The sequence below is a fragment of the Pseudoalteromonas sp. NFXS53 genome (genome assembly GCF_056629255.1).
This window is the reverse complement of record NZ_JBWVBR010000003.1, coordinates 230,685-346,027: the sequence shown is the minus strand read 5'-3', so window position 1 is coordinate 346,027 and position 115,343 is coordinate 230,685. Positions and strand designations below refer to the sequence as shown.

Annotated in this window: 106 protein-coding genes and 4 tRNA genes (2 of these 110 cut by a window edge); 65 read left to right on the top strand and 45 right to left on the bottom strand. The window is 40.3% G+C overall.

Annotation, left to right across the window (positions count from 1 at the left end; translation table 11 throughout):
• The 5 genes from AC1HJP_RS06250 to AC1HJP_RS06230 form a co-directional block, all read left to right on the top strand.
• Positions 1-103 carry the final stretch of a M14 family metallopeptidase gene (locus AC1HJP_RS06250; protein ID WP_480361073.1) on the top strand. It extends 1,025 nt beyond the left edge of the window, so 103 of the gene's 1,128 nt are visible here — the last part of the coding sequence; its start codon lies beyond the left edge, outside the window; the stop codon is at positions 101-103.
• Positions 104-174: 71 nt separating this feature from the next.
• Positions 175-1,851 (top strand): alanine/glycine:cation symporter family protein, encoded by a 1,677-nt coding sequence (locus AC1HJP_RS06245; RefSeq protein WP_480361072.1) that lies wholly within the window; start codon positions 175-177, stop codon positions 1,849-1,851.
• 98 nt (positions 1,852-1,949) lie between these two features.
• Positions 1,950-2,276, top strand: a complete 327-nt coding sequence (locus AC1HJP_RS06240; RefSeq protein WP_421962796.1) for a hypothetical protein — start codon at positions 1,950-1,952, stop codon at positions 2,274-2,276.
• Position 2,277: 1 nt separating this feature from the next.
• A complete protein-coding gene (locus tag AC1HJP_RS06235; protein WP_058030038.1) occupies positions 2,278-2,559 on the top strand; it encodes a YeaC family protein in 282 nt (93 codons plus the stop codon).
• Positions 2,549-5,218, top strand: coding sequence for a DUF349 domain-containing protein (locus tag AC1HJP_RS06230; RefSeq protein WP_480361069.1), 2,670 nt, complete (start codon positions 2,549-2,551; stop codon positions 5,216-5,218). Before AC1HJP_RS06235 ends, AC1HJP_RS06230 begins: the two co-directional genes overlap by 11 nt.
• Positions 5,219-5,319: 101 nt before the next feature.
• On the opposite strand, the gene AC1HJP_RS06225 is transcribed toward AC1HJP_RS06230, so the two are convergent.
• Positions 5,320-6,216, bottom strand: a complete 897-nt coding sequence (locus tag AC1HJP_RS06225) for a TIGR01777 family oxidoreductase (protein ID WP_480361068.1) — start codon at positions 6,214-6,216, stop codon at positions 5,320-5,322.
• A gap of 110 nt (positions 6,217-6,326) precedes the next feature.
• Between AC1HJP_RS06225 and AC1HJP_RS06220 the strand changes: the two genes are divergently transcribed.
• On the top strand, positions 6,327-7,367 hold the full coding sequence (locus AC1HJP_RS06220) for an AI-2E family transporter (protein WP_480361067.1): 1,041 nt from the start codon (positions 6,327-6,329) through the stop codon (positions 7,365-7,367).
• A 42-nt stretch (positions 7,368-7,409) separates the two neighbouring features.
• On the opposite strand, the gene AC1HJP_RS06215 is transcribed toward AC1HJP_RS06220, so the two are convergent.
• From AC1HJP_RS06215 to AC1HJP_RS06195, 5 genes are all read right to left on the bottom strand, one after another.
• Entirely contained in the window at positions 7,410-7,820 is a 411-nt protein-coding gene (locus AC1HJP_RS06215; RefSeq protein ID WP_480361066.1) for a hypothetical protein, read from the bottom strand.
• Positions 7,813-9,144 carry an ATP-binding protein gene (locus tag AC1HJP_RS06210; protein ID WP_480361065.1) on the bottom strand — a complete coding sequence of 444 codons (1,332 nt, stop codon included), beginning with the start codon at positions 9,142-9,144 and terminating at the stop codon, positions 7,813-7,815. Before AC1HJP_RS06210 ends, AC1HJP_RS06215 begins: the two co-directional genes overlap by 8 nt.
• Complete coding sequence (locus tag AC1HJP_RS06205) at positions 9,138-9,812, bottom strand: response regulator transcription factor (protein ID WP_480361064.1); 675 nt, start codon at positions 9,810-9,812, stop codon at positions 9,138-9,140. The genes AC1HJP_RS06210 and AC1HJP_RS06205 overlap by 7 nt, the downstream gene beginning before the upstream one ends.
• Position 9,813: 1 nt before the next feature.
• Positions 9,814-10,062 carry a PepSY domain-containing protein gene (locus tag AC1HJP_RS06200; RefSeq protein WP_480361063.1) on the bottom strand — a complete coding sequence of 83 codons (249 nt, stop codon included), beginning with the start codon at positions 10,060-10,062 and terminating at the stop codon, positions 9,814-9,816.
• Positions 10,063-10,141: 79 nt separating this feature from the next.
• On the bottom strand, positions 10,142-10,441 hold the full coding sequence (locus AC1HJP_RS06195) for a YciI family protein (protein ID WP_480361062.1): 300 nt from the start codon (positions 10,439-10,441) through the stop codon (positions 10,142-10,144).
• 179 nt (positions 10,442-10,620) lie between these two features.
• Between AC1HJP_RS06195 and AC1HJP_RS06190 the strand changes: the two genes are divergently transcribed.
• Positions 10,621-12,045: a sodium-dependent transporter gene (locus AC1HJP_RS06190; RefSeq protein ID WP_480361061.1), complete on the top strand. Its 1,425-nt coding sequence runs from the start codon at positions 10,621-10,623 to the stop codon at positions 12,043-12,045.
• A 52-nt stretch (positions 12,046-12,097) separates the two neighbouring features.
• Here the strand turns inward: AC1HJP_RS06190 and AC1HJP_RS06185 are convergent, their stop codons facing one another.
• On the bottom strand, positions 12,098-12,748 hold the full coding sequence (locus tag AC1HJP_RS06185) for a CPBP family intramembrane glutamic endopeptidase (protein WP_480361060.1): 651 nt from the start codon (positions 12,746-12,748) through the stop codon (positions 12,098-12,100).
• A gap of 85 nt (positions 12,749-12,833) precedes the next feature.
• Positions 12,834-13,430 carry an inner membrane-spanning protein YciB gene (locus tag AC1HJP_RS06180; RefSeq protein WP_480361058.1) on the bottom strand — a complete coding sequence of 199 codons (597 nt, stop codon included), beginning with the start codon at positions 13,428-13,430 and terminating at the stop codon, positions 12,834-12,836.
• Positions 13,431-13,557: 127 nt separating this feature from the next.
• Between AC1HJP_RS06180 and AC1HJP_RS06175 the strand changes: the two genes are divergently transcribed.
• On the top strand, positions 13,558-13,833 hold the full coding sequence (locus AC1HJP_RS06175) for an HU family DNA-binding protein (protein ID WP_058030026.1): 276 nt from the start codon (positions 13,558-13,560) through the stop codon (positions 13,831-13,833).
• A gap of 21 nt (positions 13,834-13,854) precedes the next feature.
• Here AC1HJP_RS06175 and trpA read toward each other — a convergent pair whose 3' ends face one another.
• The 6 genes from trpA to AC1HJP_RS06145 are packed head-to-tail and all read right to left on the bottom strand — an operon-like array spanning position 13,855 to position 20,387.
• The gene (gene trpA / locus AC1HJP_RS06170) at positions 13,855-14,661 is read right to left on the bottom strand and encodes a tryptophan synthase subunit alpha (RefSeq protein WP_480361057.1); all 807 of its coding nucleotides are present in this window, start codon (positions 14,659-14,661) and stop codon (positions 13,855-13,857) included.
• The gene (gene trpB / locus AC1HJP_RS06165; RefSeq protein WP_480361056.1) at positions 14,661-15,845 is read right to left on the bottom strand and encodes a tryptophan synthase subunit beta; all 1,185 of its coding nucleotides are present in this window, start codon (positions 15,843-15,845) and stop codon (positions 14,661-14,663) included. Before trpB ends, trpA begins: the two co-directional genes overlap by 1 nt.
• A gap of 7 nt (positions 15,846-15,852) precedes the next feature.
• Positions 15,853-17,220 carry a bifunctional indole-3-glycerol-phosphate synthase TrpC/phosphoribosylanthranilate isomerase TrpF gene (gene trpCF, locus AC1HJP_RS06160; protein ID WP_480361055.1) on the bottom strand — a complete coding sequence of 456 codons (1,368 nt, stop codon included), beginning with the start codon at positions 17,218-17,220 and terminating at the stop codon, positions 15,853-15,855.
• A complete protein-coding gene (gene trpD / locus AC1HJP_RS06155; RefSeq protein ID WP_480361053.1) occupies positions 17,213-18,217 on the bottom strand; it encodes an anthranilate phosphoribosyltransferase in 1,005 nt (334 codons plus the stop codon). Before trpD ends, trpCF begins: the two co-directional genes overlap by 8 nt.
• An 8-nt stretch (positions 18,218-18,225) precedes the next feature.
• On the bottom strand, positions 18,226-18,816 hold the full coding sequence (locus AC1HJP_RS06150; protein ID WP_480361052.1) for an aminodeoxychorismate/anthranilate synthase component II: 591 nt from the start codon (positions 18,814-18,816) through the stop codon (positions 18,226-18,228).
• Entirely contained in the window at positions 18,816-20,387 is a 1,572-nt protein-coding gene (locus AC1HJP_RS06145; protein ID WP_480361088.1) for an anthranilate synthase component 1, read from the bottom strand. The genes AC1HJP_RS06150 and AC1HJP_RS06145 overlap by 1 nt, the downstream gene beginning before the upstream one ends.
• Before the next feature lie 442 nt (positions 20,388-20,829).
• On the opposite strand from AC1HJP_RS06145, the gene rnm reads away from it, so the two are divergent.
• From rnm to rluB, 5 genes are read left to right on the top strand one after another with little or no spacing between them, the layout of a single operon-like run.
• Positions 20,830-21,681 (top strand): RNase RNM, encoded by an 852-nt coding sequence (rnm, locus tag AC1HJP_RS06140; RefSeq protein WP_480361051.1) that lies wholly within the window; start codon positions 20,830-20,832, stop codon positions 21,679-21,681.
• Positions 21,681-22,301 carry an L-threonylcarbamoyladenylate synthase gene (locus AC1HJP_RS06135; RefSeq protein WP_058030020.1) on the top strand — a complete coding sequence of 207 codons (621 nt, stop codon included), beginning with the start codon at positions 21,681-21,683 and terminating at the stop codon, positions 22,299-22,301. The genes rnm and AC1HJP_RS06135 overlap by 1 nt, the downstream gene beginning before the upstream one ends.
• 19 nt (positions 22,302-22,320) lie before the next feature.
• Positions 22,321-23,109, top strand: a complete 789-nt coding sequence (locus AC1HJP_RS06130) for a segregation and condensation protein A (RefSeq protein WP_480361050.1) — start codon at positions 22,321-22,323, stop codon at positions 23,107-23,109.
• Between the two features lie 48 nt (positions 23,110-23,157).
• Complete coding sequence (gene scpB, locus AC1HJP_RS06125; protein ID WP_058030018.1) at positions 23,158-23,745, top strand: SMC-Scp complex subunit ScpB; 588 nt, start codon at positions 23,158-23,160, stop codon at positions 23,743-23,745.
• Positions 23,745-24,611 carry a 23S rRNA pseudouridine(2605) synthase RluB gene (rluB, locus tag AC1HJP_RS06120; protein ID WP_058030017.1) on the top strand — a complete coding sequence of 289 codons (867 nt, stop codon included), beginning with the start codon at positions 23,745-23,747 and terminating at the stop codon, positions 24,609-24,611. The genes scpB and rluB overlap by 1 nt, the downstream gene beginning before the upstream one ends.
• Before the next feature lie 86 nt (positions 24,612-24,697).
• Here rluB and AC1HJP_RS06115 read toward each other — a convergent pair whose 3' ends face one another.
• Positions 24,698-25,435 (bottom strand): YciK family oxidoreductase, encoded by a 738-nt coding sequence (locus tag AC1HJP_RS06115; protein ID WP_058030016.1) that lies wholly within the window; start codon positions 25,433-25,435, stop codon positions 24,698-24,700.
• A gap of 196 nt (positions 25,436-25,631) precedes the next feature.
• Between AC1HJP_RS06115 and AC1HJP_RS06110 the strand changes: the two genes are divergently transcribed.
• Together AC1HJP_RS06110 and sohB are read left to right on the top strand one after the other, a co-directional pair.
• Positions 25,632-28,022: a VolA/Pla-1 family phospholipase gene (locus AC1HJP_RS06110; RefSeq protein ID WP_480361049.1), complete on the top strand. Its 2,391-nt coding sequence runs from the start codon at positions 25,632-25,634 to the stop codon at positions 28,020-28,022.
• Positions 28,023-28,164: 142 nt separating this feature from the next.
• Positions 28,165-29,169: a protease SohB gene (sohB, locus tag AC1HJP_RS06105; RefSeq protein ID WP_480361048.1), complete on the top strand. Its 1,005-nt coding sequence runs from the start codon at positions 28,165-28,167 to the stop codon at positions 29,167-29,169.
• Positions 29,170-29,203: 34 nt separating this feature from the next.
• On the opposite strand, the gene AC1HJP_RS06100 is transcribed toward sohB, so the two are convergent.
• Positions 29,204-30,091: an AraC family transcriptional regulator gene (locus AC1HJP_RS06100; RefSeq protein ID WP_480361047.1), complete on the bottom strand. Its 888-nt coding sequence runs from the start codon at positions 30,089-30,091 to the stop codon at positions 29,204-29,206.
• A 156-nt stretch (positions 30,092-30,247) separates the two neighbouring features.
• On the opposite strand from AC1HJP_RS06100, the gene exaC reads away from it, so the two are divergent.
• Complete coding sequence (gene exaC / locus AC1HJP_RS06095; RefSeq protein WP_480361046.1) at positions 30,248-31,768, top strand: acetaldehyde dehydrogenase ExaC; 1,521 nt, start codon at positions 30,248-30,250, stop codon at positions 31,766-31,768.
• 93 nt (positions 31,769-31,861) lie between these two features.
• Here the strand turns inward: exaC and AC1HJP_RS06090 are convergent, their stop codons facing one another.
• From AC1HJP_RS06090 to AC1HJP_RS06080, 3 genes are all read right to left on the bottom strand, one after another.
• On the bottom strand, positions 31,862-32,776 hold the full coding sequence (locus tag AC1HJP_RS06090; protein WP_480361045.1) for a M14 family metallopeptidase: 915 nt from the start codon (positions 32,774-32,776) through the stop codon (positions 31,862-31,864).
• A gap of 101 nt (positions 32,777-32,877) precedes the next feature.
• Positions 32,878-33,273: a hypothetical protein gene (locus tag AC1HJP_RS06085; protein WP_480361044.1), complete on the bottom strand. Its 396-nt coding sequence runs from the start codon at positions 33,271-33,273 to the stop codon at positions 32,878-32,880.
• 87 nt (positions 33,274-33,360) lie between these two features.
• The gene (locus AC1HJP_RS06080; RefSeq protein ID WP_480361043.1) at positions 33,361-34,215 is read right to left on the bottom strand and encodes a hypothetical protein; all 855 of its coding nucleotides are present in this window, start codon (positions 34,213-34,215) and stop codon (positions 33,361-33,363) included.
• Positions 34,216-34,367: 152 nt separating this feature from the next.
• Here AC1HJP_RS06080 and AC1HJP_RS06075 point away from each other — a divergent pair, with 152 nt between their 5' ends.
• Complete coding sequence (locus AC1HJP_RS06075) at positions 34,368-34,760, top strand: tellurite resistance TerB family protein (RefSeq protein WP_480361041.1); 393 nt, start codon at positions 34,368-34,370, stop codon at positions 34,758-34,760.
• 4 nt (positions 34,761-34,764) lie between these two features.
• Here the strand turns inward: AC1HJP_RS06075 and AC1HJP_RS06070 are convergent, their stop codons facing one another.
• Entirely contained in the window at positions 34,765-35,775 is a 1,011-nt protein-coding gene (locus AC1HJP_RS06070) for a GlxA family transcriptional regulator (RefSeq protein WP_404389989.1), read from the bottom strand.
• A 113-nt stretch (positions 35,776-35,888) separates the two neighbouring features.
• Here AC1HJP_RS06070 and AC1HJP_RS06065 point away from each other — a divergent pair, with 113 nt between their 5' ends.
• On the top strand, positions 35,889-37,790 hold the full coding sequence (locus AC1HJP_RS06065; RefSeq protein ID WP_480361040.1) for a beta-ketoacyl synthase: 1,902 nt from the start codon (positions 35,889-35,891) through the stop codon (positions 37,788-37,790).
• 56 nt (positions 37,791-37,846) lie between these two features.
• On the opposite strand, the gene AC1HJP_RS06060 is transcribed toward AC1HJP_RS06065, so the two are convergent.
• Both AC1HJP_RS06060 and AC1HJP_RS06055 read right to left on the bottom strand, forming a co-directional pair.
• A complete protein-coding gene (locus AC1HJP_RS06060) occupies positions 37,847-39,469 on the bottom strand; it encodes a methyl-accepting chemotaxis protein (RefSeq protein ID WP_480361039.1) in 1,623 nt (540 codons plus the stop codon).
• A gap of 124 nt (positions 39,470-39,593) precedes the next feature.
• Positions 39,594-40,784 carry a class I SAM-dependent methyltransferase gene (locus tag AC1HJP_RS06055; RefSeq protein WP_480361038.1) on the bottom strand — a complete coding sequence of 397 codons (1,191 nt, stop codon included), beginning with the start codon at positions 40,782-40,784 and terminating at the stop codon, positions 39,594-39,596.
• Positions 40,785-40,877: 93 nt separating this feature from the next.
• Here AC1HJP_RS06055 and AC1HJP_RS06050 point away from each other — a divergent pair, with 93 nt between their 5' ends.
• From AC1HJP_RS06050 to AC1HJP_RS06010, 9 genes are all read left to right on the top strand, one after another.
• Positions 40,878-41,522, top strand: a complete 645-nt coding sequence (locus AC1HJP_RS06050) for an HD domain-containing protein (protein ID WP_480361037.1) — start codon at positions 40,878-40,880, stop codon at positions 41,520-41,522.
• Positions 41,523-41,755: 233 nt separating this feature from the next.
• The gene (locus tag AC1HJP_RS06045) at positions 41,756-42,766 is read left to right on the top strand and encodes a LacI family DNA-binding transcriptional regulator (RefSeq protein WP_475160890.1); all 1,011 of its coding nucleotides are present in this window, start codon (positions 41,756-41,758) and stop codon (positions 42,764-42,766) included.
• 246 nt (positions 42,767-43,012) lie between these two features.
• Positions 43,013-43,255, top strand: a complete 243-nt coding sequence (locus AC1HJP_RS06040) for an HP1242/YdcH family protein (RefSeq protein WP_480361036.1) — start codon at positions 43,013-43,015, stop codon at positions 43,253-43,255.
• Between the two features lie 323 nt (positions 43,256-43,578).
• A complete protein-coding gene (gene nagK, locus AC1HJP_RS06035; protein WP_480361035.1) occupies positions 43,579-44,490 on the top strand; it encodes an N-acetylglucosamine kinase in 912 nt (303 codons plus the stop codon).
• The gene (gene nagA / locus AC1HJP_RS06030; RefSeq protein ID WP_480361034.1) at positions 44,490-45,614 is read left to right on the top strand and encodes an N-acetylglucosamine-6-phosphate deacetylase; all 1,125 of its coding nucleotides are present in this window, start codon (positions 44,490-44,492) and stop codon (positions 45,612-45,614) included. Before nagK ends, nagA begins: the two co-directional genes overlap by 1 nt.
• 65 nt (positions 45,615-45,679) lie before the next feature.
• On the top strand, positions 45,680-46,807 hold the full coding sequence (nagX, locus tag AC1HJP_RS06025) for a transmembrane glucosamine N-acetyltransferase NagX (protein ID WP_480361033.1): 1,128 nt from the start codon (positions 45,680-45,682) through the stop codon (positions 46,805-46,807).
• 248 nt (positions 46,808-47,055) lie between these two features.
• Positions 47,056-47,850 (top strand): glucosamine-6-phosphate deaminase, encoded by a 795-nt coding sequence (gene nagB / locus AC1HJP_RS06020; RefSeq protein ID WP_480361032.1) that lies wholly within the window; start codon positions 47,056-47,058, stop codon positions 47,848-47,850.
• 121 nt (positions 47,851-47,971) lie between these two features.
• Positions 47,972-48,892, top strand: a complete 921-nt coding sequence (gene nudC, locus AC1HJP_RS06015; RefSeq protein WP_480361031.1) for an NAD(+) diphosphatase — start codon at positions 47,972-47,974, stop codon at positions 48,890-48,892.
• A gap of 28 nt (positions 48,893-48,920) precedes the next feature.
• Positions 48,921-50,090 (top strand): cystathionine beta-lyase, encoded by a 1,170-nt coding sequence (locus AC1HJP_RS06010; protein WP_480361030.1) that lies wholly within the window; start codon positions 48,921-48,923, stop codon positions 50,088-50,090.
• A 99-nt stretch (positions 50,091-50,189) separates the two neighbouring features.
• Here AC1HJP_RS06010 and AC1HJP_RS06005 read toward each other — a convergent pair whose 3' ends face one another.
• Both AC1HJP_RS06005 and AC1HJP_RS06000 read right to left on the bottom strand, forming a co-directional pair.
• A complete protein-coding gene (locus AC1HJP_RS06005) occupies positions 50,190-51,338 on the bottom strand; it encodes an RNA polymerase sigma factor (RefSeq protein WP_480361029.1) in 1,149 nt (382 codons plus the stop codon).
• Positions 51,335-52,285: an alpha/beta fold hydrolase gene (locus AC1HJP_RS06000; RefSeq protein WP_480361028.1), complete on the bottom strand. Its 951-nt coding sequence runs from the start codon at positions 52,283-52,285 to the stop codon at positions 51,335-51,337. The genes AC1HJP_RS06005 and AC1HJP_RS06000 overlap by 4 nt, the downstream gene beginning before the upstream one ends.
• 127 nt (positions 52,286-52,412) lie before the next feature.
• On the opposite strand from AC1HJP_RS06000, the gene ybaK reads away from it, so the two are divergent.
• Positions 52,413-52,880: a Cys-tRNA(Pro) deacylase gene (gene ybaK, locus AC1HJP_RS05995; RefSeq protein WP_480361027.1), complete on the top strand. Its 468-nt coding sequence runs from the start codon at positions 52,413-52,415 to the stop codon at positions 52,878-52,880.
• 142 nt (positions 52,881-53,022) lie between these two features.
• Here ybaK and AC1HJP_RS05990 read toward each other — a convergent pair whose 3' ends face one another.
• On the bottom strand, positions 53,023-54,261 hold the full coding sequence (locus tag AC1HJP_RS05990) for an NADH:flavin oxidoreductase/NADH oxidase family protein (RefSeq protein WP_480361026.1): 1,239 nt from the start codon (positions 54,259-54,261) through the stop codon (positions 53,023-53,025).
• Positions 54,262-54,350: 89 nt separating this feature from the next.
• Between AC1HJP_RS05990 and AC1HJP_RS05985 the strand changes: the two genes are divergently transcribed.
• The 3 genes from AC1HJP_RS05985 (at position 54,351) to AC1HJP_RS05975 (ending at position 55,829) form a co-directional block, all read left to right on the top strand.
• Entirely contained in the window at positions 54,351-54,758 is a 408-nt protein-coding gene (locus AC1HJP_RS05985) for a MerR family transcriptional regulator (RefSeq protein WP_480361025.1), read from the top strand.
• A gap of 175 nt (positions 54,759-54,933) precedes the next feature.
• A tRNA-Pro gene (locus AC1HJP_RS05980) sits at positions 54,934-55,010 on the top strand.
• A gap of 318 nt (positions 55,011-55,328) precedes the next feature.
• The gene (locus tag AC1HJP_RS05975) at positions 55,329-55,829 is read left to right on the top strand and encodes a hypothetical protein (protein ID WP_480361023.1); all 501 of its coding nucleotides are present in this window, start codon (positions 55,329-55,331) and stop codon (positions 55,827-55,829) included.
• Positions 55,830-56,110: 281 nt separating this feature from the next.
• On the opposite strand, the gene AC1HJP_RS05970 is transcribed toward AC1HJP_RS05975, so the two are convergent.
• Entirely contained in the window at positions 56,111-57,403 is a 1,293-nt protein-coding gene (locus AC1HJP_RS05970) for an anti-phage deoxyguanosine triphosphatase (RefSeq protein ID WP_480361021.1), read from the bottom strand.
• Positions 57,404-57,635: 232 nt separating this feature from the next.
• Here AC1HJP_RS05970 and AC1HJP_RS05965 point away from each other — a divergent pair, with 232 nt between their 5' ends.
• The 5 genes from AC1HJP_RS05965 to AC1HJP_RS05945 all read left to right on the top strand — a co-directional run bounded on the left by AC1HJP_RS05965 (position 57,636) and on the right by AC1HJP_RS05945 (position 61,715).
• The gene (locus AC1HJP_RS05965; RefSeq protein ID WP_480361019.1) at positions 57,636-58,460 is read left to right on the top strand and encodes a glucosaminidase domain-containing protein; all 825 of its coding nucleotides are present in this window, start codon (positions 57,636-57,638) and stop codon (positions 58,458-58,460) included.
• Entirely contained in the window at positions 58,450-59,112 is a 663-nt protein-coding gene (locus tag AC1HJP_RS05960) for a DUF2987 domain-containing protein (RefSeq protein ID WP_480361017.1), read from the top strand. Before AC1HJP_RS05965 ends, AC1HJP_RS05960 begins: the two co-directional genes overlap by 11 nt.
• A 525-nt stretch (positions 59,113-59,637) precedes the next feature.
• Positions 59,638-60,465 carry an AraC family transcriptional regulator gene (locus AC1HJP_RS05955; RefSeq protein ID WP_480361015.1) on the top strand — a complete coding sequence of 276 codons (828 nt, stop codon included), beginning with the start codon at positions 59,638-59,640 and terminating at the stop codon, positions 60,463-60,465.
• 139 nt (positions 60,466-60,604) lie between these two features.
• Positions 60,605-61,405 (top strand): AzlC family ABC transporter permease, encoded by an 801-nt coding sequence (locus AC1HJP_RS05950; protein WP_480361013.1) that lies wholly within the window; start codon positions 60,605-60,607, stop codon positions 61,403-61,405.
• Complete coding sequence (locus AC1HJP_RS05945) at positions 61,398-61,715, top strand: AzlD domain-containing protein (protein ID WP_480361012.1); 318 nt, start codon at positions 61,398-61,400, stop codon at positions 61,713-61,715. Before AC1HJP_RS05950 ends, AC1HJP_RS05945 begins: the two co-directional genes overlap by 8 nt.
• A gap of 141 nt (positions 61,716-61,856) precedes the next feature.
• Here the strand turns inward: AC1HJP_RS05945 and asnB are convergent, their stop codons facing one another.
• From asnB to AC1HJP_RS05910, 7 genes are all read right to left on the bottom strand, one after another.
• A complete protein-coding gene (gene asnB, locus AC1HJP_RS05940; protein ID WP_480361010.1) occupies positions 61,857-63,518 on the bottom strand; it encodes an asparagine synthase B in 1,662 nt (553 codons plus the stop codon).
• Between the two features lie 218 nt (positions 63,519-63,736).
• A complete protein-coding gene (pcp, locus tag AC1HJP_RS05935) occupies positions 63,737-64,420 on the bottom strand; it encodes a pyroglutamyl-peptidase I (RefSeq protein ID WP_480361008.1) in 684 nt (227 codons plus the stop codon).
• Positions 64,413-65,435: a DUF979 domain-containing protein gene (locus AC1HJP_RS05930; protein WP_480361006.1), complete on the bottom strand. Its 1,023-nt coding sequence runs from the start codon at positions 65,433-65,435 to the stop codon at positions 64,413-64,415. Before AC1HJP_RS05930 ends, pcp begins: the two co-directional genes overlap by 8 nt.
• On the bottom strand, positions 65,432-66,160 hold the full coding sequence (locus AC1HJP_RS05925) for a DUF969 domain-containing protein (protein WP_480361004.1): 729 nt from the start codon (positions 66,158-66,160) through the stop codon (positions 65,432-65,434). The genes AC1HJP_RS05930 and AC1HJP_RS05925 overlap by 4 nt, the downstream gene beginning before the upstream one ends.
• 4 nt (positions 66,161-66,164) lie before the next feature.
• Complete coding sequence (locus AC1HJP_RS05920; protein WP_480361001.1) at positions 66,165-67,100, bottom strand: 5-oxoprolinase subunit C family protein; 936 nt, start codon at positions 67,098-67,100, stop codon at positions 66,165-66,167.
• Positions 67,100-67,747 carry a 5-oxoprolinase subunit PxpB gene (gene pxpB / locus AC1HJP_RS05915; protein WP_480360999.1) on the bottom strand — a complete coding sequence of 216 codons (648 nt, stop codon included), beginning with the start codon at positions 67,745-67,747 and terminating at the stop codon, positions 67,100-67,102. Before pxpB ends, AC1HJP_RS05920 begins: the two co-directional genes overlap by 1 nt.
• A 144-nt stretch (positions 67,748-67,891) precedes the next feature.
• Entirely contained in the window at positions 67,892-69,406 is a 1,515-nt protein-coding gene (locus tag AC1HJP_RS05910; protein WP_480360997.1) for a leucyl aminopeptidase, read from the bottom strand.
• Between the two features lie 220 nt (positions 69,407-69,626).
• Here AC1HJP_RS05910 and msrA point away from each other — a divergent pair, with 220 nt between their 5' ends.
• Together msrA and AC1HJP_RS05900 are read left to right on the top strand one after the other, a co-directional pair.
• Positions 69,627-70,823, top strand: a complete 1,197-nt coding sequence (gene msrA, locus AC1HJP_RS05905) for a peptide-methionine (S)-S-oxide reductase MsrA (protein ID WP_480361087.1) — start codon at positions 69,627-69,629, stop codon at positions 70,821-70,823.
• 172 nt (positions 70,824-70,995) lie between these two features.
• On the top strand, positions 70,996-72,027 hold the full coding sequence (locus AC1HJP_RS05900) for a sensor domain-containing diguanylate cyclase (protein ID WP_480360996.1): 1,032 nt from the start codon (positions 70,996-70,998) through the stop codon (positions 72,025-72,027).
• 32 nt (positions 72,028-72,059) lie between these two features.
• Here the strand turns inward: AC1HJP_RS05900 and AC1HJP_RS05895 are convergent.
• The 3 genes from AC1HJP_RS05895 to AC1HJP_RS05885 form a co-directional block, all read right to left on the bottom strand.
• A tRNA-Val gene (locus AC1HJP_RS05895) sits at positions 72,060-72,136 on the bottom strand.
• A gap of 102 nt (positions 72,137-72,238) precedes the next feature.
• On the bottom strand, positions 72,239-73,240 hold the full coding sequence (locus AC1HJP_RS05890) for a DUF3080 family protein (RefSeq protein ID WP_480360995.1): 1,002 nt from the start codon (positions 73,238-73,240) through the stop codon (positions 72,239-72,241).
• Positions 73,218-74,567 (bottom strand): MATE family efflux transporter, encoded by a 1,350-nt coding sequence (locus AC1HJP_RS05885; RefSeq protein WP_480360992.1) that lies wholly within the window; start codon positions 74,565-74,567, stop codon positions 73,218-73,220. Before AC1HJP_RS05885 ends, AC1HJP_RS05890 begins: the two co-directional genes overlap by 23 nt.
• A gap of 137 nt (positions 74,568-74,704) precedes the next feature.
• On the opposite strand from AC1HJP_RS05885, the gene AC1HJP_RS05880 reads away from it, so the two are divergent.
• Positions 74,705-75,334: a riboflavin synthase subunit alpha gene (locus AC1HJP_RS05880; RefSeq protein ID WP_475160815.1), complete on the top strand. Its 630-nt coding sequence runs from the start codon at positions 74,705-74,707 to the stop codon at positions 75,332-75,334.
• An 18-nt stretch (positions 75,335-75,352) separates the two neighbouring features.
• On the opposite strand, the gene AC1HJP_RS05875 is transcribed toward AC1HJP_RS05880, so the two are convergent.
• Together AC1HJP_RS05875 and AC1HJP_RS05870 are read right to left on the bottom strand one after the other, a co-directional pair.
• Entirely contained in the window at positions 75,353-75,556 is a 204-nt protein-coding gene (locus AC1HJP_RS05875; RefSeq protein WP_138478534.1) for a CPXCG motif-containing cysteine-rich protein, read from the bottom strand.
• A gap of 81 nt (positions 75,557-75,637) precedes the next feature.
• A complete protein-coding gene (locus tag AC1HJP_RS05870; protein ID WP_480360989.1) occupies positions 75,638-76,495 on the bottom strand; it encodes a fructosamine kinase family protein in 858 nt (285 codons plus the stop codon).
• 157 nt (positions 76,496-76,652) lie between these two features.
• Here AC1HJP_RS05870 and AC1HJP_RS05865 point away from each other — a divergent pair, with 157 nt between their 5' ends.
• On the top strand, positions 76,653-77,345 hold the full coding sequence (locus tag AC1HJP_RS05865) for a DUF445 domain-containing protein (RefSeq protein ID WP_480360988.1): 693 nt from the start codon (positions 76,653-76,655) through the stop codon (positions 77,343-77,345).
• A gap of 69 nt (positions 77,346-77,414) precedes the next feature.
• On the opposite strand, the gene AC1HJP_RS05860 is transcribed toward AC1HJP_RS05865, so the two are convergent.
• On the bottom strand, positions 77,415-77,780 hold the full coding sequence (locus AC1HJP_RS05860; RefSeq protein WP_421962718.1) for a DUF3718 domain-containing protein: 366 nt from the start codon (positions 77,778-77,780) through the stop codon (positions 77,415-77,417).
• Positions 77,781-78,219: 439 nt separating this feature from the next.
• Here AC1HJP_RS05860 and AC1HJP_RS05855 point away from each other — a divergent pair, with 439 nt between their 5' ends.
• Together AC1HJP_RS05855 and AC1HJP_RS05850 are read left to right on the top strand one after the other, a co-directional pair.
• On the top strand, positions 78,220-79,602 hold the full coding sequence (locus AC1HJP_RS05855) for an amidohydrolase (RefSeq protein WP_480360985.1): 1,383 nt from the start codon (positions 78,220-78,222) through the stop codon (positions 79,600-79,602).
• Positions 79,603-79,611: 9 nt separating this feature from the next.
• On the top strand, positions 79,612-80,850 hold the full coding sequence (locus tag AC1HJP_RS05850; RefSeq protein WP_480360983.1) for an amidohydrolase family protein: 1,239 nt from the start codon (positions 79,612-79,614) through the stop codon (positions 80,848-80,850).
• A 65-nt stretch (positions 80,851-80,915) separates the two neighbouring features.
• Here the strand turns inward: AC1HJP_RS05850 and AC1HJP_RS05845 are convergent, their stop codons facing one another.
• From AC1HJP_RS05845 to AC1HJP_RS05825, 5 genes are read right to left on the bottom strand one after another with little or no spacing between them, the layout of a single operon-like run.
• On the bottom strand, positions 80,916-81,245 hold the full coding sequence (locus AC1HJP_RS05845; RefSeq protein ID WP_349286500.1) for a TusE/DsrC/DsvC family sulfur relay protein: 330 nt from the start codon (positions 81,243-81,245) through the stop codon (positions 80,916-80,918).
• 1 nt (position 81,246) lies between these two features.
• A complete protein-coding gene (locus AC1HJP_RS05840; RefSeq protein ID WP_480360980.1) occupies positions 81,247-81,513 on the bottom strand; it encodes a hypothetical protein in 267 nt (88 codons plus the stop codon).
• Positions 81,510-81,869 carry a DsrE family protein gene (locus AC1HJP_RS05835; RefSeq protein ID WP_480361086.1) on the bottom strand — a complete coding sequence of 120 codons (360 nt, stop codon included), beginning with the start codon at positions 81,867-81,869 and terminating at the stop codon, positions 81,510-81,512. Before AC1HJP_RS05835 ends, AC1HJP_RS05840 begins: the two co-directional genes overlap by 4 nt.
• On the bottom strand, positions 81,866-82,219 hold the full coding sequence (tusD, locus tag AC1HJP_RS05830; protein WP_480360978.1) for a sulfurtransferase complex subunit TusD: 354 nt from the start codon (positions 82,217-82,219) through the stop codon (positions 81,866-81,868). The genes AC1HJP_RS05835 and tusD overlap by 4 nt, the downstream gene beginning before the upstream one ends.
• A gap of 54 nt (positions 82,220-82,273) precedes the next feature.
• Complete coding sequence (locus AC1HJP_RS05825) at positions 82,274-82,942, bottom strand: Bax inhibitor-1/YccA family protein (protein ID WP_058029962.1); 669 nt, start codon at positions 82,940-82,942, stop codon at positions 82,274-82,276.
• A gap of 264 nt (positions 82,943-83,206) precedes the next feature.
• On the opposite strand from AC1HJP_RS05825, the gene AC1HJP_RS05820 reads away from it, so the two are divergent.
• The 21 genes from AC1HJP_RS05820 (at position 83,207) to AC1HJP_RS05720 (ending at position 112,267) form a co-directional block, all read left to right on the top strand.
• Positions 83,207-83,297, top strand: a tRNA-Ser gene (locus AC1HJP_RS05820).
• 40 nt (positions 83,298-83,337) lie between these two features.
• Positions 83,338-83,428 (top strand) — tRNA-Ser (locus tag AC1HJP_RS05815).
• A 155-nt stretch (positions 83,429-83,583) separates the two neighbouring features.
• Positions 83,584-83,958: a hypothetical protein gene (locus tag AC1HJP_RS05810; RefSeq protein ID WP_480360976.1), complete on the top strand. Its 375-nt coding sequence runs from the start codon at positions 83,584-83,586 to the stop codon at positions 83,956-83,958.
• Positions 83,959-84,089: 131 nt separating this feature from the next.
• The gene (locus AC1HJP_RS05805) at positions 84,090-84,548 is read left to right on the top strand and encodes a GAF domain-containing protein (protein WP_480360975.1); all 459 of its coding nucleotides are present in this window, start codon (positions 84,090-84,092) and stop codon (positions 84,546-84,548) included.
• Positions 84,548-84,826 carry a hypothetical protein gene (locus AC1HJP_RS05800; protein ID WP_130253618.1) on the top strand — a complete coding sequence of 93 codons (279 nt, stop codon included), beginning with the start codon at positions 84,548-84,550 and terminating at the stop codon, positions 84,824-84,826. Before AC1HJP_RS05805 ends, AC1HJP_RS05800 begins: the two co-directional genes overlap by 1 nt.
• Before the next feature lie 14 nt (positions 84,827-84,840).
• On the top strand, positions 84,841-85,494 hold the full coding sequence (proQ, locus tag AC1HJP_RS05795; protein WP_138478556.1) for an RNA chaperone ProQ: 654 nt from the start codon (positions 84,841-84,843) through the stop codon (positions 85,492-85,494).
• Between the two features lie 10 nt (positions 85,495-85,504).
• Positions 85,505-87,541, top strand: coding sequence for a carboxy terminal-processing peptidase (gene prc, locus AC1HJP_RS05790; protein WP_480360972.1), 2,037 nt, complete (start codon positions 85,505-85,507; stop codon positions 87,539-87,541).
• A gap of 314 nt (positions 87,542-87,855) precedes the next feature.
• The gene (gene nhaC, locus AC1HJP_RS05785; protein WP_480360970.1) at positions 87,856-89,316 is read left to right on the top strand and encodes a Na+/H+ antiporter NhaC; all 1,461 of its coding nucleotides are present in this window, start codon (positions 87,856-87,858) and stop codon (positions 89,314-89,316) included.
• Positions 89,317-89,370: 54 nt separating this feature from the next.
• Entirely contained in the window at positions 89,371-91,968 is a 2,598-nt protein-coding gene (gene pepN / locus AC1HJP_RS05780; RefSeq protein ID WP_480360968.1) for an aminopeptidase N, read from the top strand.
• Positions 91,969-92,190 (top strand): DUF2835 domain-containing protein, encoded by a 222-nt coding sequence (locus tag AC1HJP_RS05775; RefSeq protein ID WP_480360966.1) that lies wholly within the window; start codon positions 91,969-91,971, stop codon positions 92,188-92,190. It abuts the gene before it with no gap.
• A gap of 315 nt (positions 92,191-92,505) precedes the next feature.
• Entirely contained in the window at positions 92,506-94,617 is a 2,112-nt protein-coding gene (locus AC1HJP_RS05770) for a DUF1302 domain-containing protein (protein ID WP_480360964.1), read from the top strand.
• 11 nt (positions 94,618-94,628) lie between these two features.
• Positions 94,629-95,996, top strand: a complete 1,368-nt coding sequence (locus AC1HJP_RS05765; RefSeq protein WP_480360962.1) for a DUF1329 domain-containing protein — start codon at positions 94,629-94,631, stop codon at positions 95,994-95,996.
• On the top strand, positions 95,926-97,095 hold the full coding sequence (locus AC1HJP_RS05760; RefSeq protein WP_480360960.1) for a YCF48-related protein: 1,170 nt from the start codon (positions 95,926-95,928) through the stop codon (positions 97,093-97,095). The genes AC1HJP_RS05765 and AC1HJP_RS05760 overlap by 71 nt, the downstream gene beginning before the upstream one ends.
• On the top strand, positions 97,095-99,425 hold the full coding sequence (locus AC1HJP_RS05755; protein WP_480360959.1) for an efflux RND transporter permease subunit: 2,331 nt from the start codon (positions 97,095-97,097) through the stop codon (positions 99,423-99,425). Before AC1HJP_RS05760 ends, AC1HJP_RS05755 begins: the two co-directional genes overlap by 1 nt.
• A 200-nt stretch (positions 99,426-99,625) precedes the next feature.
• The gene (locus AC1HJP_RS05750) at positions 99,626-104,464 is read left to right on the top strand and encodes an NAD-glutamate dehydrogenase (protein ID WP_480360957.1); all 4,839 of its coding nucleotides are present in this window, start codon (positions 99,626-99,628) and stop codon (positions 104,462-104,464) included.
• Between the two features lie 79 nt (positions 104,465-104,543).
• Positions 104,544-105,554 (top strand): quinone-dependent dihydroorotate dehydrogenase, encoded by a 1,011-nt coding sequence (gene pyrD / locus AC1HJP_RS05745; protein WP_480360955.1) that lies wholly within the window; start codon positions 104,544-104,546, stop codon positions 105,552-105,554.
• Positions 105,555-105,676: 122 nt separating this feature from the next.
• Complete coding sequence (locus AC1HJP_RS05740) at positions 105,677-106,204, top strand: cell division protein ZapC domain-containing protein (RefSeq protein WP_480360953.1); 528 nt, start codon at positions 105,677-105,679, stop codon at positions 106,202-106,204.
• Between the two features lie 68 nt (positions 106,205-106,272).
• Positions 106,273-108,384 carry a bifunctional 23S rRNA (guanine(2069)-N(7))-methyltransferase RlmK/23S rRNA (guanine(2445)-N(2))-methyltransferase RlmL gene (gene rlmKL / locus AC1HJP_RS05735; protein WP_480360951.1) on the top strand — a complete coding sequence of 704 codons (2,112 nt, stop codon included), beginning with the start codon at positions 106,273-106,275 and terminating at the stop codon, positions 108,382-108,384.
• A complete protein-coding gene (locus tag AC1HJP_RS05730) occupies positions 108,377-108,604 on the top strand; it encodes a glutaredoxin family protein (RefSeq protein ID WP_480360949.1) in 228 nt (75 codons plus the stop codon). The genes rlmKL and AC1HJP_RS05730 overlap by 8 nt, the downstream gene beginning before the upstream one ends.
• 1 nt (position 108,605) lies before the next feature.
• Entirely contained in the window at positions 108,606-110,516 is a 1,911-nt protein-coding gene (gene uup, locus AC1HJP_RS05725; protein ID WP_480360946.1) for an ATP-binding cassette ATPase Uup, read from the top strand.
• A gap of 11 nt (positions 110,517-110,527) precedes the next feature.
• A complete protein-coding gene (locus AC1HJP_RS05720) occupies positions 110,528-112,267 on the top strand; it encodes a DUF3466 family protein (protein WP_480360944.1) in 1,740 nt (579 codons plus the stop codon).
• A gap of 62 nt (positions 112,268-112,329) precedes the next feature.
• Here the strand turns inward: AC1HJP_RS05720 and AC1HJP_RS05715 are convergent, their stop codons facing one another.
• Positions 112,330-112,836, bottom strand: a complete 507-nt coding sequence (locus tag AC1HJP_RS05715) for a DUF2062 domain-containing protein (protein ID WP_480360942.1) — start codon at positions 112,834-112,836, stop codon at positions 112,330-112,332.
• 21 nt (positions 112,837-112,857) lie between these two features.
• Between AC1HJP_RS05715 and AC1HJP_RS05710 the strand changes: the two genes are divergently transcribed.
• Positions 112,858-115,095: a DNA internalization-related competence protein ComEC/Rec2 gene (locus tag AC1HJP_RS05710; RefSeq protein ID WP_480361085.1), complete on the top strand. Its 2,238-nt coding sequence runs from the start codon at positions 112,858-112,860 to the stop codon at positions 115,093-115,095.
• 214 nt (positions 115,096-115,309) lie between these two features.
• On the top strand, positions 115,310-115,343 hold the 5' end (the start) of the coding sequence (msbA, locus tag AC1HJP_RS05705) for a lipid A export permease/ATP-binding protein MsbA (RefSeq protein ID WP_480360941.1). 1,715 nt of this gene lie beyond the right edge of the window; the window shows 34 of its 1,749 coding nt (coding positions 1-34); it begins with the start codon at positions 115,310-115,312; its stop codon lies beyond the right edge, outside the window.

The window sequence follows — 115,343 nt, the reverse complement described above, 5'->3', positions numbered from 1 at the left end:
GAATCTACCGGACCCATATTACGGTTGGTCTGATAGACGCTCATATCAATTCGGTCAAGATACGCTTGCTGCAATTGTTTCGGTTGTAGACAAACTAAGATAATAATCAACAGTAAAATCAAAAGGTAGCACCACGGTGCTACCTTTTATGTATAACAATAATGAGGATGTTCCATGGATGCATTTGGGCAGTTTCTAGATTCTCTAGATGGCATGTTGGGGGGAGCAGCTTGGTTCCCGTACGTATTACTCGGTGTCGGTTTATTCTTCACCATTTATCTTAAATTCCCACAGATCAGATATTTCAAACATGCTTGTAAGGTGGTAACCGGCAAGTTTGATAAAAAAAGTCATGAAGGTGATACCACGCACTTCCAAGCACTTGCTACTGCACTTTCTGGCACAGTAGGTACTGGTAATATAGGTGGTGTGGCACTGGCAATTTCAATTGGTGGTCCAGCGGCATTATTTTGGATGTGGATGACCGCATTCTTCGGTATGACGACTAAATTTGTAGAGGTGACCCTATCTCATAAGTATCGTGTTAAAACCGATGATGGCACGATGGCCGGTGGTCCAATGTATTATATGGATCGTCGTCTAAACATGAAATGGCTAGCAGTATTATTTGCTGTCGCCACTGTAATTAGTTCTTTTGGTACAGGTAGCCTGCCGCAAATCAATAATATCGCTCAGGGTATGGAATCCACTTTTGGTTTTGAGCCTTGGCATACAGGTGGTGTGCTATCTATCTTACTTGCACTTGTTATTTTAGGTGGTATTAAGCGTATTGCCGCAATCACTTCTCGTGTTGTACCATTAATGGCAGCGGTTTATATCATTGGTGCATTGGCGGTAATCTTCTACAACATTGAAAATATTGCACCTTCATTTGCGGCTGTGTTCACAGACGCATTCTCAGGTTCTGCTGCTGCGGGTGGTTTCTTAGGGGCATCATTTGCTTATGCCTTCAACCGTGGTGTAAACCGTGGTTTATTCTCTAACGAAGCAGGTCAAGGTTCTGCACCGATTGCACACGCATCTGCGAAAGCAGATGAACCAGTATCTGAGGGTATGGTGTCAATTCTTGAACCTTTCATCGATACCATCATTATCTGTACTTTAACCGGTTTAGTTATCCTTTCTTCTGGTGTATGGACTGAAAAGTTCGAAACCCAGTTTGAGCGTTCATCCATGGTTATTTTACAAGGTCAGTATTCTGAAGATAACGAAGAAAATCGCCAATCACTTTATAAGTATTTAAATGGTCATAAAGACCATGGCGTTGAGCTTTTCAATGGTGAGTTACACTCTATTCAAGGTAAAGCGGTAGAGAAAGATTTTACTATTATTCACTCTCGTTCAATTGCTGAAAATGTGCGCTTTGGTTTAACTGAAAAACATGTTTATACCGGCACTATAGAAATTAAAGATGGTATGCCTGTAGACAAAGACATTATGGTCACAGGTAAATCTTTAGTACATTCTGCTGAGCTGACAACTAAAGCATTTAGCCGAGGTTTCTTTGGTGAAAATGGTAAATATATCGTATCAATTGGCTTGTTATTATTTGCTTTCTCGACAGCAATCGCTTGGTCTTATTATGGCGACCGTGCAATGATTTATCTACTTGGTAGCAAATCAGTGATGCCTTACCGAGTATTTTATGTTGCAGGCTTCTTCTGGGCATCATTTGCAGACACGACTTTAGTTTGGAAACTAGCAGCAGTTGCAATTGTTGTGATGACCTTACCTAACTTATTCGGTATTTTCTTACTTCGTAAAGAAATGAAAGAGTCAGTCACTGAATACTGGGATAAGTTCAATAAAGAGCATCCCAACGAAAAATAAATCGTTTTTGAACGTACCTTAGTAAAAGACTTTTGGTACAAAAACGAGTAAAATGGCGTCCTCGAGACGCCTTTTTTGTATCAGCAGGAGTCATAAATATGGCAATAGTTTCTTGTCCAAGTTGTAACGAGTCTATTTCAAGTAAAAACAAGGTTTGTCCACACTGTGACCTTCAGCTCGGAGAAGTCAGTGAAGAGCAATTAGCTCGAATTGCTGCACGTAAAAGAGTTAAAAAGCAACAGATGTTTATGAATCACTCTTTCCTTGCATTGATCCTTTTCCTCGGTGGTTTCTTATATCTTTATTCACGCCAACCAGTACCTGATTCAATTGAGATGTGGTTAACCAGAGGCGCCATCGCAATTGGTTGTTTTTGGTATTTAGTAAACAGAATTATTTTAGTGTATTTAAAAAAGAAAAAGTGACATGAACATAGACAGCTTAGTAAATAATTTAACACCCGAATTATTTGAGCGTTTGCAGTATGGGGCCTCAACAGGTAAGTGGCCTGATGGCACTCCACTGACAGAAGCTCAAAAAGAGCAAACAGTACAACTTGTTATGCTTTATCAGGCGAAAGTAGCCAAGACCAATGAGCAATTCACCATCAACGCAGAAGGTGAAATGGTTCAGAAGTCCAAAAGAGAACTACAACAAGAATTTAAAAAAGAAAATGAGATAGCTAGGTTCAGTGAAAATGATCTTTAAACACCTATTTACACCAAAATGGAAACACCCAAAAACTGAAGTAAGACTTCAGGCGCTTAATAAGTTAGAGCAAGACAAGGATGCCGATGTTTTAAAGACGATGGCATTAGAAGATAATTCGACTGAAATCAGACAAAAAGCCTTAAATAAATTAAATAGCTTGAGCCTTTGGTGGCAAGCGTATAAACAAGACCAAGCCCTTAAAGACCTGGCAGAACAACATATTAGCAGTGCAGTATTAAACGGTAAAAGTGAACTTGACGGTACTATACGCCAAGAATATGTAGATAGATACGCATCGAAACGAGTGCTAGAAAAGCTAGTTTTCTCTGAATCAAGCCTAGAAGTACGCGTAAAGTTATTAAAACGTCTTGCTCAGCCTAAACTGATTGAGCAAAGCTTTAAGCAAGACGATGAACAACTACAGTTGTTGCTTTTACCTTTGGTTGAGCAATACGGCTTACAAAAGCAGTTATTAAAATCAGCAAAAGGCCAAGCAAAATCGGCCCTTGAGCAAGTTCTTGAGCAGCAAAAACTGGCAAAAGAAAAACCAGCTGAAGTACTTGCTCAAGTCAAAATGATTTTAGCTAAGCTAAATGCACTTAGAGACAAGCATGATTTTAATGAAGTAAACAACCAATTCGGAATTTTAACTGAGCAGTGGCAAGGCCTAGAGCTGTCTTGGTTAGATGAGGAAGCTGTTAAAGAAAATCAACAAAAATACAATGCAATAGAAGCGCGTATTTCTTCACATTTGACTACTTTAAAAACTGAGTTTGAAGCAGCCGAAAAAGCTGAGCAGGCGAAGCGAGAAAAAGAGGCGTTTCTGACAGAAGTTGAGTCACAATTGGATCTAGCTGAGCAAGCTTTAGTTAATGCACTAGAGCAACTAGACGTGTCAAAACAGACGGAGTTAGAGAGTCTGCTCGGTCAAGTACGTAATAAAATAACATCCAGTGCATACAGTACTGAGCTCGTTAAGCATTTAGACACACTTGCAGACTTTGAAAGTCAATTAAAGCAATTACCTGAACTGGTTGTTGCAAACCAAGCCGCCCAAACTGCACTTGAAGCACTTGCGAAAGTCGCGCCATCAACTGAGTTAAGTGAGCTTGATGACACTTTAAATTCGCAAAAATCGGCTTACAACAATGCGAAAAGCATTATTGAACAATTACCTAACACACTAAAAAGACCAGCTAAAGCAAAGCTTAGTGCATTAAGCAAGCAGTTTAAAGCTGCCATGGCTGAGCAACTTGATGCGCAGCAGAATGAGCTTAAACAAGCTAGACGTAAAGGCAAAGATGTTCAACGATTGATTGAGCAAGGCCGAAGTAAAGTGGCATTTGGTGTGTTCAAAGGTTTCAACGAGCACTTCGAGCGTTTAACTGCAGCAAACCAAGCACAGCTTGAACCGCTTCGAGAGCAAATTGCTGCGCAGTTAGATGATATTCGTGATTGGCAAAAGTATGCGTCAGCACCAAAACGTGTAGAGCTTTTAGCTGCGTTAGATGAGCATATTGAAAGCTGTGATCTAGCGCCTAAGCAACGTGCTGAGTTAGTTAAGAAGTTGCGTGCACAATGGCATGAATTAGGCCGAGTTGATACTGACGAAGAGAAGTTGCAAGCTAAGCAGTTTGATGAAAAGCTTGAGTTGCTATTTGCACCTTGTCGTGCTTTCTTTGCTGAGCAAGAGCAGCAACGTGAAAAAGCAAAACAAGCACGTGAAACTCTGATTAACCAAATGTCAGAACTTGCCACAACAGACACATCACTTGAAGGATTTAACTGGCGTGAATATGAAAGCCAGTTTAATAAGCTAAATAAACAGTGGCGTGCAGCAGGCAGCGTAGACAGTGACGCATACAAATCACTGAATAATGCATTTAAAGCGAAAGCCAAACTCATTGGTGATGCGATTCGTTCGCAACATGAACACAATGCTCAATTAAAGCAAGGCCTAGTTGATACAGCGGCTGAGCAAATTGTTGCTGAGGATTTAGCCCAAGCGTGCGACGTATTGAAATCGTTACAAAAGCAGTGGCAAACCATCGGTTTTGCAGGTAACAAGAAAGAAAACCAGCTATGGCAAGCTTTCAGAGAGCATAACGATGCCGTGTTTGCGAAACGCAGTGCGGAATTTGAATCTCAAAAAGCAGAGAAAGATGCACTGAACTCAGAGCAGCAGCAACAATTCGATGAAATTAAAGTTCAGTTGCCTAAAAACGCTAGCGAAGCAGAAATCAAAAAGTTGATTTCTCAATTATCCGAAATTGACTTTCTGCCAGCAGTCAAAAAGCAAGCTCAAAAGTTCATTTCTGAATTACAGCAGAAGCTAGTTGAGCTTGAGCAGCTTGCTAATACCGCTCGATTTGATGCATTAAAGATGGCGCTTGAAAATGGTGGTTCGATCCCAGCTGAGTTTATTAGCAAAATCGATGTGAATTTGTCTAGTGAGCAGTTGATTTTACGCCTTGAAATCTTGTCTGATAAAATGAATGATGAGAGCTCAAGCCCTGAGCGCATGTCAGAACAAGTAGCTATGTTAGATGATAAATTACAAGGTCAAAACGTAGATTTTGACCATTATTTATCTGCATACCTATCTAATACGCCTACTGCTGAATTACAGTCAGAAAGATTGCTTAAACTTATTTAGGACCAAGTAATTCTTATAATAAAAAACCACGCAATTGCGTGGTTTTTTTGTTTTTATATATTTCAAAATCATGTCCAAAAAAACTAGGTCACAGATTGAGGTCAATTCAAAACTTCATTCAGAGCAGTATCAAGTGTTTTAAACTTGAATTTAAAACCTTGCTGTTCGAGCTTTTCAGGGATTACATTTTGGCCATATATTAATAAGTCCGACATTTCACCAAAGAGCAGTTTCAAAACAAATTCAGGCATAGGAAACAAAGCTGGGCGTTTTAAGGTTTTTGCGAGTATTTGAGTAAAATTAGTATTACTAACAGGCTCAGGGGCTGTCAGGTTAAACGCACCATGGGCATTCGGCTCATCAAGTAAGAATACGATGGCGTTGATCATGTCATCGATATGGATCCATGACATCATTTGTTTGCCTGATGCCATTTTGCCACCCAATCCTAACTTAAAAGGTGGGAGCATTTTGTCCAAGGCACCACCTTGTTTACTCAGCACAATACCTGTTCGTAGCAGGCAAACTCTCACATCAGGTGATTGTGCCTGTAGTGCGAGTTCTTCCCATTGTTTACAGAGTTGATGGCTAAATTCAGGGTAGATTGACGAGTATGACTCAGTGATGACATTCTCTGCGGGTTGACGACCATAGAACCCAATAGCACTTCCCGAAATAAACACTTTAGGCGGAGTGTCACTGGCATTTATTTTAGTGACGATCTGCTCGGTAATACCTAAACGGCTTTGAAAAATTCTTTGCTTTTGTTGAGCGCTCCATCGTTTGTCTGCGATGGGCTCTCCAGCAAGATTAATCACCGCATCCAAATCATCAAAATTTAAATCTTCAAGATTATCTAGAACGTCGATTGAATTTGGTAATGTGTTTTTAGCTTTGTTTATGTTTCTCGTTAAAGCTATCAGTTCGTGCTTGTCAGCGAGCATTTTACAAAGTGCGGAGCCAATTAATCCCGTTGCACCTGTTATCAGTATTTTCATCCTACAACCTTAGCGCTTATATTTAGTTTTGATACGTTAAAAATCATTTATGGATCAATTAAGTATTGTTGAAGTAGAATAAATGTAAACTTGTTTTCGAAGGAATTTATGTGTCGTCTCTTCAAGGTTTAAGTAAAAGCTTGGTGATTATCGCATCACTGTTTATTGTGCTGGCAGGCCTTAAACTGGCCACGGATATCATTGTACCATTTATATTGGCTGCATTTATTGCCATCATCTGTAATCCATTACTAAGATTTTTTGCCCGCTATAAAGTACCTAAAGGCATTGCTATCTTACTTATCATGTTAATGATAGTGGCTGTTGGCTCTAGTCTAGCTGGCTTAGTTGGCCAATCTCTGAATGATTTCTCGCAGCAATTGCCACAATACAGAGAGGATTTACAGACCCGTTTTGTCTGGTTGGTAGATACAGCTGCACAATACAATATTTTAATTGATAAACAACAACTCATTGCTTTGTTCGATCCGGGTAAAATGATTGATATGGCAACCAATATGCTGACTGGGTTTGGCGCGGCCATGGCCAACATTTTCTTAATCATCTTAACTGTGGTGTTTATGTTATTCGAAGCACCGATGATCAATAAAAAAGTACATTTGGCGCTAGATGACCCTGAAATGCGACAAAAACAAATCGATAAATTTCTAGAATCTATTAACTCTTATTTAGCCATTAAAACTTTGGTGTCTTTAGCAACGGGTTTTTGTGCGGCGCTATTACTTTGGATATTAGATGTTGACTACTTTGTTTTATGGGGTGTTGTCGCGTTCTTATTAAATTATATTCCTAATATCGGATCTATTATTGCCGCCGTGCCTGCGGTTTTAATTGCACTTATTACCCAAGGACCTCTCGTAAGTGGCTTTGTTGCACTTGGTTACGTGGCGATAAACACGGTTATGGGGAACGTTATAGAGCCTAGATATATGGGTAAAGGACTTGGCTTATCTACTTTAGTCGTGTTCCTGTCTTTAATCTTCTGGGGCTGGCTGTTTGGCACTGTGGGGATGTTGTTATCGGTACCTCTAACTATGGTGGTGAAAATAGCGTTAGAAAATAGTGAAGAAGGGCAGTGGTTAGCGACTATGCTCGGTAGTGGTGAAGAAACAGAATCAAAGCTAGGTTAATTATTTAAAACGGCGCTTAAAGAGCGCCGTTTTTATTGCTAATTAATAACTTAGTTTCAAGTCTTCAATATAGCGTGTATATAAACGTATCTTGCATTCTTTATAAGCAATAGCTGCTTTGGTTGAGTTAGGCATTTTATGAAGGTAGCGCCATCTACAGCTGTCTTCAATGTAATTGTCTTGATGTTTTAAACTTCGTCTTATAATCGGTAACAGCTGAGTATTTCCGGTGTCTTGCTCAAGCTCTTCCATATCCATCACCAGCTTTTTAATCCAGATGGTTCTTTCTCTGTCTAACGTCTCAATATTGCTATCAAGACACTTTATAAACTGTCTAGCCTCAGCAGGAGAGTTACTTTGTATTGGCTTACACTCTCTGAGCTCATAGGCGTGTGTTGAAAGTGGTATTAGTGGTAATCCAGCACAGAAAAGTAATCTAAAAAATTTAGTCATATTTAAACTCAACAATAAACAACGCACCGCCTAATGAAGCAGAGCCTATCTCAATGTTTCCTTGATAATCATTCACCAAATCGGCCACAATTGCGAGCCCTACGCCGTGACCCGATTCATAAGTATCTAGACGAGTACCGCGTTGCAATAGCTTTTTACGTGCGCTGACATCAATACCTGGGCCATCATCGCAAATTTCAATTATTAGGGTCTTTTCATTACTTGTGACATTAACATGGACAGTGCTTACACAGGCTTTACAAGCATTGTCGATTAGGTTGCCCAGTATTTCCATTAAATCTGTTTTATCGCCTAAAAACTTAGTTTTATCAGCACAATTCGATTGAAAATCAATTGCTTTCTCATGATATACTTTTTTCATCGCATTTAAAATCGATTCAAGCACAGGCGCAACAGAGGTGGTTTTCTTCCAAGTATCGGTACCACCGGTCGCAGCACGCTTTAACTGATGCTCGATCATGCTGTTGATCCTATCGAGTTGCTCTTGCGCATCATTATCATCGGCCATAGGGCTAGATTTTAATATAGCTAAAGGTGTTTTCAGCGCATGAGCTAAGTCGCTTAATGATGCTCTATATCGTTCTTTTTGCCTGCGTTGAGATTCAAGAAGTAAATTTAGATCTTCTGTAATAGCTTGAAGCTCAATAGGGTAAGTATGTGACAAACGTTCTTTTTTACCTGACTCAATCGCTTTAATCTCTTTGTCTAAACGCTGTAGAGGACGCATATTCCAGATGAAACCTAAACTCATTAAAAGAGTCATGATGGCACCAAGAATTAACATCCAAGTCATTAATGTGTCTGTAAACTCGGATAATATATCTTCTAAAGCATTATCATCTCGCAGCAGGATAAACACAGCCTGTTGAGATTGTTCGGCATTACCCAAGATAACAGTGAGACTGAGTTGCCAGTATGCATTGCCTTGATAATGAACTTGTTTGAATTCTGATGCACCAGTCTCAGAGTCAATTGAATCAGGGTTAAATTCGAGTGAGACAGCAGACTCCGAGTACCAAACTAAATCATTGTTTTGGTAAATAAGAGCAAAAGTATCGGAGTCAATGCGATTTAATTCGGGTGCCAATATGGTATTGGGCATTTTCACTGATTCATCAATAAACTCGACTTCTGAAATGAGTGAATATAAGTGCGCTTCTAAGTTTTTTTCGGTGGCATCGACAAGGGACGCATAATAGGCGCTACTTACAGAGTAAAACAACACGGGAAGGGCGATTATAAGCACAAAGACAAGGACGAAGCCTTGTCTTATTTTTAATGGAACTTGAGTAGAATTTACCACTGACTCTTAAACCTGTAACCTCTGCCTCTTAGAGTCTCGACTGGGTTAAGTATGCCTTCAGGGTCGAGTTTTTTTCGTAGCCTTAGTACAAATACTTCAATTACATTTGAGTCTAAGTCGAAATCTTGATCATATATATGTTCAGTTAACTCCGATTTAGAAATGACCTTTTGCGGGTTTACCATCAAGTATTCAAGTACTTTATATTCGTAGGCGGTGAGGGTTAATTCTTTTTCATTGACCCACACTTGTTGTGAACGGGTGTGAATTTTAACAGGTCCAATATTAATTTCTGGATTTGCTTGCCCTGCACTACGACGAATGAGCGCGTTACAGCGAGCAACTAGCTCTTCAACATGGAATGGCTTGGTTAAGTAGTCGTCAGCACCAGCATCTAGGCCTTCTACTTTATCTTGCCAACGTTCACGGGCAGTTAGAATTAAAATAGGGATCGTCACCCCTGCTTTTCTGGCACGCTTAATCAGTTCGATACCGTCTAGTTTTGGTAGACCAAGATCTACTACTGCTAAATCGAGCGGATATTCTTGTAAGTGGAACAGACCAGACTCACCATCATGGCATAAATCAATACTGTATTTTTCTTTTTCTAGTGCTGAGCGTAAATTCTCAGCCAGTTGAATATCATCTTCAATCACTAAAATTCGCATACTAATCCTTCTTCACTTTGCCTGTTTTTTTATCTACTTTGAGGTCAACAATGCGTCCATCCTTTTGCAAGATCCTCACGACAAAATAGGTGTTTTCTTCTGATACTTTTAACGTTTTTCCTGCATATTCTGCTAGGGCCAGCGTAATAGCTTGTTTTTTGTCGATATTGGCTTTGTTATTGGCAATGGCTGTCGCTGACATCAGTGACAAGCTTAAACCAACAACAAAACCAACTAATGTTAGACGCATTTTGAGCTCCAGTTACAGGGCTGCTTAACAATTGAGTTCAGAATATAAGTTAACGAATTAACCAAAGCTGAACTTGTTGTTAAGGCAAAACCTTTTTATACGGTTTAACAACACTCTGAGCATATACGCCAGCAGCAATATATGGATCTGCATCAGCCCACTTCTGAGCAGCTTCAAGAGAATCAAACTCAGCGATGACAAGAGAGCCGGTAAAGCCAGCTGAACCTGGATCTTCACTATCTATGGCAGGAAGAGGGCCTGCTGCGAATAAACGGCTTTCGTCTTTTAAAGCGGTCAGTCTTTCTAGGTGTGCAGGGCGAGTTGCTAAACGTTTTTCTAAAGAGTTCTCCACATCAGTAGAGTAGATCATATACAACATAAAATTCACTTTTATCAGGTCTGTATGACATTGTATGCAATGGTAAGCTTTCTATACGCCCTTTGTAAATGGCAATACTATGAGACGCAGTGTTTCACGTTAAAAACTTGATAACAGTATCCTATGACGGTAGAGTCGGGCGGAAGTTAAAAAAACAATAACAACAGGATGACGTTTTAATGAGTGCGAACAGAGAGCATTTTAGTTCAAAACTAGGTTTTATTTTAGCCGCTGCGGGCTCAGCAGTTGGCATAGGAAACTTAGTTGGTTTTCCCGTCTCTGCAACAAAAAATGGTGGTGGAGCCTTTCTTTTAGTTTATGCATTATTTGTGGCTTTTATCTGCTTGCCTGTGATGATGGCTGAAATGGCTATGGGTCGTAAAGCTCAGAAAGACCCATACGGTGCATACAAGTCTTTATCTGGTAATGACAAAAAGTGGTCTTTTGCGGGTGGTCTTGCAGTACTAACCCCTTTCATGATTGCCGTTTTTTATATGGTGATTACAGTTTGGATATTTGGTTATCTTGCGCAAACTGCATTAGGTAACTTGGATATGCTGGCTAACCCAGACCATTTTGGTCAGTTTATTAATCAAAATACGGTTTTTGCTTACATGGTTGTAGTTGCAATCATTGTAAACTTAATTTTGGTTGGTGGTGTAAAGGAGGGTATTGAAAAAGCCGCTAAGTTTCTAATGCCCGCACTGTTTGTTCTTCTCATTGGTCTAGTGGCGTATGTACTTACGCTAGATAACGCCATGGCTGGTGTTGAGTATTACATTGTCCCAGACTTTTCTAAGATGGATGCCAGTGTTCTAAATGGCGCCTTGTCTCAAGCCTTTTTCTCATTATCTTTAGGTATGGGTATCTTAATGACCTACGCATCGTATATCTCTAAGAAAGATGACATCGTAGGCGGTGCAAAAATGGTTGCCATTACAGACTCATTAGTGGCATTCATTGCAGGTCTTATGGTTCTTCCTGCTATCTTCAGTTTTAATCCAGCGACGAATCCTGAAGAATTATCAGATTCATCTGTTTCAATGATTTTCGTGTATCTGCCTAAAATTCTTTTAGCACTGCAAGCTGACATCGGTTATACCGGTGCGTCAATTGTGGCGTTTGTCTTCTTCTTACTGGTTTTCTTTGCCGCAATCACCTCATTAGTTTCTATTGTTGAAGTGCCAACAGCAGCATTAATGGAAGAAAAATGCATTAGTCGCAAATCTGCATTATTAATTTTAGCGGGTGCCACAGGCTTACTGACAGTGCTGTGTACTATGTCATTTGGTATGGTTGATTGGTTAACTCAGTTTGTTAGTTATGGCGGTGCTGATAAAAGTATGTTTGATATCGTTTACGATGTCTTTTACGACACAATTTTACCGTTGAATGGTTTAATGGTGTGTTTGTTTGTCACTTATCGCTGGAAGAAAGCCAAACTTTCTGAAGAACTGTCCCAAGGTTGTGACAGTTATTCAGGTAGTTTTATGGAAAAATATGTGAATTTCTCACTGTCGACTTTCATACCTGTGATCTTGCTACTTATCTTTGTGAATACCGTAGCGACTAAGTTTTTTGCAGTAAGCCTGTTTGGTGTCTAAATCACATCAAAAATTGATAACTTAAAGGCCGATTATTCGGCCTTTTTTGTCTTTATCCCGTGGTTATTCGCATCCCAGAATCTAAATAGTTGCCAACCCCTATGGTAAACATCCATAACCCCCACAAGCTATGCTCTAGCACACACACCATCAAAGAGCGACTGTGTGCATAGGTGTAAGAAAATAACAACCCGCCTGCGAATGAAAGCGCAATTGCAACCCAATTGTCGTAGACGCAATGGGCTAGGGCAAAGCTGAGTGCACTTAGAAAGATACGTACGTTTTTACTTGGCAGAATATGTTTATAACGATGGAAGAAATAGCTTCTAAAAATGAGCTCCTGAGGCAAAACAGAAAGCAGTGGATATGCAATTAATAAGATTAGCCATTGGGTGGTTTCATTCTTTGGCATAGCAAACCAAAGCGTTTGATTGGCCAAGCCGAATAACATGGCACTGAACAATGCGCCAATGAAGAAGCCAGTAAAAAGCCGATGTTTGACTTGTGAAAATTGGCCCAAAGAAGTTAAACGAAAGCGCTTAAAATGTGGGTCAGTAAGTAACAGAAAGGTGCATACAATCATTAAAATCAGTAAAGCAGGAAATAACCAACTGGACAGGTAATCTTTAAATAAATAAGTAAACAGCGGTAAGCAGAAAAATACGCCACAGAGCTCAAACCATCGATATTGCGAAGCAGTCAAAGGCAACTCCATACTTAAAGAGAACTAAAAAAAGTATAGGTTGCCCCTAGACTAGAAAAGCGACATTTTTATTAAATTTGTTGGATTATTTTTTGTTTTCTTGTTCTTGAAACCCGTCGGGTAAGTATTCAAAAATTCGAAAAACAGTGAGCAATACAGCAATAAATGTGGCGATTGCGAGACCGAAGACTTTGAAATTAACCCAAAAGTCGAGTGAGAAGTTATAGGCGACATAAAGGTTTAAGATTGCAATGCTGATTAAAAAAACAAACCAAACTGTATTGAGCTTTTCATACACAGATTTTGGCACATCAATCTTAAACTCTTTTTCACCTCGTTTCTCAGCTGCGGTCTTTAACATACTGAGAAGTGCCGATTTTACGAGATTCTTATTAAATATAAATCGAGAAATGACCAAGGCAGCCGCAAGCAAGCCGTAAATAGCCGTGGTCTTCCACATAATGTACTGCTCATCTTGGAATATGATTGTCATACCGCCTAGGAATAAAGCTATCACACAGAAGACCCAAGTTTTGGTAGAGATTTTTCCCTTAGTGAAATATTGATAGGCAATTTGCAGTAATGATATACCGACTAATACTGCAGTCGCCCAGAATATATCGACCATTTTGTAAACTAAGAAAAATAGGATAAGGGGTAAGTATTCAAATAATGCCGTCATAGATACCTCTCTTAAATTGCGTCCTACAACAAAGTATTAACAATATTCTAGAAAGACTGCAAGTTGACATTCACAAAAAATATTTTTAGGCTCTGCCACCCTCTACCAGTAATAAACCAGTAAATATATGAATAAGTCAGAATTAGTATCGGCCATGGCGGCACACAGTGAGTTAACGAAGAAGGATTCTCAGGCAGCTTTGAATAGTATTTTGGCGATCATAAAGAAACGCTTATCAGAGGGCGATCAAGTGCCTATCTCTGGTTTTGGTACGTTTGCACTGAGCTATCATCCGGCGAAGATGGGAAGAAACCCGCAAACGGGTGAAGAGATCATGATTGAAGGGGCAAACAAGGTACAATTTAAAGTTGCTAAGGCGCTGAAAGACGCCTTAGCAAACTAAGCTTCAAGTAGGACGGAGAAGCTATTTTTGGGTTGCAGCTTTCATCGTCGCAACAAAGCTCTGTAACGAGTCTAGCATTGCGCTTGGCTCGTTCAGGTTTTGCTCGATAATTTTAACTACCGCAGAGCCTGAGATAGCACCTGCAGCACCAGAGTTCAGTGCCGCTTTTACATCTTCAGGCGTTGAAATACCAAAACCTAGCAGAGCCGGCGCTGCATGATATTCTTTTAATTTAGAAATCATAGAGTCAGCTGGCATTTGCGCCTTTGTTTCTGTGCCAGTTACCCCAGCGCGTGAAAGCAGGTAGGTGTAACCGCGGCCGTAGCTTGCACAAGTACGAACAGTATCATCATTTGCGTTTGGTGTTGCAATGAAGATAGGTTCAATGTCTGCAGCTTTCGCAGCGTTTCTAAACATTTTAGATTCATGAAGCGGCACATCAGCAACTAAAATTGAATCGACGCCCACTTCTTTTGCTTCAAGATAAAAATTATCAATACCACGAGCAAATACGAGGTTTGAATACAGTAATAGACCAATCGGAATATCTTGATTGTACTCACGAACTTGCTTAATGATATCAAAGCAATCTTGGGTATTAATATTTTGTTCTAGGGCGCGAATATTCGCAGCTTGAATCACTGGGCCGTCTGCAATTGGATCTGAAAATGGAATACCTAGCTCTAACGCATCCGCACCACCGTCGATCAAGCTTTTAATGATCTCGAAACTCAGTTCTTTGTTTGGATCGCCAATTGTCACGAACGGGACAAACGCACCCTGATTTTTCTCTGCAAGGGCAGCAAAAGATTGTGCATAACGGATCATTATAGCGCTCCTTGTTCTGCTAGTACTTGGTGAACGTGTGCTAAGTCTTTATCACCGCGACCACTTAAGTTCACCACTAAAATTGTCTCTTCAGTTTGTTCTTCGGCATATTTTAATGCGTATGCAAGAGCGTGACTTGATTCAAGCGCAGGAATAATACCTTCATGCTTAGCAAGGGCTTGGAAAGCATCAAGTGCTTCGTTATCAGAAATACCCACATACTGAGCGCGGCCTGTTTCATGCAAAAATGCATGCTGAGGGCCAACAGCAGGGTAATCAAGGCCCGCAGATACAGAGTAAGACTCTTCAATTTGACCATCATTGTTTTGCATAATATACGTATACGCACCGTGTAAAATACCCTTAGTACCTTTACACAAAGCAGCGCCGTGCTCTTCAGTATCAAGCCCTTTACCCGCAGGCTCAACGCCAATGAGTTTCACACTTTCATCACCGATAAAGTCACTGAACATACCAATGGCGTTTGAACCACCACCAACACAGGCAATTACAGCATCAGGTAAACGACCTTCAGTGTCTAACACTTGCTGTTTTGCCTCTTCACCGATCATTTTTTGGAATTCACGTACGATGGTCGGGAATGGGTGAGGGCCAGCAGCCGTACCTAAAAGGTAATGGGCTGTTTTATAGTTTGCAGACCAGTCACGCATGGCTTCGTTTACAGCATCTTTTAACGTGCCAGAGCCCGCAGTTACAGGGATCACTTCGGCACCCATTAAACGCATTCTGAAAACATTTGGCTGTTGACGTTCAACGTCTTTTGCACCCATATAAACACGACATTTCAAACCAAGTAGGGCACAGGCAAGTGCTGTTGCCACACCATGTTGACCTGCACCTGTTTCTGCGATTACTTCTTTTTTACCCATGCGCTTAGTAAGCAATGCTTGGCCAAGTACTTGGTTGGTTTTATGTGCACCACCATGGAGTAAATCTTCACGCTTTAAATACAGTTTTACTTTTGGGTTTGTAACTAAATTACGTGTAAGCGTTAGCGGCGTTGGACGGCCCGCATACTCGTTTAATAGTTTTGTAAACTCAGCCTGAAATTCAGGATCTTTTTGGGATTTATTAAATTCACCTTCAAGCTGCTTTAGTGCAGGGACGAGTAGTTCGGGTACAAACATACCACCGAAATCGCCAAAATATGCTGCGTTATTCATTTCCACCTCAATAACCTCTTATGTTTTTAAAAGCATCTGCAATTTTTTGCGAACACTTTTTACCGGGGCTAAGTTCAACCCCTGAATTCAAATCTAGTCCTTGTGCGCCAGTGTAAGCGGCATCAAGTACATTTTCTGCGTTTAAACCGCCAGCTAACATAAAGCTGTTTGCGCTCTTTTCAGCAAGTAATGACCAATCAAATACTTCACCTGTACCACCAAATCCTGCAGAGGTTTTAGTATCGTACAAATGTTTATCTACACCTGTGATTGGTTCAGGTAGCACATCAGTCACACCTTGTGCTTTCCATATTTGGCAAGTTACAGGTAACTTTGCACGCAGCGCTTCAATATAAGCTTTATCTTCATTGCCGTGTAACTGCACGGCTGCAAGTTTTAATGTTTGCGCAATTTCACTGACTTGTTCTAGGTCTTCGTTTACGAATACACCAACATACTTTAAGGGTGCACTATCAATGACGGCTTTAGCACAATCAATGTCAACGTAGCGGGGCGATTTAGGGGCGAAGATCAAACCACCGTAAATAGCCCCTGCGTTAAAAGCCGCTTGGGCGTCCTGAGAACGCGTTAAACCACAGACTTTGTTTTCACCCAAAATAAGGCGACGACACGCAACTTCTAAGTCTTGTTCAGCCATAATAGAGCTGCCCACTAAGAAACCATTGCAAAGAGGTGCTAGACGCTTTACATCTTGATGGGTGTAAATACCTGATTCAGAAATCACAACTTTGCCATCAGGAATTAGCTCTCTGAGCTTCTCGGTTGTCGCTAAATCCGTGCTCAAGTCACGTAAGTTGCGGTTATTAATACCGATAATTTCAGCATTCAGATCAAGTGCGCGGTGTACTTCTTCTTCATTACTGACTTCGGTTAAGATTGACATATTCAGTGACTTTGCCACATTAGCAAGGTGTATATATTGCGCATTATCAAGTACTGACAGCATAAGTAAAATGGCGTTACCACCATGTAAGCGTGCTAGATAAACCTGATACTCGTCGATGAAGAAATCTTTACATATAAGCGGTTGGTCAACTTTTTTGCTGACATACGTCAGGTAATCAAAACTACCCTGAAAATATTTTTCATCGGTTAACACACTGATGCATGTGGCATATTTGCCATATACACCAGTGATTTCATCAAGATTAAAGTTATCTCTAATCAGGCCCTTTGATGGTGATGCCTTCTTACACTCTAAAATAAACTGTGTGCCTGATGCTGCCAGTGCCGCTTGAAAATCTCTGTCACTTGGCACAAGGTCGTTAATAAAAGAGTCTAGTGGCTCTTGTTGCTTTCTTAGAGCGACTTCTTGTTGCTTATCTGCAACGATTTTTTCTAATACGTTAGCCATTGCTTACCTCAACGATCTCTTTTAGTTTGTCTGCGGCTTGTCCAGACTTTAAAACTGTTAATACTTGCTGTGTGGCGGCTTTAAAATCAGCAGCCAAATTATGCATCACCAACAATGCAGCGACGTTTACTGCAATGGCGGCATTGTGTGCATCAGGTGCTGTGCCATTTAAAATCTCAATACTGGCTTTGGCATTGTATTCTGGCGTATCCCCAGCGATTTGGTCTAATGAATAATGTTCAACGCCAAAATCGGCTAAGGTTAAAGTGTATTCTTTAATGTCACCATCAACCAGTTCAGCCACATGGGTTGTGCCATGTAGGGCAATTTCATCTGTGCCTTCACCGTGTACTATCATTGCTCGCTCAGTTCCGAGTGTCTTTAACGTCTCGGCCATCGGACGGCATAAACTTTTATCATACACACCCAGTAATTGCACTTGTGGGGCAGCTGGGTTAGTCAGTGGCCCTAAAATATTAAAAATCGTACGAGTTTTTAAAGTTGTACGTACTGGCATGGCGTGTTTCACACCTAAATGATAAAGCGGTGCGAATAAGAAGGTGAAGCCGGTTTCTTTTAAACATACACTGGCTTGCTCAGGCGTCATTTCAATATTAATGCCCAGAGTTCTGAGTAAATCCGCAGAGCCTGATTTACTCGATACACTGCGATTGCCGTGTTTCACCAAATTGATACCACATGCCGCAGCCACAATTGCCGCTGTGGTGCTGACATTGATGGTATTTGAACCATCGCCACCTGTGCCACAGCTATCAGCACAAACAAGATTATGTGCGTTAAAAGCAGTAGCATGATCGCGCATGGCTTTTGCTGCGCCAGCAATCTCTTGTGCCGTTTCTTTTTTAATTTTTAATGCTATCAGTGCGGCGGTGAGTTCAATTTCAGACACTTCACCCTGCATAACTAAATCGAAGAAGCTATTTGCTTGCTCAAATGTTAAGTCTTGTTGTTCAAGTAATAGATTTAAACTGTCCATGTTGGCTCCTATTGTGTTAAGTAGTCGATACTTTGTTTTAATAACTGAGCACCGTCTGGGGTAAGAATAGACTCAGGGTGAAATTGATAGCCGATCACCTTATCTTCAGGATGATAAATAGCCATCGGAATAGTGTCGTATTTGGCAATCACTTTTAAGCTTTCAGGAACATGAGTCGCCATTAGAGAGTGGTAACGCGCAACTGGGAAGCGTTTGCCAATACCTGCAAATACAGGGTGGTCGTCAGCTTCAATAATTGATGACTTACCATGAACTGTTTCTCCTGCGTGACCGACAGTACCACCATAGCTCTGTGTTAAAGCTTGTTGGCCTAAGCAAATTCCCAGCATAGGGAATTTCCCCTTTGTGAGATCAATTAGCTCTAATAAGCAGCCTGCTTGAGCTGGGTTACCAGGTCCTGGTGATAACACTAAGATGACTGGTGAAGTTTCTTGCTGCATCTTGGCGAAGATCTTTTCAGCAGAAATATTGTTACGGTAAACCACTAAATCTAAGCCTAGTAGTGTTAGTTCATCAACAAGGTTGTAGCTGAATGAATCAAAGTTATCTAAAAAATATACTTTTGTGTTATTAGACATTAGCAGGCTCCTTGATACGTTGATTGCACGGCTTTTATGACGGCTTGTGCTTTAGCACGTGTTTCATCTGCTTCTGATTGTGGATCTGAGTCGTAAACCACGCCTGCACCTGCTTGAACGTATGCAGTACCATTTTTTACAAATGCAGAGCGGATAACGATACAAGAGTCCATCGCGCCATCACCCGTTAAATAACCAACAGCACCACCATAGCTGCCACGACGCTGCTTTTCAGTGTGACGAACTAGCTCCGCCGCTTTTACTTTAGGCGCACCCACTAATGTGCCCATGTTCATACAGGCTTGATAGGCATGCAGTGCGTCTAGATCTGGTTTTAGTTGACCTACAACGCGTGATACTAAGTGCATGACCTGTGAATAGCGGTCTACTTTTAAAAGCTCTTTTGCGTGGCGTGTGCCTGCAACACTAATTCGCGCTACGTCATTACGTGCTAAATCAACCAACATTAGGTGCTCTGCACGCTCTTTTTGATCGTTGCGAAGCTCAAGTTCAATGCGGCTATCTAGATCTGGATTAATACTGCCATCTGCAAACTTACCGCGAGGGCGTGTGCCTGCAATAGGGTAAACTTCAACTTGATTGCTGTTGACGCAATATTTCAATGCCGATTCAGGTGAGGCACCAAACAATACAAAAGACTCATCTCGCATATAAAACATATACGGACTTGGATTCTGTTTTTTAAGTTGCTGATAAGCTGCTAATGGTTGAGCGCAAGGTAAAGAGAATGTACGAGAAGGCACAACTTGGAAAATATCACCATCGATGATGTTTTGCTTTAATGTACCGACCTGCTGACAGTAAGTTTCATCGTCAATGTTTACTGTCCCTTCAGACTGACCTTCATTTGGCGCTGCTAAATACGGTGTTAAGTTATCACAACGCGTATTAAGCTCTTCTAGCTGTTTACCTACTTCAAAACAGTTGGCATGAACTTCTGGGCCGTTAAAAACATTACCAATTAACTCAGTGGTTTGTGCTTGATGATCGATTAATACTAGGGTTTCAGCCAAGTAAAACACATAGTCGGGGCAGTCATTATCACCGTCTGGGACCTCAGGCAGTGTTTCAAAATTTGCTACCATGTCGTAAGCAAATACACCACCTAAGAATAATGCAAAAGGAGTATCTGAGTTACGTTTTATTTTGTTTATGCAAGTACGTAGGGCACTGAATGCATTATCTGCTTTAAGTTTACTATATTCATCCAGTTCAGCTTCGAACGGTGCATATTCAAGTGTTAATACATCGCCTTCAACAACCGCTGTACAGTTTTCAACTTGTTCAGCCAAGAAACTTAACACTTGCTGACCGTTGTTAGATAGTGCTTTGGCAATCACGGTTTTGCCTCTGCACTCAATGCGAAGTGCTGCATCGACTAAAATGATGCTTTTAACATTATCTTTAGAGTCAATTTCTGCAGACTCCAGTAATAATGAATTTGTTTTATCAAGTGCCGCATATAAAGACAGTGGGCTGCTGATGTAATCGCGCCGTTGTCTTATACTCGTCACTTCCCCTGGTGTTGTCGTAATATGACTAAAAATCAAAACCTCATTCCCCATAATAAAAAAACCCCCGCCAGTGTTAACTTGCGGGGGTTGTGTAACAGATACAACAATGCCGTCCCGCTAGTTCAGGCGCCACCACCAAGAATGTGTGTTGATATTGTTGTTAATCATGTTTGTATTCCAAAAAATTTAGATATAAAAAAACCCGCATTTGTGTGCGGGTTTTGAAATCGTATAGATACGACAAAGCGCCCGCAATGTTACGAGTGCCACCACCAGATTTTGTTTTTAGTTAATGTTTTCATATCAGGTATATGTCGAATCAATTTATGCACACAGTAAACCTTATCGGAACGAGCGAGTCAAGCTAAAAAGTTGCAAAAACATTAAAAATATAAAGTATACAAAATTTAATGGGGCGTATTAGTGATATAATCCGACCCGTTGACACGAACACGAATAATAATGAAGAGAAATAAACTTGATAAAATATGATTTACACAGTCATAGCACCTTTTCTGATGGTCGTTTAAGCGTAGGCGCATTACTTGAGCGAGCAACAGAAAAGGGCGTTGATGTTTTAGCCCTCACCGATCACGATACTGTTGCGGGTATCGAACCTGCTAGGCAAGCTATTGCTGATCTAGATTTAAATCTAGAGTTAGTGGCTGGGGTTGAGATTTCGACAAAGTGGGAGAGCTTTGAAATCCATATTGTCGGCCTATCTATAGATACTGAAAATACACATCTACTTAATTTATTGACTGAGCAGCAAAACAAACGTGAAGCTCGTGCTCAAGAGATTGGTCGACGCTTAGCTAAAAAAGGCTATGAAGATATATATGAGCAGGCCAAAGCACTGGCTAAAGATGCTGAAATCACCCGAGCACACTTTGCACAAGCGTTAGTCGAACGCGGTGTAGCTAAGAACATTCAAGGTGTGTTTAAAAAGTTCTTAGCCAGAGGTAAAACGGGCTATGTACCAAGTAACTGGTGTGATATGGCAACCGCCATTGCAGCAATTAAGGCTGCTGGTGGTGTTTCTGTGCTTGCTCATCCTGGTCGATATCAAATGTCTAATAAGTGGCTACGTAAATTACTGAGCGAATTTAAACTTGCAGGTGGACAGGCAATGGAGGTCGCTTTACCGCAGCAAGCACCGAGCGAAAGACAGTTTTTAGGGCAATTAAGCCAAGAGTTTGATCTACTCGCGAGCCAAGGTTCAGATTTTCATTATCCTATGCCTTGGTCAGATCTCGGAAAAAACCTATACTTACCAAAAGATTGCCAAGCTGTTTGGCAGTTTTGGCAAGACGCACAGGAGTGTAACTAATGAGCCAATTTTTTCATATTCACCCAGAAAACCCGCAGGCACGCTTAATTAAACAAGCGGTCGAAATTATTCACAAGGGTGGGGTGATAGTCTACCCAACCGACTCAGGCTATGCACTTGGCTGCAGTATTGGTAACAAACAAGCGAAAGAGCGAATTGAGCGTATTCGTGGCATTGAAAAACACCATAATTTTACACTTGTCTGCCGTGACCTATCAGAACTGGCAACCTATGCCCGTGTCGATAATCAAATTTTTCGTTTAATAAAAAACAATACGCCAGGGCCTTACACCTTTATTTTTAAAGGTACAAAAGAAGTACCTAAGCGTTTATTAAACGAAAAGAAAAAAACCATTGGTATGCGTGTAACGGATAACCCAATTGCCGCAGCTTTACTTGAAGAGCTCAATGAACCACTGATGTCATGCTCTTTGATTCTACCTGGTGAGCAATTTACCGAGTCAGATCCCGATGACATTCGCATGAGCCTAGAAAAACAGGTCGATCTTATTATTCATGGTGGTTATCTAATCGAACAAGCCACTACCGTGATTGACTTTTCTGATGATGATATTGTGATCCTCCGCGAAGGGTGTGGTGACGTTACGCCGTTTCAATAGCCATCAAAGTAGTTATTAAATGAGTAACTCTGCGCCACTGGCCTTTCTTCATGGTGAAGCCGTTTTAGAAAAGCCAGAAGACTTATACATACCGCCCGATGCCCTTAAAGTAATATTAGAAAGCTTTGAGGGCCCGCTCGATCTGCTTTTATATCTGATTAAGCGCCATAAGCTAGATATTCTGCAACTGCCAATCCATAGCATTACTAAACAATATGTGAGCTATGTTGAGCTGATGAAAGATTTACAGCTTGAATTGGCAGGGGAATACTTAGTGATGGCAGCTTTATTGGCGCAAATTAAGTCGCGCATGTTGTTACCGACCCATGAAGAGCTTGAAGAAGAAGCCGATCCGCGTGCTGAATTAGTCAAGCGTTTGCAAGAATATGAACAGTTCAAGACCGCTGCAGAAACATTAAAAGAGCAGCCTCATGTCGGAAAAGACTTCTTCATAGCTAATGCAGAGTATGTCGACAGTGCACTTGATGAAGAAAAACTACCTGATTTAAGTTTAAAAGACTTAGTGCTTGCATTTGGTAATGTGATGGCTCGGGTAAAAACGCTCGCTCACCATCAAATATCAAGTGAAGTTTTGTCTACTCGTGAACGTATGTCGAGAATTCTAAGGTACCTTTCAGAAAATAATGGTCCGTGTGCTTTCGTCACTTTGTTTGATTTTACTGAAGGGCGCCAAGGCGTGGTGGTGACATTTATCGCAATGCTTGAACTGATCAAAGAGCAATTAGTCACTTTTACCCAAATTACCCCGCAATCAGAGATTTATTTATCTTTAAAACTACAAGAGTAACCGAACCTCTGTCATAATATTGCCTTGTGTTTGCAATTGTAGATTAATATGGCTTTTAAGCGTCTTAGTGATGAACAACTCGTTGAGCTAGTCGAAGCAGCGATTTTTGTTTCTGAGAAGCCATTAAGTAAGCGTCGTCTACAAGAAACCGTTCTACAAGATTTCAATATTTCTGCTAAAAGATTAACCCAAGCCATAGACTCACTGGTTGAGCACTATTCAACAAGAGGTGTTCAGTTGGTTGAAGTGGCGTCTGGTTATCGCTTTCAAGCAGGACCTTCTTTGGCTGAGCCATTAAGTAAACTATGGCCTGAAAAAGCGGTGAAATACTCACGAGCGACCATAGAAACCCTTGCCCTGATAGCCTATCGTCAACCTATTACCCGAGGTGAGATAGAGCAGGTGAGAGGGGTTGCTGTAAGCAGCAATATCATGAAAAGTTTATTAGAGCGTGAATGGATAACGGTTGTTGGGCAAAAAGATGTGCCTGGTAAACCTGCGCTATATGCAACCACCAAACAATTTTTAGATTATTTTTCTTTATCTGGTTTAGAACAGCTGCCTAATTTACCTGAGCAACAAGATGTAAAACTAGAACAGATATTGAGTGATCCTTCTGTGAGAGAACCATCCTAATGAGTGAAAAGTTACAAAAAGTATTGGCCCGTGCTGGTGTGGGTTCACGCCGTGAAATGGAAAAATACATTGACTCTAATCGTGTCAGCGTTAACGGTAAAGTGGCACGTTTAGGTGATCGTGTTGAAGAAAATGCGGTTATCCGTGTTGACGGTCATGTTGTTAAAATTGAGCAACAAGAAGAACGTGTTTGCCGTGTTTTAATGTATCACAAGCCTGAAGGCGAATTGTGTACGCGTAAAGATCCTGAAGGTCGTCGCACAGTATTCGATAGATTACCTCGTTTAGAAGGCGATCGTTGGATTGCGATTGGTCGTTTAGATATTAATACCTCAGGTTTATTGTTATTTACCAACGACGGTGAGTTAGCGAATCGTTTAATGCACCCTAAATATGAAGTAGAGCGTGAGTATTCTGCACGTGTATTCGGTGAGGTAACAAACCAAACACTGAGTACCTTAACTAAAGGGGTTGAATTAGAGGATGGCCCAGCTAAGTTCTTAAAAATTAAACCAATGGGCGGTGAGGGCATTAACAAGTGGTTCAACGTTACGCTAACTGAAGGTCGTAATCGTGAAGTACGTCGTTTATGGCAATCTCAAGAAGTAGAAGTATCTCGCCTAATTCGTATCCGTTACGGTAAATTAGAGCTTAACAAACGTCTACCTCAAGGTGGCTGGGAAGAGCTTAAGTTAGAAGACGTAAACTATTTACGTAAATCTGTGAAAATGCGCCCTGAAACGCAAACTAAGCTTTCTGTGATGCCAGAAAAGCGTAAAGATAAACGCGCTAAGATTAATCAAATCAGAAAGGCTGTGAAAAAGCACAACCAACGTGCACAAAAGCCAAAGCCAAAGAGAAAGTAACTTTGTCAATGTAACTTTCTAATTGAATAAATACCAAAAAAGGCACTCGATTGAGTGCCTTTTTTTAATGGTGTCAGAACGATAAGTTACTGTGCGTTGATTGATTCACCGTTAACGTCTTTAGAATCATCTGCCATTAGGTATAAATACGTCGGCATGAGTTCTTCAGCAGTTTTAAGCTTTTCTTTGTCTTCACCTGGGAAAGCAGAGGCACGCATGCTAGTTCGTGTGGCACCAGGGTTAATACAGTTGATACGAATGTTAGTCTTACCCACTTCTTTAGACCAAGTTTGCATCATACCTTCAGTTGCAAATTTTGAGATTGCATAAGGGCCCCAAAACTCACGACCTTCACGGCCTACACCAGATGAAGTGAAAATCACAGATGCACACGGTGATTTACGAAGTAATGGGAACATATATTTTGTGATCATCGCTTGCGCAGTGACGTTTACTTTCATGATGTTTTCAAACGTAGATACACAGAAATGTTCTAGTGGACCAAGCGAGCCTAAAATTGACGCATTGTTAAGTAGGCCGTCTAATTTGCCAAATTGTTGTTCAATAGTTGCTGCAAGGTCACGGTAGTTTTGTTTTGTCGCACCGCGCATATCCATAGGAACGATAGCCGGTTGTGGATAGCCTGCATTTACGATTTCATCGTATACGCATTCAAGCTTTTTAGTTGTTTTACCAAGTAGGATTACAGTTGCACCGTGTTTCGCATATGTTAATGCCGCAACACGGCCAATTCCATCGCCAGCACCTGTGATTAAAATGGTTTTATTTTCTAGTGCATTGTCTGCTGCTTGATAATTATGCATTGTAGATCTCTATTTGAACGTTTTGCGCATTTTATCACAGCATTAGGGTAAGTTATCTAAATTATTGTAAATTTGGGTGGCGAAACTTTACATATTGAGTTAAGTTTAACTGGTCTAATGTCTCATTAAAAACAGAATTACATTATATTAACGCGTTAATTGCATAAGAATAATAAAATTTGTCGGAGCCCATTCAATGAAAAAAATGCTTCTCTCACTCGCAATTTCTACGGCTTTGGTCGGCTGTGGCGGCGGTGAAACACTACAAGATGTAAAACAAGAAACGACCCCAGTACTACCTTCAGCTTCAGTGAAATTCGACCCATCAAATGGTGTGATCTCAATTCCGAATGATTTACTTTTAAGTGGCACTAAAGATGGCACTTTAAACTTACCTGGTGAATTTGACGATCAGGGTCAACCTTTACCGGCTGCTGCATATGCTAATCCAAGTTTAGCAATGGGTGGTTTAGACGGTTGGTCGACTAGTATGCCTTATGTTATCGACTTAGATGTGCCAAGTGAAGTTAGCATTAATGCTGACTCTGTTGCCACACCTGATGCTGTTCGCATTTTTGAAGTGGTTATGGGCGCGAGTATCACAGATCCTGACTGCGCAAGTGATAAAGTGCCTGCGGGTATTGCTTGTAAATATGTCGGTGAGTTGACGTTTGGTGTTGATTACATCGCCAAGCTGACAGATTCTGGCAAAGGCATCATGGTAGTGCCGCTTAAACCACTTAAGTCTGGTGCATCGTATATTACTGCACTAACAAAAAGTATTGTAATGGCTGATGGCCGTCCACTTGAGCCATCATCTTCATATAGTTTAGTGAAAGCGGAAGCGCCTTTAGTTACCGACTCACAAAGAAGCCTTCAGGCTGTTGTACAACAATATGAAAATGTTATATCTGGCCAGGTGGCAAAAGAAGATGTGATTTATACCGCAGCAATGACGATTCAGTCAGTGGGTGCGGTCATGAATAACATTAAGCTAGGTTTAGCGCAAAGCCTACAAACACAAACTAACCCTAGAATCTCAGTTCCTGAGCAACCGATGATCACTGTATCAGATGCGCTAGCAGCAGTTATTCCAGATGCTGAAACTCGTGCACCTTTCCAGGCTGTTCAATACATGCAAGGTAGCATTATGTTGCCTATGTACTCAAAGAAACCTGAAGGTACAGCGATTGAAGACTTAGCGGGTACATACTGGAAAGCTCGTTGTGATAGTGCCGCAACACTTGCTGGTGCAGTTGCTGCTGGTGTTGATTTATCTGGTTTAACACCAGGTGAAAATGACGCGTATTGTAACGCAGCGTCTGGTGGTGTACTTCGAGACTTTGGCTTAGATCAAAGCCGCTTCTTAACTAAATTTAATAGCATTCCTTCAATAGAGTGGATTGCAAACGTACCTGTACAAATTACTAAGCCACGTGCAGAATTGCTTGGTATTGAAATGCCAGCAACGGGTTGGCCTGTAGTGATTTTACAACACGGTATTACCGCTAACAAAGAAAGTCTATTAGGGTTAACACTTGCATTGAGCAACGCTGGTTTTGCAACGGTCGCTATTGATCACCCAATGCATGGTGCTCGCGGTCTAGATATTGATTTAGACGGTAAAGATGACTTTAATGCAACAAGTGGTCAGGGCTCAGTGCTTTCATACATGAACTTGACGTCACTACTAGTCGCACGTGATAACCTAAGACAGTCTTCAGCTGACCTTCTTGCACTGAGACTTGGCTTGAATTTCATTGACCCAACACTTGGTATTAACCCTACAGATGTGAGCTTCTTTGGTCACTCTCTAGGTTCAATTGTTGCACCTAACTTTATCGCGCATACAAATAAGCCTATCGGTAATGAAACGGTTGATAACTTATTTAAGGTGAATACAGTTGGTCTAGCTAGTGGTGGTGCAGGCATTGCTAATTTCTTAACTGAGTCAGGCTCATTTGGCTCATTTGTGAAAGGCTCTGTGTTATCTGCAGCAGGTAATTTGTCGTCTAAAGCTTTCTTAGAATTCGTAGCTAGTGAAGCAACAGCAGCTTGCCCTGCAGAGACTAAGATCCCTTGTTCTTATGCACTATACGAAAAGCAACTTGTTGAAGCAGGCAATACAGCGGCACTTGCAGGTATTCAATCTGTGATCAGCCAGTTCGTAACCGTTGCTCAAACAGCGTTAGACAGTGCAGATCCTGTGAACTACGCAGCAGCAGTGCAAGCACTCGGTACACCAACCTACTTAAGTGTAGTGACAGGTGGGGTTGATGGTAACCAACCAGATGCAGTTATTCCGCCAACAACGGCACTGCCATTATCTGGTACTATGCCTATGGCTCAGTTGTTCGGTATGACACCAGTAACTGAAACACAAATGGGTGAGCCAAAGAACTATGTTGTTAAGTTCTCTCAAGGTCATCACTCATCAATTGCAACGACTTCATTTAATGAAGCTGTAGGTGGTACAGCGCAAGGTCATGCTATGACTACGCTTGAAATGCAAACTCAACTTGCAACCTTCTTGGCATCAAAAGGTATGAAGTTACCAGTTGACAACACTGCAGTGATTGCTAATTAAGTTTAATTACGAGAAGATGAAAAAGCCGCGTTAAGCGGCTTTTTTTATATTTATAGAATGATTTTTATACCAATCCTCTTAATTAAATGATTGAGTATTATTGAGGGTTGGTATTAATTATAAGAACAACGAGGAGAATAGATTGACGTTCTTATTTGAATACGGTTTATTTTTAGCTAAAGCAGTCACCATAGTGTTATCTATTGGGATTATCATCATTTTGGTTGTGGGCGCTAGCCAAAAGCCAAAGGCAAGCGCAGGTGAAGTTGAGCTTCAAGACTTATCTAAAAAGTTAAAGCGCAATAAACAAGATTTTATTGAACAAACTCTAGATAAAAAGGCGCTTAAAGCTTACAAAAAAACGCAGAAAAAAGATCAAGAGGATAAAGTTGAAGCAAAGGCATTTGTAATTAATTTTGACGGTAGTTCAGATGCCCATGAAGTGAATAATTTACGTGAAGAAATTACAGCGGTACTACAGATTGCTGATAAAAATAAGGATTCAGTGATTGTAAGTATCAACAGTGGTGGCGGTGTGGTTCATGGCTACGGTTTAGGTGCATCGCAGTTAAAACGTATTACTAGTGCAGAGCTGTCTCTAACCGTATGTGTTGATAAAATTGCTGCAAGTGGCGGCTATATGATGGCATGTGTGGCAAATAAAATTGTTGCTGCTCCATTTTCAATTATTGGCTCAATCGGCGTCATTGCGCAAATTCCTAACTTTAATAAGCTTCTTAAAAAGAATGACATTGATTTTGAGATGATCACCTCAGGCGAATTTAAACGCACTTTAACTCTATTTGGTGAAAATACCGATAAGGGCCGTGATAAATTTCAACAAGAAGTTGAATCTACCCATGGCTTGTTTAAAGAGTTTGTACAAGCTAACAGAGCTGATATAGATCTTGAAAAAGTGGCCACAGGTGAATATTGGTTTGCCTCTGAGGCGCAAAAGTTAGGTTTAGTAGACGAATTGAATACCAGTGATGACCATATTTTATCTTTATTAGATAGCCATCAAATTTACACGGTAAAATATACCAGTAAAAAATCGCTGCCAGAAAAGCTAGGACTTGGCGTGAGTCAAGCAGTGGCAAGTGCGACAAATATGCTTTGGACTAAATTGCAAGACGCTAAGTGGTAGGTGTAAACCGTCTTACTGATTGGCGAAATATAATTTAGCTCTTTTGAAATGCCTTTGGAGAAACACCAAAGGCATTTTTGAATGTGCGGCTAAATTGACTGGTATGATTAAAACCTAAATCAAAGCCGATTTGGGTAATGCTGTTGCCTTTTTTAAGCAGCTCTTTGGCTTTTGTCAGTCGCCTCGTTTGGAGCCATTGCTGTGGGGTCATGTTTAAGCATGATTTAAAGTAGTTAAAAAATTTGCTGCGACTCATACAAGCTATTTTACACAAAGTATCGATATCTAGAGGCTCGCTCAAATGATGCTCTATGTATTGAACGACTTCTGTAATTGGGTCCTGATGATTCTGAGAGTTTGCACACTTTAAAATAAGCTCGCGGGTTTGCTGAGTGAGTAATCGTGTTACCAATTCATTCAGCGCAAGATCAATTAGAAACCCACGCTGATCTTCATTTTCGGTAAATAAATGTACCATACGATCGAGTAACGCTTGGGTTTGCCAGTTGTGCTCTACATGAACGAGTTCATTTTGATAACTGACCTCAAAATTGCTTTGATTTTCTATGTTCAACCTCTGCGCAATGTCAGCAAGCTTTTCTTTACTAATTTCGATAGCTAAACAAGTTGTTGGTGTGGGTTTAGATGCATCAGGAAAATCGATATGAACAGTTTGGTTTGGTGCAAGCACGAAGCTTTCATTAGGCAAAAAATCATGGTGGTAATCACATGTTTCTACATGCATCACTTTTTTGCCTTGTAGCATACCGCAAAATAACACATTGCTTGAAGATAACGGCACGTTAAATGCACTTTCATAGGTATCATAAATACTTAGCAGCGCGTCATCTGAATCAAAGCTGAGCTTATTCTCTACCAATTTATCAATGTGTTGGTGCCTAGCTTGCAAATCAAAGCGCATATCTGTTCCTTATGAATATCAAGACTGAGAGTTAAGCAAAAAATACCTAGAGTTAATTTTTTAAGCCTCCTTTCCCTTAATGTCAAATCAATCGGCTCAAAAATAAACACATAACTGAAGTATGAGCCGGGCAACAAGTTGATAGAAGAGGACACTATGATTTATTCAAACCCGAATACCCAAGGCGCAGTCGTTAATTTTAAAGACAAGTATGACAATTACATCGGTGGTGAGTGGGTTGCTCCCTTAGATGGCGAATATTTTGAAAACAAAAGCCCAGTGAACGGAAAGGTGTTTTGCCAAGTGGCACGCTCTAAAGCTGCAGATATCGAGTTGGCACTCGACAAAGCACATGAAGCAAAAGAGGCGTGGGGCACAACCAGTGTGACTGAGCGCAGTAATATTTTACTTAAAATTGCTCAGATCATTGAAGATAACAAAGAGTATTTGGCCGTTGCTGAAACTTGGGATAACGGCAAAGCCGTACGCGAAACCCTCGCCGCGGATATTCCGCTAGCAGCAGATCATTTTAGATATTTCGCTGGCTGTATTCGAGCACAAGAGGGCAGTATTGGCGAAATTGATGAGCACACCGTGGCCTATCACTTCCACGAGCCGCTAGGTGTAGTCGGACAAATTATTCCTTGGAACTTCCCGCTATTAATGGCCGCTTGGAAATTAGCCCCAGCCCTTGCTGCGGGTAACTGTGTGGTACTAAAACCTGCGGAGCAAACCCCCACCTCGATCATGTTATTAGTTGAACTGATTGGTGATCTATTACCTGCGGGTGCTTTAAACGTAGTGAATGGTTTCGGTAAAGAAGCAGGAGAAGCGCTCGCGACGAGCACGCGTATTGCTAAGATTGCTTTTACGGGATCTACTCCGGTTGGTTCGCACATCTTGAAATGCGCTGCCGATAATATTATTCCATCAACGGTTGAGCTAGGCGGTAAATCACCGAATATCTTTTTCAGTGATGTATTAGAAAAAGATGATGATTATCTAAGTAAGTGTATTGAAGGCGCGGTATTGGCTTATTTCAACCAAGGTGAAGTGTGTACTTGTCCTTCGCGTTTATTTGTTCAAGAAGACATCTATGACGAGTTTATTGAGCGTGTGAAAGCGCGTACTGCGCAAATTAAGCGTGGTAATCCGCTCGATACAGAAACTATGGTGGGTGCGCAAGCCTCTCAGCAGCAGTTCGATAAAATCTTAAGTTATATTGAAATAGGCAAACAGGAAGGTGCAGAAGTACTGTTTGGTGGTGAAGTTGAGCAATTATCTGAAGAGTTTAATTCGGGTTATTACATTCAACCTACCTTACTTAAGGGCAATAATTCAATGCGAGTATTCCAAGAAGAGATTTTTGGTCCGGTCATTTCACTGTGTACGTTTAAAGATGAAGCTGAAGCATTAGAGCTGGCGAATAGCTCAGAATTTGGCTTAGGTGCGGGTGTTTGGACTCGAAACATGAATCGCGCCTATCATTTTGGTCGCAAGATTGAAGCCGGTCGTGTATGGACAAACTGTTACCACATGTATCCAGCGCATGCAGCATTTGGTGGTTATAAAAAGTCAGGCGTAGGTAGAGAGACGCACAAAAAAGCGTTAGATCATTATCAGCAAACTAAAAACTTATTAGTTAGCTACAGTGAAAGTCCACTCGGATTTTTCTAAAGAGTTAACTAACCAATTGGTTAGTTAGATATCACAATGCAAAGGGGCAAGTAGCGCAATGTTAAATTGCGCTACTTTTTTTGTTTTGATTTATTAGTCTTCGATAGATTTTATGTAGTTTAAAGCACCAACGACAGAAGCTACTTGGCCTTGTACACAAATTTCATCGTTAGCAGATGGGCTATCAGGGTAAACTTCGGTTGTCGTCACGTATTCAGCATTTGTCATGCCCATGCAAAGACCAAGTTTAGTGCCGTCATAATTAATCACACCGAATTGCTCAATCGGAACACCAATCAATCTACCATCTTCGTCAGCAGGGGCGATATGGGTGACTTTTTCTACTTCTTTGATAATCGCGGTTTGGAATGAATATTGTGGCTTTTGAGTATGGCCAACTAAGTAAAAGCCATCTGGAATATTCCAATTATCATGGCTTACACCATCACGCGCCGCAAGCGCTGGTCGAAACTCTGAATTATCTGTGTCAGTTGTTTCATGTAAATCGACATGACACAGTAAATCATCGAACTGAGCGACATAAGCCATAGCTTGTTTTGACTCAGGTGCTGGGCTGTCAGCATAAAATGAGCGGTTTGGATCAATGGCTTCTGGGTTCCAACGGTTGATTGTTTCATAACCCCAAGGACTAATACATGGAAGTACCACTAGATTGAAATCAGCTTGATAATGTTTGCCTTGAGATTTAATGAACTCAATCGCACCATGTACGCCACTGGTTTCATAACCATGCACACCACCTGTCACTAAAACAGTAGGCTTATCGTCAGAAAAGTCACGTGACTTTATCGCATACAATTTATATTCGTTTTCACCGTAATTAAGTTCGCCATATTGCTCAACGTCATATTCTTCAGCAAGCGCAAGTATTTTTGTTTCTACTTCTTGTTGATAACTACGCTTAATTACTTGTGCTGCAAGCCACTGTTTTTTTTCTGCTGCCTGCCATGGTGTGCCCGGCGTGCCAATTGGGTATGCGGTTGTCATAATCGTCCTCGGTGAAAGTTTTTTGCCATCCTAGTGATAAAGCCTGGGTCAGTAAAGTAATTAAATCTAATTGCGCACCATCTGAACACTTTTAAAGCAGGCTATTTTGCAATGTAACCAAGTTGCGAAAGTCGATTTTTTTGCTGTGTCGTTAATTTGCAACTGAATAAAAAAATATTTTTCTGCTCAAGTTGTACATGTGTGACTTTACAGAAAATAATGTTATGAACTTGAATTTGTTGAATTTGTTCAACAGGGACATATTTTTGAGCGCCCAAAAAGTTATAGTAGCTTAACCCATTCACACACCACGACGACCTTCTTCGGCCCATTAATGTAATAACCATAAATAAACTGAGGGTGAATATAAGCATTATTTCTAATGCTTCTAACCAAGCAGTAAAGTTAAATACCGTACTTATTGACACAAGTAGTGCAATAACGCTCGCGGCAAGAATATAAAAACCAAAATTGATTGAAGATTTAACTTCGTACATTTCTTAACTCCTACGTACCTTTTTTATAGGCGTGCAAGGTAATGTAAGAAAATGAATAAAATATGGAGTTAATACTTAAAGCTTAAATTAATGCATCTCTGCTTTTATTTCTTGCCAGTCTTCAACATGTGAGTTGAGAAAACCGCACTCCTTATAGGCGCGCTCAATGTATCCTGATTGCCTGAGCTGCTTTAAACCTTTCTGTAGTGCTTTAAATGTTTTGTTACCGAGTGGATGTTTTTTTGATACAACAAAGTGTCTGCTGTCTTGAAGCGCGATTTTAACGCCATCTATCGCACGAATCTTGTAGTTTTTTCCTGTGTACTCAAAAGGCAGGGCTGGTTTAAAAGGGGCCAGCATGGCATCGACCCAGCCATTGCTCACCATTTTAGCCATAACTAACCAGTCGGCTTCAATGACTAAATTTTTGGGTTTCAGCGCAGTGAGTGTTTTTACATCAGTGTGCCAGGCTTCGCTGGTCACAAAGCTAAGGTCTGAAATACCATTCTTAAGTTTTGGCGCCAGCTCAGTTATTTTATTAGGCGCGACATAGATACCTGCGTAAAACTCTCCATCACGGATCACAGGTTCAGATATGAATACATCATTTTCATATTGGGATGCTTCATTAAGCCAAATTGAGTCAAAACTGATTAGGAGTAGTCCGTGTTGGATAAGACGAATATTTCTCGCATCATAATCACCTAGTACAAAATCATACTCTAGCTCCATGCCTCCGAGTTTTATTGCTTTTTGTACTAGGATAAATTCAACAACATCCCTAAGGCAGCTTGGGTGCTTGAAATGCTCGATAGATTCTATGCTTTCTTCGCCGAGCACTTGTTGGGCATAATTATAAATGTCGGTTTCAATCGAAATTGGAATTTTAGCCTTGCTACTTAAAGCGGCAAAACAGCATAAAAATAAACATACCCATTTCATAAGCATGATTCATTGGCCTGTATTTGAGTTAAGTATCGTATAAGTTGAGATAAATTAAAGTGACAAGAGCAAACTAGTTCACTATCTTGTTAAGTTGATGTTATTTAAAACATTGAAAATCGTGTTTATCGAGCGCTATAAAAGGGGACTTTATGAAATTCGAACAGTTACTTAATCATCTAGATTCAGGCGTTTGCGTTGATCAATTACAAACCGAGTCTGTGGTAGATTTAGCTGTATTGCTTATGTCAATTGATGGCGAAGTATGTGAAAAAGAGTTATCAGTTTTAAATCAGTGGATAGAGAAGCTATGTTGGAATAGCGAGATAGAATCAGGTCTTTATATCTCAAATATGATAACCCATTGCAAAGAAGTGATTGCTAAGGGCGATGTTGAGCATTTTATTCACCATAGAATGAAACACATTGTTGATGAACCCATAAAGGAGTTAGCACTAAGGTTGACGACTCAACTTGCCAAAGCCGATGGTGTTGTCACTGAGTCAGAATCTAATGCACTAAAAGTGATTGAAGCTGAGCTTTAATTGTTTAGTGGTTTTGAGAAAACAATTTTTTACGCACGATTTTTCTATACTCACTCGGTGTTTGATTTAGCCTTTGCTTAAATACCCGAGTGAGTAAGCCCTGAGAGTTAAACCCCACCGATATCGCCACATCTTGAATTGATAAATTACTTGAAGCTAATAGTTCTTTGGCATTTTCTAGGCGTATCGTTTGCAGATAATGCGCGGCTGTTTGGTCTGTTGCTGCTTTAAAACGTCGGTTAAACGTCCGGTAACTTAAGTCAAATTGCTCCGCCACATCTGAAAGGGCAATCTCGGTGTGATAATTGTTTTTCAACCAAAATTGAATCGATGCGATTAATTCATCGGGGTGCGTATCCGCATCGCCTTCTAGAAAACGTTGTTCTTCGTAGGGCTTCCTGATTTCATGAGAAAAGTTTTGCTGTACGTGTTGTGCTGCGGCAACCCCATATAATTGCGAAATCAAATGCACAATCACATCAGCGAGGGCATTCAAACTGGCTACGGTATAAATACGCTCAGACTGGGTAATGAAGAAGTCAGGTTTCAAATCGACCGAAGGGTAATTGAGCTTAAATTGTTTCGCATAATGCCAGTGTGTTGTCGCAGGATGGCGTTCGAGTAAGCCAGACTCAGCCAAAAAACAGACCCCAGTGCCGACCCCAATGATGGTCGAACCTTGTTGCCAGGCTTGATTTAAAGCCGTTGCAAGTGATTGGTTTTTTCTAAGTACAGGTCTAGGGTTTCGCCAAATGCTTGGCACAATAATGTAATCTTGCTCTGACAAATAGCTAAATGCCTCGTCAGGCTGTATTTGTAACCCAAGCTCATTACTGATTGGTGAGGTATCATTCGCTAGCCAAGTTATGCGTAACGGCTTAAAGTCATTTCCTAAGTGTCTTTTTGCAAATGCTTCACCTGCTCTGAGCATTTCTGCTGGTAGCGAAACACTGGTAAAGAGCATGCTTGAATAAATACAAAAGCCAATTTTTATCGGGTTTTCTGGTCTGACCATGCTAATTTGGCGAAAAATAAATGATATTTGGCTATTTTTGCAAAATGTAATCTAAAGTTCAAACTAGAATCGAATATATCTAAGTTGTGTGAAAATTTTAAGAACGATTATTTATGACTGCATTACCAATTATTGTCGGCATGGGTGGTATTAACGCTGCTGGCCGTACATCTTTTCATCAGGGCTATCGCCGTATTGTTATAGATAAGCTAGACCAACAAGCACGCCAAGAAACTTTCTTAGGCCTTGCGACACTAATGAATTTAGTACGTTGTGAAGACGGTCGACTCGTAACACAAGCAGGCGATGAAATTTCAGTTGAACAAATCGAAGCGCAATTTGGCGAACAAATTAAAGCGGGTACTTTGATCCGTAAAATCGAAAAAGAACATTTCGATTGCGATGCAACACACTGGCAGCAAAAGCTAACTATTAATGCGAATGATGAGGCGGGGCTTAATTTCACTTGTCGCAAGCGTGACTTACCAAACCCAGTGCCAGCCTCATGGCAAGTTGAAGAGCTAGACGCAAAAACAGTCAATGTGGTTGTGCCTGATTCTTTAGAAGTAAAACACGATAGTTATCGTGATAATCCAATCAAAGCGGCGGGTCAATTACCAACCGGCTTTGATCCGGCATCGCTTTATAACAGTCGTTACCAACCTCGTGGTCTACAGGCGACTATTTTTGCCGCAACCGATGCGATTCGTTCAACGGGCATTGATTGGGATACCGTCATGAACAGTGTTGAACCAGACAAAATTGGTACTTATTCAGCATCCGTCGCTGGTCAAATGCAGCAAGAAGGCTTTGGTGGTTTGATCCGCTCTCGTCAACAAGGTGATCGCGTAAGTACAAAGCAATTGGCATTGGGTTTAAATACCATGTCTACAGACTTTATTAATGCTTACGTAACAGGCAGCGTTGGTACGACTTTCACTACTTCAGGTGCGTGTGCAACCTTCTTATATAACTTACGCGCTGCTGTGAATGATATTCAAGCTGGTCGTACACGTGTTGCGATTGTAGCGAGCGTAGAATGTGCGTTAACGCCAGAAGTGATTGAAGGTTTTGGTAACATGAGCGCATTGGCAAACGAAGAAGGTCTTCGTAAGCTTGATAATACCGAAAACGTTGACTACCGTCGTACAAGCCGTCCGTTTGGTGATAACTGTGGTTTCACAATCGGTGAAGGTGCTCAGGTTGCGATCCTTATGGATGATGCGCTTGCTCTAGAACTTGGAGCTGAAGTCATGGGCTCGGTAGTCGATGTGTTTGTTAATGCTGATGGCATCAAAAAGTCTATTACGGCACCTGGCCCGGGTAACTACATCACAATGGCTAAGTCAGTCGCACTAGCTGAGCAAATTGCTGGCACAGATGCCATTAAAAAGCGCAGCTTTATCTTAGCGCATGGCTCAAGTACACCGCAAAACCGTGTTACTGAATCGCTGATTTATCACAAAGTGGCAGAAGCATTTTCAATCAATGGTTGGAAAGTGGTTGCGCCGAAGGCATACGTAGGTCACACCATTGCGCCAGCAAGTGGCGACCAACTCGCGTTAGCGCTGGGTGTATTTAGTCACAACATCATGCCAGGTATTACAACGATTGATAAAGTGGCTGACGACGTGCACGCGGAACATTTAGATATTCGCAATGAGCATTATGAATGTGCACCTATGGATGTCGCGTTTATCAACTCAAAAGGCTTCGGTGGTAACAACGCAACAGCAACGGTATTTTCACCAAACTTTACCAATAAGCTTTTAGCGAAACGTTACTCTGAAGCGCAGTTAAATTCATACCAAGCAAAATTAGAGCAAACCAAGCTGGCTCAAGCAGACTACCAGCAAGCTGCTGATAATGGCCAATATGAGCTTATTTATCGCTTTGGCAACGGTATGATTGATGAAAATGAGCTCGTACTGAGCCAAGATAGCTTAAGTTTACCTGGCTTTGATAAAGCGGTATTACTGAGCACAAATAACCAATATGGTGACTTAAGCGAATAAGCTTAAGAAGAAAAGAATGTTAAGCAAACTTAGGCGCTCTGGGATGAGCGCCTTTTTTATGTCTTGAATTTACTTACACCACGTAGAATATCACCTGAGATGGTATGTAAGTTAACCGCGATGTTTTGTACTTTCGCAGCCTCTTCTTGAGTCATCTTGGTTTGTGCGTTTAAATCAACTAGGTTTCGGTTTATATCATCGGACACCGCTGATTGTTCTTCTGCAGCGGCAGCAGTTTGCATCGACATATCATTGACACGATTTATAATTTCCATGGTATCAGCAAGCAATGACTTGGTCTCTTCCGACAATGAAACTGCGGCATCTGCTTTGTTTACGCCGCTTTCAATTTTTGCCACAACTCCATCAACGCCATTTTGTACTTCGGTGATCATAGTTTGAATGTTTTGTGTCGAATCTTGAGTCTTGCTGGCTAATGCTCTCACTTCGTCTGCTACAACAGCAAAGCCCCGACCTTGCTCACCCGCTCTGGCCGCTTCAATTGCTGCGTTTAGAGCGAGTAAATTGGTCTGCTCAGCAATGCCGCCAATGACATCTAATACGTTAGAAATATTTGTTGATTTTTCAGCAAGGGATTTGGCACTGTCAGATGCATCGACGATTGTTTGGTATAAGGACGAAATATGTGCGGCAGATGAATCTATGCTGCTTAACCCTTTTTCCATTTGATTGAGCGCTGACGTATTTTCATCTGCTGTATTTTGAGCAATTTGAGAAACATCTTTAGTAGCAGTGCTCATTTCTGTGACCGATGTCACGATAAGCTCTGTAGACTGTGTTTGTTGTGTCACAATATCATTGGCCTGGCGAGAAGTAAGATCTAACTCATTACTAGAAGCTTCAAGTTTTACACTATCTTGACGAATGTCATCGACAATTAACTTTAAACTGTCTAAAAAAGTATTGAACGAGTGGGCAAGCTGTCCTAGCTCGTCATTATGACTAATGGTAATTTTATTTGTTAAATCACCTCCTCCAGAGGTAATCTCGTTGATCCTAGAGGTAAGCTGTTGAATTCTGTTTAGTAGGGCTTTTTGGCTTATATAGCCGATCACACAGGCTATTAAGATCACTGCGATGGCAAATAGCCATCTCAAGGTTTTGCTTTTATTATTCGATTCAGCAATTTCTTTTTCGAGCTGTTTAGCTTTTTCAAACGCTATCTCACCAGCGAGATTATATTCATCGCGTAACTTCGAAAAAGCGTTTAGAGATTTGCCTTTTGCTAATTGAATTGCTTGCTGATCAGATGTGTCTTTTAGCCTCAGTACTTCATCAACCGTACTTTTCCACTGTGTGAACTTATTGTTGAAGTCAGAAAATTTGCCTCTGATCTCTGGGTAAACAGCCATAAGTTTAAGGTATTCATTAAACCTATCTTTGGCTTGTTGGGCATTTTCGTTCAAGTCAGAGACGTAGTTGGCAATATCAGCCTTGTCTGAATATACAATACTGAGTTCAGCAACCCTTGCCTGATATAAGTCTCTATCTGCATTTAATACTACACTGAGTGCAGGCATAAATTCGTCAGGAAAGGTACTGGTTTCCTCTTCCAAAGAATTAATTAAATGACCATTGGAAAACTGTACTATGACAAGACACAGCACTAATACAAAAATAGGGATAGAGTATTTAATTGCAATACTGAGGTTTTTCATATGCCCACTTAATAAAAGCATGATTACTTTGCTAAATATTAGTTGGGATATGGAGTATTGCCAGTTTCAAAAAGTGAGTCGAAGGGGGAGGGGAGCGCATACCAAGGTATACGCTCAGCACTATTTAATAAACCTTGCAAATAAGGCCCTTAAGGTAGAAACCTTCTGGGTAGTTACCCGCGATAGGGTGATCGGCTGCTTGGTTCAAACGCTCCATAATCAACAATTCTTTACCTGCATCAAGGGCTGCGTCAGCAACAACTTTTTGAAACAGGTTTTGCTCCATTAAACCAGAACAAGAGAAGGTGAGTAATGTGCCGCCTGGCTTTAGGATTTGCATTGCGATCATATTAATATCTTTATAACCACGACATGCGCCCGTTAGTTGTGCTTTGCTCTCAGCAAACTTAGGTGGGTCCATCACGATAGTATCGAATTGACGACCTTCCTCACGGTACTGGCGAAGTAACTTAAAAACATCTTGTTTAACGAACTCTGCACGTGATAAATCAAGCTCATTATGCTCTACATTTCGCTTTGCAGTATCAAGGGCAGGTTGTGATACATCTACGTTAATGACGTTCTTACAGCCGCCACGTAGCGCATACAAACCAAAAGTGCCCGTGTAACAGAAGCAGTTTAAAACCTCTTTGTCTTTAGAGAAACGTTCAAGTGCTGCACGGCTATCACGTTGGTCCAGATAAAAACCAGTTTTGTGGCCGTTTAAAATATCAACTTCAAGCTTTAAGCCATTCTCTGTAATGACAACAGGCTCATTTGGCGCATCGCCCCAAAGTGCCCCCGTGGTTTTTTCTAGGCCTTCTTTTTTACGTACATCTACGTCAGAGCGTTCATAAATGTGGCAATCAGGGAAAAGCTCACGAAGTGCTTGAACGATATCGCCTTTATGGCGCTCTGCACCCGCACTCAATAGCTGACATACAATATAATTGTCGAATTTATCAATGGTGATACCTGGTAAGCCATCAGACTCGGCTGCGCTTAAGCGAAAACCCGTTAAGCCGCCTTCTTCAATGACTTGACTGCGGGCATCAAAAGCACGCGATAAACGACGTAAGAAAAAATCTTTGTCGATGCTTTCAGATTCATCAAAGCTCCATATACGTGCTCTAATTTGAGAATCAGGACTATATGCAGCAGTAGCTAGAAATTTACCTTCGTTAGAGTAAATTTTAACGGTATCGCCTAGAGCAGGCTTTCCTTTTACTTTTTTGATGGCTTTGGAGAATATCCAAGGATGTTTACGTTTTAATGATTTTTCTCTACCAGGCTGCAAGTACACTGCACAAGACATGAATTTTTCCTAACTTAATTGTATGCTGGGCATTTTAGTTAAGCGTTTACAAACATACAATGTTGATCAGCGAATTATCCGGAGAGTAGGGCATTGAATACTGATAAATTAGCGTCTTTAGAACAAAATTGTCGCGAATTTGTACAAGCATTACCCATAGCCGATGCAGGACATGACCTAGCGCATGTGCAAAGGGTTGTCACAGCTGCCAAGCTTTTGGCTAAAAAAGAACAGGCAGATTTGCAAGTGGTGGTTGCTGCAGCATGGCTACATGACTGTGTGGCAGTCGCGAAAAATAGTCCACTAAGGAGCCAAGCATCAAAATTGGCAGCTGACAAAGCCATCGACTATTTAACAAGTATCGACTTTCCAAGTGAAAAGTTGTCTGCTGTGCATCACGCCATAGTTGCGCACAGCTACAGTGCGAATGTGGAAGCTGAAACACTGGAAGCTAGAATTGTTCAAGATGCCGATAGGCTAGATAGCCTAGGGGCAATAGGTGTTGCACGCTGTTTTACCGTTGGCGGTGCGATGCATCGAAGTGTCTACAAGGTTGACGATCCCTTCTGTGAAAATCGAGAACCAGATGATTATTCATATACCGTTGACCATTTCTATAACAAACTATTCAAATTACCTGAAGTTATGCACACGTATGCAGGAAAGCAAGAGGCAGAAGCTAGGGTGTTGTTTATGAAAGAGTTTATGGAAAGGTTAGGGCAAGAAATAGGCAGCTAAGAATAGTCAATTGAAAAATTTTATTGCGCAAGTCTGACACCGGTGTCATAATGTCGGCGTTTTATCATTTTGTTGTCAAAACGTGTTGGCTGCCCATGTATGTGGGCAGCATTTTTTTAAAATAAATGATAACCCATTAATCAAAGAATTCTAGATTGATATTTCTTTCGTTCAGGATGAATTGCAGTAGAGGTTGAAGTGCTTACTCCCTCGAATGTAGAGCGGGAAACCAGATGAAGAAAGTAACAATAAATAGTGTTGCAGAATACGCCGGCGTATCGAAAAAAACCGTTTCACGCGTATTGAATAATGAGCCCAATGTTAGCCCGGCAACACGTGAAAAAGTACTAAAAGTTTTCAAAGAACTTGATTACACACCGAATCCTATTGCCAGAGGCCTTGCTCGCAATCGCAGCTTTATCATCGGCTGTTTGTACGATAACCCCAGTAAAAGTTATATCACACGTGTTCAAAGTGGTGCTTTAGAAGCATGTCATAAACATAATTACAACTTGCTTATACACCCATGCGAACTGCGCGGCGAAGCGCTCATTGAAAATATAGAACACCTCCTTACAACGTCTCGTCTTGATGGTCTAGTTCTCACGCCACCATTTTCTGATTCTCAAGAATTAATCGAATTTCTTCAAAAGAAAGGTATTAATTACGCACGGGTTGCTTCAGCGATTGAAGATGACACGTCAATTTCAGTTAGAAGTAATGATGAGCAAGGTGCTTTCGAAATCACAGAGCATTTGATTTCTCTGGGTCATAGCCGAATTGCATTTATTAAGGGTCACCCAGATCACAGTGCCACAGAGCAGCGTTTCTCGGGGTATCAGAAAGCGCTTGCAGAGCATAATATTGCATTCGATGCAGAGCTGGTGGCTGAAGGTAACTTCAGTTATCACTCAGGTGCAGATAGTGCAAAAGAGATTTTAGATTTACAACCAAGACCGAGCGCGGTGTTTGCATCGAATGATTACATGGCAGCCGCGGTGTTAAAGTTGGCGACACAATCAAAGCTGAATGTACCTGAAGATATTTCGATAGCGGGTTTTGATAATGCACCGATAGCCCGTCATATTTGGCCAGGATTAACAACCATTGCGCAGCCTGTAGAAGAGATGACGCGACAAGCTGTTGAGCAGTTGATACTTCAGATTAGCGACCCTGATGTAGAAAAAACGCAGACCACACTTGAAGCTAAGCTTATCGTAAGAGAATCGACAGCTAAGCTATAAACCTTTTTCAATTTCTTTACTTGCCCAAGCCTAGCGGTTCGCTGTTAGGCTTTTTTCTTTTTTGACAACTTTTATAGCTCATAAATCAAACTAAAAATTCTGTTTTAAGCCCCTTATAAAACCGTTTTATAAATGTGTAATAAAACTTGTGCTAGATCAACATTCACCATGGCTGCAGGCGTACTATGAAAGTGAGCCAAGCATCAGGTTTGTTTGGAAAAATGACAACTTAAACAGGACTTCACTATGATTATTGATCGCCACAGCTTAGCTAAAGAGTTACCTGAATTTAAAGACAAAATCCACGAACTAAAAATGAATGATCGACATTTTGCGCGCTTGTTTGATGATTACCATAACCTCGATCATGAAGTGATCCGCATTGAAGAGGGAGTTGAAAACACCTCTGATGAATATCTTGAGTCACTCAAAAAGCAACGATTACATCTAAAAGACCAACTTTATTCTATTTTGAAAAGCGCATCATAAAAGTTTTCATAATATAAGGAGTAGCCTGCTACTCCTTTTTTAGTCTTTGCTAATAATATAAAAGACCTCATACCAGTTAAATATCCCTATAATAATTAATGTTTTATATTCAAAAGCTCAATTATGTTTATTGTTAGACTTTGGTTTCGGTGACAAAAAGATTCTTTTATGCAATATTAGAAATTATCAATTTCGAACATTTTTCTGAAAAATTTAATGACAACGCTGTCATTTTGTGTGTAACATTAAATCAACATGAAAAAATGCTCTGCCAAATAACCACAAACTATTTGAGCAATACGTTACAGATCAGGGGTCGCTAAATGATGGCTAAACAGGTTGAACAAGACCAGTTATTTATTGGAATAGATGGTGGTGGCACAAAATGTCGTGCAACTATCTACTCTGCTACACAAGGGGTGTTAGGTACTGGGTTAGGTGGTCCTGCCAATCCATTACATGGTCTTGAACGCACATTAGAGTCAATCATGGTATCAACTCAGCTAGCCTTACAAGACGCTGGTCTTCGTGTTGAACAGGTACATGACATAGTAGCAGGCCTTGGTTTAGCGGGTGTGAATATTCCAGGTCTTTACGACAAAATCATGCAATGGGACCATCCATTTAAAGAAATGTATCTTACAACCGACTTGCACACAGCGTGTATTGGTGCACATGACGGTGATGATGGTGCAGTAATTATTACAGGCACTGGCTCATGCGGTTTCGCTATTGTAAACGGTGAAACAGTCAATTATGGCGGTCATGGTTTTGCTCAAGGTGATATGGGCAGTGGTGCATGGATGGGTCTAGAGGCAGTCAAAGCAGTACTTGTAGATCTTGATGGTCTTGGGCCAAAAACCGTGTTATCTGATACTTTAAAGCAACATTTTCATGTCACAGACGCAATGGGGGTTGCCGAGCAAATGGCAGGTCAACCTTCCAGCGGTTATGCAAAACTTGCACGCCACGTATTTGCAGCTGCAGAGCAGAACGATGAAGTTGCATTGCAAATTGTGAAACAAGGTGCCGAATATATCAGCAACCTTGCGAAAAGATTATTAGAAATTAATCCACCGCGTTTATCTATGATCGGTGGTCTTGCTGAGCCATTAAATAAGTGGCTAGATGCTGATATTGCGAAACTTGTTCAGCAACCAAAACAGCCTCCAGAAATTGGTGCTATCTATTTTGCAATGGAAAGCACCCAGCATGAAATTAAAAAGGTGAACTAATGAGCCAGCAAATTTACAAAGCCAAAAAGCTTTTTGATGGTGAACAATTTCATCATGATGTTGTTTTCTCAGTAGAAGACGGCAAAGTTAGTTATAACGTTTCGGCTGAAAAAGCCGAAGTAATCAATCTTGATGGCCTAGTCGTGCCAGGCTATATAGACGTTCAAGTAAACGGCGGTGGTGGAGCATTTTATAACGCTGATCAAACGACAGCTTGCCTTGAGAAAATGGTGTCTGCGCATGCGCAATTTGGTTCTACTGCGCTTATGCCAACTCTGATCACAGATAAAATTGAAGTGATGCAAGCGGCAGCTGATGCGATGGCAGCTGCCATTGAAAGCAATCAAGCTGGTGTAGTGGGGATCCATTTTGAAGGTCCACACTTGTCTCACCCTAAAAAAGGCACGCACAGTGAACAGTTTATTCGACCCATCACTGAACAAGAGTTCGATATTTATGCGCGTCAAGACTTAGGCATAAAAATGGTGACTTTAGCGCCAGAGACAGTGCCTCTAGCTGATATCGAACGCTTAATTAGCTTAGGCGTTAAAGTGAGTATTGGTCACTCAAATGCAGATTTTGAAACAGCTAACACTGCGCTTAAAGCGGGTGCTGATGGCTTTACCCATTTATTCAATGCGATGTCTGCGTTTACTTCACGTGAGCCGGGCGTTGTTGGTGCTGCGTTATGGGACGACAACAGCTGGTGCGGTTTAATTGTCGATGGTCATCATGTTCATAATACATCAGCTAAATTAGCTATTCGCTCAAAACAGCGTGGCAAAATCATGTTAGTGACAGATGCGATGCCACCAGTAGGTACAGACGATACTGAATTTGCATTTTTCGATGGCCGTAAAGTTATTCGCACTGGCGATCGTTTAAATTCAACAACCGGCGAACTTGCAGGCAGTGTGTTAGACATGGCAAGCGCAGTTCGAAATACGGTTGATTGGTTAGATGTAAGTCTACCAGAAGCGCTTCGTATGGCATCTTTATATCCAGCGCAATATTTAGGCTTAAACAGCAAAGGCCATTTGCGTGAAGGGGCTGATGCAGACTTTGTTCACCTAGATGAGAATTTATTTGCACAGGCAACATATATCGCTGGTGCTCAGATTTAACTTTCCCTGAGGAAAAAACCCCGCTGCAGTATAGCGGGGCTTTTTTATTTGTACTGGAATAAAATATGACAGCAAAAACACAAAAAAAACGATTAGCATCTTTAGATGCACTCCGAGGCATGGACATGTTTTGGATTTTAGGCGGACAGGGCATATTTGCCGCTTTATTTGTTTTAACAGGCTGGCAGGGATGGAAAGCGTTTGAAGCACACACAGTACATAGCCCATGGCATGGCTTTACTTTTTACGATTTAATATTCCCATTATTTATCTTCTTGTCTGGTGTTGCTATGGGTCTTGCACCTAAGCGTATCGATCACCTTCCTTTTAACGAAAGACGCCCGCTATACAACAAAGCAATTAAACGACTGTTTTTACTTATGGCATTTGGTGTTTTGTATAACCACGGCTGGGGCACTGGAGCACCATTTGCATTTGAAGAAGTACGTTATGCCAGTGTGTTAGGTAGAATCGCAATCGCTTGGTTCTTCTGTGCTTTATTAGTTTGGCACTTTAGCTTACGTGTTTTAGCATACTCTGGTATCGGTATTTTAATTTTCTACTGGGTACTTCTTTGCTTTATACCTGTACCTGGCGGTGTTGCAGGTGACTTGTCTGCGGCAGGTAGTTGGAATGCATGGTTTGATAAACACCTTTTACCTGGTATTTCATATCAAAACCGTGTGGTTGACCCTGAAGGTATTTTGTCGAGTTTACCAGCGATTGTGAATGCGATTGCAGGCGTATTTGCAGGACAACTGATTGCCAAAGCCAATGAGCGCGGTGAATGGAAAACCTGTGGCATTTTATTCGGCGCAGGTGTTGTGAGCTTAGTACTTGGTTGGACATGGGACTTACACTTCCCAGTTAATAAAGAGCTTTGGACCAGTTCATTTGTATTGGTAACAGTGGGGTGGAGTGCAATTTTACTTGCTGTTTTCTACGCAGCAGTTGACATTTTAAATGGTCAAAAGCTGGCTTATCCGTTTGTCATTATTGGTGCAAACTCAATCATTATCTACCTAGCGTCATCTTTAGTTGATTGGGAATACATTAGCCGCAGTGTGTTCGGTGGTGTGGTAAACGCAGCCCCAAGTGAATGGCAGCCGGTATTGGCGGTCACTGCGCTGATGGCGGTGCAAATGTTAGTGCTACATTGGATGTATCGTCGTAAGATCTTTGTCAGCGTTTAATTTCAAACCTTGATTATTTACTTATGCAAAAGGCTCATATTAATGAGCCTTTTTGTTATAAAAAAACATAAGTTTTTTTTCACTTTTACTTTACAAGCGCTCAATTAATGATAATAATGACAGCGTTGTCATAATGGTACAGCCTAATAAGATTATCCCGATTAGGTTTTGATCTGGCGCTTATTTTGATTGCACGCGAAGTAAGCCCAGATCCCATTTTTTCTTTTCTTCAACAACGAGCCAAAACCATGCAAATAGTAATCTTAAACGACGCCAATGAAGTTGCAGCTTATGGCGCAGATATCTTTACACAACAACTAAAAAAGAAAGCAGAGTCTGTGTTAGGTTTAGCGACCGGTTCAACACCAGTAGCGCTTTACCAAGAACTAATTCGTCGTAACGAAGCAGGTGAAATTAGCTTTAAAGACGCGACAACATTCAACTTAGACGAATACTTAGGTCTAGATGGTTCACACCCACAAAGCTACCGTTATTTCATGAACGAGCAATTGTTCAACCATGTAGACATCGACAAAGATAAAACCCATGTACCACCGGGTGATGCGAAAAACCCTATTACTGCGTGTCAGGAATACGAAGGTCACATTGCCGCTGCAGGCGGTATTGATGTTCAACTATTGGGCATTGGCCGTAACGGTCACATTGGTTTTAATGAGCCATCTTCAGGTTTAACGTCACGTACACGAGTTAAAACATTAACCAAAGCAACCATTGATGATAATGCGCGTTTTTTCAAAGAAGATGAATACCAACCACATTTATCTATCACTATGGGTATCGGTACTATTCTTGACGCCAAAAAAGTGGTGTTATTAGCGACTGGTGAGAACAAAGCTGAAGCGGTTCATGCAATGATTGAAGGCCCGTTAACGGCAGCCTGCCCAGCATCTGCACTACAGATGCACCGTGACGCGGTTATCGTGATTGATAAGGCTGCAGCAAGCAAGTTAAAAGACATTGAGTTTTATCAGCACATTGAAGCTGAAAACCAAAAGCTTCAGGCCTATTTAGCCTCTTTGTAGTAACGCAACTACATGTTTTAAAAGCCCGTAAGGGCTTTTTTTTTGCAAATTTTACGGCTTATTTATTTAGCTTAGGGTATCTGTGTGTTAGCTTAGGCTCAAATCACGCAAAGGAGTGAATATGCTTCATTACACGCAGATGAGTTTAGACAGAGCGTCGCAGCAACGCAAAGATAGCAACTGGCTAAACACGCAAAAAACGACCAATAGCCGATGGCTTTTAATTCACCAAGATAAAAACTTATTTAGCGCAGACTTACAAAAGCTTCAGTTATTACTCTGGTCGTCAGTCGCGCACTTAAATACCGATGATGCCGTGTATATTGGCCATCAAAACGAATTACACTATTTTGTGTTAGATGTGTCGAATATAGATCCAGATGAAGTGAATGATTTATCAGCGGGTGGCACATTTGAAGATATGCGTAAAGTTGGGCCAAAACTAAATGGTTTTGAAGCATCTATCGGTGTACTCGCAAGGGGGATGTGCTATTGGCATAAAACCCATGTTTTTTGTGGCCGTTGTGGCACAGCAAATAAGCCTTATGAAGGTGGTCATGCGCGTCGTTGTCAAAATGGTGAGTGTCGTCATATTACATTCCCGCGAACTGATCCGGCGGTGATCATGTTAGTGACCCATACTTTTGACGATGGCATTGAGCGTTGTTTGATGGGTCGTCAAGAAAGCTGGCCAGAAGGTGTGTATTCAACGCTCGCAGGTTTTGTTGATCCTGGAGAATCACTTGAACAAGCTGTATTGCGTGAAGTAGAAGAAGAGTCGGGCATTATTGCAGAAGATGCGCAGTATATCGCATCACAGCCATGGCCTTTTCCGTCGTCATTAATGCTGGGCTTTATAGCTAAAGCGAAAACCACAGAGATCTCAGTGGAACAAGATGAACTACAAGACGCTAAGTGGTTTTCAAGAGCAGAATTAAATACATTCGCAGAGTGGGGCGATGATACGCCTGGGCTTAAACTTACCCGAAGAGATTCTATTTCACGTTATTTAGTTGAATATTGGCGTGCACTAGGCGAATAGAATAAGTTAAAAATACCAAGGTTTAACAATGAAAAAGAACACAAAGATTGTCAGTGCTGGCAGAAAAAAACAATATACCCAAGGGGTCGTAAATCCAGTTGTGCAACGTGCTTCAACGGTCGTATTTGATACCGTTGAAGAAATGCAAACCGCCATTAAAGAGCGTGCTGATCGCACCTTATTTTATGGACGTCGTGGTACAAATACCCACTATGCGCTGCAAGATGCCATTACCGAGCTTGAAAATGGTGCAGGATGCGCACTTTACCCATCGGGTGCCGCAGCCATCAGTCAATCTTTATTGTCTTTTTTGAAGTCAGGCGACCATTTATTAATGGTTGATAACGCCTACGAGCCGACACGTGATCTATGTGACAAGATTTTAGCTGGCCTTGGGATCACGACTACGTATTATGACCCAACGATTGGCGCAGGCATCGAAACCCTTATTCAAGAAAACACCAAAGTGATTTTCTTAGAATCTCCGGGGTCAATCACCATGGAAATTCAAGATGTGCCTGCACTTGTTGAGGTTGCGAAAAAGCATAACATCATCACTATGCTAGACAATACCTATGGTAATGGCTGGCATTTTAGACCGCTTGATTTTGGCGTTGATGTCAGTATTCAAGCTGCAACCAAGTACATTGTTGGGCACTCAGATGTGATGATGGGCGTTGCGGTTGCAAATGAAGCCCATTGGCCGACATTGCGTGAGCATTCTTATTTGTTAGGTCAATGTACGTCTGCTGATGATGCTTACTTAGCATTACGTGGTCTTCGTACTATGCCTGTGCGTTTAGCCCAGCACGAAAAAGCGGCGATACAAGTCGCACAGTGGTTGTCTGAACACGAATTGGTTGATCATGTTCGCCACCCAGCATTTGAAACTTGCCCAGGGCATGAATTCTTTAAACGCGATTTTGATGGCAGCAACGGTTTGTTTTCGTTTGTCATGAAAGAGGGCAATCTAAAATCAATCAATGCGTTTTTAGATGCCTTGCATCATTTCAAAATGGGTTTTTCATGGGGTGGCTACGAAAGTCTAGTTACTGCCAATAAAACGATGGAAAAGCTGCGTTCAACAACAGGGTGGGATCACGGCCCGATTATTCGCCTGCATATAGGCCTAGAAGATGTTGAAGACTTAATCGCAGATTTAGACCAAGCACTGCAGGTGTATAAAGAGAATTTGTAAGGTTCGATTATTAAATTGAAACAGATGTATGAAAACGCGACTTAATGTCGCGTTTTACTTTTTACATCGCGCATTTTTCTATTTTCGAATAGAAAAATCTCATAAAACTAATCTTCCCGAGCCAATTAATCCCATCACTAAACCAAAGCCACCGCTGGCAAACCCAAGCACCAGACCAATTCGGCCAAAAAGCTTTTGCCACTTAGGGCGACATAGAAATGGTTTAGCTGCCACTTCACTTTCAGTCATTTGTTGCTGGTCTATGTTAATGATATTTTGTGCTTGGAAAATCTGTAAGCCAAGTATCAATGCAAATGCTGTATAAGCGAGCGTTGGCATAATCCACCCCGAGCTAAATGAGTAACTCATAACGAATAGCACCCCAAATACAAACGTGGTGATTAACATTCTGGTTCTCATAACTTTAAGTATTGCTTTTGTCTGCTCAGTCTTTGCATACTTAATCGGAAATTTCATGCTGTAAAACACCGCGAGCATAGCTGCGAATGCGCCGAGAAAAGCACCACCAAGCACTGCAAAAAGTTTTAATATTGGTGAGCTATACGTTGTATTGCTGACCAGTGTTGCCGCTGCAACGGGTGTACTTGGGGCGACCAAGCCTAAAGCAACTGCTGGGGTAATCGTCGAAATTGCCAATGTACCAAAACGATTTAAATATTGAGACTTTAGCTTCTTTCGGCTTCTTGATAACTGTTGACGTACTTTTTCCTCAGAGATATCTAATAATGCAGCGACTTGCTTGCTAGATTGATCTTCTCGATAGTACAAAATTAAAATCTCACGGCTCTCTTCTGGTAAAGCTGAAACAAGTTGATTCATTAGCATGACTTGTTCATCTTTTAGTAAATCACTATCAGGACAATCATGGTGAGCAAGTAACTGCTCAAGTGATTGCTCGAGTGACTCATTATTGTCAGATACTAAATTCGACTTTTCTCGCAATACGTTTAGAGCTTTATAACGAGCAGTTTGGCGAAGCCAAGGTAAAAAGCTGTGATCGTTTTTTAACTTATCGAGGTTTTGCCATGCATTGATAAATACTTGTTGCGCTACATCTTCACTCGAATGCACGTCCTTCGTGATAGCGAGCGCAATACTGCAAATGAGTTGTCGACATGCTTTGTGAAGTGCTTCAAAGGCATTTACATCACCTTTTCGTGCATGCGACACATACAAAGCAATACTGGCACTGTCTTTCATGTCTAGTTTATACGCTAATGTATTCATGATTTATCCTTAATGAATGCCGTAATTTGGTCGTTTAGCCATTTAGGATCATCATACATAATAAAATGACGAGAGCTTGTATTCATTTTGACTACTGCATTGGGGGAATTTGCGACTTGCTCTTTGTATAGTTGTTCAACGGCTTGTTTGCGAGAGTTATCGTTAAATCCACCTGATGCACCCAGAATAAGTAAATCCGCTTTTATTTTAGCCAGTGATGGTCTTAAATCATTGCTCATTAAATAGTGTATAGCTTTGCCAACGGTAACCGGATCAGAACGTTCAGCCATATCAATGATTTGTTTTTGATACCTAGGTTGAGTGGCTTGAATAAATATGCCGCGCGCTGTTTGCTCTGCTAGTTGCGTTTGATTCATTGATTTGTGCATTAAAAGTATTCGTTCAGCTTGTTGGCTAAGTAAAGCAGGTGTCGTTTGATTTGTGCCGGTAAATATCGGGCCAATATAGGGCAGGCCATCTACTGAAACGACCTTACTAACAAGCTCTGGTTTTTCTAGTGCAATCGACATAGCTAAAAAGCCTCCCAGACTATGACCAATTAGAATTGTTTTATTTGCTACAGCATTTGAAGCTTCTGACCTGCGACTCTCTTCAGTAATAAAAGCAATTAGCTTGTTTTGTAACTCTTTCATCGAAAAGCTTGTAGGTTTTTGATTATCGGCAAATCCGGTGATTGATACCACATGTACACGGTGTTTATCTTTGATTGTGCTTAGAGTGCCTTGCCAAACTTCACCGTTAGACATAAGACCCGGGATCAGAATGATATTGGCATTATCTGTTTGGCTATTTCCGACTGTTTTAACAGTAAAGTGATTATGCGCCCAAACTTGAGCGCTATTTAATGCTGCAGCAATCGCGATGAAAAAAACAATCAATAGGCTTAATTTTGTATGTTTATTTGGTTTGTTATGTGACTTAATCATAGTAGCTCCTGTTGGTTATATAACTAAGTCACACGAGTCATTTAAAGTGTGACAACTTTTTTAAATTTATTTGTTATCCAAAGTAACAGCGATTACATTTGAAAAGTTAAGTAAAAGGATTAAAGTCATGACGCCAGCGATTTTACTCGCCAAAAAAGCCAAAATCTCATTTAACGTGCACGAATACAAGCACGACCCTAAAGCACAGTCTTATGGTTTAGAGGCTGCCGAAAAATTGGGGTTAAACCCATCTCAAGTGTTTAAAACCCTAGTAGTCGAAACTGATAGCAAACAACTTGTCGTTGCGGTTTTGCCCGTTAACCAGCAACTGAATTTGAAAGCGTTGGCAAAAGCCATAGGGGCAAAGAAAGCCGCGATGGCGCCACAGCAATTAGTCGAGCGTTCAACGGGGTACATTTTAGGTGGTGTCAGCCCAATGGCACAGAAAAAACGCCTCGCCACTGTGATTGATAGCTCAGCCAAAGACTTTGAAACCATTTTTGTCAGTGCAGGGCGCAGAGGGCTTGAAATTGAACTGGCGGCAGATGTATTAAGTGAATTAGTAAAAGGGCACTTTGCTCAAATAAAAGTATAACTAACGAAAATTAACTTTTTAAAGCCATCACCCTCTGTTAAACGGCAGCAAATTTTATTTAGAGTATTTTAGAGTTAAGTAACCAATACTCAGGTGAAGTAGTAAAACCCATTGTTTTACTACTAATATGCTTATTGAAGATTTAATTTAATACATCGCGATATTGTTTTCGGTATCGATTTGTCAGCATTTTTGCTCGAATTTGATCTTTGATTAAAACCCATAGCGGTTGGGCATTAATGCTTGGCTTTTTGCCTTTTCCAACTGCTCTCAAAGCGTGTTTAACCATTGCCATAACAGCCAGACCATTCAGAGTTTTGTCTTGCCAATTAAGGGTAGGTACATGCCCCTCAACGGGGTTATGTGTTTGCCAAGAGTTCGGTAAATCTGGGGTAAAAGCCAATGCAGAAGCAATGCCTACTAAATCCACACCTCTATTAATAACCTTATTCGCAACATTTAGTTTTGTTATTCCTCCAGTTGTCATAATGGGAATTGACGACTCGAGAGCTATTTTTTCAGCGAACTCTAAAAAGTATGCTTCTCGCGCCAGAGTTCGATTATCTGCAGTTCTACCTTGCATTGCTGGGGCTTCGTAGCTTCCTCCTGAAAGCTCAACCATGTCTACGTTAAAAGGCTCAAGCATTTCAATGACCTTAATCGCGTCTTCAACTTCGAACCCGCCGCGTTGAAAATCTGCCGAATTTAGCTTAATTGCAATATCAAAATTTTGTCCGCAAAGAGTTCGAATTCTTTTAGTAACTTCTAATAACAACCTAGCACGATTATTTAAAGAGCCTCCCCATTGATCATGTCTTTTATTGGTAAGAGGTGATAGAAATTGTGCCAACAAATAGCCATGAGCGGCATGTATTTCAACACCATCGAATCCCGCTTTTTTTGCTTGCTCTGCCGTGCTGGCAAAGCGTTGTATTACTTCTTCTATTTCTTCGTTTGTCATGGGTGTGGGTGTGGTAAATAGACTAGAGTGTTTACCCATTTCAAGCGGTATATTTGAAGGAGATAAAACTTTACCCCCCATTTTTTTAAATACTTGTCTACCAGGATGGTTTATTTGCATCCATACTCGGGTATTGTTTTGTTTTGCCGCTTGAGCCCATACCTTAAATGGTTCTAGCGGTGTGTTCTTTTCAAGGGCAACACCACCTGGGCCAGTCATGGCCAAATGATCAACCATTACGTTACCTGTGATGATGACCCCAGCTCCGCCTTGCGCCCAAGCTTGATAAAGGTTGAATAACGCTTCTCCTGGAAGTTGGCCGTCTATCGCCATATTTTCTTCCATTGCAGCTTTAACAATTCTATTTTTGACCACATTACCATTTGGCAATATGAAAGAGTCGAAAACGGTGTGTGTCATATTCACCTCTAAGTTCTTTGAATAAGTTGATATGAATGACTATAACCTTTAAGTTAACTTTAAGGTCAACACCTAGAATGGATATAAATATGAAAATAGGCGAACTAGCGAAACAGACTGGCTTGACCACGAGCACAATTCGTTTTTACGAGCAAAAAGGTTTGCTACCGAAAGCAAAACGCACAAGCAGCGGTTATCGAGTTTATGACAAAACAGCGCAAGAGAAATTACAACTCATTAAATTTAGCCAAAGTTTGGGATTCTCACTCGCAGAATTACCAAATTTGATGAATGAAAATGATGGCTTAAACAAAGACTTGATCATGGCACGTTTAAATCAAAAATCGCTTGAAATAGAAGCATTACTTCAGCAATTACATAATAAAAAAGCGCAAATTAACACACTCGTTTCAAGACTCGACCAACGCTGGCAAGCAGGCGAATGCATGGACCAAAAGGAATTAGCTGAAATACTAGAAAAAACGGAAAGCTATTAATCAAGGTCACTTGAATTACACACTTCGCCTTAGTAATAATTGATGGGCGGCTACCTAAACTCTTAAATTCAAACCTGCCATGTTTAGCCAGCTTAAACTAAGAGCACACAAAATGTTCAAACAATCCAACAGGTTGTTGCCTTTTAAGAATTATCTTGTATAGTTGCTAGCAAGTCGGCATATAGCGCAGCTTGGTAGCGCACTGTCATGGGGTGTCAGGGGTCGCAGGTTCAAATCCTGCTATGCCGACCAACTTTTCCTTAGCCCTTCAAATATCTCTTGGTATTCCAATATTTAATTAGTCACTTTTTAGTGTTCCTTTACTCTTGTATTTCAGTTTTCAGTTTTCAGTTTTCAGTTTTCAGTTATTTGGTTTTATCTGTATGGCAGTTATGCTCGAATAAGTCAGGTCTCAAGATCTATTTACATGATGCAAAATGTAAGTCTTAACCATTATTTAACTCTAGACCCTTGTAATTGCAATTGTTAATTTGCTTAGAGTTGCTATAAATTTAATGAGTAGATAATATCGCCAAAGCGAAAAGGATATGATTTTGGATTTAAACGTTGATGAATTTTAGTAACTGTACGATTTGGTTTGTATGTTTTCTTTTAATTATTATTGGTTCTACAGTCAGTAGCTGGAATAGCTTAATTAATATAAACGGCTTGGTATCAACTTTTTCTTTAGTTATAGCTGTTCTTGCCTTTATGAATGCAAAGAAAACTAGGGACGATACTCAGAAATACAAGCTGATTGAACTTAAAAGAGAAGTTACAAAAGGCTCAGCTGAATTAATTAACTGTTGGAATAATGCCAGAATTATTATCGAAAAGTCCGAGACAACAAAGACAGAATACAGTGAGTTTATTGAAGGCGCATTAAAAACAGCACAGAAAGCATTTGATGAGTTTAAAAATGAACGTGATAGTTTAACAATGGATAAAGTTGTTGAGTATCTTTTTATTCTTGATTCTATGCAGATACAAATGCGTGGAGATATTGAGCGAATGGGAATTAAGACTGAACAAATTATGAAATTGGAAAATAAATATAAAAATAACGTTTAATACGAAACTTACTTTATGGATATCAGGTTTAGCTACCTTTTTGAGTAAAAAATATAGTGGAAGGTCTTGCATTTTGAAAAATCAAACTAGATTTTCAAAGTCTATTATTCGGTCATAACTGGTCAGTACAGTTGAATAAGAGCCTGGCACCCCATGACAGTGCGCTAGCAAAGATCTTTATGGTGTGATGACACCCTATAATCTTGATTTTCTAAACAGTTAAGAAAAGACCCTGAAACGAGTTCAGAGTGACTTTGTACTAAGTGTTATTTGAAATGTTCTCAGACCGCTCCCGCAAATAACCTCGCATGCGTCTTTCTCGCATATTCATCCGACATGCCCGATAAATAGTCGGTCAGCACCCGCATTCTCGCGTTTTCATCTTTTGCTTCTTCAAAGATCACCTGAGTCGTGTGTGGCAGTAGTCGCATCGGGTCGCTGGCGAACGCTTTGAATAAATCCATCAACAGGTTTTGGCCGCTGAATTCTATTTGCTGCATTTTGGGTTCGCGGATTAGTCGCTCGTACACGAATATTTTTAACACTTGCAGAATTGCTGCAAACTCGGGTTCGAGTTTAACGGTGTTTTTAAGTAGGTATGATTCAAACGCATCGTTTTGTGTTTGCATACTGCTGTTTACAATGAATAAGTTTACAAGCTCGCCAATGGCGTCTTTTCTGAGCGATTCATCATCTGAGAATAATCGTTGCGTAAGTGTGTCTAAGTTTTGTTTTAACCAAGGTGAATCGAGTGCTTTGAGTTTAGGCATGGCGTAGTTGTGCCAATCTGAGGCTGACAGTGTTTCTGTGGCAATGGCATCTTCTAAATCGTGTACCGCATAAGCGATGTCGTCGGCCATTTCCATAATGGCGCAATCGAGTGACTTAAATTGAGTTTTATTTTTAAAGTCGTCCCACGGTTTATTTGATTGTAGAAGGTCTTTATCGGCATTTGAGAATGGCGCGAGTACCCAGTCAAAAATGTCTTGGTCACAGTTATATACACCTTTAGCAGGCAGCCAGTGGTGGGCGGTAATAAATGGTGATGCAGGATCGTGCTCAGCCTGTGAGTGCCAAAGCTGGTTAATTAATGCTGGATATTTAATAAAGCCCAGTAATGTACGGCGCGTTAGGTTCATGCCAAAACCTTTTGAGTAAGGCTCAAGTTTGGCGACAATGCGCAGTGTTTGGGCGTTGCCCTCAAAGCCGCCGTGTTTACGCATCATAAAATTCAGCGCGGTTTCGCCGCCGTGACCAAATGGCGGGTGACCGATATCGTGGGCTAAACATAGGGTTTCAATTAAGCTTGTGCTTGGAAACAGTGAAAAATCAGGATGGCTATTTTGTAAGTGGCGTAATAAGCCGGTACCAATTTGCGCAACTTCGAGCGAGTGAGTGAGTCGGGTACGGTAAAAGTCGTTAACGCCAATCGACATGATCTGAGTCTTGGCTTGCAGTCGCCTGAAAGCGGCTGCATGAATAATACGAGAGCGGTCAACTTGAAAAGCTGAGCGGTTATCGTTCGGTCTATTTTTACGTTGTTCACATCGTCTTTGCTGCCAAATCAAGTCCATAAATCCTCGAATATTCCTCATTCTTGTGTATCAAAATAATGACATAATCTCAGCGTATTTTGGGTTCATTCGCGTTTTTTGGCGAATTTATATATAATTACGCGCTTTTGAGTTCATTAATAGTATACATAGTGCAGGTTACAATTGCTTTTCGCAACGCATAAAGTGTGATGTTTAGCTTGTAACAACCCATTCATGGAAGCGGGGAATGCGCTGTTTTATCGGAGAAAAAATGCTAAGAAATTTACTTAAACTGGTTATTGCTGTGGTTGCAATTTATGGTTTGATTTACCCATTCATTCAACCTGAAGAAATGATTGAAGAGGTGGTTGAAGCGCCTACTCAAGAACAGCTACCTGTGAAAAAAGTGGAAGTAGAAAAACCACTTCATGATGTTGAGTTACCTGACTTTGCAAATATCAAAGATGTAAGAGCTAAGAAGAAGGCGTTCTTTGATTTCATCAAACCTCATGTAGTTAAAGAAAATCAAACCATCTTGCAACAACGTGCGTCGATTGAGATTGCATTAATGATGCTGCAATTTGAAGAAGAGTTGACCTCAACACAAGTTAAAAAACTAGACGATATTTTTGCTTATTACCGTTTGGGTGATGCCGACTATACAGTCGAAAGCCTACAAACTGCTTTGGTACATGTTGATATTATTCCAAAAGAATTGGCGCTAATGCAGGCAGCCAATGAATCTGCTTGGGGTACATCAAGGTTTGCGCGAATTGGCCTTAACTTTTTTGGGCAGTGGTGTTACAAGAAGGGCTGCGGTTTGGTTCCTAAAAGACGCGCAGACGAAGCAGCCCATGAAGTTGCTGCGTTTAAGTCTGTGAGAGCCAGTGTTAAATCGTATTTTAGAAATTTAAACACCCATAATGCATATACCGAGCTAAGAGCAAAGCGAGCACAATTACGTGCTGAGAAAAAGCCAATCGATGCAACAGAGTTGACCGAAGGCCTGCTTTCTTATTCTGAGCGCGGTGACGCATATATTGAAGAATTAAATGACATGATCCGTCATAACAAGGGTTATTTTAATGAAGAATAAATTTTTTGCGCTCGCGTTAGCGGCTATTGGGTTTGCTCAACCAGCTATGGCCGATAACTTTGTGGTGTCTTATGATGGCTTTCACGACCGTTTGAAGGTGATCGAAAAAGGTGAGTTCGAGTTTGCCCGCGTTAATTTTTATATTGTTGATATTGCCACCCTTGAGCCGTGCAAAATTGCCAAAGGTAAAATTGTAACTGAGAACAGTGAAACGCCTTTAACTTACACTGAAGACGCGCAATTATTACTCCCTTACGACGACCAACTAGATAAAGATAAAGCGGTATTGGTCATTGAACCACAAAACCCACAGCATGATTGCCAGCTAAAGTTTCAGATTGAAGCTGAACATTTTGGGTTAGATAATTTAACCAAAGCAGATATTTATCAGCTTCATCATGAGTTTGATGAACTATTATCGGACTTATCTGGCTTCTTTGTAAGTAAGCTAATGAGCTTTTTATTGCCATCTCAAAAAGGGATCTCGGTTAAGTTTGATAATCAGGTTGCTTTCAATCAGCCGGGTGTCAGCTGCACGAATAACGTGTGTAAATTTACTGTGGAAGACAACTGGGAAGGCGATGATTTTAAATTTACCAGTGATTCTATGAGTGCAAAACCTGTATTAATCACACCTTGGATTGAAAAGTAAGCGTTAAAATTAACGGTTTGTTTTATCGAAAAAGAGAAAGCGTTGAGTTATGAACTCAGCGCTTTTTTTATGGGTGTTTAACCCGACATAAAGTCGGTGCTGCCGAGGTTTTAGAATTTGTGAAGAGGCTTGATGGCTCTTTGTGGATTGCGGATTTTAACCCGACATAAAGTCGGTGCTACCGAGGTTTTAGAATTTGTGAAGAGGTTTGATGCTTCTTTGTGGATTGCGGGTTTTAACCCGACATAAAGTCGGTGCTACCGAGGTTTTAGAACTTGTGAAGAGGCTTGATGCTTCTTTGTGGATTTACAGCTTTTAACCCGACATAAAGTCGGTGTTACCGAGGTTTTAGAATTCGTGAAGAGGGTTGATGCTTCTTTGTGGATTTGCTGCTTTTGACCCGACATAAAGTCGGTGTTACCGAGATGTGGTTTATAAAATAGTGCATTGAAACAGCAATTTTGTACAAAACAGACTGCTCAAATAGTGTTATAAAAGAAATACCATTATTAAGAGGCAAATCGATTGGCAAAAGAGCTGGCAAAATATCATTATACCGATGTATTAAACGGCCTTGAGGTAGTCGATGCACAATATGAGCGACAAACCTTTTCTAAGCACGTTCATGAAGGCTATACCATTGGCTTGATTGAGCAGGGGGCGCAGCGTTTTTATCGCAGTGGGGCAAATCATGTTGCGGCTGAAAATAGCATTATTTTAGTTAATGCCGATGATGTTCACACAGGCGAAACGGCAACGGCGGGTGGCTGGAAATATAAAGCCCTTTATCCGACTGTTGAGCACTTTAATCAAATCTCTAAAGATTTAGTAAATAATCAAAGCCTCACGCCTTATTTTAAAGACTCTGTGATTGAAGATGCTCGAATAGCGGCGCAGCTCAGATGTGTATTCGAGCAGATTGAAAATGGGGCATCTAAATTACTTATTGAAACGCTGTTATACAGCACGTTGGCACAATTGGCGTCTGGCTATGGCCGTCATATTGAACTGGCAAAAGCAGCCAGTGTTGATGTGCAAAAACTCAAACTCGCCAGAGAGTTTTTAGACGAATATACTCAAGTTAACGTCTCATTAGAGCAGCTAGCGAATGTGGTTGGATGTAGTAAATTTCACTTTGTGCGCCAATTTAGTCAGGCATTTGGTATAACCCCCCATGCCTATCAAATTCAAGCTAGACTTATCAAAGCAAAGAAGATGCTTCGCGCTGGTGCATCTATTTTAGATACCGCTATCGGCTGTGGTTTTCACGACCAAAGTCATTTCAACCGCCATTTCAAAAAAGCATTGGGCACAACGCCTAAACAGTTTCAACTCACATCAGTAGTAGCCTAGATAATACCAATCCTCAAAATGGATAACTATTTTAAGAAGATTCGTATTGAAGTAATTTAACGAGCGCAACTTTGTACAATAAATTCTTTTACACACTGATTATGCTTTAACGACGAACTATTCATCGTTGAGCATAAAAATGGCATCATCCAAACCCTTAATAGAAGAATTAGACAATACAGCACCTATGCAAGCTGAAAATCAACAAGGAAATTTGAGTATTATTGTGCGCGGGTTCATTGATATGTTCCCGCTCTGTGTGGCTGTTATCCCGTGGGGGATCTTATGTGGTTCTTTAGCCATTCAAGTTGGGTTGTCGCCTTGGCAAGCACAAGCCATGTCTTTGTTTGTCTTTGCAGGAGCCGCACAGTTAGCAGGCATGCAATTAATCGGCTTGGGTAGCCCTGCTATGCCGATTTTATCTTCCACATTTGTAATAAGCTCTCGCCACTTATTATATTCAGCGGTTTTTCAGAGTTACGTGAAAGATTTACCCTTATTTAAACGTATCGTTTTTGCCTTCTTCTTAACAGATGAAATGTTTGCGTTGACCAACGCCTACATCGCAAAACATAAACGTTTTTGTTATGTATATGCGGTAGCATCGGGTATTGCCTTTTATGTGATGTGGAATCTAGCCACGCTGGTGGGCATAGTGGCGGGTAATAATATTGAGAATCTGCAAGCCTACGGATTGGAGTTTGCGATTGCGGCAACTTTCATTGCATTGGTTGTGCCAGCCATAAAAGACAAACCCGTTTTGATGTCGGTCTTGGCAAGTGGTGTCTCTGTTCTGGTTTTTGAGCTGTTAGCATTTGAGTATGCGTTAATTGCCTCGACTTTTATCGGTATGTTTGCGGGGTATTACTTTACAAGAAAGAGTGTAGCGAGAAAGAGTACCGCGAGATGCTCAGTTAAACAGGAGCAAAGTGATGAGTAACGATTTATTGATAGTATTAATGACAGTGATCACTTTCTCATGTCGATATCTGTTTTTTATGAAGTCATTACCCATCAGTCTGAGCCCTAAACTACAACATTTGTTGCAGTACACAGCCCCATCAGTGTTAACCGCAATGTGGGTGCCGATTGTGTTTTTAGGACATAAAACCGAAGGCTCTGCGTTTTTCCATAGTCCATTTTTGTATGCTGGATTAATTACAGTGTTGACTAGTTTAAAAATTAAAAATACCTTGGCTGTGGTGGTTGTAGGTATGGGGTCATTTTTGATACTGAATTGGTTTTTATGATTGGAAGCTAAAAGCTAAAAGCTAAAAGCTAAAAGCTAAAAGCTAAAAGCTATAAGTAAGAAGCTTGCAGGCTTGGGTTTATCCCACGCAAATAAAAACGCAGCCTTTTGGCTGCGTTTTGTTTAGAGTAAAACGTAAAATTTAATAAGCGTCGTTATGCACTTTTGCTGCGCGACCAGATGGGTCGGCATTTTCTTGGAATGCTTTATCCCAAGCTAAAGCCTGCGGGGTTGAACATGCAACTGATTTTCCGTGTGGTACACATTTCGCAGCAGCTTCACCTGGGAAGTGCTCTTCAAAGATTGTGCGATAGAAATAGGCTTCTTTGCTATCAGGGGTATTGATAGGGAAGCGATATTGCGCATTTTCAAGCTCAGAATCTGATACTTGCTCTTCAACAAACTCTTTCAAAGAATCAATCCAAGAATAGCCTACGCCATCAGAGAACTGCTCTTTTTGACGCCATAACACTTCATCAGGTAAATAGCCGTCGAATGCTTCACGAACGATATGCTTCTCAATGCGGCCATCTTTACACATCTTGTAATCAGGGTTGGTGCGCATGGCAATATCAACAAACTCTTTGTCTAAGAATGGTACGCGGGCTTCAACACCCCAAGCGGCCATTGATTTGTTAGCACGTAAACAGTCAAACATATGCAGTTTTGAAACTTTACGGTTTAACTCTTCATGGAATTCTTGCGCATTTGGCGCTTTATGGAAGTATAAGTAACCGCCAAATAGCTCATCAGCCCCTTCGCCTGAAAGCACCATTTTAATGCCCATAGCTTTGATTTGACGCGACATTAAATACATTGGCGTCGATGCTCGCACTGTAGTCACATCATAGGTTTCAAGGTGATAGATCACTTCTCGTAGTGCATCTAAGCCTTGCTGAACAGTAAAGTGAATAGGGTGATGCACAGTACCAATTTCATCTGCAACTTTTTGCGCAGCAGCTAAATCAGGTGAGCCTTCAAGACCGATAGAAAAAGAATGTAGTTTAGGCCACCATGCATCTGACTCATCGTTGTCTTCAATACGTTTTGCGGCAAACTTTTGCGTTATTGCAGAAATAACCGATGAATCTAAACCGCCTGACAGTAATACGCCATAAGGCACGTCACACATAAGTTGGCGTTTAACTGCAGCTTCAAGACCGTCTTTTACTTCTTCAGCACTGGCTGGGTTGTCTTTTACCGCATCAAATGACTGCCAGTCACGTTGATAGTAGCTATGCAGCGTGCCTTCTTTTGAATATAGATAATGACCCGGAGGAAACTCTTCAATGCTGGTACAAATCGGTGTAAGCGCTTTCATTTCACTGGCGACGTAAAAATTACCGTGCTGATCGCGGCCCGTATAAAGTGGAATAATACCAATGTGGTCACGACCAATTAAATAAGCATCGTTTTCTTCATCGTATAAGCAGAAAGCGAAAATTCCGTTCAGATCGTCTAAAAACTCAGGGCCTTTTTGTTTGTATAGCGCCAAGATGACTTCGCAATCTGATTCGGTTTGAAATTCAAAGTCAGTGGTTAAATTCGCAGCAAGTTCTTTGTGGTTATAGATTTCACCATTGACTGCAAGAATATGAGTTTTCTCAGGGTTGTATAGTGGTTGCGCACCACTTGAAACGCCAACGATTGCTAAGCGCTCATGGACTAAAATGGCTTTATCTGATGAATAGACACCCGACCAATCTGGGCCTCGATGTCGTAGCTTTTTAGACATCTCAATTGCTTGTGTTCGCAACTGAGCGGGATCTGTCTTAAGTTCTAGTACTCCAAAAATAGAACACATAATTACCTCATTCCTGTTAATTGCTGTCTGCGCATTGCCTGTTTTGTCAGGCATAGTTAAAGAATTGTAAAATTGCGCAGCTACAGCCTCTATAACTAACAGAAAATTTTAGTTAAGTCACATAGATAATTAGGCTTAAAATGAATTTTTTATGTCAATACTGGTGCAATAGCAAAGCACTATTGCACCAATATGAAAAAGAGGGTGAATTGCTGTGATTAATGTGTGGTGCCAGCGGCAATTTTGAGATCAGCCTCGCTTGAAAGTCCATTTTTTATCAATAGCTTGAGTGCATCAACAACCGTTGTTTGACTCATGCTTGGTGCACCACTGTGGTGCACGGCTTGCTCTGGCAAAAATGGAATATGGATAAAGCCACCTCGGATTGATTCGTCGTTCTCACCAAAATGGCGCGCTATATAATGCAGTAAACCAAACATAACATGGTTGCACACATAGGTGCCTGCCGTATTCGAAACTTCAGCCGGAATACCTGCTTCAACCAAGCCTTTAAACATGGTTTTAATGGGCAGTTTTGCAAAATATGCAGCGGGAGCATCATCAATAATGGTTGTATCGACTGGTTGATTACCGGCATTATCAGCAATGCGCGCATCATCAATATTAATGGCGATACGTTCTATCGAAACATGAGAGCGGCCGCCTGCTTGACCAATACACAACACTAAGCTTGGCTGATGTTTTTCTATCGCTTGATATAAGTGTTCAAGGGAGCGCCCGAACTCACAAGGCAGCTCTACACATTCAACCTGGTGGTCATTAATGCTTTGGCCGTGTAATTGTTTTACTGCTTGCCATGAAGGATTAATACTTTCGCCACCAAAGGGTTCAAAACCCGTCAGGAGCACGGTCTTTAATTCGGTCTTGGTTTGTTTAGTCATTAAAGATCACTCCGTACATTAAGAAAATATTGATAATGAGTAATGCAATGGCCGTTGGGATCTGCACTTTAATAACTTGATATTTGTCTTTTAAATCAAGCAGTGCGGCAGGCACAATATTAAAGTTCGCAGCCATTGGCGTCATCAGTGTACCGCAGTAACCAGAATACATACCTATGGCAACAAGTGGCGCAGCTGCGGCGCCATGGCCTTCAATTAAAAACGGCAGAGCGACACCCGCAGTCATTACAGGGAAGGCCGCAAAAGCATTACCCATGATCATGGTAAATAGCGCCATACCAACACAGTACAACACCACTAACATGAAGCGATTATCTGGCGAGATAAATAGCTTCACAAGATCTTGTATGGCAGTGCCGGTGTTGGCTACGATAAATACGCCACCTAACATGGCGAGCATTTGCGGTAAAATGGCCGCCCATCCAATTGAATCAACCAAACGGCGCGATTCAGAGAGTGCTTGGAAAGGCGAGCCTGAGGTAAAACGCCAAGCAACAATCAGTGCAACACCACATGCGAGTGTGAGTGAAGCAAGCGTTACATGTTTTTGGTCAAATAAATACACCTCAGCAATGTTCAAATTACTTAAAAGCAATGTACAGACCACAGTGACGACTGGGATTAAAACTGCGGGCACAAACAACTTATTGCCTATTCGCTTAGCGTCACTTTCAAGTTGCTCTTCTGATGGCTGATGGTAAGAGCCCATCGAGACTTTGCCAAAGCCAGCAAGTAAGGCAATGGCAATGACACTAAAGCCAACCCACTGATAGGTGAGAGACTCGCCAATTAATTTGATTGAGAGATCACCAAATAAAAATACATTACCAAACAAGAACCAAAATAGGGCAGTGGTGTATTTTTGCGGATGCTGTTTATCTTGTAAGGTTTTAACCACTAAAAACATCACAACAAAGCCAATCAAAAGATAGATGTTTTCAATTGAAATAATGGCTGTGCTATTCACAGTATTCTCGTTTACTGGGGCACTCATGATAATGCCCCCTCAGCGTTTTTCGTTTGCTGTGATTTATGCTCTGCAATGAGGTTTCTAATTTTTGCTTCAAAGCGCGCTAGACGGAATAGGTGAACGATTAAAGCGGCGATGGCAGTTGGAATAGCCCAAAGACCAATGTGAAGTGGTTCAATGCCCGCAATGCCATTTTCTTTTAAGAAGGCGTCCATCAAAAGTACAGCGCCAAAAGCAATAAAGATATCTTCACCAAAAAACACCGCAATGTTGTCGCAAGCCGCGGCGTGGGCACTAATTAAGTCTTTAATTGGTTTAGGCAAATCACCATGCGTATTCGCGGCGGCACCTAATGCCATAGGGGCAAGTAATGGGCGAACGGTTTGCGCTTGGCCCGCTAGGCTTAATAAGCCCAAAGCCGCTGAGCATTCACGTACCACAAAATACATGCTTAAAATGCGGGCGGTTGTAGCGCCTTTAATGTTAGCAATCCAGGTTTTTGCGCGCTGCTGCAGACCGTAACGTTCAAGAATTGCTATCACAGGCAAGATAAGTAAAAAGCTAGCGAGTTGGCGGGAGTTCATAAACTTTTCGCCAAAGGTTTCGATTAAGGCGATAAAGTCCATATCCACGGCAATACCGGTGGCAATACCTGCCGCGGTCACAACCAGTAGTGGGTTGAACTTTAAGGCAAAGCCAACCACAACGACTAGAATGCCAATAAGCGGCATATAGTTTAAATCAAACATGATGTTACTTCTTATTTTCTAATTGTTGTTTTGCGATTGTGAATCGCGTTATTTCTTGTTCTTGTTTTTGCAATGCGGTGTTAGCCACATCAAAATCTACCAGCTCAAAGCGACAAGTTTTAGTTGGCGCTAATTGGCTAAAATGACGCAAGTCTGCTTGGATCACAGAGGCTATAATTGGGTAGCCACCTGTTGTTTGGCAGTCATTGAGCAAAACAATTGGGGTGCCTGTTGGCGGTAATTGAATAACGCCTGGGTGAACACCTTGCGAATCAATGCTTTTTTGGTGCGTTAACAATGAGGAGTGTTCTAAACGGACACCCATACGATTACTTAAATCGCTGACAGTCCAAGTTTTCGATAAAAGCTGTGCCAAATAATCCTCTGGCAAGATATCACAATGTGGGCCTTTGAGTACTCTTACCACGTTTGTATAGTCAGAGAGTTTTACAGCCAGCTCTGAGCAAGGAGCTAAACTTTCAGAGAAGGGAATGCAATCACCTTTTTGCAGCGCATTTCCTTCAAAACCGCCAAATTTCGCTTGGCAGTCGGTACTAAGAGAATTCATCACTTCCAATACATCGAAACCATGCTCTACACATAAATAAGCGCGTAAAAACTCTGGGTGACTGGAAAATTTAATGATGTCGCCCGCTTTTGCATGGTAACGCCATCCAGGGTAGAGGGCTTTTGAATTGAGTTTTGCATTTAGGTTGCCCCCAGTTATGGCAAAATTACATGGCTTAGTAAATTCAAATTCAGCCAGACCAACAGTAATTTCAATACAGGCGGCAGTTTCTTTATTACCTAGTAGTGCATTGCCTGCTTTCAATGCGATTGGATCGAGTACGCCAGATTGCGAGACACCTAAATGACGATGCCCGTGACGACCTAAATCTTGAATGCTACTGAAAACGCCGGGTTTGATCACTTTTAGCATCAGCGGTGCTCCTTAGGAATAAATCTCACAATATCACCGGGTGCTAACAAGCTAGGCGAATCAGCATGAGGGTCAAATAAGGGCTGCTCGCATCTGCCTATAAGGTGCCAACCTCCAGGAGAGCTAGACGGGTAAATAGCAGTAAGGGATTCTGCTATTGCAACACTGAGAGCAGGTACATGCGCCCTTGGCGTGGCTTTTCGAGGCAACCTAAGTTGCTCAGGGAGCGATTCTAAATAACCAAATCCAGGTAAAAAGCCTAAAAATCCGACCTGATACTCTGTTGACGCATGCAATTCGGTGACTTGTTTTTGGTTTAAACCGGTAAGCTCAGACACCTCATTTAAGTCAGGGCCAAATTCACCGCCGTAGAAGGTATCGATTAGATGTATTTTAGGTGTGAATGCTTCAGGTTCACTTTTTTCCCATAGGGTGATTAGTTGTTCTAACCAATAATCAGCTCTAGTAAAGTCATTGAGATAGAAGGTAATAGATGAGTTGGCTGGAACTATGTCAAAAAATTCATTGGTATTATTTGCGGTTTGTGCGAGCGCAAAGATTTTTTGTCGTACTTCCTGAGTAATTAATCCGTCAATTGATAGAACTAATGCTTGTTCACTAAGTTGATAGCATTGCACGCAGGTCATGGTTGTTCCGATTATTATATTTATTTTCTTATTGTGTCATAACAGGCAAGTATTGAGTACCTTAGCGATTAACCAATACAAAAAAGCCACATCGAGAAAACTAGATGTGGCTTTTTAGATGAACTGTTTTAACTGAAGCAGTTATTACTGCTTGTTAGTTAAAAGCCAGTTACTAAGCATACGAACACCGTAACCTGTGCCGCCTGCTGGGATTTCATCTTTTGCAGAGTTAGTTAACGCATTACCCGCGATATCGATGTGTAACCAACGTGTATCACCTGCAAAGTGTTGTAAGAATGATGCTGCAGTTGTTGCACCTGGGCCGCCCGAACCAATGTTAGTGATATCAGCAATTGGTGACTTAAGCATGTCTTTGTAGCCCAAAGGTAAACGCCATACTGGCTCGTTTACTTGCTTACCAGCAACAGTGATTTGGTCAACTAGCGTTTGGTCATCTGAGAAGATTGCAGAGTAACGGTTACCTACTGCACGGATTTTAGAACCTGTAAGTGTTGCTACATCAATCATGATCTCTGGCTTGTAGTATTCACGTGCATACCACATTGCGTCACTTAATACTAAACGACCTTCAGCGTCAGTATTTAATACTTCAACACTAATACCTTCCGCTGTGCGAAGTACATCACCCGGTGCGATTGAGTTTTCAGAAACCATGTTTGCAGCCATACCCATAACCGCAACTACGTTTACGTCTGCTTTGCTTAGTGCCATAGCTTTAACAGTACCAAGTACCGCTGCAGCACCTGCCATGTCAGATTTCATGCGGTTGATAGATGAACCAGTTTTGATGCTGTAACCACCTGAATCGAATGTAATACCTTTACCAACAAGTGCGATTGGTGTGCTGTTATTACCTTCATAGTGTGCAACTACTAGACGTGAACCGTCTTTAGAGCCACGGCCAACACCTTCAAGTGCGCCCATACCAAGCTCTTTAAGTTTTGCAGGCTCTAAAATAGTTACTTTAACGCCATATTGTTCAAGCTCTTTTGCCGCTTTTGCGAAATCAACAGGCGTCATTTCAGTTGGTACTTCAGACGTTAAATCACGTGCTAAAAATACACCTTTTTCGATGTTTGCTAGTTGCTGGTACGCTTTCGCTGTTGCTTTTTTATCAGCTACATCGATGTTGTAAGTCACATTAAATTTGTTTGGCTCTTTTTTGTAAAGTTCAAACGTGTAATCACGTAAGTTTGCACCGTGTGCAAGTTGTGCTGCAAGGTCAGCGTTGCTCGCTGCGCCTTTTACATCTTCAAACGCGATTGTTGCTTTATTTACTTTTTTACCTTCAAGTTTAGCGTGTAAGTTAGCACCAAGCTTAGCCATTTTTGCTGAGTCAAGCTTGTCTTCTTCACCTAAACCAACTACTAAGATGCGGCCGTAATCGCTGTCAACTGGCGCGATAACTTCTAATGTTTTACCGTAAGCACCTTTGAATTCAGCTGTTTTGATAGCGCGATTAATTTGTTTTTTGGTATCTCTATCTAAGAAATCAAATTGTGTTGCTGTTTCGCCTGCTTGGAAAACAACAAGCGCATCACCCTTGCTTAATTTAGAGTTGAAATTGAAGTCTGCTGCAAATGCGCTTGAAGCAGAAACTGCTAACGCGATTGCACTGATCTGTGAAACAAATTTCATAGTACATTCCTAGATAAATAATTTGTTGGCTTTTTACATTAAATTCGTAAAAAAAGACACTCAATGTCGTTCAATTTACGAGTTTAAACGGTGGATGAAAGTAAATTCACATCCACAAGGTCATAGTTAATAAGTTTCAAGCACATTTTAGGTCAATTAAATGAAAGTAATAATTACGATTTTGTCTACATTGCTATTTTTTCCTCTATTTTCAAATGCAATGGATAAAGACAATGCAACTTCTCATATTCAAACATTGGTGCTAGGTTCGGGATGTTTCTGGGGGGCTGAAAAAGGCTATGAACAGTTAGAAGGGGTGCTAGACGCTGAGTCTGGTTATGCAGATGGGCGTGGATTCAAAGCTACCTATAAAGAAATCATCAAACGTAAACGACGTTTTGATGACAATAATTATGCTGAAGTCGTAAAAGTTACTTACAACGCCAATATGCTCAGTACACGCGCATTGCTTGAACATTTTTTTGAAAAGCACGACCCAACACAAGAAAATCGCCAAGGTAATGACATTGGTACTCAGTACCGTTCAATTATTTTGTATAACACACCTGAACAGCACTCAGTGATCAATGAAGTAAAAGCAGAGTTTCAGAACTTATTAAGCAAGGCAGGGTATGGAGAAATAAAGACCCAAGTGAAACCACTTGAGCAGTTTTATCGTGCCGAAGAATATCATCAAAACTACATTGCTAAAAACCCAAATGGTTACTGCCCTGATCATTCTACTGGCGTGACGTTTAAGCAAACAAAACCAAGTAAAGTTGATAACAGTTCATTGCTGGTGGGCAAGCAAGTGGTGATCATTGATTCTCGAAATTACTGCCCATATTGTGAAAAACTTAAATCTACCGTACTAAACGACTATCAAGGCACGATCCCATTAACCTATCGCTATGCTGATCAACTAGAGGGTTTAGTGGTTCGCTCTGCGACTTGGGCAACCCCCACCATTTTATTTTTTGAAAATGGCAAAGAAGTCGCTGGTTTTCAGGGTTACATGAGCCGTGAAGACTTTTATCATGCGCTGGGTGCATTTAAATTGGGTGATTCAGAAGCCTACGACGTTGCTTTTCAAAAAGGCACCGACAGACCGTTTTGTAAAGAATATGACCTGTTCAAGAAAACAGGCGAGGGCGTGTTTATTGACAAACTTAGCGGTGCGCCATTGTTTGAAACATCAAAACGATTCAACTCAGGTACAGGCTGGTTGTCGTTTACTCGTCCTGTAAAAGACAGTGTCACTTACCATGACGACAATAGCTTTGGTATGAAGCGAATTGAAATACGTTCTAAATCAAGCGGTATTCATCTGGGCCATGTTTTTAAAGGTGAAGGTCCGAGAGGACAAGACAGATACTGTATTAACGCTACCGTATTAGAATTTAAAGAAAAAGTATAAATTTGACTGTAAGCTACAACTAATTAACCCAGTTTTATATAGAACATGTTTATGCTAAATGATGCAAAAGTGCACTATTTTTCATTGTTTAGCGTATACTTTAATTGTAGAAAATGCGTAAGTTACGGCATGGTTCTATTCGCAGGTTATTTATTTGTTAGATGGTGTAGTTTTGGACCAAAATTTATTTTTATTAACAGTTCATAGGCAGTTTAATCGTCTTTTAAGCGATTTAGCATTGAGTTCGGATGTCGCTCCTTTTCTAAAAGAAGTGATCGGAACAGTAGAGCAATTTTTGCCTGGCTGTAAGGTTTCTATTCTAACTTTAAATAAAGAACACAATACACTCCACAGTGGTGCCGAAAATAACCTACCAGACTTCTATAACGATGCCATTGAAGGCGTTAAAATTGGCGAAAATGTGGGAAGTTGTGGCGCAGCGGCATTTTTAAATAAACCTATTATTGTTGAAAATATAAATTCGCACGCAAATTGGCAACCTTATTTAGCGCTTACCCAACAAGCTAATCTACATGCATGTTGGTCTATTCCTTTCACTGATTCTCACAATGAGGTAATGGGGACATTTGCGATATACCATCATGAAGTAAAATCTCCGACGGAAGCTGAAATTGAGATTGTAAAAGTAGCTGCCTTGATCACATCAGTTGCAATGGAAAAACTGAAGTTAGAAAAGCAACTTGTATTCAGCGCGACACATGATGAGCTTACTCGTCTTCATAATCGCGCTTACTTAAATGAAGCGGGTGAAAACTTCTTATCACTTTGCGCTAGAAATGAAATGAATTGCTCTGTGCTATTCATGGATCTAAACAAGTTTAAACGCGTCAACGACGAGCTAGGTCACAAAGCTGGCGATGAATTACTTGTTCATGTCGCTAAGATAATAAAAAAGCAAACTCGTAAAAGCGATATTTCAGCGAGGTTTGGCGGTGATGAATTTATTATCATTATGGAAAATACATCAGAAAATGATGGTGAGTCAGTAGCTAAACGAATACACAAAGCAATCATGGATAGCGTATCTGAGAATATATTGGCACTGAACTTTGGGGTGAGTATAGGTATTGCCAAAATGTCTGCGAATGAGCAGTTATCACTCAAAAAGTTGATTCATATTGCTGATGAAGCTATGTATTTTGCAAAACAAAATGATTTAGGTGTTTATACCAAAAGCGTATAAGGGTTAGTTTTTCGGGAAGTTATTTAGAGAGTTGGTACAACCGAGTGGATTCGAACCACCGACCCCTACCATGTCAAGGTAGTGCTCTAACCAACTGAGCTACGGTTGTACAATGCCAGGAAGTTCCTAGGCAACGGCGGCTAATATATAGCGCTGAAATAAAATGTTCAAGCGTTGAAGCTAAAATTTTGTTTAATTGCAGTTTTTTTGTTCACAACGGTCTAATGTCACACGCTTTATAAAAATTTTGCCACCATATTACGTGCTCTTTGCTTGTTTGTTTTAATTGGTTAAGTAACGAGTTCTTACTTTTAACATCGACTAACTCTGACAGTTCCGAATGTGTTTGCCACAATTCAAACAACATAGGAGAGGTCATTTCGAGTAGACCTGTTAAGTCGGCTTGATACCCCTGAATTTTATTTAAATAAAATTTGTTGAAAATCGTATTTAGGATTTGGGCCTCTTTCTTACTTTTTCCTTCTCTACACACAGAATTCATATAATCAAAACCGGAAATCCAAGCAGTAAATTGTTGGTTGTAGGCAATTTGCAATTGGGCACTTGATAAAAGCTGTCTAATAAATCGATTTTGGTGCAACTTTTCTAACGATGTAGTGATTGACGATGCATCGATAGAGACGGTTTTTTTGCTGGCTATTTGTTTGCGTATATTCACAAGATTATCTAACGCTTCTAGAGCGCTAGCACTGCTGTATTTATTACTGTCTGCAGGAAGAAAGTCGCTAGTATGCTGCAATAAACCTTTTAATTCAGCTTCATTAAAAAGCATATAATTAAATTCGCTTATTAGGTTTTGCTGCTTTTCTACAGCTGCGCTTTTAAGTGTAGCTTTTAGTGACTCATCTTTGGTAAGCGGGTCATTTAGGCAATCATTAGCAAGTTTAATGAACTGAATTTGATACTTTAGCCGCTCACTGGCAACTTGCGTTTTACCAAGCTGATTATTTCTTTTTGCAACTAAGTTAGAAAGCTTACAGTGTCCCAATGAACCGAGTTCGAGTATAGAAATTTGAAACTGCGATTCAAGCTGGGATACAACAGGCAATTGGATATTTTTTAATACCGGCTTGTCAGGAGCATTCCCTAATACGGTATTTAAGCGCGCTTTGTAATCTTCATTTATGTCAACAGCGTGCTCAGTGCACGCTGACAGAATAAGCATACAACTAATCAGTAACCATTTTTGCAAGACGAGACCTCACACTAAGTAAGAGTAAACAGGCGGCAACAGATAAACCAAGGATAATGCCAATCCAAAACCCTTTCGCGCCCATTGGTGCAACCAGCCAATTTGTTTTTGCCAGCACATAGCCCAGAGCGAAGCCAATCAACCAATAAGAGACAAAAGTGATACCCATGATAGGCTGAGTATGTTTAAGGCCTCTGAGTACACCGCTGGCTGCAACTTGAAGGGCATCTGGTAACTGATAAAAACAAGCTAAGATGATGATCCCCATTGCCAACTGAGCAACTTGTTCGTTTTGAGTATACAAATATGTAACTGGCTCTCTAAATATAAATGTAACGAGTGCGACAAAGAAAGCGATCATTGCCGCTAAGCAAAAACTCGTAAAAATGGCCGTTTTAAGTTGTGTGTATGCTTGTTGGCCTGAAAGGTTACCAATACGGATCGCAATGGCCATAGAGAGACTTAAAGGCATCATAAATAACACGGCTGTGACACTCGCAGCAATCTGATGTCCAGATACCATAATTGCACCTAAGTCAGCAATAAACAGCGGAATACATGCAAATAAAGTGACTTCAAAAAAGGTCGCCATCGATATTGGAAAACCAAGTTTAGTGAGGTAAAACATAGACTTTAAGTTTGGCTTTTCAAAGCGTCTTACCAGCCATCTACCTTTCAATTTTTTGCTATTGAAACTATAAATAATTTGGCTCAACGCCATCGCACATGCCACTAGACTTGTTGCAACACCACACCCAGCTGCCCCCATTGCAGGCATGCCTAACTTTCCATAAATAAAAATATAGTTAGCCACTATGTTCACCAACAGCCCGATAATGCTGATGTAAAAAGTGACTTTAGTCAGCCCGATACCTTCTGAGACGTTTCGGTAAACGTTAAACACCAAAAATCCTAAAACGCCCCATTTTACATATTCAATATAAGCTTGCGAGGTGCTAATGATTTCAGCTTTCGCACCAAGTTTAGAAAAAATATAAGGGGTAATAAGAGGGAACAGAAAAACCAATGCACTTAATATGGCAACTAAAAATAAGCTTTGTTGAAAGTAGTGTTTTATCCCTTTTTTGTCTTTAGCGCCATGGCAGTGGGCAACCACGCTGGTCAACGCCAATAAGATCCCCTGCAAAGAAAAAATAACCGGGTTTAATACCCCAGTTGCGATCGACAAAGCCGCGAGGTCATTGGCACTAACTTGACCAGCCATCATGGTGTCTACCACAGACATCAAGACAAGAATGATCTGTGCAAAAAATACAGGTATGGCAAGTTGTAGAAGGCGTTTGGCTTCCCAAAGACTAAATTTCATAAGGTTCGACGGTAAAAACCCTAATTCTAATCTGGTTATAAGCCATAAGCTATTAAAAGAGATAAATAACTTAAATGATCGCTTACTGCCGTTATTTCGTTCCTGTATGATTGCCTTATTACGATAGAGGAGTATTCATGTTTACAGGCATTATTCAAACAAAAGCGAGTGTAATTTCAACAAACCTTAATGGTGGTGTACTCAGACTGGTATTGTCAGTTGGCTCTGAATACTTACAGCATCTTGATTTAGGTGCAAGCATTGCCATAAATGGATGTTGTTTAACGGTTGTAAGTTATGAATTAAATCCGCAAGATGTGGTTGGGCAAGTGGTTTTTGATGTGATTGAAGAAACGCTGAAGCTGACAAATCTTGGCGAGTTAAAACGTGGTATGTTTGTAAACTTGGAGCGTTCGGTGACATTTGGCACTGAACTTGGTGGCCATATTGTTTCGGGGCATATTCACTGTACTGCAGAAATTGAAGATATTGTGGTCAGTGGTAATAACTGCAAGATCTTGCTTGATTTACCTAAAGCCTGGTTGAAGTACATAGTGTACAAGGGGTTTGTCTGCATTAATGGTGCAAGCTTGACGGTGGGAGAAATGACTGACACTGGGTTTTGGCTGCACTTAATTCCAGAAACCTTGTCGATCACCAACCTTGGACTTGCACAAGTAGGCGATAAACTTAATATCGAGGTTGATCAGCAAACCTACACAATAGTAAATACAGTAGAAAATTATATGCAAAAGCATATTCAATAATGGTTTATGCGAACAGGTCTAAAAGATCTGTTCGTCATCGCTATCTACATGTAGCTCTAATTTATTTTGTGCATAGTCAATATGCATATTCAAGTGAATGGGGTTGCAACACGCAGCACAATCTTCATACATATCTTGATCGCCTTCGCTTGCATCTAAACTGACAAAAACATGATGGCCACAATGTGGACAGCTAATACGTTGTTGATATAAAGACTTCATGGAAGCCTCCATAAATCAAAGAATGTAACTTAAATATAGCAGCTGTCATGAGAATTACATTGTTGTTAAAAATTGTATAGTTTAGAGCTGTTCAAGTATGTGTTTTATTTTCTCTTTCGATTGATTTATGTAATCACCAGAGAAACGGTTAGCTAACACTAAAAGTGGGTAGAGTTGGTAAATATCTTTTAAGATAGGCGATAAATTAATTGCAGAGACTGACTGATACCCAGCATAAAAATCATCAGGCAATGTAGCGAATAGTTCGGCTGTTGCAATATCAACAAGTTTATCACCGTAATAGCAAGCTGGGTCAAGCAACATGGGCTTACCATGATAGAAGCGAATATTCCCTTTCCAAAAGTGACCATGTAGTAAAGACGGTGTAATGTGATGAGGGATATGGGGTTTTATGATATGTACAAATTCATCAATATCGACCAGTTTAATTGCCTGCTCTGATAAGAGTTGCAGTTGCCAGCCAAGGCGTTCTTCGGCAAAGAATATGTGCCATTTTTTATGCCACTGATTGGGCTGAGGTTGGTCAATAACGTAGTTATCTTCATCTGAGCCAAACATTTCTTGCTCACACTTTATGTGCATTTTTGCTAAGGTTTGCCCGCATAGATACCAATTATCTTGAGATATTAAATCTTCAAGAAACTCTAATACGATAAATGCAAACTCTTTTGAGGTGCCAAGGGTTATTGTGTCTGCAATGATGAAATCAGAATCTCTGGTGAGGGTATCTCTGGCGTGTTTTTCAGCTTCGAAAAGTTCAATTTGCTCTATTGGAGCAACTTTGACTAAAAAGCAGTGGTTAGCATCAGAAATCTTATAGTGCTTAAAAGCAGAGTGTGTAGTAATTGCCTGTTTTTGGGTTAATTCAAAAGAGGTATGAATGGCCGCGGAAACTTGTTGTTTGACACATTGCCACATAAGACAGCTCAGCTTTTTCGATTTGAATACTAAAACTATGGTTTAAATTTCAAATAACTCAATAAAAGCAAACAAAAATATCCATGATATTTGTGATTGAATCTGTATTTTACGCAAAAGCATAGTTACAATCCGTGTCCTTAACATGGGAGGACAAATGAATAAGAGCTACATCACTAACATAATTGCATGTCTACTGGTTTTTATTGGCTATTTTTACCCTCAACCCATTTTATTTTCAGTTGGTATATTTGCTTTGTCTGGTGCAATGACAAACCTTATTGCAATCCATATGTTGTTTGAAAAAGTCCCTTTTTTATATGGCAGCGGTGTTATCACGCTAAAGTTTAAAGAATTTAAAGCATCAATACGCTCGCTCATTCTGGAGCAATTCTTTACCAAAGAAAAAATAGAATCGGTATTAGAAAGTCAAGGTGACGTAGATCTCAAACCTGTTATTGAGAAAGTAGATTTAAGCCCGGCATTCGATAAGTTAGTCACTGTGATTGAAGGATCTCAATTTGGTCCGATGCTAGGTATGTTCGGCGGAAAAGAAGCCTTAGAGCCAATGCGTGAGTCATTCACTGAGAAGATGCAAGGGGCGATTATAGAAATTACCGAAGAAGAAAAATTTAAGCACTTAATAAAAGACGAACTATTTAGCCATGGTGGCTCAGATAAAATTTTCGCTACCATTGAAAAAGCAGTCGATGGCAGACTTGCTGAATTAACACCTGTGATGGTGAAAGACATTATTCAAAATATGATCAGAACTCATTTGGGTTGGTTAGTTGTTTGGGGCGGGGTATTTGGCGGACTGTTCGGTTTAGTCGCTGCTCTTTTAGGTTAGAGAATAGAATGCGTCAAATAAGATAATTTGACGCATTTTGTTCGTAAAGCATATAAATCATACCCGCAGTTATCTTGAACCAGCAACAACAAGCACTTTCTGATCGCGTTTAGCCGCTAAGTCTCTAATGGTTGTGACAGTATTTAAATCAAGGTTGAGAAATTTAGCACTGTTTTCTAAATCATAAGTTGCGGCAAATTTAGCGACGCTTAAATCATTACAGGTTAACTTGTTTACTAGTGAGTGCTTTTTAATGCGCACATCTTTCATTGTTTGCGAGAGTGCTAGTTTGTCGTCTTTCGCAACTGCCATACATAGTTGAGTGCCAATTGAGTTGTCAGCAGCTGTAAATTCGGTTGCATTTGCATTAGTTGCTACAAATGTTGATGTCGCTAGAAGTAAAGTTGCACCTAATGTAGTTAAAGTATTCATCATTTTGCTCCATGTGTTTATGAGATACAGGTTTAGTATTGCCTGTTCTTAAACAGAATGCTGTAAAACAAAATCGACAGAATGTAATGAAATGTGTTTTATATTTCGGTTTGCTTAACCTGTTGTTTTGTGTGGTTTATATTTGCCAAACATGTAAATGACACACAGAAAAAAATTATAGATATTTCATTGTTAACAGCCTGTTTTCATAATTTGTACCTTATATTATCTGAAAGTATTTATTTGCAACGGTAAATGGCAAAATGTGTCATTTACGACATACTTTTCGGTAATTCTTACAACTGATCATTTAAACCTTTTAATATTTAAGCTTGGTATATGGCGTAAAAATGTAATATTTCATCGTAAATCATTGCAGTGACAGTTACACACGTCGTAACCTATTAATGACAAACTAAAATCAACAAACTGAGATAACCTTATGCAAAAATTTGCAATGTCTACGGTTGTACTTGCACTTGCTGCAGCTTTATCTGGATGTCAGGATAAGGGCCCGCAAAAAGAGTTTGTATCAATCGAAAAAAATCCATATCCGAGTACTTATAAACCAGTATCAAATAAATCAGTGTTAATTACTGATGCTACTGTACTGACTGGTACGGGTGAGCGTTTAGAAAGTGCTGATGTATATATTGTTGACGGTAAGATTCAACAAGTAGGCAAAGACTTAGCCGTTCAAGCTGATACTACAGTAAATGCAGCTGGTAAATGGGTAACACCAGGTATCATAGATGTTCACTCGCATCTTGGCGCATACCCAAGCCCATCGGTTGAGTCACACCAAGATGGTAATGAAATGATCAGCCCGAACACTGCTGAAGTATGGGTTGAGCACTCGGTATGGCCACAAGATCCTGGTTTCAACCGTGCTCGTGAAGGCGGTATTACTACGCTACAAATCTTACCAGGTTCAGCTAATTTATTTGGTGGTCGTGCTGTAACACTTAAAAATGTACCTGCACATACCATGCAAGCAATGAAATTCCCTGAAGCACCATACGGTCTAAAAATGGCATGTGGTGAAAACCCGAAACGCGTTTATGGTCGTAAAGGCGTTGCGCCATATACACGTATGGGTAACATGGCTGGCTACCGTCAAGCTTGGATCGAAGCAACTGAATATAAAGCGGCTTGGGAACAATATGAAGCTGCTTATAAAGCTGGTTTGAACCCAACAGCCCCTGAGCGTGATATTAAGTACGATACGTTACGTGGTGTATTAGACGGTGAAATTCTGATCCATAACCACTGTTATAAAGCAGAAGAAATGGCGATGATGATCGACCTATCTAAAGAGTTTGGTTATCACGCTGGTACTTTCCACCACGGTATTGAAGCGTATAAAGTCGCTGACTTACTAGCCGAAAACGGCAACTGTGCGGCGCTTTGGCCAGATTGGTGGGGCTTCAAGATGGAAGCGTATGACATGGTTCAAGAAAACGTGGCTATCGTTGATGCAGTTAAGAACTCATGTGCTGTTGTTCATTCAGATTCAGACACGACAATTCAGCGTCTAAACCAAGAAGCTGCAAAAATCATGTACACAGCGAACCAAAATGGTTTCAATCTAACTGAAGAACATGCAATTAAGTGGATCACTTACAATGCAGCTAAATCACTAGGTGTTGCAGATAAAACAGGTTCACTCGAAGCGGGTAAACAGGCTGATGTTGTAATTTGGGATAAAAACCCGTTCAGCGTATACAGTAAAGCACAAGAAGTTTACGTTGATGGTGCAAAAGTATATGACCGTAACGATGAAAAGTATCAAGCAGTCAGTGACTTTATGCTAGGTCAGCGATAGGAGTAAAGCATGAAAAAGTTTAATTTATCTTTGGTAACAGGTGCTTTACTTGCGAGCTCAGCAGCATTTGCACAAGTTACGGCAATTACGAATGCCACAGTTCATACTATGACTGATAAAGGTGTACTTAAAGACGCCACAGTATTAATCGAAGACGGTAAAATCATTGCCATTAACCCATCATCAGTATCAGCAGACGTAACAATCGATGCGCAAGACAAAATCTTAACGCCTGGTTTCATTGGTTCAATGAATCAGGTAGGTCTTGTTGAAGTAGGTGCTGTTTCACGTTCAAACGATGGCTATGACAAGAAAGCAAGTGCAATGTTTGATGCAAGCACAGCATTCAACCCTCGCTCTTCGTTAATTCCATATGCGCGTAAAGGCGGTCTAACACAAAATGTGGTTGTGCCGCGTGGTGGTGAGAGTATTTTCTCAGGTTTAAGCTTTGTAACAGATCTAAGCGGCGATTTTGAAAGTGTTACTGCAACAGAGACAGCCTTGATTGTGCGTTTAGGCGCAAAGAGCAGTGGTTCTCGAGCAGTGTCTTTAAAGCAGCTGGTTGACAAACTTGAAGGTCAACAAAAGAAGCTAGCTAAGAAAGACAAAAAAGATGAGAAGAAAGACGAGCCTAGTAAAGAAGAACAGGTTTTAACAAAAGTTCTTAAAGGCGAGCTACCTGTTATTACTAAAGTATCTCGTGCATCAGACATTTTAGAGTTGTTAAAGGTTAAAAAGCAGTTTGGCTTAAACCTAGTACTTTGGAATGCTGAAGATGCGCCTTTGGTAAAAACTCAGATCTCTGAAAGCAACACGCCGGTTATCTTAAGCGCTGTTAGTAATTTACCTAGTGACTTTGATTCGCTTCACGCAAGTCTTGAAACGGCGGGTGAGCTTGAAAAAGCGGGTGTTAAAGTTCTTTTAGCAGTGGGTTCAGACTCAAGCCACAATGTCTATCAGCTACGTTTTGATGCGGGTATTGCTGTTGCAAATGGCATGAGCCATGACGGTGCATTAAAAGCAGTAACAAGCAATATTGCAGATGTATTTGGTCTTGATGCAGGTAAAGTAGCGAAAGGCCAACGCGCTGATTTAGTACTTTGGAGTGCAGACCCATTTGAATTCAGCACAAGTATTGAGTCAATGTGGATAAACGGTGAAAAAGTGAATACGAATGATTCACGCCACGACAAGCTACGTGATCGTTACAATACGCCTTCAGATATGCCGCGAGCATATACTAAGTAAGGTCTAAAAAATGAGAAAGGGCTGATAATCAGCCCTTTTTTTATAACTAAATTTTGTTTAGATGCTTAAATACACCGCGCAGGTTTTGGTAGACCAGCTATTTTGGTCGCTTGTTTAGCTGGACCTTTTGGAAATAGTTTATATAAATACATACTATTGCCTTTATCTTCACCAAGCGCTTTGGCCATGGCTTTCACGAGCATACGGATTGCAGGGCTGGTGTTGTACTCTTCATAAAAGTCTCTGACAAAACGCACAACTTCCCAATGTGCTTCTGATAGCTCGATATTTTCTTCCGCAGCAATAATAGGCGCTAATGATTCGCACCACTGTGTATGGTCAAGTAAGTAACCTTGCTTATCTGTCTCTATTTGGGTGTTATTAAATTCGATCATATTACCAATTTACTGTGTTGTTGGTGGAGATTAGCTCGACCCAAGTTGAGTCGTCTACTAAGTTAACAGCGTCTGAAGTTTCAATATTTCGAAGCTCAACACATGTTTTTAATAAATATACATTCTTTACATGTAGTGACGTAAACGTGAGCCAATCAAAGCAGGCATCGCCGGTTAATAAAACCTGGTTAGCGTCATTTTGTATCAGCTCAATTGTCGTAGAGCTATAGTTACTGAGTGGTTTTGAGAAAATATGTAAAGTACTCATGATAAAACCACCGTATGATTTTGCTTACTAATTAGTGATTGCTGCTCTTCTATAGAGAGTGGGGTGATCTCGATACTTAAATCATCACAAGTCATCGCATACTTTTTAAGGCTTTCAGTACACACATAGACTTGTTCAACGTCGTAAATTTCGAGCGTCTTAAGGGTCTTAAAAAAATCTTTTAAGCCTGAACTTGAGAGGTTGTAGCCAGCTTTTAAAGCTAAAACAGCATCATCTTTAAATAACCAACTTATGTTTTGCTCAATAGCAGCGAAAATCAAGCAAGTGTCTAATGATTCGCGAATATGCATTTTATCGAAAGGGGCTTTATTGCTGATGACTAAGATATTCTTCATTTGAATTGCACCCATTTATCAGCCTTTGCTGCCAACATCGAAAATTCAGCCAAACCGGCTACTTTAAAGTTTCCAGTGTTTTCAATATCAATTCCACGTTTTTCAGCTGCTGTGACACATAGCAGAATTGGAATATTTAAATCATGCAGTGATTGCCAAGTATCACCAAGAGGGAACTCGTCACTAGCAAGTTGAATATTTTGGTTGGCGTGATACACACCATCTTGATACAAAAAAATACAATCGATCTGATGACCTACTTGTACAGCAGTATCAACAAATCGTTTTAAAAGGAATACATTGTGGTGGTCATCTACACCCGAATGCAGTGACAAGACGAAATTGCGCAAATCTTTCTCATAAAAAAAGCCCCAGTTGGGGCTTATTTTAACAAAACTTATGACTTAGTCATCATTTGACATGCCAAGAAGTTGAAGTAGTGATACAAACAGATTGTAGATATTAAGGTAAAGACTTACCGTTGCCATTACATAGTTTGTTTCGCCACCGTTAATGATACGGCTTGTATCGAATAAAATCATACCTGACATCAGTAATACAACTGCAGCGTTAATCGCCATAAACGCAACTGAACTACCAATGAAAAGATTTACTAGGCTTGAGATTACAACCACGATTAAACCAACAGTTAAAAAACCGCCCATGAACGAGAAGTCTTTTTTAGTTGTTAACGCGTACGCTGAAAGACCGAAGAAAATCAGTGCTGTAGAACCTAGCGCTTGAGTAATAAGTAGGCCGCCATTCGGCATTGCTGCGTAGTGAGCAAGTAGGGGACCTAAACCAAAACCCATAATACCAGTGAAAAGGAACACTAGACCGATTGCTGATGATGAATTGGCTTTTTTCTGAATTACGAAGATCAAACCAAAACCAATCAACGAGCAAACCAGGCCAGTGAAGCGTGGTAATGCCATTGTCATTGAAATAGCGGCAGTCACTGCACTAAATGCCAGTGTCATAGCCAATAGGAAATAAGTATTTTTTAAAACCTTGTTCGTTTCAATTGTCGACATTACCGGTTTAGCGGCGCCGTACGAATGATTGAATGCCATGGTTAAACTCCTTAAATGAAACAAATGTTCCGATAAATGAACTACCTAAGAGTATCAAGTCTTATAAATGTGGGCAAATATAGTTAATCAAATACCCGATCGGTTTTTTTTGAGTTAAACACAACAAAAACCTGATTTCGATATGTTGAGTAACTGTTTTCGCTGAAATAACGAACGTTGTGTCCTTTTTTTGCTCGGTTAAACAAAAAGTTGAAAAAAAAGCTTCACAACTGGCTCAGCTTTCCCTATTATTCGCCCCGCTGCGGAGAGATGGCTGAGTGGTTGAAAGCACCGGTCTTGAAAACCGGCATACGTTAATAGCGTATCTAGGGTTCAAATCCCTATCTCTCCGCCACTAATTTTGACTTTTTGAGTAATCGAAAAGTTCCGACTTCGGAGAGATGGCTGAGTGGTTGAAAGCACCGGTCTTGAAAACCGGCATACGTTAATAGCGTATCTAGGGTTCAAATCCCTATCTCTCCGCCACTTATTCATAGAATAAGTAAGCCGCTAGTAATCTAGCGGCTTTTTTTTTGCCTTTCATTTATATACTTGGCTAGGGCTTCGACTAAAGTCCACTGGTTATTTGTACGTTTTCATACACTCTCTAATTGATACAATAAAAAGAAGGGTGAGGTTTCATGAAACAACAACTGGCTAAAAGTGTGGCAATGTCACTACTGGCTCCTGTAATTGTAGGGACTACTTTAGGGGTATACTACGCACTGAGTGTAGAAAGTGGTGGGGCAAAAATGTTTTTTTCTTTATTGATGAGTGCCATTGCTAATGCGCATATAGTCGGCCTTTCAATGGCGTTACTCGTCGTGCCTGGTTATATGCTTATGTATAAATACAATAAAGTCCAATATTCAGGTGTATTGACTCTAGGGATGCTTGGCGGGGCCTTATTTAGCCTCTTATTTTCAGCTTCAGCAGGTATGGTATTTTTAGTCAATACAGTGATGGCTGCTCTTGCTTCAGGTCTGTTTTTATATGGCTTAAGGCGCTTTAATTAGCGCGCAGCCTGAAAACTAACCAATTAATGCTCTGTTTTTCAGTTTATTAACAGTTTTTCTGCTGAAAAGGTTTTAATTCTTAACGCTAAAGAGTACCTTAAGCATTTGAACATTTTATTTTGATGAGTCGAATGCAAAAAACAGACTTCTATCAATCTTTGGCCAAGCAAGCCGAAGGTTTGATCAGCGACGAAAAAAACGCAATCGCAAACATGGCAAACCTAAGTGCTTTGCTTTTTACATCGTTAGATGACGTTAACTGGGCAGGTTTCTATTTAATAGATACGCCTGACGAGTTAGTGTTAGGGCCTTTCCAAGGTAACCCAGCATGTATCCGTATTCCGGTTGGAAAAGGGGTATGTGGTACTGCTGCACATTCGAAAAGTACACAACTTGTTGAAGATGTGCACGCTTTTGCTGGTCATATCGCCTGTGATGCAGCGTCAAACTCTGAAATTGTAGTGCCTATTTTCAAAAACGGTGAAGTATTTGGCGTGTTAGATATCGATAGCCCACTGCATGCTCGCTTTGATTTAGATGACCAAGCTGGTCTAGAACAAATTGTGAAGATTTTTGAGGCCACACTTTAGTGAAAGACCTTTTAAATGTACAAGATTATCTTTTTGCCATTCATGATGTAGGTGATTGGGAAGGAGAAGAAGAGCAGGTAGCTGAAACCTTAAATGAATTAATTCATTTTGCATGGGATATGCTACCTGATGATTTAGATTGTGAAACAATCGACAACTTGATTAACGGCATCTGGGAACATCTTCGAGGCGATTTAGCGCTTATTGAGGCTGAATTTGAAGAGTTAACAGATTGGGTTACTCACTATATTCATTCATCACTAGATGAACAGGTATAACAAATAGGTTAAACATGGAAACCACAAACAAGCTAAAAGACATTAATGAAGTATTGGAGTTCTTATTTAAAGAATTTCCTAACTGCTTCAAGAAAAAAGACGGTATCAAACCGTTAAAAGTTGGTATTTTTAAAGACGTTGCAGAGCGTATTGAAGGCTCAGAAGTTGTAAGTAAAACGCAAGTTCGTCAAGCTCTTCGCAAGTACACATCAAACTGGCGTTACCTAGAAGCCGTTACTAAAAACGAATTCCGCGTTGACCTAGATGGTAATGATGCTGAAAAAGTGGAACAAGAGCATATTGAACATGCTCAAAAAGCACTTGAAGAAAGCCGTGCGAAAATGGCAAAGCGTAAAAAGCCTCAGCGTCCTCGTCAGCAAGACGGTGACACAAAATCTTACAAAAAGAAACCGCATGGTCAGTCACGTTCTAACGACAAAGGCGCTAGAGTTAACAAGAAGCCTGCAGCTCAACAAGCAAAACGTAGCTCAGGAAAAGTTGAACCTTTGCCAGCTTCTGAAGTCAAGGTTAATAACAAAGTAAAAGTTAAACTTGGTCAGGCCCTTGTTAATGCGACCATTACTGAAGTAAACAAAGATGAAGTTCATGTTGAACTAGTAACTGGTATGCAAGTTAAAACAAAAGCTGACAGCTTATTTATCGTTTAAGGAGTAGTGTATGAGTAAAAAGTTTTCGCTCATTCCCGTTGTCGCTGCACTCATCTCTAGTGCTTCTTTTGCTGCAGTTGATGCTGTTACAGTGAAGGATATTCCCGTATTAAAGCAAGAGGCTCAGCATACAACAGCAAGTAAAAGGGTGACTAACTTATTTACTCGACAGCATTACAAGCGATTTAGCTTCAATGACGCGCTGTCAGAGCAAATTTTTGATAGATATGTTGAGTCTTTAGATTTCAGTAAGTCTATCTTTTTGCAATCTGATATTGCGCGTTTTGAAGCGAATAAAAAGCAATTTGATGATGCCCTTATGTCAGGCAAACTTGATTTTGCTTATGACTTATTCAACTTAAGTTTACAACGCCGTTTTGAGCGCTTTCAATACGCCATCTCGCTGCTAGATAAAGAAATGACTTTTGATAAAGAAGATGCATTTTACTATGACAGAGAAGAAGCCGAGTTCGCCAAAACACAAGACGAGTTAAATGAGTATTGGCGTCAACGTGTAAAATCTGATGCGTTACGTTTAAAATTGACAGGCAAAACATGGCCTGAAATTAAAGAATTACTGACTAAACGTTACAACAATGCGTTAAAACGTTTAAGTCAAACAGATAGCGAAGATGCGTTCCAAGTAGTGATGAATGCGTTTGCGCGAAGCATTGAAGCACATACATCCTATTTATCGCCACGTAGAGCAGAGCAATTCAAGATGGACATGGATCTTGAATTAGAAGGCATTGGCGCAGTGCTTGGTTACGATGAAGATTACACGGTTATCCGTTCACTTGTGCCTGGTGGTCCGGCTGACAAGTCTGAAAAGATCAAGCCAGACGATAAAATTGTTGGTGTGGCACAAGAGGGTGAAGAATTTGTCGATGTTATCGGCTGGCGTTTAGATAACGTTGTAGATCTGATCAAAGGCCCTAAAGGTACTAAGGTTAGACTTCAATATTTAAAAGGCTCAGATACCCATGGCACGCCTAAAATTGTCGAAATTGTTCGCGACAAAATTAAGCTTGAAGACCGTGCAGCAAAATCTGACGTATTCGAAGCTAAGTACTCAGATTTAACATCAAAAATTGGTGTGATTGAGATCCCAAGTTTCTACAACAATTTATCTAAAGATGTAAAAGTAGAACTTACAAAGCTTAAAGAACAAAATGTGGATGGCATCGTCATCGACCTTCGTCAAAATGGCGGTGGTTCATTGTATGAAGCTACACAACTGACCGGGTTATTCATCGACCAAGGTCCAGTTGTTCAAATTCATACAGCATACAATCGAGTAGAAGCACAAAAAGACAGAGACGGCATTACTTTTTATGATGGTCCAATCACTGTACTTGTAGACAGATATAGTGCATCGGCATCAGAAATTTTTGCTGCAGCTATTCAAGATTATGGTCGTGGTATTGTAATTGGTGAGCAAACGTTTGGTAAAGGCACAGTGCAGCAACATCGACCGCTTGCAAAAAACTATGACTTGTTCAGTAATGCCTTAGGCAGCGTGACTTACACAATAGCAAAGTTTTATCGTATTAACGGCGGTAGCACGCAGCATAAAGGTGTCGTACCGGACATTTTATTACCTTCGGCTATCGAACCTGAAGAGTGGGGTGAGAGTCAAGAGGACAATGCACTGCCTTGGGATAAGATTAAGCAAGCGAAATATAAGAGCTTAGATAACTTAAACCCGCTTGTAACATATTTAAACGAAAAGCATGCATTACGAGTTGCGCAAGAGCCTGAATTTAATTATGTATTGGCTGATATCGCTCGTTATAACGAAGAAAAAGATAAAAACTTTATTTCTTTAGTTGAATCTCAAAGATTAAAAGACAGAGAAGAATCAGAACAGCGTTCATTAGCGAGAACAAATGAAAGATTAAAACGTCTTGGTTTGGAACCTGTGAAAGATTTGGACGATGTGCCTGATGTAATCTCTGAGCTAGACCCTTATTTAGAAGAAGCGGCTCTGATCACTCAAGATTTAATCAGATATGGGCGATTAGCAAAAAACAATCTTCAGAATTAAGCAAGAACCTATTTAATAAAGGCGCTTCGGCGCCTTTTTTATTACTCTAAGCAATATGTTTTGTTATTATTGGAATAAGTACGTAATTTTTTCATAAAAGAAGATTACCGTGAATAAGACCGATCTTTTGAATAGAGTAGTCAATTAAAAAGATTGGTATTGCTTCCACACGAAAACTGAGCTTTTGCTAAAACACTGAGAAGATGTCAGTGCTTTAGCAAATATTCAATCGTGTAAATGATATAAAAATAAAAACGGCCTTGAGCCTTTTGAATATTAATTAGAGCAAGGTCCACCTTGCCGGGAGAAACCAGTTGAAACAACAAAAGCAAGCATCATTTCTTGATGCATTTATACCAATCTTTGTATTGGTTTGTTTATTAGGCTCTGCAGTGTATCTGTATGGTGATAACTCTTCATCAGGCCCGAATCAAATTGCGCTTCTTTTTGCCACATTTACAGCAGCCCTCGTTGGTTTAAAAAATGGCTACACTTGGCGTTTATTAGAAGAAGCAATGATCAAGGGCATCACCTTATCCTTAGGCGCTATATTAATCCTTCTGATGGTTGGTGCTTTAATTGGCACTTGGTTATTGTCAGGTACTGTGCCGACATTAATTTATTACGGTTTGCAAATAATTAGTCCGCAATGGTTCTATGCTGCGAGTTGTCTAATTTGCGGCATTGTTGCCATGAGTATCGGGTCTTCATGGACGACTGCTGCCACCATAGGTGTCGCTTTACTTGGTGTTGCAACAGGGCTTGGCTTAGATCAAGTTGTCACAGCGGGGGCGGTAATCTCAGGTGCATATTTTGGTGATAAATTAAGCCCGCTTTCTGAGACAACGAATTTAGCACCAGCTGTTGCCGGAAGTGACCTTTTTGAACATATTCAACATATGCTTTGGACAACGGTACCAAGCTTTGTGATTGCGATGATCATCTTTGTCATCATGGGGTTCAGTGCAGATGTATCAAGTGATATTGGTCGCATTGATGACATTGTTTCTATTTTAAATGCCAACTTCAATATCAACCCTATGATGCTGGTTCCTTTAATTGTCTTGCTTGTTTTGGCTTATAAGAAAATGCCAGCCTTTCCTGCAATTTCAATTGGCGCAGTGATCGGGGCTGTTTGGGCACTTATCTTTCAATCAGATCTACTAGCTACGCAAGTTGATGTATCTCAAGGGCAATTAGTTGGTTACTTTAAACTTGTTTGGGCGACATTCTATGATGGTTTCGCAATTCAAACAGGTGATAGCACCATGGATGATTTATTAAGTGGTGGCGGTATGGCTGGTATGCTGACAACGACATGGCTGGTCATGACAGCCTTAATGTTCGGTGCCATTATGGAAAAGACAGGCCTGCTGGAAGTGTTTGTAAGAAGTATTTTAAAAGTAGCACGCAGTACTGGGTCTTTGATAGCGTCAACGATTGCAACTTGTTTCGGTACGAATTTAATTGCAGCTGACCAATACATCGCGATTGTTGTACCTGGACGAATGTTTAAAGAAGAATATAAAAAACGTGGACTGAAAAGTGTGAACTTATCAAGAACACTTGAAGACGGCGGTACAATTACCAGCCCATTAATCCCATGGAATACATGTGGTGCGTATATGCAAAGTGTATTAATGATCAATCCACTTGACTACGCAGTATATGCCTTCTTTAACTTAATTAACCCATTCTTGGCAATAATCTATGCATACATAGGCATTAAGATTTTAAAAATTGAGCCAAAACAGTTAGACAAAGAACAAGCATAATCCATGCATAATGATTAGCCCTTTTTAAGGGCTAACTCTTTTAAGGAATTCGATATGCAAAGCCAGCCTCAAGCTAAGTATTTAAAAGATTATCAAGCACCTTCTCACACAGTAACGAATTTAGAGTTAACTGTAGAATTACATCCAACAGATACCAAAGTGATCAGCAAAGCACTGTATTCAGCAACGCAAGCAAGCTCTGAGCTTTTTCTAGACGGTGTTGAATTAAACTTAGTCTCGGTAAAAGTGAATGGTCAATTATTTGAAGACTTCGTCCAAACTGAAACATCATTGACGCTCAAGAATCTTCCAAATGAATTTTCACTGGAAATTGAGAACACGATTTCTCCAAGTACTAATACCTCACTAGAGGGTCTTTATCTTTCAGAAGGTGCTTATTGCACCCAGTGTGAGGCTGAAGGCTTTAGAAAAATCACGTATTTCTTAGATAGACCTGATGTGCTAACTGATTACTTAGTAACAATTATTGCTGATAAAGATATTCCTTACTTATTATCTAATGGCAATAAAATTGAAGAGGGCACCTGGCCTGACGGACGTCGTTTTACTAAATGGCAAGACCCACATAAAAAGCCGAGTTATTTATTCGCCCTTGTGGCTGGTGATTTTGATGTACTTAGAGACACTTTTGTGTCCAGAAGCGGTCGTGAAGTTGCGCTTGAGATTTTTGTTGATAAAGGCAATTTAGATAAAACCCCTCATGCAATGGCATCGCTTAAAAATGCCATGAAGTGGGATGAAGAGCGCTTTGACCTAGAGTACGATCTAGATATCTATATGATAGTGGCTGTTGACTTCTTCAATATGGGGGCAATGGAAAATAAAGGATTAAATGTCTTTAACAGTGCTTGCGTTTTGGCAAATCAACAAACAGCAACAGATCGTGACTATCACACAATCGAATCAATTGTTGGCCACGAATATTTCCATAATTGGACGGGCAACCGTGTCACTTGCCGTGATTGGTTTCAGTTGTCTTTAAAGGAAGGGTTGACAGTATTTAGAGATCAAGAGTTCAGTAGTGATCTTGGTTCTCGCGCGTTGAATCGCATCGATGCAGTTATGGCGATGAGAACACATCAGTTTGCAGAAGATGTAGGCCCGATGGCTCACCCTATACGTCCAGAAAAAGTGATTGAGATGAATAACTTTTATACTGTGACAGTTTATAACAAGGGTGCAGAAGTTATTCGAATGATGCACACTTTACTAGGTGAATCGAACTTCCAAAAAGGTATGAAACTTTATTTTGAACGTCACGACGGTCAAGCTGTTACATGTGATGACTTCGTAGCAGCTATGAGTGATGCCAGTGGCAAATGTTTAGAGCAATTTAAACTTTGGTACCGTCAGTTTGGTACGCCATCGGTTCAAGTCGAAACTTCTTATGATGCAGAACAACAAGCCTTCACATTAAAACTTAATCAAACTCATGCTGAAAATGATCCTGTTTCTGAGCCACTGCATATTCCTTTTGCAATCGAGCTCCTTGATACAGCAGGCAATACTATACCGCTTATTTCCAATGGCAAAAATTTCGATGCTGTTATTGAGCTGAAAGAAATGAGTGCTGAGTTTACTTTTGAAAATATCTTATCGAAGCCAACGCCTGTTTTACTAGAGAACTTTTCAGCGCCTTGTGTTGTAAACTATGACTACGAGGCTGAAGAGTTGATACATATTCTTAGACATGCTTCTAGTGATTTTACGCGTTGGGAAGCGGCCCAGCGTGCTTTCACGCTTGAAATTAAGCAGGCTGTGAACACTATGTCTGGTAGTGATTCAGTAAGTATCTCTGAGACATTAATTAAGGCGCTTAAATCAATTCTTACCGAAGAAAATACTGACAAAGCCCTTATTTCTGAGCTGATCAAATTACCTAATTTTGACACTGTTAGTGCAGAGTTTTCTCCTGTTCCTATTAGTGAGCTGGTTCACATATATAAGCAATTCGAACTTCAAATTGCGATACAATTGCAATCAGAATTGACTGCTGCTTATGAAAGCTGTGAAGACTCTGGTGAGATAAGTGCTAGTGCGGTTGCAGAAAGAAGCTTAAAAGCAACGACACTTTATTATTTAGCACTTCTTAAAAATGATGAGGTTACTGATTGGTTACTTGCTAACAGCCAGCAGGACAATATGACACTGAAATTGGCTGCGCTTAAGGCGGTAAAAAATGCCGATCATAAAATTACTGAACAGTTAATTTCACAATTCGATGCGCAATGGCGACATGATGCTTTAGTCATGGACAAATGGTTTGCACTTCAGGCGACAACAGATAACGATGGTGCGATTGATTTAATAAAGTCTTTGTATGATCACCCTTGTTTTGATAAATCAAATCCAAACCGAGTGCGTGCTTTAGTTGGTCAATTTGCACGCAATAATCCTGCTCAATTCCATCGTATTGATGGAAAGGGCTATGAATTACTTGCCGACTTATTAATTGAGCTAAATGCAATTAATCCGCAGAATGCCTCTAGAATGGTGACGCCTTTTATGTCATTGAAACGTTATGACAGCACCCGTCAGCAATTAATAAAGGCTCAGTTACAGCGTATTGCAAGCATTGATAACTTGAGTGATGACTTATTTGAAAAAGTGGATAAGGCATTAAACGCGTAAATGATAGAGTACTATTTTTATTTATCGTTAAGCTATGACGAATGCATGGCTTACTACCAAGGCGATTATGAGTATGTACAAGTAATCGAAGATGGCGGTAAAAGCATTCGTTTTCCAGCTACACATATTAGACGTTTTGTCAGCTCCCTTGGTATAAGGGGGCGTTTCAGACTCTGTCTAACAGACACAAATAGCTTTATTTCTCTTGATAAAGTGTCTTAAGTACAAAAATTGTATTGTTATTAATAACTTTAAATTTCGCCTGAATAATAATCGATAAATTAGAATAAAATATTATTAGTTTATTGTTCAGCGCACTAAATCGTCACAATTTTGAGAATAGGATTTGTTATAAAGCAGAATTACGTGTTATAAATTATCTGGTAAGACGTCTTACCAAGGGTAAAGTCGTGTCCAGAACAAAAAAATAGTAACTTTTGGTTTAGTGAATTTGAGTTTTTGTACGTTCACTTCTAATGTTACTTCAATATAAAAACAACAACTTGATTAAAATAACCCGCATAGGGGGAACGCATAATGATTAAAAGAGCGCTCTTTGTTCCAAACAAAATAATGCTCGGCTTAGCGGCCACAGTTGCTGTAACAAGTGCAAATGTTTCAGCTGCAAGTTTCCAAGTCGGTGATTTTGACATCACATTCGATTCAACGTTTTCATACGGTCAAAGTATTCGTGTAGAAGATCGCGACTTCCAATATATTGGTAAAAGTAACCACCCAAGGTTTGATTGGTCTGGTTATAATGCAGGTCTTGGTAATACAAAGTATGGTTCTGCACAAGTTTGGGCTCAGCCAGGTGCTTATTCAAATAATGGCGACGCTGGTAACCTGAACTTTGATTCTGGTGACACTTTTTCTCAATTAATTAAAGGTACTCACGATTTCAGTATCACTAAAGATAACTGGGGTATTTTCTCGCGCTTTATGTATTTTAAAGACTTTGCGATGGAAGATGGTGATTTTGCCTATACCAACCCAGTATCAGGTAAAAAAGTAGATCCATGTGCGGATAAACAAACTAAAGAGCAGGTATGTTCTGATGTGCGTTTATTAGATGCCTTCATTTGGGCTGACTTTGATCTAAATGATGGTCAAAACCCTCTTTCTGTTCGACTTGGTCAACAAGTTGTAAACTGGGGTGAAAGTACACTCATCTCTCACGGTATCAATGTAAACCCTGTTGATATTGACCGTTTAAGAGCGCCAGGTTCTGAATTAAAAGAAGCGTTTATTCCTGTTGGTATGTTCTGGGCGTCTCTAGGTATTACTGAAAATGTAACCTTAGAAGGTTTCTATCAGTACCAGTGGCATGAAACCCGTTTACCTGCATCGGGTAGTTATTTCTCTACAAACGATTTTGCATCTGAAAACGGTTATATGCAAAACGTACAGCTAGGTTTTACGTCAAACCCTGATATTGATTTACACCATTTAACTGAGTCGCTTAACAGCCTTTATGCCGATGCAACTGCGGCTTTAATTGCACAAGGCGTAGAGCCAACTCCTGAATTAGTAGGTCAAACTGCCGCGTCAATGTATATGGCTTACCCAACGAAAGTTGCGCTTAAAGGCAAGGGCTTAAACGGTAAGAGTGAACCTAAAGACGCAGGTCAATATGGTATTCGCCTTGGTATGTTTGCACCTGAGTTAAATGATACAGAATTTGCGCTGTACTACATTAACTATCATAGCCGCCGTCCGCTTATTTCTGGTAAAGCATCAAACTTTGAAGCTGATGTTATCGCACAGGACTTAGCATACATTGCTGCAAACCCAATTGATGAGAATAATGTAACTAATCTGAACGCTTTCACTCAAGCTACAATTACTTACCCTGAAGATATCAAGCTTTACGGTTTAAGTTTTAATACTGCGATTGGTGAAACTGCTTTCTCAGGTGAGTTCTCTTATCGTCAAGACGAACCACTGCAGATTGACGACGTAGAGCTGCTTTACGCTGGTATGGCTGAGCAGCTAGCTTACTCAGGTCTTCGTGAAGATTTTAGTAGCTTATCTCAATTAAGTGCAAGAGATGAAGTGAGTTACGTTAAGCCAGGTGAAGTTGCTCAGGGTTATATTTTGCGTGACTCTATGCAAGTTCAGTTTACTGCAACGCATCTATTCGGTCCTTCTTTAGGTGCTGATAGTTGGGCTGTAGTAGGTGAAGTTGGTGCTGTAACTATTAAAGACCTGCCTAGCTACGACGAGCTTCGTTTGAATGTTGCAGGCACGGGCCGAAGTGGTACGATTGAAGGCTACGGTCCTTTAATTGAAAAGGGAGCAAGGTATGACCTTCTTCATATGGCACTTTCGAATGGCCCAGAAACAAACCCATTCCCAACTGCGTCTTCATGGGGTTATCGTTTAATTGCGAAGGGTGATTACAACAACCTTTTTGCAGGTATTAACTTCTCTCCTCGTATTGTGTTCTCACATGATGTAAATGGTACGACGCCTGATCCTATGTATCTATTTGTCGAAGACAGAAAGTCTTTGGGTATGACGATGAACTTCACTTATCAGAATGCTTGGTCATTTGACTTTAGCTACAACACATTCTGGGGTGGCGGTGCAACAAACACCTTTGCAGACCGTGATTTTGTCTCTTTCAATATTAAGTATTCAATTTAAGGGCTTGTTATATGTTTAAAAAACCAAGCATGATCGCAGCAACAATAATAACAATGATGGCTGCTCCATTCGTAAATGCAGATATGACTGCTGAGCAAGTAGCTAGACTAGGTGCGGATTTAACGCCAATTGGCGCACAAAAAGCGGGCAACGCTGATGGTTCAATTCCAGCATGGACAGGTGGAATTACAAAGCCACCAGCAGGTTTTGAGCCGGGCATGCACCACATTGACCCATACGCTGACGATAAAGTTATTTTAACTATCGATAAGAGTAACCTAGATAAGCATAAAGACTTATTGAGCCCAGGCCAAATTGCATTATTTGAAACGTATCCTGATACGTTCAAAATGAACATTTACCCAACTCGTCGAAGTGCTGCTTACCCTCAGTTTGTTTATGATGCAACTAAGAAATATGCACAAACTGCAGAGCTGATTGAAGGTGGTAATGGTATTAAAAATACGGCTATCGGTATTCCATTCCCTGTTCCTGCAAATGGCCTAGAAGCAATTTGGAACCACTTATTACGTTACCGAGGTCTATCTATCGCGCGTTTTGGTGGTCAAGCAATGCCTACGGCGTCTGGTTCGTATAACATTATCGGCTTTGATGAAAAGTTACTTGTTAAATACTCTGATCCAGCAGCAACGCCTGAAGCACTTCAAGAATCTAATGTATTATTCAAGTTCAAGCAAAAAGTAACAGAACCAGCTCGACTTGCCGGTACTGCGCTTCTTGTACATGAGACAATGGACCAAATCTTAACGCCTCGTCAAGCGTGGACTTATAACACGGGTCAACGTCGTGTTCGTCGTGCACCAAATGTTGCCTATGATGCACCAGGAACAGCGTCAGACAGTCTTCGTACTACCGATGATTTTGATATGTTCAATGGTTCGCCAAATCGTTACGAGTGGACTTTAAAAGGCAAGAAAGAAATGTATATCCCATACAACAGCTATAAGCTTCACAGCGATAAGCTAAAGTATGATGACATTCTTCACGCAGGCCATATCAACCCTGAGCACGTGCGTTATGAGAAGCACCGAGTATGGGTTGTTGAAGCAAATCTAAAAGAAGGTACCCGCCATATTTATAAGAAGCGCGTATTCTACATAGACGAAGATAGCTGGCAAATCCATGTAACGGATATTTATGATAACCGTGACCAAATGTATCGTGTGGCAATGGCACATGGTCTAAATTACTATGATGTGCCTACGCATTGGAGTACTTTAGATGTTTATCATGACCTAAACTCTCGTCGTTATTTAGCGATTGGTCTTGATAATGAAGAGTCAATGTATGACTTCACTCAGTCATTTAAAGACAATGAGTTTACGCAAAGTGCACTTCGTCGCGAAGGTAAGCGTTAATCTCCAAATAGAAATAAAAAGTGGCTGTCACCCAGCCACTTTATTCAACATTCAAGACAAACTTCCTTTGTCTTCGACAACAGATGTTCGAGTATTCAGCATGAAATTTAATCAGTACGCGTTTTGCTTAATGGCGGCTTTATCTTCCTATGAAGTAGTATCAGCACCGTCAGCTTCTTTGCAAGTTGCAAAACCAAATTCAACACTATTTACAGACATAGATAGCACAGATGATCAGGTCGTTGCTGTTGGTAAGTTTGGCACTATTGTGACTTCAGCAGATGGGCAAAATTGGCGACAAGCTGAAGTGCCTGTTCAATCTCTTTTAACAGCTGTTACGATAAAGTCTGATAAAGCAGCATGGGCATGTGGCCATGATGCAACCATAGTACATAGTTCAGATAATGGTAAAACTTGGCAATTACAGCAGTATTTACCTGAAGAAGGTAAACCATGCTTAGATATTGAATTTATCGACGAAAATACAGGTTTTGCTATTGGTGCCTATGGCATGTTTTATAAGACCACTAATGGCGGGAAAACTTGGCAGTCACAATTCATCAGTGATTTTGTGCACCCTGATGACAAAGAATATCTTGAAGAACTAAAACAAGATGATCCAGAAGCCTATCAAGATGAAATTAAGTTTATTCTTCCGCATTTTAATCGTTTGCTAATGAAAGGTAATGCTTTTTATCTTGTAGGTGAAATGGGCTTAGTCGCCAAAAGTGAAGACAAAGGCATCTCTTGGCAAAAATTTGAAGAGTTTTACCCTGGTTCATTTTTTAGTGTAAATGAAACACCAGACGGTCAAATCCTGGTTGCAGGATTAAGAGGTAATGCCTTCACTAAATCTCAAAGTGATAGTGATTTTATTGAAATCAACATTGCACAAACGGCAACAGTTAATTCGATTTTGCCATTTAAAGAGGCAACTTTACTTTTTGCAAACTCAGGTTTGATACACAAGTTTGATGGTCAAAAAGTTTCCAGTGAGCAACTGCCTTCAGGTCATGCAATTTTGTCAGCGACCATATTTAACAATAAAGTAATTATGGCAACAGAAAAAGGGCTAATTACTTGGGGAGATAGCAAGTAATGCAAGCTATATTAAATAAACTTGAATATGTCGTATTCCGTCACAGACTCTTTATGGTTTTGGCGTTTTTATTCGCCACCATTTTTCTAGGTTACAAAGCCACACATATTCAACTAGACGCCGCGTTTACGAAGAATATTCCTCTGCAGCATGACTACATGAAAGTGTATCTTAAGCATGAAAAGCAGTTCGGTGGTGCTAACAGTATTTTAATTTCAGTGTGTGATGCAAATGGCGACATTTTCAACGAACCATTTTTCTCTACACTGAAATCAGTACACGACCAACTTTATTTTATTCCTGGTGTAAATAGACCGTTAGTTAATTCAATCTTTTCACCGAGCGCACGCTTTGTAGAAGTCGTAGAAGATGGCTTCGCCGGTGGACCTATTATTCCTGCTAATTTTGCACCCACAGAGAAAGGGTTAGCAGTCGTAAAGCAAAACATTGAAAAAGCCAATGTAGTAGGGCGCATGATTGCTAGTGACTATAGTTGTGCCATGGTGACAGCGCAATTACTAGAGACTGATCCACAAACACAGGAAAAGTTGGATACACTGGCGTTTGCTAAAAAACTAGAAGATGAAATTCGCAAACCTCTAGAGAATGATAATGTGAGTATTCATATTATTGGTTTCGCGAAAATGGCTGGTGATATCGCAGACGGTGCAAAAGGCGTAGTTTTATTCTTTGTAATTGCTATCGTCTTCACTTTTATTATGGTGTGGTTATTCTGTAAGAGTTTTAAATTAACGCTGCTACCTATTTTATGTTCATTAATTGCTGTTATTTGGCAAATGGGCTTGTTGTCTTCTCTAGGGTTTGGCTTAGATCCTATGTCAATTCTGGTGCCATTCTTAGTGTTTGCAATTGGTGTAAGCCATGGCGTGCAAATGATCAATGCAATCGGTAAGAAAGTATCTGAAGGGGTATCGAGTAAAGTTGCAGCGCAGGCCAGTTTTAAGGCATTACTTATTCCAGGTGGTATCGCATTACTATCAGATACGGTTGGTTTCTTAACGCTATTAGCAATTGATATCGGTATTATTCGTGAACTTGCTATCACGGCGAGTTTAGGTGTTGCTGTTATTATCTTTACTAACTTATTGCTGTTACCTGTATTAGCTTCTTATTTTAACTCTTCAAAGATCCACCGTGTTGACGATGGCGATACAGCCTCGCATAAATTATTTACTTCAATGCGTGAAAGCTTAGTGTCTGCAACAGATCCAAAGAAAGCAAAAATCATTATTTTCGTGTCTGTTTTGTTGTTTGTTTTCGGCTATTGGCAATCAAACAGTATGAAGATTGGTGATCTACATGCTGGCGCCCCAGCGCTCCATGAAACAGCAAGATACAACCAAGATACCTTCTTGATAAATGATAGATATACCATTTCGTCAGATATCTTAAAGGTACTAGTAGAAGCTTACCCAGCAGCCTGTACTGAGTTTGATACTATGGAACGAGTTAGTCGTTTCCAATGGAGAATTGAGAACTTAGAAGGCGTACAATCTGCAGTGTCTTTAAGCTCTGTTGCGCAATCAGTGAATGCAGGCTACAACGAAGGCAACCTGAAGTGGCAAACGCTTCCACGTAATAGTGCTTCTTTAGTTCAGGCAACTTCTCGTGTTGAAACGAGCACGGGTTTACTTAATGGTGATTGCTCAGTGATGCCTATTGTTATCTTTATGGAAGATCACAAAGCTGAAACCATTGACCATGTAGTTGCTAAAATCAAAGAGTTTGCAACGATAGAGAATACCGATAAAGTTCAGTTTAGGTTAGCTTCGGGCCCAATAGGGGTAATGGCGGCGACTAATGAGTCAGTTGCAGAAGCACAAATCCCGATGATGATCTATGTATATGGTGCTGTCATCATTCTATGCTTATTAAGCTTTAGAAGTGTTAAAGCAACCATTGCAGTTGTTTTACCTCTCTACATAGTATCAACTTTAGCGCAAGCACTAATGGTTAAGCTTGAAATTGGCTTAACTGTGTCAACATTGCCAGTTATAGCTCTCGGTGTGGGCATTGGTGTTGACTATGGTATTTATATCCTTTCATCGATGATGTCACAGCTTAAGCAAAATGTGCCTTTGTCTATTGCCTATCGTAATGCTCTGGCTGAACGTGGTAGTGCTGTACTATTCACTGGCATTACATTAGCAATTGGTGTGAGTACCTGGATATTCTCTGCACTGAAATTCCAAGTTGATATGGGTATTCTGCTCACCTTCATGTTTTTAGTGAATATGTTGGGTGCAGTCCTGTTATTGCCTGCTATAGGAACACTTCTCTGGCCTGACCAGAAAAAAAATTGTGAATAAATGTGCTGGAAAATGGCAAGGATTGCCTATTTATATCTATTATTTGTGAATAGATGAGCAAATGGCTGAAAAGCTTGAAATGTTTTCGTCGAAAAAGCTGTTTATTAGCGTCAGAAAGGTTAGAATTTACCTGACTCCACGCTAATAAATGGCTGTACAAATAATCTACCGTTCAAGGTGGTATAGATTAAGGAACACATATGACACAAAATGAAGGTCCAGCATCTGTTATCTTAGATAATGTATGTAAGTTGATCCAAAAGAAAGTTCATGCAGACAATGTGTCACTCGTTGAAACTTTTGCCAAAGCCTTGTACAGCAATATGTCTAAAGAGGATCTGGCAAAACGTAACGACAGTGACCTATACGGTGCAGCACTGAGCCTTTGGAATTCGCTTGAAAAAAATACGTCTGATGAAGCCGTAATTAGAGTGTTTAACCCAGAGGTATCAAAAGATGGTTGGCAATCGTCTCACACGATTGTTGAGATCATCGCAAACGACATGCCATTCTTAGTTGATTCCGTACGTATGGCAATGAATCGTCTGAACATCGTCTCTCATCTTCTTCTTCACAGTCCGTTGAAAATCAAACGTGATGAAAACAGCAAAATCTCTGCAATTTCAAACTTAAAAGCCGAGCAAGAATCAAATTCTACTAAAACTGTTTTCTTTATCGAAATTGATCGTCAAACAGATACTCAAGCAATCGAAACTTTGACAAGCGAATTACAGTCAGTTCTTAAAGACGTTTCGCTTGCAGTGGCAGACTGGTTACCAATCAGAGACAAACTTGTTTCTGTGACAAATGAGCTACCATCTCGTAACTTTGGTTGTTCTGAAGCTGAAGTAAAAGAAGCCGCTGAATTTTTAGAATGGCTAGTGAAAGATAACTTCACTTTCATGGGCTATCGCCAGTATGACTTGAACCCAGTGCAAGGGGACTACGAGTTAAAACCGGTTTCAGGCACTTCTTTAGGCCTTATGAAGAATACCTCTGATGAAAACAGTCGTTTACTTTCAGAGTTACCTGAAGTCGCTCGAAAAGAAGCACGTAGCAATAACTTATTAATTCTTACAAAAACAAATTCGTTATCGCGTGTTCACAGACCAGCTTATGTTGACTATGTTGGTATCAAGCGTTTTGATGATAAAGGCAATGTAGTAGGGGAAGATCGCTTCATTGGTTTATTCTCTTCAAGCTTTTACAACAACAGCGCTGCAGATGTGCCAATCTTAGAGAGCAAAATTAATCGCATCATGGAAGCATGTGATTTTGCAAAAGGTACGCACGCATACAAAGCGGTATTGAACATCCTTGAAACTTACCCTCGTGATGAATTAGTTCAAGCGCGTGAAGCTGAGCTTTTAGAAGTTGCAACGGGTGTTTTACAGGTTCAAGAGCGCAACATGTGTCGTCTATTCATCCGTAAAGATGTATATGGCCGTTTTTTCTCTTGTATGGTGTATGTACCGCGAGAGAGATACAACACCGCGCTTCGTCGTGAAACTCAGCAACTCCTTGCCCGTTCATTTAATTCAACGGATAAAGTTGAATTTACCACTTTCTTCTCAGAATCTACGTTAGCGCGAACACATTATATTGTGCGTGTAGCTGACAACAATATTGAATATAACGTGAAAGATATCGAAAATAATTTAGTTGAAGCGGCCCGCACTTGGGAAGATAAGCTTCAAGCAGCGCTTTTAGAAAGCAATGGTGAGTCTCGCGGTAATGAGCTAAACCGTAAATATAGCAATGCATTCCCGTCAGCATATAAAGATCAAGTTTTACCTTCAGCTGCGGTTGTCGATATCGAAAAGCTTGAAACGCTAGATGAAGAGAACAAGCTAGAAATGTTGTTCTATCGTCCGCAAGAAGAAGCAAACTCAAACATTGTTCGTTTAAGCTTATTCCATAAAGATGAGCCTATTCACTTGTCAGACGTGATGCCGATGCTTGAGAACTTTGGTCTACGTGTCATTGGTGAAACACCATATGCAGTGAAGAGCAGCGATGGTCAAGTAAACTGGATCATGGATTTCTCTATGCTGCTTGATAGCAAAGGGATTTCTGACTTCAACCAAGTTTCAGCGCGTTTCCGTGCAGCACTGACAAATGTTTGGAATAACCGTTTAGAAAATGATGGTTTTAACCGTCTAGTGCTTATGGGGGGCTTAAAAGGTCGCGAAGCGTCAATTCTTCGTGCATACGCTAAGTATATGCGTCAAATCGGTGTGACTTTTTCTCAGTCATATATCGAAAATACTTTTGAGCATTATCCTCAGATCGCAAGCAAGATTGTTGAGCTATTCACCAAAAAATTCTCTCCTGCAAAACCTGCAGCGCAGAAGACCTTAGATAAGCTAGTTGCAAGTATTCATGAAGACTTAGAACATGTAGCAAATCTGGATGATGACCGTATCATTCGTTTATATGTTGATATGATCAATGCAACACTTCGTACTAACTTCTTCCAAAAAGAAGCAGATGGTACGAACAAATCATATGTATCATTCAAAGTTCAGCCAAGCGCTATTCCAGAAATGCCATTACCGCTTCCAGCGTTCGAAATCTTCGTATACTCGCCTCGTGTAGAAGGTGTACACTTACGAGGTGGTAAAGTTGCTCGTGGTGGTTTACGTTGGTCTGACCGCCGTGAAGATTTCCGTACCGAAGTGTTGGGTCTTGTAAAAGCACAACAAGTTAAAAACACGGTTATCGTGCCTGTTGGTTCAAAAGGTGGCTTCGTTTGTAAGCAGCTTCCGACAGAAAGAGAGGCTTTCTTCAAAGAAGGTCAAGAGTGTTACAAACTATTTATCCGTGGTCTATTAGACATCACGGATAACATCATTCATGGTGACATCGTGCCACCTGTTGATGTTGTTCGTCACGATGAAGACGACCCTTACTTAGTTGTTGCAGCTGATAAAGGTACGGCAACATTCTCAGATATCGCGAATGGTATTGCTGAAGAGTACAACTTCTGGTTAGGTGATGCGTTTGCTTCAGGTGGTTCTATTGGTTATGACCACAAGAAGATGGGTATCACAGCGAAAGGTGCTTGGGAATCAGTTAAACGTCATTTCAGAGAAGTGGGAATTGATTGTCAAACAACTGATTTCACAGCCGTTGCTATTGGTGATATGGCTGGTGACGTATTCGGTAACGGTATGCTTCTATCTAAGCATATTCGTTTACAAGCTGCATTTAACCACATGCACATATTCATCGACCCGAACCCTGTTGCGGCAAGTTCTTATCAAGAACGTGAGAGATTATTTGCACTACCTCGCTCAAGCTGGGAAGACTACGACAAGTCATTGATTTCAGAAGGTGGTGGTATATTCTCTCGTGCAGCTAAGTCAATTACGTTGACACCAGAAATTAAGAAAATGCTTGGCACTAAAAAAGCCAGCATGACACCAAATGAATTGATCAAAGCATTATTAATGATGCCTTCAGATCTTTTATGGAATGGTGGTATCGGTACTTACATTAAAGCTAAATCTGAAACAGATGCTGATGTAGGCGACCGCGCGAATGATGCACTGCGTATTAACGGTTCTGAACTAGGTGCAAAAATCTTTGGTGAGGGTGGTAACTTAGGTGCGACCCAACTAGGTCGTATAGAGTTTGCTGCTAAAGGCGGCCGTATCAATACTGACTTCATCGATAACGTAGGTGGTGTTGCGTGTTCAGATAATGAAGTAAATATCAAAATCTTGCTTAATGGTTTAGTGGCAGAAGGTGACTTAACTAAGAAGCAACGTGATGAATTACTTTATGCAATGACAGATGAAGTATCTGAGCTGGTATTGGCTGATTGTTACCGTCAAACTCACACGCTTTCTATCACTAAGTCTAAGGGTCCAGCGACGCTTAAAGAGAAGATCCGCTTCATCCATGCCTTAGAAAAAGATGGCAAGTTAGACAGAGCTATCGAGTTCCTTCCGACAGATGAAGAATTAGCAGAACGCGCAGCTGCAGGTCAAGACTTAACACGTCCTGAGCTTTCTGTTCTTGTTTCTTACTCTAAGATGGTACTGAAAGAGTCTTTAGTAACAGATGAAGTTTCTGAAAACCCTTATTACCGCCAGTTATTGGTGAACTCTTTCCCTGTTCCGCTTCGTGACAAATTCAATGCAGCAATGGATAACCATCCGCTGCGCAAAGAAATTATTGCGACTAAACTTGCGAATAATATTGTTAATGACATGGGTCTTAACTTTATGGTTCGTATGCATGAAGAAACAGGAGCTTCAGACAGCGAGATTGCACTTTGTTACTCAATTGCAAGTGCGATTTTTGAAATGTCAGGCACTTGGAATGATATTGCTGATTTAGATAACCAAATTTCAGCAGATGTTCAAACTGAAATGCTATATCAACTTCGTCGTACAGTTCGTCGTGCAACTCGTTGGTTCTTGCGTCACCGCAACAAGGCTATGACAATTGAACAAACAATTGCATTCTTTGCACCGACATTTAAAGATGTAAGTGCAAACCTAAGCGATTACTTAGTTGCTGACGAAGCTGAATCTATTGCTAAAAATGCAGATAAGTTAATTGAACAAGGTGTGCCTTCTGATATTGCTACACGAATCGTATCTCTATCTAGCTTGTTCTCAGTTATGGACTTAGCTGAAGTTGCAGATAACTCGTCTAAAGCAATTGATATGGTATCTAATACTTACTTCAAGTTAGGTGCGAAAATGGGTCTACATTGGTTCTTAGACCAAATTACGGCTCAGCCAGTGACAAACCACTGGCAAGCACTAGCACGTGCTTCATATCGTGAAGAGCTAGACTGGCAACAACGTTCATTGTCTGAAGTTGTACTTAACAGCCTAGAGACTGAAACAGCAGATGTGAATGAACTTGTAGAGTCTTGGATGGATACTCAATCTGTGTTGCTAACACGTTGGCAGCATATGCTTCAAGAGTTTAAGACATCACAGAGTCACGACTTTGCGAAGATTTCAGTTGCGCTACGTGAATTAATGTTACTTAGCCACAACTGTGACACTTCCAAATAATTTATAAACCGCTAAAATACCTCAGCTTTGCTGGGGTATTTTTTTGCCCAGATTTTTTAACGATTACTAAGGAGTTTTCATGTTTTATGAACTAGCGCGTCGCTATATGTTCGGTCGAGATGCCGAATGGGCCCATGATTTTGCATTGGGTAACCTTCGTCGTTTTGCCAATACACCGCTCAGTATGGCTTGGTCGCAATCTGTTGCAGATAAACCTGTAAACTTTCTTGGTATAGATTTCAAAAACCCAGTCGGACTCGCTGCCGGATTAGACAAAAATGCTGAATGTATCGATGCATTTGGCCAAATGGGTTTTGGCTTTATTGAAGTAGGCACGGTAACACCTCGTCCTCAAGCTGGTAATGATAAACCACGAATTTTCAGGCTACCTGAAGCAAATGCTGTTATTAACCGTATGGGTTTTAATAATAAAGGTGTCGATAATCTAGTGAACAATGTAAAAGCTTCAAAATACACAGGTGTTTTAGGTATCAACATTGGTAAAAACAAAGATACGCCAAACGAAAAGGGTAAAGATGATTACATTCACTGCATGCGAAAAGTATTTGAGCATGCTTCTTATATCACAGTGAATATTTCATCACCAAACACACCAGGTCTGAGAGATCTGCAATATGGTGATGCTTTAGACGACCTACTTCAAAGCCTTAAGAATGAGCAAGTCGATTTAATTGCCAAACACAATAAATCAGTGCCTATGCTTGTGAAGATTGCACCTGATGTTGATGCTGTGCAAGTTCAACAAATTGCCGAGTCGCTTATGAAGAATCGTATTGACGGTGTGATCGCGACAAACACAACCCTTGAGCGTGAAGCGGTTAAAGGTTTACAGTACGCAGATGAAATGGGAGGCTTGTCAGGTCGTCCAGTTCGCGAAAAATCTACCTTTGTTGTTAACGAGTTGAAAAGGATCACTGAAGGGAAACTCCCGATCATTGGTGTTGGTGGGATCGATTCTGCAGATTCTGCGAAAGAAAAGCTGAATGCGGGTGCAGATTTAGTTCAGGTATATACAGGGTTTATCTACGAAGGGCCGCAATTGGTTAAGCGTATTGTTGACGCTTTATAATGATCAGTTATATAACTAAACGATCCTTTTAAATTTGTTCTTATAAACAATTTTAACATTCGTTATTTTTCGTTATACTCCTGTCTCTATCTAGATATGGCTAGTAGGCAGGAGATTTCACAGTGCAAGCTTCTAAAGAATGGCAGTGGTTACGTTGCAGTGAACGCAACCGACTTCTTATTGACTTAGGCGATGAGCTTCAACTTTGCACTCCCTACAAGCTACACCAACTCACTGGTGACTCATTATCTAATCCAAATTTTTGTATCGACGATGCAGAATACTATCAAAACGTATACTTCTATTTGCAAAACTTTAAAGTTTGGACTGATGCCCAGTGTTGCCAAATAGCTTTGAACGCGACAGCTGCTAAGTTTCATTTAAAACCCATGCTTGCAAAAAGTTGGTTTTTTAGCGAATACACAGGAAATGCTGATAGAACAGAAGCAATCATTGCACTTACTTCATCTGAGCAAACTGGTGAATTTTTCATCGTTGAGTGTGACGCTGAGAGTTCATTGTGTATTAGTTTAAACGATGAGTTCAAACTAGATGAGCACCTTACTTTAGAGCCATTCCAAGCAATACGTGTTTTGAATAATCGTATTCACCCTCTGATGTTAGCTGACAAAATTACCAAAACAGCTTAACTCAACAAGGCAAGCAACAAACAACCTGTGATATACTTTCGACCATTAAAGTATATAGGGTTAAAACATTGCAATTTATCGCACTTACTTCAATTGGTATTGAAAATTTATTAGTAGATGAAATCAAAGAGCAAGGCTTAGAGGTTATCAAACAGTCTGTTGGTTCAGTAAAGTTTGAGGCGGATAATAGCCAAGCACAACGATTTTGTTTAGTCACACGTTTTGCAACACGTGTCATGCTGCTTCTAGAAGAAAATGCAGAAATAAACACCAAAGAAGATTTATATAAATTTGCACGTTTTCAGCCTTGGCAAGAATTCTTTGGCCCAAAACAAACATTTGCGATTGAATTTAATGGTACAAATCAGGCTTTAAAAAATACTCAATTCTCAGGCCTTGTAATCAAAGATGCTGTAGTTGATTACTTCAACGACTTATTTGAACAACGTCCGAACGTAGATAAAGCCGAACCAAATATTCGTATTGTGGCTAAATTACACAAAAGCCACTGTATGCTTTATCTCGACTATTCAGGCCCGCGTCTATCAGACAGAGGTTACAGAACTCGTCAGGGTAAAGCGCCCATTCGTGAAAACTTAGCTGCTGCTTTGGTTAAGCGAAGTGGCTGGTTGAATGATGTAAGCCAACCTCTATTCGACCCATGTTGTGGATCGGGTACTTTGCTCATTGAAGCAGTTGGAATGGCAAACAAGGTACCTGCAAATATTAATCGCAAGTTTGCATTTCAAAACTTACCTAGCTTCAGACCGGCAAAATTTGACGAAATCAAACAGGTTCTAAAAAGTGAAGTCACAGAAAACAACCTATGGATAATGGGGTCAGATTTTGATGAGCGAGTGATCAATGTTGCGAAGCAAAATGCGCGCAGAGCAGGTGTTGAAAATCTCATTGATTTTAGTGTTAAAGATGCAAATAAAATGTCTCAAGTTGCCAAACGTTCTGGGGTTGTTTTAAGTAACTTACCCTATGGTGAACGTTTAGGTGCGATGGCTGAGCTTATAAACCTATACAGAAATATGGGTTTAGGGTTTAAAAAATACTTCCAAAATTGGCAACTTGCACTTTTAGGCACAGATGAAAGCTTATTCAAATTACTCAAATTAGCTAAATCTAAAACCTATAAGTTTAAAAATGGTCCACTTGATGTTGCCCTATATCTTTATGACGTAAACGAAAAACAGGTGAGTCAGAGTCAAGAAAAAACAGGTCTAAACTTTGAAAGTTCATCGGCTTTTGGAAATCGTTTAAAGAAAAACAAAAACGCGCTTAAGTCTTGGATTAAAAAAGAGGGCATTAATGCGTATCGTTTATACGATGCTGACATTCCTGAATACAATGTCGCTGTTGATATTTATAACGATTCTGCGGTTATCTTTGAATATGCAGCACCGAAAGAAATTGATGATAACGTTGCGCAAAAACGCCTTCAAGATGTAATTACTTTAACGTCTGATCAACTTAATATCCCAGCTGAGAATATTGCAGTTAAGGTTCGTAAAAAGCAAAAAGGCGATTCACAATACAATAGTTTCGACAAGCAGAATAGAGTTGATGTAGTTGAAGAGTTTGGTGCGAAATTTAAAGTAAACTTGTTCGACTATTTAGATACAGGCTTATTCTTAGACCACCGTCTGGCACGTCGCTACATTCAGCAAAATGCAAAGGGTCAACGTGTCTTGAACTTATTTTCTTACACAGGCACTGCATCTGTTCATGCTGCAGTGGGTGGTGCTAAGTCGGTTACAACCGTTGATATGTCAAAAACCTATTTAAAGTGGGCAGAAGAAAATTTTGCTTTAAACAATCTCAAAAATCCTCGCTTTAGATTTGAACAAGCAGATTGCTTAAAATGGCTCGAGCATGCCCAAGGTCAATATGATTTGATCTTTTTAGATCCTCCAACCTTTTCAAACTCAAAGCGCATGAAAGCAGAGTTTGATGTTCAGCGCGATCACATTAAATTAATGGAGTGGGTGAAAAAAATCCTAAGTCCCAAAGGCACTTTATTGTTCTCGAACAATAAACGTGGATTCAAGATGGATGAGGTCGCTTTAATGGGGTTAGGTCTTAAGGCTGTTAATATTTCTGATAAGACGCTTTCACCTGATTTTAAACGTAACAAACAGATCCATAATAGTTGGTTGATCACACATGGATAAGTTTACCCTTTATCACACCGAGGGCTGCCATTTATGTGAGCAAGCCCTTGCCTTATTGAATGCTCAGTTACAGTCTGAGCAAATAATTTTAAGAGATATTGTCGAAGAGCCGGAGTTGGTAGAAAAGTATCAGTACACCATTCCTGTTGTTGCAAATAAAAACAACCAAGAGCTAGGTTGGCCATTCGACGAGCAAAAATTAAAAGAGTTTATAAACTAAGATGGATTTAATCAGAATTGCAAAAGCGCAGTTAGCTTTTGGTACACACCCACTATTAGATAATGCCGATGCGGTTATTGAAGCCGGTGAACGCGTCTGTATTGTTGGTCGAAACGGTGCCGGTAAATCAACTTTACTTAAGGTACTGGATGGACAGGTTCAACTAGACGATGGTGAAATCAACCAAGTTGGTGATTTAAAAGTATCTCGACTAGAGCAAGACCCTCCAAAAGGTGCTGAAGGTTCGGTTTTTGATTACGTCGCGAACGGTATTCCTGACATCGCTAATTTACTGATTGAATACCACCACGTCAGTGAGCAAATGCAAACAGACTACTCTGAAGCTGTTTTAAATAAGTTTGAGAAACTATCTTCACGTATTGAAGCAAAAGATGGGTGGCGCTTTGAAAGCCGTATTAAGCTGGTTTTAGCACAGTTAGAACTGACTCCTGATATGCGATTAGAAAAGCTATCAGGTGGCTGGCTAAGAAAGGTTGCCTTGGCCAAAGCACTAGTGAGAGAACCTGATTTATTGTTACTCGATGAGCCAACGAACCATTTGGATATGAACAGTGTTATTTGGCTAGAGCAGTTTTTAAAAGATTTCAAAGGCGGCATTGTATTTATTTCGCACGATAGGGCGTTCATCCGCAGTATTGCAACACGTATTCTAGATTTAGATCGCGGCCAGCTAATTTCTTACCCAGGTAACTACGAAAAATATCTTGAGCAAAAAGCGCATGACCTGAAAGTTGAAGAAGCGCAAAATGCCCTATTTGATAAGCGTTTGGCCGAGGAAGAAGCCTGGATCAGACAAGGCATTAAAGCACGTCGTACTCGTAATGAAGGCCGGGTTAGAGCATTAAAAGCATTGCGTGTAGAACGAAAGCAGCGAGTTGAGCAAGTAGGTAAAGCTGACTTTAATATCGAAACAGCTGATCGCTCTGGTAAGCTTGTGTTTGAAGCTAAAAACTTGAAGCATGCCTTTAAAGATAAACCTATCGTCAATGATTTCTCTACCCTTGTTATGCGTGGAGATAGAGTCGGTTTAATTGGGCCAAACGGTGTAGGTAAAACAACCTTGCTTAAATTGCTATTCGGTCAACTTGAAGCCGTATCAGGCAGTGTCAAACAAGGCGTAAACCTTGAAGTTGCATATTTTGATCAATACAGAGAAAAGTTAGACGAAGAGGCAACGGTTCAAGATAATGTTGCAGAAGGTAAGCAAGAAGTCATGATGGGCGGTCGTAGCCGACACGTACTGGGTTATCTCCAAGACTTCTTATTTCCGCCTGCACGAGCTAGAACGCCAGTTAAAGCATTATCTGGTGGTGAGAAAAACCGTTTATTATTGGCCAAGCTTTTCTTGAAACCTTCAAATGTCCTTGTTTTAGATGAACCGACCAATGACTTGGATATTGAAACACTTGAATTGTTAGAAGATATTATCAACCAATATCAAGGCACAATCCTAATTGTAAGTCACGATCGAGAGTTTATTGATAACACTTGTAATAGTGTCTGGGCGTTTTCAGGTGATGGTGAAGTAATTGATATAGTTGGTGGTTACACAGACTATCAGTTGTATAAAGCTGAGCTTGATGAAAAAAGAAAGCAATTGGAAAAGCAGCAGGTTGCACAAGCTGCAAAAGAAGTAAAAAGAGATAAAACAAGTAACAAAAGTAGTAAGCTAAGTTACAAATTAAAACTTGAATTAGAACAACTGCCTAGTAAAGTAGAAGCCCTTGAACTTGCGCTTGAAGAACAACAAACCTTGGTTAATGATCCAGAGTTTTTCAAACAACCTCAACAGGAAACGCAAGCGGCATTGAACCAATTGGCAAATCTAGAGTCTGAGCTTGAAACTGCTTATGCCCGCTGGGAAGAGTTAGAAGAATTACAGAATCAGTAGTAAGGATTAAAATGAAAAAAACAATTTTAGCAGCAAGCATGTTGTCTGTACTTAGTAGTACAGCATTGGCTGCTACTTACCAGTTAACTGAATTACCAAGATATGAAAATGGCAAAAATACATTCATCTCAGATGTGAATGAGTCTGGGGATATCATAGGTGCTGCAACACAATTATTTAGTTATGCTATCGATGTATCGTATTTAAACTTCGATGATTCAGATTTAAAGACAGCCTATGATAGGTATGTAGATGCACTTGCAGATATAAATGAAGAAGCTACATTTACACTTGAAGATGTGAAAAATGGTATTGCTGCAACAAATGCGGATGCTAACACATTTATGCTCGGATTTCTGGCTGGAAAAAATAGCGAAGCTGAGTATCAAAAACTTAACGATCGTATAGGTTTAACAATTACCGCTAACTCTGCAGATGAGCTTGTGATTTTTGATACCCAAGCAACATATGCAGATTCACTGACTCGCTCAGTAACTAATTTCCCAACAGCAATTAGTAACGATGGTGTCATTGTTGCTTGGGGTTCTGCACCATATAGGCAGGAAGTTTTCAAAAAAGAAGGCGAAGACGATAAACCTGTTTTTGTCAGAGATTGGTCTTCTCGTGGAATAGTTATTTCGCCTAATGGTAAAAGAGTCACGCTTGAACCTGAAATTGATACTTATGGTGGCTCTTCATTAGTTACAGATATTGTTCAGTTAGATTCTGGTAATTACATTGCAGTCGGAAGCAGTAGTATATCTATCCCAGAAAATAGTCAAGAAAGATACAATGAACAATGTGACGGGATTGATGAACTAGTACAAGTCTGTTCATGGGATTTACAAAAGGGAAGTTTTTATAACACTGAAGCTTATCAATGGGAATTAGACAATAATTTAAATGTGGTAAGTACTGCAAAGTTAGGTTTGGGTTTAGTTCGTAAAGAAGATGAAAAAAGTGCCTTCAGTAGTTTGGCGCTCGCTACGAATAAAAATGGAATATCAGTCGGATACTCAGTTGTAAGAAATACTGATGATGACAGACTTTATTCTTACGAGCAGGCTGGTTACTTTAAAGATGGCCAGTTTATAAGAATTCATCCTCACGAAAACTATATTCAAGGTGGTAAAGCCATAGATATCAACAACAATAACATTGTTATTGGTAATTACTATGAACAAGGCAGAAGTTATGGTGGTGGTCTTATAGTAAGAAAAAAAGTTGGCTTCTATTATGATATTAACTCAGATACTTACAAAGAAATCCCTGCCTTCTTTAATGGTTCAAAAGCGACTTTAAGAGATATCAATGATAAAGGACAGATCATTGGTCAAGGTGAAATTGAGAAAAACACTTCTGTTCCAAAATATGAAGCATTTTTATATGAAATTGGATCTGACAAAGTAACAAATATTAATGATTTCTTGCCTTGTAGAGCTGAAGATGGCACAGCGTTCCCATATACGATTGCCGAAGCAACAAAAATCACTGAATCTGGTCATATATACGCAAATGCAACAAAAACCGTAGAGCGTCTTGACAGCTTAGGTCAAGTAATGAAGGATTCTGAGGGTAACATTGAGAAAGAAGCTATTTCAGTTCCCGTTCTTCTAACGCCAATTGCAGGGGGTACAATCGATGAGTGTACACCTCCTGAAGCAGAACAATATGAAAGACAGTCAGCAAGTTTTGGATTTCTTTCTATCTTTGCACTTCCTTTATTGTGGTTGAGAAGACGAAAAGCGTAAAATTTGTCTGTAGACATAAAAAAAGCCCGTAAGGGCTTTTTTTATGTCTACAATTTAAGAGGTTATTGGCCTCGAGAATTCCAAGCCTTGTTGACTGAATGGCGCCATAGCCAGTCAATGCCAAAATAACCAAAGAGTGCTGCTATAGATGCGCAAATGAGAGAACCAACCATGAATGCAGGGCCAATTGTTGATAAACTTTCAACTAACCATTCCCAGCTTGCTTCAAAGTGAAAAGGTTGTGTTTCTTGGCCTAAAGCAAATACACCTACTCTGTAAGAGCAGTAAAAAATAGGCGGCATAGTTAGAGGGTTTGTTAACCATACTAATGCAACAGATAGAGGTAGGTTCACTCTAAAAGGGATTGCACAAGCTGCTGCTAACACCATCTGAAAAGGAACAGGGATGAAAGCGAAAAATAAGCCTACAGAAAAAGCACCGCGTGCAGAACGGCGATTGAGATGCCAAAGGTTTGCATCGTGGAGTAAACTGCCAAAAATCTTCAAAGATTTTTGTTGTTTAACCTTGTTGTGATCAGGTAAAAATTTTTGGATCGTCTTTTTTGGCATAACAAGCAACCATATACTTCAATGTTGATGTGCTGGGGATTTCTGTACGGCTGTGTTCAAGCGGTATTTTACTTTCACACTTGGCAGTTTTACAGCTCACTGATATTCCTCATCGTAATGTGTTGCTATTTTAAGCCCATTTTCAATCTATTGTTAGGGTTTATTTTTGCTATTTTTGTCGTAGTCCTACAATCTGAGCTTTTTTATAGCTATGAACCAGATAAAAGGGTGCTGAATGAAGCAAGCGAAATAAAAGGTATTGTCACAAAAGTTATTTCACCACATAAAAACTCGCTCGTAGAATTAAAATTAATTGCACTAAACAATCAAAAAATCCCTTTTTATAAAATGGTTAAAGCGCAATTAGCTGTACAAGCAGGCATCACAGATTTAAACCAGGGTGACCTTGTTACAGTAAAGGCTAAACTAAAAGTTTTTAGAACACGGAAAAATAAGCATAGTTTTGATTCTGAACTGTATGCTTTTAAAAAACAAATCTACTTTAAGGGAACAATTATAGAGCTGGAAGAGCAGGTTTCAGCAGAAAAAAGCTTAAGGCAAAGCTATCGTGATAAAACCTGGGAGGCGTTCAACGAAAAAGAATTAAATTGGCTTTACTATGGATTGAGTACCGGTGATAAATCAAGAACACCAGAAGAAACGAAAGAGAATGTAATAAAACTTGGTATTGGACATATGCTGGCAATATCAGGCTTACATGTAGGGATCCTTGTTTTTATTTGTTTTTACCTAGTTAAGGGCGCATCTTGGGTGACTTTAAGTGTGTTCCCGATTAGTTATCAGCGTTTCAACCTCAATAAACTCTATATTACTTTGAGTCTAATAATTTCATTTCAGTATATTTACCTTTGTGGCTTTCCAGTCTCAGCAATTAGAGCTTGGTTGATGGTAGCTATATTGTCGTATATTTTCCTTACAGGGCGATCAGTAAAAGTAGTTCAAATGTTAAGTTATGCTTTGGTCGTTGTGTTATTAATAAACCCTTTCTCTTTGCTTGACCCCGCTTTATATTTATCCTTTATCGGTTACGCTACCGTAATATGGGTTGTGAGTAAAACCAAAGGTGACAGTGTTTTTTCTAATACTTTTATCAGGTTATTGTTAATTCAGTTTGCTTTGTTAATTAGCTTAGCGCCACTCAGCATCTACTTTTTTAACGGAGTAAGTGTTGTTGGTTTATTAGTTAACTTATGCGTCATCCCATTATTAAGTATCATTATTTTCCCATATATCATTTTATGTTTATTAGTAAACGGTGTATCTAACAACACAGATTTTATGTTTGTTGATTATCTACTCTCAGCAGGTTTAGATTTGACAACTCAACACCTTCTCGACTATGCATGGCTTGCTTGGTCACCGCTATCACTTGAAACTGTGGTGCTGTTTTACCTAATTGTGATACTGCTGCTAATCAAACAATTCAGGGTGTTTTCACTTGTACCAGTATTTTCAATGGTATCAAGCTATGCGGTATCGAAACCTCTATGGCAGGTTGATGTGATGGATGTGGGCCATGGTACATCAGTACTAATCGCGTCTGAAGACCGTGCATTACTGTATGATCTAGGTGCCAAGTACTTTAATTTTTATTCACTGTTTGAGCGGGTCACTTTACCCGAGATAGAAGCGCGTGGATTAGAGATAAGGCACACCATCATTAGTCACAACGATAAAGATCACAGTGGTGGGCTAGATGAGCTTTATGCGTTTGATAATTTTGTTTCCTTAAGGACTTTTCATAATGGAGAACCGCTGAACTTTTGTCATATTCAGAATATAAAAATGAAAAACATAACCATCAAGACTATTTGGCCTATTGAAAACATGGACTCTGATAATAACAATTCATGTGTAGCCAAAGTGACAGGCCCTAGTGGAAGTATTTTATTAACAGGTGACATTGAATTTGAAGCAGAAAAGCGACTCGTTGAACGATATGGTCAAATATTAAGATCTGACATCTTACTTGTACCTCACCATGGTAGTAAAACATCTTCAAGCGCTGAATTTCTAGCAGCTGTAAAACCTGAGGTCGGTTTAATTTCAAGAAACTATTTTTCTCCTTGGCATTTACCCCATAAAACGGTTAAAGAACGCTACTCTTCACAAAATATAAAATTAATTGACACTGCACTTTCCGGGCAAATCACAATTAAATTTTTTGAAGATTCTTATATAGTTGAACGTGCAAGAGAAAAGACTAACTTTTGGCTAAAGTATCGATATCGATTTTAATTGAGAGTTTAAATACAATAGTAGCTTTTAGGTAACATGAAACATTCACATGAATGTTCACCATAAGTTTTAGCTTAACTCGTCGGATTTAATACCTAAAGCAAGTGTAATAGTTAGATTTGTTATCTAGAGCCTAGGTTATTTGCATTAGAGCATTTAGTTTTATGCGTTTGAGAAGTACAATAACAAGGTTATTAAGTAGTTGAGATCTTCTATGCAAACCAGTGCCAAGCATAATGCAAAGCAAA

Coding starts and splice junctions, on each gene's coding strand:
- AC1HJP_RS06245 (WP_480361072.1), top strand. CDS start 175: ATGGATGCATTTGGGCAGTTTCTAGATTCTCTAGATGGCATGTTGGGG.
- AC1HJP_RS06240 (WP_421962796.1), top strand. CDS start 1,950: ATGGCAATAGTTTCTTGTCCAAGTTGTAACGAGTCTATTTCAAGTAAA.
- AC1HJP_RS06235 (WP_058030038.1), top strand. CDS start 2,278: ATGAACATAGACAGCTTAGTAAATAATTTAACACCCGAATTATTTGAG.
- AC1HJP_RS06230 (WP_480361069.1), top strand. CDS start 2,549: ATGATCTTTAAACACCTATTTACACCAAAATGGAAACACCCAAAAACT.
- AC1HJP_RS06225 (WP_480361068.1), bottom strand. CDS start 6,216: ATGAAAATACTGATAACAGGTGCAACGGGATTAATTGGCTCCGCACTT.
- AC1HJP_RS06215 (WP_480361066.1), bottom strand. CDS start 7,820: ATGACTAAATTTTTTAGATTACTTTTCTGTGCTGGATTACCACTAATA.
- AC1HJP_RS06205 (WP_480361064.1), bottom strand. CDS start 9,812: ATGCGAATTTTAGTGATTGAAGATGATATTCAACTGGCTGAGAATTTA.
- AC1HJP_RS06200 (WP_480361063.1), bottom strand. CDS start 10,062: ATGCGTCTAACATTAGTTGGTTTTGTTGTTGGTTTAAGCTTGTCACTG.
- AC1HJP_RS06195 (WP_480361062.1), bottom strand. CDS start 10,441: ATGTTGTATATGATCTACTCTACTGATGTGGAGAACTCTTTAGAAAAA.
- AC1HJP_RS06190 (WP_480361061.1), top strand. CDS start 10,621: ATGAGTGCGAACAGAGAGCATTTTAGTTCAAAACTAGGTTTTATTTTA.
- AC1HJP_RS06180 (WP_480361058.1), bottom strand. CDS start 13,430: ATGACGGCATTATTTGAATACTTACCCCTTATCCTATTTTTCTTAGTT.
- AC1HJP_RS06175 (WP_058030026.1), top strand. CDS start 13,558: ATGAATAAGTCAGAATTAGTATCGGCCATGGCGGCACACAGTGAGTTA.
- trpA (WP_480361057.1), bottom strand. CDS start 14,661: ATGATCCGTTATGCACAATCTTTTGCTGCCCTTGCAGAGAAAAATCAG.
- trpB (WP_480361056.1), bottom strand. CDS start 15,845: ATGAATAACGCAGCATATTTTGGCGATTTCGGTGGTATGTTTGTACCC.
- trpCF (WP_480361055.1), bottom strand. CDS start 17,220: ATGGCTAACGTATTAGAAAAAATCGTTGCAGATAAGCAACAAGAAGTC.
- trpD (WP_480361053.1), bottom strand. CDS start 18,217: ATGGACAGTTTAAATCTATTACTTGAACAACAAGACTTAACATTTGAG.
- AC1HJP_RS06150 (WP_480361052.1), bottom strand. CDS start 18,816: ATGTCTAATAACACAAAAGTATATTTTTTAGATAACTTTGATTCATTC.
- AC1HJP_RS06135 (WP_058030020.1), top strand. CDS start 21,681: ATGAGCCAATTTTTTCATATTCACCCAGAAAACCCGCAGGCACGCTTA.
- AC1HJP_RS06130 (WP_480361050.1), top strand. CDS start 22,321: ATGAGTAACTCTGCGCCACTGGCCTTTCTTCATGGTGAAGCCGTTTTA.
- scpB (WP_058030018.1), top strand. CDS start 23,158: ATGGCTTTTAAGCGTCTTAGTGATGAACAACTCGTTGAGCTAGTCGAA.
- rluB (WP_058030017.1), top strand. CDS start 23,745: ATGAGTGAAAAGTTACAAAAAGTATTGGCCCGTGCTGGTGTGGGTTCA.
- AC1HJP_RS06115 (WP_058030016.1), bottom strand. CDS start 25,435: ATGCATAATTATCAAGCAGCAGACAATGCACTAGAAAATAAAACCATT.
- AC1HJP_RS06110 (WP_480361049.1), top strand. CDS start 25,632: ATGAAAAAAATGCTTCTCTCACTCGCAATTTCTACGGCTTTGGTCGGC.
- AC1HJP_RS06100 (WP_480361047.1), bottom strand. CDS start 30,091: ATGCGCTTTGATTTGCAAGCTAGGCACCAACACATTGATAAATTGGTA.
- exaC (WP_480361046.1), top strand. CDS start 30,248: ATGATTTATTCAAACCCGAATACCCAAGGCGCAGTCGTTAATTTTAAA.
- AC1HJP_RS06090 (WP_480361045.1), bottom strand. CDS start 32,776: ATGACAACCGCATACCCAATTGGCACGCCGGGCACACCATGGCAGGCA.
- AC1HJP_RS06085 (WP_480361044.1), bottom strand. CDS start 33,273: ATGTACGAAGTTAAATCTTCAATCAATTTTGGTTTTTATATTCTTGCC.
- AC1HJP_RS06080 (WP_480361043.1), bottom strand. CDS start 34,215: ATGAAATGGGTATGTTTATTTTTATGCTGTTTTGCCGCTTTAAGTAGC.
- AC1HJP_RS06075 (WP_480361041.1), top strand. CDS start 34,368: ATGAAATTCGAACAGTTACTTAATCATCTAGATTCAGGCGTTTGCGTT.
- AC1HJP_RS06070 (WP_404389989.1), bottom strand. CDS start 35,775: ATGGTCAGACCAGAAAACCCGATAAAAATTGGCTTTTGTATTTATTCA.
- AC1HJP_RS06065 (WP_480361040.1), top strand. CDS start 35,889: ATGACTGCATTACCAATTATTGTCGGCATGGGTGGTATTAACGCTGCT.
- AC1HJP_RS06060 (WP_480361039.1), bottom strand. CDS start 39,469: ATGAAAAACCTCAGTATTGCAATTAAATACTCTATCCCTATTTTTGTA.
- AC1HJP_RS06055 (WP_480361038.1), bottom strand. CDS start 40,784: ATGTCTTGTGCAGTGTACTTGCAGCCTGGTAGAGAAAAATCATTAAAA.
- AC1HJP_RS06045 (WP_475160890.1), top strand. CDS start 41,756: ATGAAGAAAGTAACAATAAATAGTGTTGCAGAATACGCCGGCGTATCG.
- AC1HJP_RS06040 (WP_480361036.1), top strand. CDS start 43,013: ATGATTATTGATCGCCACAGCTTAGCTAAAGAGTTACCTGAATTTAAA.
- nagK (WP_480361035.1), top strand. CDS start 43,579: ATGATGGCTAAACAGGTTGAACAAGACCAGTTATTTATTGGAATAGAT.
- nagA (WP_480361034.1), top strand. CDS start 44,490: ATGAGCCAGCAAATTTACAAAGCCAAAAAGCTTTTTGATGGTGAACAA.
- nagX (WP_480361033.1), top strand. CDS start 45,680: ATGACAGCAAAAACACAAAAAAAACGATTAGCATCTTTAGATGCACTC.
- nagB (WP_480361032.1), top strand. CDS start 47,056: ATGCAAATAGTAATCTTAAACGACGCCAATGAAGTTGCAGCTTATGGC.
- nudC (WP_480361031.1), top strand. CDS start 47,972: ATGCTTCATTACACGCAGATGAGTTTAGACAGAGCGTCGCAGCAACGC.
- AC1HJP_RS06010 (WP_480361030.1), top strand. CDS start 48,921: ATGAAAAAGAACACAAAGATTGTCAGTGCTGGCAGAAAAAAACAATAT.
- AC1HJP_RS06005 (WP_480361029.1), bottom strand. CDS start 51,338: ATGAATACATTAGCGTATAAACTAGACATGAAAGACAGTGCCAGTATT.
- AC1HJP_RS06000 (WP_480361028.1), bottom strand. CDS start 52,285: ATGATTAAGTCACATAACAAACCAAATAAACATACAAAATTAAGCCTA.
- ybaK (WP_480361027.1), top strand. CDS start 52,413: ATGACGCCAGCGATTTTACTCGCCAAAAAAGCCAAAATCTCATTTAAC.
- AC1HJP_RS05990 (WP_480361026.1), bottom strand. CDS start 54,261: ATGACACACACCGTTTTCGACTCTTTCATATTGCCAAATGGTAATGTG.
- AC1HJP_RS05985 (WP_480361025.1), top strand. CDS start 54,351: ATGAAAATAGGCGAACTAGCGAAACAGACTGGCTTGACCACGAGCACA.
- AC1HJP_RS05975 (WP_480361023.1), top strand. CDS start 55,329: ATGAATTTTAGTAACTGTACGATTTGGTTTGTATGTTTTCTTTTAATT.
- AC1HJP_RS05970 (WP_480361021.1), bottom strand. CDS start 57,403: ATGGACTTGATTTGGCAGCAAAGACGATGTGAACAACGTAAAAATAGA.
- AC1HJP_RS05965 (WP_480361019.1), top strand. CDS start 57,636: ATGCTAAGAAATTTACTTAAACTGGTTATTGCTGTGGTTGCAATTTAT.
- AC1HJP_RS05960 (WP_480361017.1), top strand. CDS start 58,450: ATGAAGAATAAATTTTTTGCGCTCGCGTTAGCGGCTATTGGGTTTGCT.
- AC1HJP_RS05950 (WP_480361013.1), top strand. CDS start 60,605: ATGGCATCATCCAAACCCTTAATAGAAGAATTAGACAATACAGCACCT.
- AC1HJP_RS05945 (WP_480361012.1), top strand. CDS start 61,398: ATGAGTAACGATTTATTGATAGTATTAATGACAGTGATCACTTTCTCA.
- asnB (WP_480361010.1), bottom strand. CDS start 63,518: ATGTGTTCTATTTTTGGAGTACTAGAACTTAAGACAGATCCCGCTCAG.
- pcp (WP_480361008.1), bottom strand. CDS start 64,420: ATGACTAAACAAACCAAGACCGAATTAAAGACCGTGCTCCTGACGGGT.
- AC1HJP_RS05930 (WP_480361006.1), bottom strand. CDS start 65,435: ATGAGTGCCCCAGTAAACGAGAATACTGTGAATAGCACAGCCATTATT.
- AC1HJP_RS05925 (WP_480361004.1), bottom strand. CDS start 66,160: ATGTTTGATTTAAACTATATGCCGCTTATTGGCATTCTAGTCGTTGTG.
- AC1HJP_RS05920 (WP_480361001.1), bottom strand. CDS start 67,100: ATGCTAAAAGTGATCAAACCCGGCGTTTTCAGTAGCATTCAAGATTTA.
- pxpB (WP_480360999.1), bottom strand. CDS start 67,747: ATGACCTGCGTGCAATGCTATCAACTTAGTGAACAAGCATTAGTTCTA.
- AC1HJP_RS05910 (WP_480360997.1), bottom strand. CDS start 69,406: ATGAAATTTGTTTCACAGATCAGTGCAATCGCGTTAGCAGTTTCTGCT.
- msrA (WP_480361087.1), top strand. CDS start 69,627: ATGGATAAAGACAATGCAACTTCTCATATTCAAACATTGGTGCTAGGT.
- AC1HJP_RS05885 (WP_480360992.1), bottom strand. CDS start 74,567: ATGAAATTTAGTCTTTGGGAAGCCAAACGCCTTCTACAACTTGCCATA.
- AC1HJP_RS05880 (WP_475160815.1), top strand. CDS start 74,705: ATGTTTACAGGCATTATTCAAACAAAAGCGAGTGTAATTTCAACAAAC.
- AC1HJP_RS05875 (WP_138478534.1), bottom strand. CDS start 75,556: ATGAAGTCTTTATATCAACAACGTATTAGCTGTCCACATTGTGGCCAT.
- AC1HJP_RS05870 (WP_480360989.1), bottom strand. CDS start 76,495: ATGTGGCAATGTGTCAAACAACAAGTTTCCGCGGCCATTCATACCTCT.
- AC1HJP_RS05865 (WP_480360988.1), top strand. CDS start 76,653: ATGAATAAGAGCTACATCACTAACATAATTGCATGTCTACTGGTTTTT.
- AC1HJP_RS05860 (WP_421962718.1), bottom strand. CDS start 77,780: ATGATGAATACTTTAACTACATTAGGTGCAACTTTACTTCTAGCGACA.
- AC1HJP_RS05855 (WP_480360985.1), top strand. CDS start 78,220: ATGCAAAAATTTGCAATGTCTACGGTTGTACTTGCACTTGCTGCAGCT.
- AC1HJP_RS05850 (WP_480360983.1), top strand. CDS start 79,612: ATGAAAAAGTTTAATTTATCTTTGGTAACAGGTGCTTTACTTGCGAGC.
- AC1HJP_RS05845 (WP_349286500.1), bottom strand. CDS start 81,245: ATGATCGAATTTAATAACACCCAAATAGAGACAGATAAGCAAGGTTAC.
- AC1HJP_RS05840 (WP_480360980.1), bottom strand. CDS start 81,513: ATGAGTACTTTACATATTTTCTCAAAACCACTCAGTAACTATAGCTCT.
- AC1HJP_RS05835 (WP_480361086.1), bottom strand. CDS start 81,869: ATGAAGAATATCTTAGTCATCAGCAATAAAGCCCCTTTCGATAAAATG.
- AC1HJP_RS05825 (WP_058029962.1), bottom strand. CDS start 82,942: ATGGCATTCAATCATTCGTACGGCGCCGCTAAACCGGTAATGTCGACA.
- AC1HJP_RS05810 (WP_480360976.1), top strand. CDS start 83,584: ATGAAACAACAACTGGCTAAAAGTGTGGCAATGTCACTACTGGCTCCT.
- AC1HJP_RS05805 (WP_480360975.1), top strand. CDS start 84,090: ATGCAAAAAACAGACTTCTATCAATCTTTGGCCAAGCAAGCCGAAGGT.
- proQ (WP_138478556.1), top strand. CDS start 84,841: ATGGAAACCACAAACAAGCTAAAAGACATTAATGAAGTATTGGAGTTC.
- prc (WP_480360972.1), top strand. CDS start 85,505: ATGAGTAAAAAGTTTTCGCTCATTCCCGTTGTCGCTGCACTCATCTCT.
- pepN (WP_480360968.1), top strand. CDS start 89,371: ATGCAAAGCCAGCCTCAAGCTAAGTATTTAAAAGATTATCAAGCACCT.
- AC1HJP_RS05775 (WP_480360966.1), top strand. CDS start 91,969: ATGATAGAGTACTATTTTTATTTATCGTTAAGCTATGACGAATGCATG.
- AC1HJP_RS05770 (WP_480360964.1), top strand. CDS start 92,506: ATGATTAAAAGAGCGCTCTTTGTTCCAAACAAAATAATGCTCGGCTTA.
- AC1HJP_RS05765 (WP_480360962.1), top strand. CDS start 94,629: ATGTTTAAAAAACCAAGCATGATCGCAGCAACAATAATAACAATGATG.
- AC1HJP_RS05760 (WP_480360960.1), top strand. CDS start 95,926: ATGACTTCACTCAGTCATTTAAAGACAATGAGTTTACGCAAAGTGCAC.
- AC1HJP_RS05755 (WP_480360959.1), top strand. CDS start 97,095: ATGCAAGCTATATTAAATAAACTTGAATATGTCGTATTCCGTCACAGA.
- AC1HJP_RS05750 (WP_480360957.1), top strand. CDS start 99,626: ATGACACAAAATGAAGGTCCAGCATCTGTTATCTTAGATAATGTATGT.
- pyrD (WP_480360955.1), top strand. CDS start 104,544: ATGTTTTATGAACTAGCGCGTCGCTATATGTTCGGTCGAGATGCCGAA.
- AC1HJP_RS05730 (WP_480360949.1), top strand. CDS start 108,377: ATGGATAAGTTTACCCTTTATCACACCGAGGGCTGCCATTTATGTGAG.
- uup (WP_480360946.1), top strand. CDS start 108,606: ATGGATTTAATCAGAATTGCAAAAGCGCAGTTAGCTTTTGGTACACAC.
- AC1HJP_RS05720 (WP_480360944.1), top strand. CDS start 110,528: ATGAAAAAAACAATTTTAGCAGCAAGCATGTTGTCTGTACTTAGTAGT.
- AC1HJP_RS05715 (WP_480360942.1), bottom strand. CDS start 112,836: ATGCCAAAAAAGACGATCCAAAAATTTTTACCTGATCACAACAAGGTT.
- AC1HJP_RS05710 (WP_480361085.1), top strand. CDS start 112,858: ATGTTGATGTGCTGGGGATTTCTGTACGGCTGTGTTCAAGCGGTATTT.